A 110931-nucleotide genomic window follows, 5' to 3' on the forward strand; every position below is an offset into this window, starting at 1 on the left:
CTGGCTCTCCGTGCCGAAGGAGTTGACCCCGATTACCCGTCCGCAATCATCGACCAGCGGACCGCCGCTATTGCCAGCCGCGATCGGCGCGGTGTGCAGCAGTGTGTCGAAATCGCGGCTGGGGCGCCGGCCGGACAGAAAGCCGGTCGCGGTGACAGGCGGTTGCGCGCGGAACATGTCCTGAAAGGAAAGCCCCTGCGCCCGGTCGACATTGAGCGGGTAGCCCACAGCCGTGACCGCACCGGTGCGCGGAGGATTGCCCGATATCGTCAGGGGAGGGAGGCCGAGCGGCTCGGTCGCTTCCAGCAAGGCGAGATCGTTGCGCGGACTGATCGCGACGAGCCTGGCATAGACGGCCTTGTCGCCTTCCGCGGGGACGATCCCGATGTCGAGCCGATCGTCGTCGACCGCCTGCTGCACCACATGGGCATTGGTGACGATGCGATTGCGCGAAACGGCAAAGCCCGTGCCGTGCGAGATCGGAAAGATTTCCTCTCCGTCGCGCCCGATGATCACCACGCGCGCCACGCCGCGTGTCGCCGCTTCGATATCGGCAGGGTCGGCCTTCGCTGCAGGAGTCAATGCCGCGAACACGGTGACGGCGAGGGCGAGGATGGCGAGGAGGCGAAGCATCGGCGGCAATCTCTACCGTGCATGGGGCGCAGGGCAAGGTTGAGCGGGCGCTGCCATGTGTATTAGCGTCGCTCACATGACGGATGAGCCAATCCACTGGGCAGTCATGGAAACGAGCCTCGGCGCGATGCTGGTCGCCGCAACGCGCTTGGGCGTGACGTGCCTGGCCTTCGGCGAAGGCGAGGCGGAACTGCGCGCCCGTTTCCCGAAGGCCGAGCTGGCCCCGGTCGGCGAGGGATATCGCAGCCTGTTCGCGCAGGTGGCCGAGGCTGTAGAGAGGCCCGGAAGCGGCGACGACATCCCGCTCGACATACGCGGCACGGATTTCCAGAAGCGTGTCTGGGAAGAATTAAGACGCATCCCGGCTGGCGAGACCCGCTCTTACGGCGACCTCGCTACGACTCTTGGCAAGCCTTCGGCCAGCCGGGCGGTCGGCGGCGCGAACGGGGCGAACCGGATTGCCGTGCTGATCCCGTGCCACCGGGTGATCGCGGCGGACGGATCGCTGGGAGGATATGCTTACGGGCTGAGCATCAAATCGGAATTGCTGCGGCGAGAGCGGAACGCGAGCCTAACCTAACCATTGCCTGCGACATGAGCCGTACTGCAACCTCGGGCGATTACATTCGCCAGTCCGCCGTCCTGATCCTTGCCATCGCATATCCTTTGTCGAATGCGCTGCCGCGCATCCTTGGATATGGACGCGATATCGGTGAGAACAGTCCAGGTGAAATGCAACTGCTGGTGCCGTTCGAGGCCGCTTTCGGCATCTGGTTTCCGATCTTTATCGGCACCGGCCTCGCGGCCCTGATTCAAGCCCTGCCATCGCGTCGGAAAATGCCGGTGCATCGACGAACCGGCTGGTGGTGGGCGGCGGCGATGGCGCTGTCCTGCGCCTGGTCCATCGCCGAAAGTTACGTTGCCGACGACATCCGTTCATGGACCACAGCGCTCATCTTTACGCCCTACGTATTGGCAATCTGCGTCGCGATGGTGCGCTTTTCACGTGAGCGGGCAAGCTTCGAATGGCCCGAAAAACTCTGCGCTGCCGCCATCGGCCTGTTCGCCGGCTGGACGTCGCTCGCTGTGTTCATCAATTGGGAGCGCGTCTTCACAGTCGAGCTCGGCTGGCTCACCACCGAACTCACGGCGCTCGCGCTGCTCGCTGCCGCACTGGGGTGGATCTGCTTAAATCTCGCTCGCTCCTTCGGAAATCCCTTTTACGCATTCACACCGATCTGGGGCTTGAGCTTCCTGGTCTATGACAGGTTGGCAACCGACGACTATTCGCGGCTCATCGCTGTCGCCGGATCGATCGGGATCGCGCTCGTCGTAATCGCGGCTATCGGGGCGCGCAGGAAATTGCCACACTAGGGAAAACAGCGCGGGCATGCTTGCCAAAAACCACGGTACGCCGCACCTCCGCCTCTTCAGAGAAAGAGATATGGCATGAATGGCGAGGTAACAGCACGGGACGATCGCTCGATCTGGTTGAAGATCTGGCAATTTCCGCTTGTCGCGATGATGGTCGCGGTCGCTCTGCTTGTCCTCGCCGGCATAGCGACGAGCGCGCTGTTCACCGAATTGCTGCCCGACGCCTTCGGGGGAGACTGGCAACAGGTGGTCGCGCTGCTTACGCTCACTGCGCTCAGTTTCGTCATCTACAAGCTGGCGATCCGCCATCTCGGCCGCAAAAAGCACGACGATCTCCCGCTCGATCTGCGCGCGATAAAGGACACGGCGCTCGGCTTCGCCGGGGGCGGCGCGCTGATCACCATATGCGTCGCTCTCGCGGCGCTTTTCGGCGTCTATACGGTCTCGGGCATGGGCGCATTTTCCGACTGGCCAGCCATCGTGCTCATGGCGGGCATATATGCGGGGTTCTTCGAGGAGCTGTTGCTGCGCGGCGTGATCTTCCGCTGGCTGGAAGAATTTGCGGGGAGCTGGATTGCCCTTGCGCTCAGCTCGCTGATCTTCGGCTTCGGCCATGCAGGCAATGACAATGCCACTTTTTTCTCCTCGCTCGCCATCGCGATCGAAGCGGGAATTCTGCTGGGCGCGGCTTACATGCTGACGCGCTCGCTCTGGCTTGCGGTAGGTCTGCATGCAGGCTGGAACGTCGTGCAGGGAATGTGGGATGTGCCCATTTCGGGCAACGACTTCGATGGCATCGTCGATGCAACCATGAGTGGCCCCGCATTGCTGGCGGGAGGGGGCTTCGGTCTGGAAGCGACTGTCTTCGCGCTGTTGGTAGCAACGGGTGCGGGCCTCTGGATGCTGGTTCTGGCCGCACGGCGAGGACGGATCGTCAAGCCATCCTGGAGCCGAAAAGGCCATCCCATCACTGCCTATTAGAGATAAAGGCTGGCCGCCGTTCCTGCGAGGCCGATGAAGACCAGTCCGCCGACGATCCAGGGGCCGAGATTTCGTTTCTGGATGCGGTCTATGTAGCGGGCGACGATGGAATCGTCCTTGCGATCGGTCGCCGCCCAGAGGATCAGCGCGAACCAGAGCGCAAACGACAGCAGTGCGAGAGGCGAAAGCTTGGCGATCGTCCTGCGATCCGGATGGCGCCTGCCAAATGCTATCATCACGGGAAGGCCGCAGAAGAGCAGCGTTACGCCGACAGCGACCGCAATGGCGACAAGTTGATACGTGGTCATTAGGCAGACTTCGGCGAGAAACGCCCAGGTTTCAATGCCGCTGCGACATTTTGCCGAGCTGCAGGCCGTCACGCACACACTTAAAAAGGACATGCGCGTCGTGATCGCAGTCGCGGGCTACAGCCATTACCTAGTCCGCGCGCGCCCAGCTGCTGTCGGCGGGCGTCAGACTGTCGAGGAATTTCTCTGCTGTGTCGAGATAGTCCTGCCGCTTGCTCTTATCCATCCGGTCCCAGTTGGAGTAAATCCGGCCGACGCGCTGATTGCTTTCGAACCGGTCGCGGTGGCGATCCATGAAGTACCAGTAGAGCGAGTTGAAGGGGCAGGAATTCTCGCCCGTTTTCTTGCTGACCGAATATTTGCAGTCCCCGCAATAATCGCTCATTTTGTTGATGTAATTTCCGCTGGCCGCATAGGGCTTGGTCGCCAGTTTTCCGCCGTCGGCATAAAGGATCATTGCCGAGACATTGGGCAGTTCGACCCACTGATAGGCGTCGGCGTAAACGACCAGATACCAGTCCTGGACTTCCTTCGGATTGATTCCTGCCAGCAACGCGAAATTGCCGAGCACCATCAGCCGCTGAATATGGTGAGCGTGGGCATTCTCCCGCGTCGAGCGGATGCTGTCCGACAGGCAGCGCATGTCGGTTTCGCCGGTCCAGTAGAATTCGGGCAAGCCACGCTGGGCATTCAGTTTGTTGTCGCTCTCCAGCCCCGGCATAAAATGCCAGTAGAAGCCGCGGACATATTCGCGCCAGCCGATCAGCTGGCGAATGAAGCCCTCAACGCTGTTGAGCGGGGCCTTGCCGTCCTTGTATGCCTTCTCCGCCCGTTCACAGAGGTCGAGCGGATCGAGCAGGCCGAGATTGATGCTGGTGGACAGCATCGAGTGGTAGAGATCGTCCTGCCCGCAGACCATCGCGTCCTGGAACGGCCCGAACTTCTCGATCCGCTCCTTGAAGAATGCGTCGGCTGCCTTTTCCGCCTGGTCGCTGGTGACCGGCCAGCCGAAGTTTTCGAGACTGCCGAAATGGTCGCCGAACTTGTCCTCGATCAGCTGGATGCATTCCTGCGTAATCTCGTCCGGCTCGAAGATCGGCCGGGCGGGCGGGTCCATCTCGTCCTTGGGCGGCTCGCGGTTCTGCTTGTCGAGATTCCATTCTCCGCCTTCGGGATCGTCGCCAGCCATCAGCAGGCCAGTCTTGCGACGCATTTCGCGGTAGAAATTCTCCATTCGCAGCGTCTTGCGGTCCTCCGCCCATTCGCGAAATTCGGAGAGTGGACAGATGTAGCGATCATCGTCGAGAATCTCGACATTGCATTCGAACTTGTCGGGCCATTCCTCGATCGCCTGCTGCACGCGCCATTCGCCCGCCTCGACGACGTGGATGGCGCGCGGGTCATGTCGCTCGATTGCCCGGGCGACTTCGCCGGTGAAACTTCCGGCATTGTCCCCGTCCGTCAGCTTGACGTAGTCGACCGTCCACCCGGCCTGTTCCAGCTCCTTCGCGAAGTGGCGCATGGCGGAAAAGATCAGGACGATCTTCTGCTTGTGGTGTTTGACGTAGGTCGCCTCGTCCCACACCTCCATCATCAGGATGACGGTATCGTCCTTCGTGCGGCCACGTAGCGAGGCGAGCTTGCGGGTAAGTTGATCGCCCAGAACGGGCACGAGAACGGGGCGGGTCTTGGAATCACTCATACGGCGTAAATAGATACGGGCGGTGTGCAGTTCCTATCCGTCTGAAGATAGGATTGCACACCGCCCGCCAATGATTGGACGGCGATGGTTGTCAGATCTCAGGCGTCGTCCTCGCCGCCATCGGTGCAGCCATACGCCTCGACTTTGGCCTCGAACTCTTCCCTGCGTGCCTCGCGGGCATCGTCGTCGAGATACTCACCGGGGTGATCGGGCCGGATAGTTTCCAGCAGAGGCTCGCGGTTGCCCTCTTCGAATTCGTCGAACTGCTTGCGCACCAAGCACTGCAAACGACCGCGACCGTCGGTGAACTGCGCACCCACGATGCGCGCCTCGTCCGTGCGACCTTCCAACAGCAACATGTGGACAAGTGCCTGCCGCACACCGCGATCATGGCGCCCGTAACTGAAAGCTGCACCGAGCGCGGCCTTGGCGTTCTCGGTCAGTGCGTCGTCCCCGTCGTGCAGATGTGTCAGATAGTAGCCGTAAAGCGGGAAGGGATGGTCGTTCTCCATCCGGTTGGCCGCAGCGAAGCGGGCGCGTGCAACTTCCATCTGCGCCGGATCTTCGAAAGAACGGCGAAGCGCGACATTGGCAAAGTACATCGCCGCGTCGACCGATTCCGGATTGATTGCCAGAGCCCGCTCCGCAAGAGCCTCCGCCTCGTCGTAATTGCGGGCATCGAATTCTGCTTCTATCGCGGCGAGCAGCACGGCTTCGTCGTTGGGATATCTCTCGAGGAGACGGCGCGCTTGCCCCACTAGGCTCTGCGCCTCCTCTTCGGTGACACCGGCCTTGGACTCGATCATGAGGTCCATGCGCGCTTCTTCCGCTTCCGTCAGCCGACGGATATCGACCTCCGGATTTGGATTGACCGCATAGGGCACGCGAAGAGGCCGGGAGGCTCCCGTCCGGAATTCCTCCAGCTCGGCTTCAAAGGCGTCGAGATCTCCGAACGCCTGTTCTGCAGCGTCCATGCGTGATGCACCTGCGGCAATCGCGTTCATGTAGGTGGTCATTTGACCGCGGCGCTCAGGGTTGATGTTCAGGTGATGCGCAAAAAGCCAACCATGGCCGTAAGTGCGATCCGTATAGTAGCGATCACGACCGGGTTTGGGATCGAGCGTGGCTTCGAGATCAATCGAAACCCGCGCCAGTGAAGCACTGCGTGACGGCGGCAATTCACCGATGATGAAGTAATCTTCACCGAACTCCAGATTCCCGAACAGCTCCGCAAAGCCTTCGCTATACCAGAGTGGATAAGGCGCGTCGGCGTGCTGGAACATGAAATGGTGAACATATTCGTGGAACAGGACGTGACGCGGATCGAGCTGCAGGTCGCGCGTCTGGTTGTCGCGCCGCTGGCTTCTTCCGTAGGAGCGATTCCGCTGGCGCGGCACGAAAGCAACCGAGCCTTCGGCCCGTGGAATGTAGAACCCGCCGATTCCACTATCGCGGCGATCGGCGGCCAGCGCCGACATGTCGGCCTGAGTGCCATAGCGGAACACGGTGAGCTTGCTGGACGGCGGAAGGTCGGCGGCTTCCAGGTCAACGCCTGTGAAGAGCGCGATGACCTCGTTCAGCCGCTCGAGATCCTGCACGAATTCGAGCGTGTCCGCTTCGGAATCCTTCGAATAGAGAATGAAGTGTTCGGATTCGGCGCGGTACCAATCGTTGGCGTTGGCTGCCGTCATCGGCACGACGAAAGCGAAAAGCGTGATGAACGCTGTGAAAAAACGAGTCATTTGAAAAGAATCTCCCAGTCCGCCTCCAATCCTAACGATGGGAGCTCATCGTGCAAGAGCCTCCTTTCGTCCTGGTCTAATCGAGGTTCGGTCGGAGCCAGCGCGTGGCATCTTCAATCGGCATCCCTCTGCGTTCGGCATAGTCCGTCAGCTGATCTCCTCCGATCCGCGCGACCCCGAAATAGCTGCTGTCCGGGTGGCTGAAATACATGCCGCTCACCGCGCTTGTTGGCAGCATCGCGTTGCTATCGGTCAAGGTCAGGCCAGCGTTTTTCGTGGCATCGAGCAGGTCGAACAGTATCGGCTTCAGCGAGTGGTCCGGGCAGGCCGGGTAGCCGGGCGCGGGGCGGATGCCGTCATAGCGCTCGCGGATCAGATCCGCGTTCGAGAGGCGCTCATCGGGCGCATAGCCCCAGAGATCCGTGCGCACATGCTGATGCAGTCGCTCGGCAAGCGCTTCGGCGAAACGGTCCGCCAATGCCTTGAGCAGGATATCCGAATAATCGTCCGTCTCCGCCTTGAAACGCGCGATATGCGGATCGATCCCGTGAATGGCGACACCGAAGCCGCCGATCCAGTCGCCTGCCGGATCGATGAAATCGGCGAGGCAGTAATTCGCGCGGTCGCGGCTCTTGGCGACCTGCTGGCGCAGCATCGGGATTAGCTCACCGCTGTCCAGACGGATGTCGTCGCCGTCTCGCCTGCACGGCCAGAACCCGCACACCGCCTTTGCCATCAGCCATTTCTCGCCGACGATCAGTTGCAGCATGGCGTCGGCATCGGCTTTCAACGCGCGCGCGCTTTCACCGACCACCTCGTCATCGAGAATGGCGGGGTAGGTACCCGCCAGCTCCCAGCTGCGGAAGAAGGGTGTCCAGTCGAAGCAGGAGACAAGATCGGCCAGATCCCAGTCCCCGAACACATGCAGGCCGGGCTGTGCAGGGGCGGGGGACTTACGGCTGAAATCCGCGGCGAAACCGTTCTCTCGCGCCTCGCCGAGCGTCAGCAGCTTGCTCGCTTCCTTGCCCGCCCGCTTGTCCCGCATGACCTGATATTCGCCTGCCGTATCGTTCACCAGGCCATCGCGCTGCGTGTCCGACAGCAGGCGGCTGGCCACGCCCACCGCACGGCTGGCGTCGAGTACGTGGAGCACCGGACCTTTATAGGCCGGATCGATCCTAAGCGCGGTATGCAGGCGGCTGGTGGTCGCCCCGCCGATCAGCAGGGGCAACGTCATATCGGCGCGCTGCATTTCCTCAGCCACAGTCACCATCTCGTCCAGCGAGGGAGTGATCAAGCCCGACAGTCCGATGATATCGGCGTCCTGTTCGCGAGCGGTCTCGAGGATAGTGGACCACGGCACCATGACGCCAAGATCGATTACCTCGTAGCCGTTGCACTGGAGCACGACGCCGACGATGTTCTTCCCGATGTCGTGTACATCGCCCTTCACTGTCGCCATGATGACCTTGCCCTTGGCCTTGCGCTCTTCCGGGGCGAGCTTGTCCTTCTCCGCTTCGATGAAGGGAATGAGGTGGGCGACCGCCTTCTTCATCACGCGCGCGGATTTGACCACCTGCGGCAGGAACATTTTCCCGCTGCCGAATAGGTCGCCGACGACGTTCATGCCGTCCATCAGCGGCCCTTCGATCACCTCAATGGGGCGCTTCGCGCTCTGGCGTGCCTCCTCGGTGTCGGCGACGATGTGCGCGTCGATGCCTTTGACCAGCGCATATTCTAGGCGCTTGGTAACCTCCAGACTGCGCCATTCGGCCTCCGCCTTCTCGTCCTCTTTCGACTTGCCCTTGTAGCTCTCCGCTAGGTCCACCAGCCGTTCCGACGCATCCGGTCGGCGAGCAAGGATGACGTCCTCGCACGCTTCGCGCAGCTGCGGGTCGATAGTGTCGTAAACGTCGAGCTGGCCCGCATTGACGATTGCCATATCGAGTCCGGCAGGAATGGCGTGATAGAGAAACACCGAATGCATCGCGCGGCGGACCGTCTCGTTGCCGCGGAAGCTGAAGCTTAGGTTCGAAAGGCCGCCGCTCGTCTTCGCATAGGGGCAGCGCTGCTTGATTTCGGCCACCGCCTCGATGAAATCCAGCCCATAGCGATCATGCTCGGCGATGCCGGTGGCGACGGCGAAGATATTCGGATCGAAAATAATGTCTTCTGGCGGGAAGCCGTTTCTGACAAGTAGATCGTAAGCGCGCGAGCAGATCTCCACCTTGCGCTCTTTCGTGTCCGCCTGGCCGGTTTCGTCGAAGGCCATGACGACCACCGCCGCGCCGTAATCGCGGCAGATGCCCGCCTGCTCGAGGAATTGCGCCTCGCCTTCCTTCATGCTGATCGAATTGACGATCGGTTTGCCGGACACGCATTTCAGCCCGGCCTCGATCACTTCGAACTTGGAGCTGTCGATCATCACCGGCACGCGCGCAATGTCCGGCTCGGCGGCGATCAGTTTTAGGAAGGTCGTCATCGCCTCGACCGCGTCGAGCAGGCCTTCGTCCATGTTCACATCGATGATCTGCGCACCGTTCTCGACCTGCTGGCGCGCGACTTCGACGGCGGTTGGGTAGTCCCCCGCCATGATAAGCTTCTTGAACGCGGCGGAGCCGGTGACATTGGTCCGCTCGCCAATATTGACGAAGCGGGCGGTGGAGAGGTTCGTCATTTGTCGGTCACGCAGCGATCACGAAGGGCTCCAGCCCCGCGAGCCGCATCTTGGTGTCTTTCTGCGACAATTCGCGCGGGGCCAGCCCCTCCACACGCTTCGCCATCGCAGCGATGTGCTCGGGCGTGGAGCCGCAGCAGCCGCCGATGATGTTGGCGCGGCCATTGTCGGCCCATTGACCGGTGAGCGCGGCGGTCGTGTCCGGCGCCTCGTCATATTCGCCAAGCTCGTTGGGTAGGCCCGCATTGGGATAGGCGAGCAGCAGCGTGTCGGCGATATCGGACAGCAGCTGGATATGCGGCCGAAGCTGCTCCGCGCCGAAGCTGCAATTGAGGCCGATGGTGGCGGGATTGGCGTGGCGCACCGCGTTCCAGAAGGCCTCGACCGTGTGACCGGAAAGGTTGCGGCCCGAAAGATCGGTCAGCGTCATGGACAGCATGATCGGAACATCGCGTCCGAGCTTGTCCGATAACTGGCGCACCGCCATGATGCCCGCCTTGGCGTTGAGCGTATCGAAGATCGTCTCGATCAGGATGAAATCCGCGCCGCCTTCCGCCAGCGCTTCCGCCTGCTCTAGATATACGCCGGTGAGGCGATCGAAGTCGATTTCGCGAAAGCCGGGGTCCTCGACATCGGGGCTGAGCGAAAGCGTCTTGTTGGTCGGGCCGATGGCACCGGCGACGAAGCGCGGGCGGCCAGCCTTGACCGCAAACTCGTCCGCGCATTCGCGCGCAATGCGGGCAGAGGCGAGGTTGATTTCGCGCACCAGTCCTTCAGCCGCATAATCCGCCTGGCTGATGCTGTTGGCGGAGAAGGTGTTGGTCGAGACGATGTCCGACCCGGCTTCGAGATAGGCGCGGGTGATATCCGCGATCACGTCCGGCCGGGTCAGCGCTAGAATGTCGTTATTGCCCTTCTGATCCGCCGACAGGCCGAGATCGCCCGCGAAATCTTCTTCGGCCAACTTGCGGTTCTGAATCTGCGTGCCGAACGCCCCGTCGAAAATCAGGATGCGCTTGGCGGCTTCTGCATTGAGTTGCTCACGGGCACTCATGCTGCTTGCTCCTGCGGACGCTTACCGAGCATGTGGCAGATCGCATAGGCCAGCTCCGCGCGGTTGAGCGTGTAGAAATGGAATTCGCGCACACCGCCGGCATAGAGGCGACGGCAAAGTTCGGCGGCGACAGTGGCGGCGACCAGCTGGCGCGCGCCGGGAAAATCGTCGAGACCTTCGAACAGGCCGTCCATCCAGTCGGGGATCACCGCTCCGCATTGCCCCGCGAACTTCCGCGCCTGCGCGACGTTGGTTACGGGCAGGATGCCGGGAACGACGGGCGCTTCGATACCCGCCCTTGCGCAGCGCTCGGTGAAATCGAAGAATGTCTCGGCGGAGAAGAAAAACTGGCTGATGGCGCGGGTCGCCCCCGCATCTATCTTGCGCTTGAGATTTTCGAGATCGGATTGCGGGCAATTCGCGTCCGGGTGGACTTCGGGATAGGCGGCGACCGAGACTTCGAAATCGGCGACTTCCTTCAGGCCTGCGACTAGCTCCGCGGCGCTGCCATAGCCGTCCTCATGCGGCACGAAAGGCGCGCCGGGTTCGCCCGCATCACCGCGCAGGGCGACGATATGGCGCACGCCCGCCTCCCAGTAAGCCTCTGCAATCCTTTGCGTTTCCGCGCGGCTGGCATCGACACAGGTAAGGTGCGCAGCGGCCGGGATCCCCGCCTCCGCGATCAGCCGCGCGACAGTGTTGTGGGTGCGTTCCCGGGTGGAGCCACCCGCGCCGTAAGTGACACTGACGAATTGCGGGGAAAGCGGTGCGAGCTTGGTCACCGATTCCCACAGCTGGCTTTCCATCTTCTCGCTCTTGGGCGGGAAGAATTCGAAGCTCACGGCAATGTCGCCCGGCAAGCCACTGAATAGCGGGCGTTTATGCGCGCGATCCTGCTCGCTGGCAGGGTCGAGAAATTCGGGAATCGGCTGAGCAAGGCTCATGACGCGACCTTTCTGAGATCGGTATCGGTGTGGGACCGGGAGAGGCGGGTGGCGGACCAGACTTTGACGGTGAGGGTCCGGCCGGGGACGGAAACGGGCGGCGCGGGATCGAAACCGGCTTCGGCAAGCAGCTTGGCCATCGTCGGGTCGGAAAAGCCGAGCCGGGCATGGGCATGCCGCTCACGCAGTTCGTCGAGCTCATGCCGCGCGAGGTCGACAACCGCGATCCGACCGCCGGGGCGAGTGACGCGCGCGGCTTCGCGCAGGGCGAGCTCCGGGTCCTGCGCAAAATGCAGCACCTGGTGCAGTAACACGGTGTCGAAACTGTGTGCGGCGAATAGCAGGTCGGTAAAATCGCCCTGCTGCAATTCGACCTTTTCCGGGCCGAGCGCCTGCAGCCGCGCCCGGGCGACGCGCAGCATGTCGAGGCTCTTGTCGAGAGCCACGATATGCTCGGCATGGGGCGCAAGCAGTTCGGCAATGCGGCCGGTGCCGGTGCCGATGTCGAGCAGCCTGCCGGGCGGGGTATCGGCCAGCACTTCGAGCAGCGCTTCCTCGCACGCTTTTTCCGGCCCGTGAATTTCGCGCAGCGTGTCCCATTCCTCGGCATGGCGGGCGAAGTAGCGGTCCGCCTCTTTCTCACGCGCATTGCGGATGACGGAGAGGCGGGTGCGGTCGGCTTCGGCAGCTTGCGCGAAATCGCTATCCTCGCGCTCCGCAATCGAAAGCAAGCGAGCAATCGCATCGCCCATTGGCGTGGGGGCGGCTTCGCGCAGGAACACCGAATTGCCTTCTCGGCGTCGCTCGATCAAGCCGGCATCGACCAGACGGGAGACGTGCTGCGAAACGCGCGGCTGGCTCTGGGCCAGCACTTGCGCGATCTCGCCAACCGACAATTCCATCTGCGTGATCAGCCGCATCACGCGCAGGCGCGACGCGTCGGAAAGAGCACGGAAGGCGGCTTCAAGCTGCATGACGAGATAAGCATATAACGATCTCGTTATATTGCCAGAACGAATGCGGTTTCTTTCGTAACCTTTTCAGACGAAGCTGTAGGGATCCACATCCACGCCCACGCGCACTCCGGGCGGGTGATCTATCTGCCGCAGCCAATCGCGGATGACCTGCTGCAGATTGGCTGTGCGGCGGGCATTCATGAGCAGACGATAGCGGTAGCGATTGCGCAGCAGGGCAAGCGGCGCGGGGGCGGGGCCGAGGATCATCACATCGTCCAGATGCGGGCGCGTGTTGCCGATGCGGTTGGCGGCCTCGCGCGCTTCGGCATCGTCTTCGCTCGATACGATGATCGCCGCCCAGCGTCCGAAGGGCGGCGCGCCGGCATGGCGGCGCGCTTCCGTCTCGGCGTCGTAGAAGGCATCGCGATCACCGGCCTCGAGCGCTGCGATCACGGGCGCGTCGGGATGCCTCGTCTGGATCAGCACTTCGCCCGGCTTCGCCCCGCGTCCGGCGCGGCCCGCCACCTGTGCCACCTGCTGATATGTCCGCTCCGCCGCGCGCAGGTCCCCGCCTTCAAGGCCGAGATCGGCGTCGATGACGCCGACCAGCGTCAATTCTGGAAAATGAAAGCCTTTGGTCACCAGCTGCGTGCCAACGATCACGTCGATTGCCTTCGCTTCGGCCATGGCGACGAACTCGGCCGCCTTTTCGGGCGAATTGAGAGTGTCCGACGTGACCAGCGCCACGCGCGCATCGGGCAAGATTTCGGCCACCTCGTCCGCAATGCGCTCGACCCCCGGCCCACAGGCGACGAGGCAGTCGGGCTCGCCGCAATCGGGGCATTTTTCCGGCGGGGCAGTCTCGTGCCCGCAATGGTGGCAAGCGAGGCGCTTCGACAGTCGATGCTCGACCAGCCACGCGCTGCAATTGGGGCACTGGAAGCGAAAACCGCAATTGCGGCACAGAGTCAGCGGCGCGTAGCCGCGGCGGTTGAGGAAAAGCAGCGATTGCTCGCCACGCTCCAGCCGCTCCTCCAGCGCGGCGCGCAATGGCGCGGCAATCCACGCGCCGCGGCCGGGCTGTTCCTCGGTGAGATTGATGAGCTTGATGGCGGGCAGCTGCGCCCCGCCGAACCTGCTTGGGAGGACGAGCTTTTCGTAAGTGCCGCTATCCGCCATGTGCAGGCTTTCCAGCGCCGGGGTGGCGCTCGCGAGCACGACGGGCACCTGCTCGAAATGCGCGCGCATAACCGCGACATCGCGGGCATTGTAGCGGACGCCGTCCTCCTGCTTGAAACTGATCTCGTGTGCTTCGTCGACGACGATCAGTCCGAGCCTGGCATAAGGCAGGAACAGCGCCGAGCGCGCGCCGACCACCACTTGTGCTTCCCCACTTGCGATGGCGCGCCAGGCACGGCGGCGCTCGGTTGATTTGAGCGAGGAATGCCAGACGATCGGAGCGGCTCCGAAGCGGGCCTCAAAGCGTCCGAGAAAGGCTTCGGTGAGTGCGATTTCCGGCAGCAGCACCAGCACCTGCCGTCCCAGCTTCAGCGCCTCTGCCACCGCTTCGAAATAGGTCTCCGTCTTGCCGGATCCCGTCACGCCGTCGAGCAGGAACGGCGCGAATTTCTGCCTGCCGACAGCCTCGACAAGGCGCGCCGATACCGACGCCTGGTCTTCGCTCAGCTCGGGCCGGTCATGATCGTGACGGGCGCGCGGATATGCGCGGTCGACATCGACCTCGACCGGTTCCAGAACGCCCTGATTGACCAGTCCGCGCAGCACGCCTTCCGAAACGCCGGCCAGACCGGACAATTCACGGATCGTCGCTTGCTCGCCTTCCAGCGCTGCGATGGCGCGCTCGCGCTGCGGGGTCATCCGTTCGGGCATGCCGCCGGACAGGCGATACTCCGTCATGGTTGCAGGGCCGCGCAGCGCGCCGCCGCTGGCAATCACCATCCGAGCGACCGAGGCGAGCGGAGCGATGTAATAATCTGCCGTCCATTCGATCAAGCGCCGCAGTTCCGCGCGGATGGGCGGGACATCGACCATGCCCAGAAGCGGGCGCAGCTTGGCCTCCGGAACGGGGTCTGTCGGCAGGTGTTCCTCCTCCCAGACGATACCCATCACCTGCCGGGGGCCGAGCGGCGCGACCACCACGCTGCCATGTTCGAGCGTCATTCCCTCCGGCACCCGGTAATCGAGCGGGCCGAGCGCTGCGTTCATCACCAGTAGCCGGACGCGCGATAGGGTCATCGTCATGCATATGGGAGCCGCGGCACGCTTGCGGCAAGATGAGGACCTGAATTTATGACCGAATTGACCGCAATCCGCCCCGATCGTCGCCGTTTCATCGCCGGTCTCGGCGCCAGCGGAGCGCTGCTCGCTCTCCCTGCCTGCCAAAGCTTCGGGGGTTTCGGCCTGGTCGATGCGGTGCGCCGCCTGCTCTACATCTCCAGCGAACGCGCCTTTGCCCGGCTGACCGCGCCCGGCGGTTTCTGGGACGAACAGGTCGCGGCCATCGGCCTGAACAATCTGCTCGGCACACGCGGCAACGTGCTGGCAGGTGTACTCACCTCCACCCTCTTCCGTGATCGGCTGCAGGATGCCTTTGCCGACATCGCCATCGAAGGCGCGGAGCGGGCTGCGCCCATCGTGACCGATGCGGTGCGCGTCGTCGGCCTCGAAACCGCAGCCGCGCTGGTCAATGGCGGCCCGACAGCGGCCACGGGCTTTCTCCGCGACGAGCTCGGGCTGACACTGGTCGAGGCAATGGTGCCTGAACTCGGCGAGGCCATGCGGATCGCGCAGGAGCCGCTGGTGGGCGAACTGCTTTCCGGGCTGACTGGCGTCAATGTCTCGGGCGTCGCTCGCAATTTCTCCACCACCATCGACAATGCGATCTGGAACGAGATGGGGCTGGAAGAAGCCGCCATCCGCCGCGATCCCGGCGCGACCGGCGATCCGCTCCTGATCAGCGTATTCGGTGCGGCACGCGCGATCTAGGTCTTTCGTGCCCCCTTGCGCGCGGCGCGCCGTGCGGTAGGCAGCAGGCCGCATGTCAGACGAAACTCCGATAGATCGCTTCAAGCTTGCGCTTACCGGCGCGACCCGTGCCATCGCGCGCGATGCGGAGGTGGAGGTCGGCTTCACCGCCGATACGGCGAGCGAGCAGGGCAAGGCCGTGCGCGTACCCATGCCGCCGCGGGACGTTCCTGCCGAAGCGGCGATGGAAGCGCGTGGTTTCGCGGATAGCTTCGCGCTGCGGTTGCGGCACCACGACGCCAGCCTGCACTTCGCCCAGCGCCCGCAGGATCCCGATGCGCGCGCCTGTTACGACGCGATAGAGCGTGCCCGTTACGAAGCCATCGGTGAGACCGATTTCGCCGGTATGCGTGGCAATCTCGCCGCGATGCAGGACACGCGCCTGCAGGGCAGTGCCATCGCCCGCGCGAAGAATGCCGAGGACGTGCCCCTGCACACCGCGCTCGGCCTGATGCTGCGCGAACAGCTGACCGGCCAGCCGATCCCGGATGCTGCGCGCGAGGGCGTGGAGATGGTTCGCGAATTCGTCGAAAGCCGCACCGGCGACGATTTCGAACAGCTCTTCGACGCGCTGCACGACCAGTCCGCCTTTCAGAAGCTCGGCCTCGACATGCTGCGCCATCTCGACATGGTGCCGCAGGACGCGGAACCGGAAGACGGCCTCGACGACGAAGAGGGCGACGAGGATGACGGCGAAGAGGACAAGCCCGAAGAGGAAGAGGATGCTGCCGACGACGCGGCCGACCAGCCCGAGACCCGCGCGGAAGGAGCGGAGGGCGAGGAAGGCGAGGGCGACGAGCAGGATGACGGCGCCGGCGAGAACGAGATGGGGGAGGGCGACCCCGCCGACGATGGCGACCAGATGATGCTGCCCCAGCGGCGCAACGCGCCGTGGCAGGACATCCCCGAAAGCTTCGATTACCAAGCCTTCACGACCGAGTTCGACGAGATTGTCGAGGCGACAGACCTGTGCGACCTGGAGGAGCTCGATCGCCTCCGTGCCTATCTCGACAGCCAGCTGGCTGGGCTCGCAGGCGTGGTTACGCGGCTCGCCAATCGCCTCCAGCGCCGCCTGATGGCGCAGCAGAATCGCAGCTGGGATTTTGACCAGGAGGAAGGTTTGCTGGACGCCGCGCGGCTCGCCCGCGTTATCGTCAGCCCCGGCCATTCGCTGAGCTACAAGATGGAGCAGGAGCAGGACTTCAAGGACACGGTCGTCACCTTGCTGATCGACAATTCCGGCTCCATGCGCGGTCGCCCGATCAGCATCGCCGCGATCAGCGCCGACATCCTCGCGCGCACGCTGGAACGCTGCGGGGTGAAGGTGGAAATCCTGGGCTTCACTACCCGCGCCTGGAAAGGCGGGCAGAGCCGCGAGCGGTGGCTGAACGATGGCCGCCAGCCGAACCCCGGCCGCCTCAACGATCTGCGCCACATCATTTACAAGAAGGCCGATGAGCCGATGCGCCGCGCGCGCCGCAATCTCGGCTTGATGATGCGCGAAGGACTGCTGAAGGAGAACATCGACGGCGAGGCGCTGATCTGGGCGCATGACCGCTTGCTGGCCCGGCCGGAGGATCGCCGCATCATGATGGTGATCTCCGACGGGGCGCCGGTGGACGACAGTACGCTGAGCGTGAACAATGCAGGCTATCTCGAAAGCCATCTGCGCCGCGTGATCGACTGGATCGAAAAACAGTCGCCCATCCAGCTGGTCGCCATCGGCATCGGCCACGACGTGACCCGTTACTATAAGCGCGCGGTGACGATCATGGACGCCGAGCAGCTCGGCGGCACGATCATCGAGCAGCTGGCGGACCTATTCGAGGTGGAGTAATGAAGAAGCCAGAAGCCGAGCAGGGCATACGATATCTCTGCACAAAGTGGGCTCGAGAAATCGGCCTGAATGCTAAGCAGTACGAAACTGCAAGCTTCAGCCAGTTCTGGACTTGGCTGCGGCTAAATCATCCCGAATATCTCGACTTCGGCACCTCAACTTCAGTCGCTTATGATGTGGAGATGTGGTTCGAACAGGAAATGAATCAGTCGAGCTATCAATGAAAAAGCTCCTCGCCCTTATCCTCCTCGCCGCCGCCCTCGCAGGCGGCTGGTATTTCGCCTCGCCGTGGTGGGCGATGAAGTCGCTGGCCGATGCGGCGCAAGCTGGCGACACTGCGGCGCTGGAGGAGAAGGTGGACTTCCCGGCTCTTCGCGCTTCGGCATCGGACCAGATCAGCGAGGCGACGCGGCGGCGGGCCGGGCAGGGCGGGTTGCTGGACGGGATCGGCGGCGTGGTGGCGGAACGCGTGGGGCGCGAGGTCGCCAATCGCGCGATCACACCGGAGAATGTCGGCGCAATGGTGGCGGGAGGCGCGTTCGCCAGCGGTCTCCTGCCCGAGCGACTGCGCGGACAGGACATCGGCTGGAATATCGAACGTGAAAGCTTCGACTATTTCCGCGCTATCGGTACCTTCGAGGACGGCACCGCAGGCCCGACGCTGATCTTTCGCCGCGACGGCCTCGGCTGGCTGCTGACAGGCGTCGAACTTACCTAACCGCGCGTCCGCTTCCAGCGCATCGGATCGCCTTTCGCAATCCGCGTCTGGATCAGCCAGATCGCCACTGCGTAGATACCGGCGTTGACCGCCGCAAAGGCAATCCAGAACTGCGTCATCGTCTCGAAAGGCGCGACGACAAGCCAGCGCGGATTGGTCGCCATCTGGCTGAACCCCGCCATCAGCAGACCGGCATAGCTGTAGGCGAGATGGATCTGATGCGCGCGCAGCCACTCCAGATCGCGCGTGGTATGCCATCGGCGGAGCGCGCGGATACCAAAGAGAAGCGAGATAAAGCCGACCACCACGAAGATATGGAAAAAGCCGAAGCGCGTGCCGAAGAAAGGCATGACGGTGGCAGGCACCGGCACGACGGACAGGACGGTGACGAACATCGCCGCGATATAGCTCGTGCCGATCACGCGGTGCGTCTGTGTGCCCTTGCGCATCAGGAAGATGGCCGCCCCGGCAAGGATCGCATAGCTCGCTGACAGGAAATGGATCAGCAGCAGCGGCGAAAGGTCGTTGATCATGCGCGTTTATCCCCTTGGTGTGTTGCTTAGATAACACGCAATCGAGGGGAGCGCAAATTCGCCGGTCAGTCGGCCTCGCCCGGGCGGGTATAGATGAGCCACGCGACGAGCGCGAACCAGGCTACCATTGCGGTAGCGAGGACGCGTTCATAGGCGCCGTCCCACGCCGTTGGAATGGCGTATAGAAACGGTCCGGCGATCAACCACACCACAGCGAGCACGCGCAGGGTCGGCTTCAGCCAGTCGCGGCGATCCGCCAATCCGTCAGATGTCAGCCACACGGTGGCGGGGAATAGCGCGCCCAGCGCATAGACCAGGTAGCGGTGGATGTCGGGCAGACCCTCGGGGCGGTTGTACGCCTCGTACCCCGCGACAAGGGCGACGGCGATCGAGAGCCCAAGTAAAGTGAACTGCCCCAGCTTCCAGTCCCAGCCATCGGCCTTCCACCGCCACAGCCCCGCGGCCGCGGCCAAAGCGGCCAGGGCGAAAGCGTAGAGTCCCAGATCGACGAGCCAGTCGAACCGGCCGCCCGCCGCCGCATCGCTGATCGTGTCGCGAATGATGCCGACGTGATCGCTGGCCAGCGTGCCCACCAGGTCCGCGACGATAACGAGCAGGCAGCCGGCAAGGCCGATGCCGCCAAGCACACGCGCCAGCGGATCGTCCCGCTTGTCGGCATTCGTCTGTTCCATCGGCTGTCTCCCCTGTTGAAAATCGCCCGGCCATCGCGCAAGAGCGCGCCCATGCCGCAGACCGATCTTCGCCTGTTCAATTCGCTAACGCGCGAGCTGGAGACATTTATCCCCGTCCATGAAGGCGAGGCGCGGGTCTACACCTGCGGGCCGACGGTCTACAATTACCCGCATATCGGCAATATGCGCGCCTATGTGTTCGCCGACGTGCTGGGGCGCACGCTGAGCTGGAAAGGCTATAATCTCACCCACATAATCAACATTACCGATGTCGGGCACCTGACAGACGATGCCGATGCGGGCGAGGACAAGCTGGAAAAGGCGGCGGCGGAACGCGCGCAGTCGATCTGGGATATCGCGCAGCACTACACTGAGGCATTCTGGGCGGACGTAAAGGCGCTGAATATCCGCGAGCCTGCGAAATGGTCTGTCGCCACGGACTATATCGACGAGATGATCGCCTTTGCCGAGAGTATCGCGGAGGCGCATTGCTACGAGCTTGAAAGCGGCCTGTATTTCGATGTCTCGACGGTCGAGGATTACGGGCGGTTGGCCCGCGCCGTGACCGAGGAGGGTGAAGGCCGCATCGACACGGTCGAGGGCAAGCGCAATGCCGCCGACTTCGCAATCTGGCGCAAGACTCCGCCGGGCGAGACGCGGCAGATGGAATGGGACTCGCCATGGGGCGAGGGCGCGCCGGGCTGGCACCTGGAATGCAGTGTCATGGGTGAGAAGCTGCTTGGCTTTCCCTTTGACATTCACACCGGTGGCATCGACCACCGCGAAATTCACCATCCGAACGAGATCGCGCAGAATCAGGCCTTTTGCGGATGCGGCGGTCTGTCGGAAGCGACCAATTCGGGCGCGAAAATCTGGATGCACAACAATTTCCTGGTCGAGCGATCGGGGAAGATGTCGAAGTCGTCGGGCGAATTCCTGCGGCTGCAATTGCTGATCGACAAAGGGTACCACCCGCTCGCCTACCGCATGATGTGCCTGCAGGCGCATTACCGCAGCGAGCTTGAGTTTTCGTGGGAGGGCCTCGGCGCGGCGCTCACGCGGTTCAAGCGGATGGTGATGGGGGTGGAGAAGCTACGCGCACGAGCCGAGGAGGGGCAGGGCGGCACTTTCGACAGCTCAAAATACCTTGATGCTTTCGGCATCGCGATTTCCGAAGATCTCAATACTCCGGAAGCCTTGGCAGTCTTGGAATTGGTTCTCGGCGTTAAGGCCATCCCGCCGGCAGATGCCATCGCAATCATCGGGCGCATGGATAACGTCCTCGGCCTCGACCTGCTCGACCTTACCCGAGAAGACCTCCGCATCCGTCCCAAATCCGCCGCCATCACCGAAACCGAAATCGAGGACGCGCTCGCCCGCCGCAAGGCCGCGCGAGCGGAGGAGGATTTCGCCACCAGCGACACCATCCGTGACGAACTCACCGCCAAGGGCGTCGAAGTGATGGACGGCGACCCGCTTGGCTGGGAGTGGAAGCTGGCCTAGCGTGCTCTCCATCGAAGGAGACCGCATGGCCGAAGATACCAAAGCATCCGACCTTTTCATCGAGTGCCTCGAGGCCGAAGGGGTCGAGTATATCTTCGGCGTGCCGGGTGAGGAGAACCTCGATCTCCTGCAAAGCCTCTCCAAGAGCGACAGCATCAAGCTCGTGCTGACGCGTCACGAGCAGGGTGCAGGCTTCATGGCAGCGACATACGGCAGGCACACCGGCAAGGCGGGTGTTTGCCTGGCGACGCTCGGCCCGGGCGCGACCAACCTCGTGACGGCTGGGGCCTATGCGCAGCTGGGCGGGATGCCGATGCTGATGATTACGGGTCAGAAGCCGATCAAGTCGAGCAAGCAGGGCCGTTTCCAGATACTTGACGTGGTCGAGATGATGGGGCCGATCACCAAATACACGCACCAGCTGGCATCGGGCGAAAACATCCCCAGCCGAGTGCGCGAGGCGTTCCGGCTGGCCGAGGAGGAAAAGCCCGGCGCGACCCATCTCGAATTGCCGGAGGATATTGCGGAAGAGCAGTGCTCCGCCACGCCGATCCCCGCATCGCTCGCCCGCCGCCCCTCCGCCCAGGACAAGGCGGTGCGGCAGGCGGTGGAGGCTCTGGAGGCGGCCAAGCGTCCTGTCCTCGTCATCGGGGCGGGGGCCAATCGCCTGCGCACCAGCAAGATGCTCGGCGAATTCGTCGCAAAGACAGGCATCCCCTTCGTCACCACGCAGATGGGCAAGGGCGTGCTCGACGAGCGGCATCCGCTCTTCCTCGGCTGCGCCGCGCTGTCCTCCGGCGACTTCGCCAACCGCGCGCTGCAAGAGGCGGACTGCATCGTCAATGTCGGCCACGACGTGATCGAGAAGCCGCCTTTCTTCATGGAGCGGGGCGGGGCGACGGTCATCCACGTCTCCACGAAGACGGCCGAGGTCGACCCGGTCTACTTCCCTCAGATCGAGGTGATCGGCGATATCGCCAACGCCATCTGGCAAATGAAGGAAGCGATCGTGCCGCAGGATGACTGGGACAGCCAATGCATGGTCCGTTACCGCGAAGCGCAGGAGGCGCACACCGACGAGATCGTCGACGAGCGCTTCCCGGTTTTCCCGCCCACGCTGGTGCGCGAGGTGCGCAAGGCCATGCCGGAGGACGGGATCATCTGCCTCGACAATGGCATCTACAAGATCTGGTTCGCCCGCTGTTACGAGGCGTACCAGCCCAACACGATCCTGCTGGACAACGCGCTTGCCAGCATGGGGGCGGGCCTGCCCTCGGCCATGGCGAGCGCGATGGTCTATCCGGACCGCAAGGTCATGGCGATCTGCGGCGATGGCGGCTTTATGATGAACAGCCAGGAGATGGAGACGGCGGTCCGCCTCGGCCTGAACCTCACCGTGCTGATCCTGCGCGACGATGCGCTCGGCATGATCCGCTGGAAGCAGTCGGACATGGGCTTTGCCGATTACGGGCTGACCTTCGGCAATCCGGATTTCGTCGACTACGCGAAGAGCTACGGCGCGCACGGCCACCGCGCGGGTTCGGTGGAGGAACTGCGCGTCCTTCTGCGGCAGTGCAGCGACACGCCCGGCGTCCATGTGATCGACTGCCCGGTCGATTATTCGGAAAACGAGCGCATCCTCAACCACGAGATCAAGGAACTGTCCGCGAAGCTGTGAGGTTGGGAAGGGAGAGGAGATTGCATGCCCAAACTCAACGACACCTACCCGCTCTATCTCAACAACAAGCCCGAGCAGCCCAACACCGACCTAGCGGTGACCGACAAATATACCGGCGAAGTCGCCTTCCGTGTCGCGCAGGCCGATCCCGAGATCATCGACAAAGCCATCGCTGGCGCGGTGCATGCGACCGAGCCGATGGCGCGGCTCGCCAGTTACGAGCGCAAGGCTGTGCTCGAACATTGCGTGGACCGCTTTCGCGAGCGGTTCGACGAGCTCGCCTATGCGCTGTGCGTCGAGGCGGGCAAACCCATCGGCGACAGTGAGGGCGAGGTCACGCGGCTGATCGACACCTTCGTCATCGCCGCCGAGGAATCGACGCGCATGTATGGCGAGGTGATGCCGCTCGATATCAGCGAGCGCGCGAAGGGCTACCAATCGATCTGGAAACGCTATCCGGTCGGCCCGTGCAGTTTCATCTCTCCCTTCAACTTTCCGCTCAACCTCGCCGCGCACAAGATCGCGCCCGCCATCGCGGTGGGCTGCCCCTTCGTGATGAAGCCAGCGAGCAAGACCCCGCTCGGCGCGCTGATCATCGGCGAGATCCTTGCCGAGACGGACCTGCCGGAAGGCGCGTTCTCCATCCTGCCCGCCAGCCGCGACGGTGCTGACCTGTTCACCGAGGACGAGCGGCTCAAAATGCTGAGCTTTACCGGGTCGCCCGCCGTCGGCTGGGCGCTGAAGGCGAGGAGCGGCAAGAAAAAGGTCGTCCTCGAACTGGGTGGCAATGCCGCCGTGGTGGTCGATCGCGACGCCGATCTGGAAGACGCGCTGGAGCGCATCGTCTTCGGCGCCTTCTACCAGTCCGGCCAGAGCTGCATCGGCGTCCAGCGGATCCTGATCCACGAGGATATCTACGACCGGTTCAGGGACATGCTGGTCGAGAAGACTCGCACTCTCAAATCCGGCGACCCGAAGGACCGCGACACCTTCATTGGCCCGATGATCTCCGAAGGCGAGGCGCAGCGCCTCAAGGGCTGGATCGACGAGGCGGTGGCCGAAGGTGCGACGCTGCTGTGCGGCGGTGGGTGCGAGGGCAACATGCTCGAAGCAACCCTTCTCGAAGGCGTGGACAAGCACGCCAAGGCCATCAACGAAGAAGCGTTCGGCCCGCTCGCCATCCTCCAGCCCTTCGCCACGATGGACGAGGCGCTGGATGAGGTGAACCGCAGCGAATTCGGCCTGCAGGCGGGCATCTTCACCCGCGACCTGTTCGCCATGTTCGATGCGTGGGACAGGCTGCATGTCGGCGGCGTGGTCATCAATGACGTGCCCAGCTACCGCGTAGACAATATGCCCTATGGCGGGGTCAAGGACTCCGGCCTCGGCCGCGAGGGAATACGCTTTGCCATGGAGGACATGACCGAAATTCGGAATTTGGTGATCAGGCGGCGTTAGTTGATGAAACACATGCCCATGCAGCAAGTGTCAACGAAACTACTGACTCGATTTACGTCATTGCGAGGAGCCACAGGCGACGTGGCAATCCAGCCCCGCCGTAACTGGATTGCCACGCTTCGCTCGCAATGACGTGCAAGGACCGGATGCGATCTCAACCCTCCTCCAACAAAAGCAATTCGCAGCGCACGGTCAGCCCCGGCGGCTGGGCGATATGATCGACGCCGACCACGGCGGCATCGGCGACCAACTGCTTCGGTATCGCAAATTCATATTCCGGCAGAAAAGCGATGAAGCATTCGCCCGCTTCCACCGCTTTCTCACCCGCAAAAACCAATTCCACCCGGTGGCGAGCCCCGGCGAAAGTGATGCTCGCCCAGGCCTTTTCCGTGTGAGAGGCGATATGGCCGTGCCCGCCGGCCAACTCCAGCAGCGCATCGGCGAGCTTGCCGCGCACGCCGCGTCGGCGTTTGCGCAAGGGCGGGGGGAGCACGGCGGGATCAATACGCATTGGTCGCCTCCCGATATTCGTTCATGAAATGTTCCACCCTTCTCTCCATCGCGGCGCGCGGTGTGCGACCATTGCGCAGGTCGAGCACGAAGCGCGGATCGCGCGCGGCGAGGCGCCCGAATTTCGTGGGCGGCATTCTGGTGTGGCGGAGAAAGACTTCGATCTTGCGGATGAGCATCGGCGTGACCCTTGGCATTGTGTTGAACCCCTCGAGCTGGCGACTCGCACCGACTCGATAAAACGCAGGACAGCCTCTGAAATCCTACTTGTCTAGGAAAAATACATCGCGTAGGAAGGTTCCGTTAAAGAAGGGTAGGAAAGCATGAGCGCACGCGAGACATTGGCGGAGGCCGCGCGGGAGAAGGGCAGCAGCCTTGCCGCGTTGTCGCGGATGATCGGCCGTAATTCCACGTATCTTCAGCAATATATCACCAAGGGCAGCCCGCGAAAGCTGGAAGAGGAAGACCGCCGGAAGCTAGCGCAATTCCTTGGCCTGGACGAATCGGCGCTGGGCGGTCCGAAGGATAATTCCTACGTTCCGAAAGCCAAGGGCGACTGGGTGGACGTGCCACGACTGGATGTGGATGCGAGCGCCGGGCCGGGCGCGGTGAGCGCGCAGGAGATTCCCTTCGACAGTTTCCGCTTTTCCCGCCGCTGGCTGACCGAGCAGGGGCTGGATGGCGCGCATCTCTCCGCCATCCGCGTCGTTGGCGACTCGATGGAGCCGCTGCTGCGCGAAGGCGACGAAGTGCTGGTCGACCGCCGCGAACAGCCCTTCCGTGACGGCGTCCATGTGGTGCGGCTGGACGACAGCCTGCTGGTGAAGCGCGTGGCCAGCAGGGGAGGGGGCCATTTCAGTCTGCTGAGCCAGAACCTCGCCTATCCGCCGATCCAGGTCGGCGCGGAGGAGTTCGAGATCATCGGGCGCGTGGTTTGGAAGAGCGGGCGGGTGTGAATGGCGGATATCGGGTGGTGAGCAGCCCTTCTGCTTTTGGCGCTCAAGAACGAAAAGCAGACAGACCTATCAGGCTACTCGTTACGCTTTTGGGCGTGAGATCGCGTTCAAGATTGCCTGCTCAACCGGCGAATAGTGCCCGTTCGTCCGGCTTAAATTGATGGGCTCACACGGCATGAGGGGAGGCTGTGCCATGAAGCGTGGCGCTGTTCCCCGGTGCCGCTGCGCCGCATGCACAATGAACGGATGGCACAGATACACTGTGCCAGCATTTCCCGCGGCTAATTCCTCTCTCCGCTGCGCCGAGCTTGCGAAGCCATCCGCAGCCAGCTCGCGCAGAGTAAGTCCGGCCTCGCCTGCTGATGATAGTTGCCTGGCTATGTCGATATGCGATCCAATGCGGATGCGGGTCGGCGCATCGTCGACACCAACATCAGAGAACAGGAAAAGCATCAGCAAGGCTCGTCCTTTGCTGCTTATATTGGCACGCCATTCCATGAAGTCCGGGTGGTCATATCCGAAACTTGGATCGATATGCCAACCATCGTCACCGGGCATTTCCTCCGAGGGAAAACGGATTGGGAAGGTGCCGAGGCTTTCACGAGGGCACCATCGGTTGGGACCGACGAGCTGGTCGAATGCTTCATGCAGTTTCGGCGTATTCGCCGCCTGCCGGAACGGGGGTTGGCTGAACTGATCCAGACGCACAATCGGCCCGACCCACGTCGAACGATCATTAGGGTCGCATCCGGTGGCCTTCCACAGGATAGCGCGAGCTTGTTCTGCGGTGTGTGTGCTGAAAGCCTCGTCGATACGGACGAAGCCGTCGCGGATGAACGAGGCAATGTCATCTGCGCTGAGCGCTGGTTCTGAATTGAATTGCATAAAATCTCTCAAATAAGCGTGTGTCATCGGGCGGCAGAGCCGCCGACTGAGCCGAAACCGGTTCGCTAAATCAGCGGAAAAGCGGACGCGCGATTGAGAGTGATGAACTTCATACCTCCATCATAAAGCACTCGGTCGTTGGTGCAAAGTCAATGACGGCTTGTCAGCGGACTAACAGTTTTAGCGTGACAAAAGCAGTCGGACATACGCTTATTTATGCTATGATCTGTGAGTAATTTTCGAACTATACTCAAATCTGCTCGTGTTTGCGCTCAGATGCAGGAGGCTAAAGCTATGGGTGTCACCAGGATCGTCGCAAATCTTTCCGCGCCCGATCCCATCGCTCTGGCCAAGTTTTATCAAGAAGTGTTCGAATTGGATTTGCCCTTGGACAAGGGGTGGATCTCGTTTCTCGCAAGCGACGCGACGCAGAAAATCGAGCTGCATACCGCCTCGCAAGGAGGTTCCGGAACGGACCTGCCGGTCATTTCAATCGGTGTGGATGACCTTCATGCTTCCGAGGCCGCAGTTCGCGCTGCTGGAGCAGAGGTGGTTTACGGGCCGGTGAAGGAGGAATGGGGCCTCAGGCGCTTCTATTTCCGCGATCCTGCTGGTAATCTCATTAACGTAGTCGACAGCTGACAGTCCGGATCATCGCAGGAGCCAAGAATGGGGAACGACAAGCGATTTGAGAGCCTGGCGCGACTTGTCGGTAGCTGGAAAACGACGATCACAATGCACCGAGAGGATGGGGCGACAGGCGATGTCTCACATGCGACGGACGTATATTCCTGGTCTGCAAACCGGAAATTTCTTCATCATGACGTGGACGCCGATATGGGCGGGCAACGCCATCAATCCTTCGAAGTCATCGCGCTCAATCCGTCGGGCGAAGGTTTTGTCTCGCGCAGCTATGATCCCGATGGGTCGTTTAGCGACTATTCATGCTGGTTTGAGGGACCGGCCTGGAACATCGAAGGCGCATACCTTCGGTTCTCCGGTCAGTTTTCGGAAAGTGGAGATGTTCTTTCGGGACAGTGGGAGCAACTGACCGAAGCTGGCCATTGGCAACCCTTCATGAAGGTCATGCTGCGCCGGAATGCTGATGAGGCATAATGCGATCCAAACTAGACGTCTGGTTTTGGGTGAATGGAATCATAGCGAACGCGTCGGTAACTGGGGTCGAAAGCAGCCGTTCCATAGATTGGATCATTAGCACTGCAACGCGAGAACGTTTCTGCTGCCGGTGGGTTCTACCATTATGCAGCCAGTGACCATCCATCGCGTCTTTTGCATTGTTGCGGCTTTGATGCTGCCGCTCGCGGCGGTGTCTGCTCATGCCCAAGATGCTTCGACATCCAGACCTGCGCCGACTGCTCCCGCTTCTCACGCCGCCGAGTACGCCGATTTCGTCCGCGCATTGCAGGACGCGTTCGAAGCGAACGACCGCGAGGCGGTGGTGGACATGGTGCGTCTGCCGCTTCGGGTGAACGGGCCGAACGGTTCCTACATCGTGCAGCGCCGCGCTTATCTTGAACGGCATTTCGACCAGATCTTCGACACGCCGACGCGCGCCGCGATCATGGCGCAGGACCCCGACGACATTTTCGAACGCGATACGGGCGGCATGATCGGGGACGGACAGGTGTGGTTCAACCATCGCTGCGTCGCCGTCGACTGCGCGCAAATGGGCGCGGTGGCGATCTATGTGGTGAACCACATTGCCGAGAGCGAAGAGGCCGAGTAGGCGCTTGCAAGCGCGGCGCTTCGCCGCCACCTAGCGATCCATGACGCAGCAAAGCCCGATCCGTGCCGCCATCGTTCCCGTCACGCCCTTTCAGCAAAATTGCTCGCTGGTCTGGTGCACCAAGACCATGCGCGGGGCGCTGGTCGATCCCGGCGGAGAGCTGGACAAGCTGAAGGATGCGGTCGCCAAGGCTGGTGTGACGCTGGAGAAAATTTTGCTCACCCACGGCCATGCCGATCACTGCGGGCAGGCGGGTATGCTGGCGAAGGAGCTGGGCCTGCCGATCGAGGGGCCGCATGAAGCCGACCGCTTCTGGATTTCCCGGCTGGACGAGGACGGGCCGCGCTTCGGCATGCAATGCGAGGTTTTCGAGCCGACCCGCTGGCTGCAGGATGGCGACGCGGTGAGCTTCGGCGAGGTGACGCTCGATGTCATCCACTGCCCCGGCCACACGCCCGGCCACGTTGTTTTCGTCAGCAAGGAAGCGAATTTTGCATTCGTCGGCGACGTGCTGTTCCAAGGGAGTATCGGCCGCACCGATTTCCCGATGAGCGATCACCAGTCGCTGCTCGACGCGATCACCAAGAAGCTCTGGCCGCTCGGCGACGATATCGCCTTTGTGCCCGGCCACGGCCCGACCAGCACCTTCGGCCGCGAACGGCAGAGCAACCCCTTCGTCGGCGATGCCGCGATGGCGGCTGGCGACTAGCGGGCGCTATGCGACGCCGAGGGCCACCAGCACGGCCCAGCCGATCAGGATAGCGTAGCAGATCCAGGTCGTTAGCGTGCCAATCATCCGCAGCTTGTTCGGCTTGTCCGCTTCCATCCCGAAGGCATGCAGGACACGCCCGCCAAGAAAGGCGAGGGCGATGGCGGCGAGTGCCCAGCCGTGATGGTGGCCTAGATCGATCACGAGGATCAGCAGCAGGCCGATCGGCGTGTATTCGATGAAATTGGCATGGGCGCGCATCCGCTTGGCGAGCGCCGCATTACCGCCATCGCCATGCAGCACCTTGTCGCTGATGCGCACCTTGCTGCATCTGATGGCGAGCCACAGGTTGAGGCTTGCGGCCAGCGCGATGCTCAGCAGCGAAATATGCAGGTCTGCCATTGTCGGTGTTCCTTCCCGTCCGAAGCCGGGTGCGTAAGCGCGGTCCACCACGCTTGCAAGCGCGTGAGAAATCGGTATAGCGCGCGCCTTCGCCGCATCCTTTGGCTTCGGTACAGCGCGCTTGCGCGCCATTCCGGCTTGGCCTAGGGCGGCACCCGAACAGATTTTGAACGATTTCAAGGAACAGGTGCCGCAATGGCTGTCCCTAAGAGAAAAGTATCGCCGCATCGCCGGGGCAATCGCCGGTCGCATGATTCGCTGAAGGTCGAAGCCTTCCACGAATGCTCCAACTGCGGCGAGCTGAAGCGTCCCCATATGCTTTGCAATGCCTGTGGCCATTATAATGGCCGCCAGGTGATCGAGCCCAAGGGTCTTTAAGCCCCTTCGCCAGGAAGGATTGAGCGCATGAGCCTCCCGCGTATCGCAGTCGACGCGATGGGCGGGGATGAAGGCGTGCGCGTAATGGTCGATGGCGCGTCCATGGCGCGCCGCCGGCATGACAAATTCAAATTCCTGCTGGTGGGTGACGAAGCGCGGATCAAGGCCGCGCTCGAAGATCATCCCGCCATGCGCTCGGCCAGCGAAATCCTGCACGCCGATGAAGTGGTGGAGGGCGATGAAAAGCCCAGCCGCGCCATCCGCCGCGCCAAGACCACCAGCATGGGTCTCGCCATCAATGCGGTGAAGGAAGGCGAATGCGGCGCGGCCGTCAGCGCGGGCAATACCGGCGCGCTGATGGCGATGGGCAAGATTGCGCTGCGCACCATGCCCGGCCTCGATCGGCCCGCACTCGCCGGGATCATGCCCACGCTCGGGGAGCAGGACGTGGTCATGCTCGACCTGGGCGCAAACACCGAATGCGACGCCCGCAATCTCGTACAGTTCGCCATCATGGGCGCGGCCTATGCGCGCATCGTCACCGGCACCGCCACGCCGCGTGTGCGATTGCTCAATATCGGCACCGAAAGCATCAAAGGCACGGACGATCTGCGCGATGCCAGCCAGCGACTGACCGACGCGACCGGCCTCGCCATGCAATTCGACGGCTTCATCGAGGCCGACAAGATTAATCGCGGCGAGGTGGACGTCGTGGTGACGGACGGGTTCTCCGGAAATATCGCGCTAAAAGCCATCGAAGGCTCGGCCCGCTTCGTGACGGACCTGCTGCGCGATGCCTTCACGAGCTCGCTGCGTTCCAAAATCGGTTTCCTGGTCAGCCGCCCGGCGACCGAGTTGCTGAAGCATCATCTCGATCCGAACAATCACAATGGCGGGGTCTTCCTCGGCCTCAACGGCGTGCTTGTGAAATCGCATGGAAGCGCCAATGCCAAGGGTGTGGCGAACGCGGTGGATGTGTGCGCGCGCCTGCTCGAAAACGACATCACCCAGCGCATCGCCGCCGACCTTGCCGAACTCGGCGAGGACACGCTGCGGCATGGTGCGAATGGGGGCGCTAACGGCAATGGCTCTGCTGCATCGAGCGAGGCCGAGGCAGCAAAATGATCCGCTCCGTCGTGACCGGATGCGGCTCCGCACTGCCGGCAAAATGCGTCAGCAATGCTGAGCTGGCGGAGCGTGTCGACACCAGCGACGACTGGATTCGTGAGCGAACCGGTATCACCCAGCGCTACATTGCGAGTGACGACGAGACCACGGGATCGCTCGCCACCGCCGCCGCGAAGGCAGCGCTGGACGATGCCGGCTGCGCCATCGGCGATATCGACCTGATCGTCCTTGCCACCGCGACGCCGGACCAGACCTTTCCCGCCACCGCCACCACCGTGCAGCACGCTCTGGGCGGACGCGGCTTTCCGGCATTCGACGTTCAGGCCGTGTGTTCGGGCTTCCTCTACGCGCTGGGCACGGCGGACGCGATGCTGCGCAGCGGCATGGCGAAGCGCGCCATCGTGATCGGAGCGGAGACGTTCAGCCGTATCCTTGACTGGGAAGATCGCACCACCTGCGTCTTGTTCGGAGACGGCGCGGGCGCATTCGTCGTGGAAGCACGGGACGTCTCCGAAGGCGGCGCAGGCATCCTTGCCACGAAATTGCATGCCGATGGCGAATACGCGCCACTGCTGCATGTCGATGGCGGTCCATCCACCACCGGCGAAGTAGGGAAGCTGCGGATGAAGGGGCGCGAGGTCTTTCGCCACGCCGTCGTCAATCTGGCGGACGTGCTGGGCGAAGTGCTCGACAATGCGGGCTTCGCGCCGGGCGATATCGACTGGATCGTGCCGCACCAGGCCAATGCCCGGATCCTCGATGCCACCGCACGCAAGCTGGGCCTGTCGATGGACAAGGTGATCGTCACTGTCGATCGCCACGCCAATACATCAGCGGCTTCCGTACCGCTCGCCTACGATGTCGCGCGCAAGGATGGCCGCATCAAACCGGGCGATCTGGTCATGCTGGAAGCGATGGGCGGAGGCTTCACCTGGGGCGCCAGCCTGCTCCGCGTCTAAATTGTCCATAAGAATCAAGGCGCGCTGCCTTGCATATTAACAAATTTAGGTTCACTACTTCGAGTCGGGTCGGTCGAATTTTGGAGTAGTGCGCGTGGACATGATGCGATCCGTCGGAACCTTGACCAGGGCCGACCTTGCCGAAACGATCAATCACAAGATGGGCTTTTCGCGTTCGGAAAGCCTCGACCTGGTCGAGGATATCCTCGCCAAGATGTGCGACGCCATGACCGATGGCGAAAATGTGAAGATTTCCGGCTTCGGCAGTTTCGTCCTTCGGGACAAAAAGGAACGTGTCGGCCGCAATCCCAAGACCGGCATCGAAGTGCCGATCACACCGCGGCGCGTCATGACGTTCCGCGCCAGCCAGAAATTGAAAGACAGGATCGCAAGCGCCGGATGACGGGTGCAGGGCCGCTTTTCGACGATGGCAAGGCCGATGGCGCGATGCGTACTATCGGCGAAGTGTCCTCCGCACTTGGGATAAAGCCGCATGTCCTGCGATACTGGGAACAGCAATTCCCGATGCTGGAGCCTCTGAAACGAAGCGGCGGCCGGCGACTGTATCGCGCCGAAGACGTGGCGCTGGTCGAAACGATCAATCGCCTGGTGAACCAGGAAGGCTACACGCTGAAGGGCGCGAAGAAGGCGATCCAGTCCGCCGGTGCGTCCGGCACGACCGTTCAGCTGGCCGACAGCGCCGCATCGGTTTCGCCGACCCCCGCAGCGCGCGTGGCTTCCGATACGGTGGAGCAATTGCGCGCGATACGCGACAGGCTGTCCGCCGCGCTAGAGGCTTGAGCAAAAGCTAAGGCTGCACGGCTTCCATCAAAACAGAAAGGCTCGGCTGCGCGTGAAGAATGCGCCGATGGCCGAGACCGTCCAGGGCACGCAGGTCCACTCGCTCGCCCAATGCAGCGAATTTCTCAGCCGCGTCGAAGGCGACTTCGCGATCATCCCTGGAATGCAGCACGGTCAGCGGGTTCGGCAGGTCCGACAGCATCAGGCTCGCATCCATCGCGTCCAGATCGACGCCGAAAGGCTCGACCAGCATCTCTTCGAAGATCGCCTGCGCATCTCGCGTCAGGCCGATATATCGGGCGAAGCCCTCGGTAACGTCGCCCAGCCTGTTGGGTGACGCTATGAAGATCAGGCCGGTTTCGTCGGTCAGCCCGGCGCTGGCTTCGCTCGTCAGGGCTAGGGTGGTGACAGGTCCACCGAAACTGTGCGCGATGACATGGTCGATCGGCCCGAAATGGTCGGCAACGGCGATGAGGGCGAGCACACAATCCATCAATTCCGCGCGCCGACCACTCGATTTGCCATGCGCAGGCATATCGTAGGCGACGACATTGTAGCCCATGGCACGCAGCCGAGTGATGGGCGCGGTCATGAAAGCGGCGGCGCTCGTCCAGCCATGCACCATCAGGATCGTGCCGATACGCGGCGCGGTGGCGGCGAACCGATACGTCGCGATGCGATAGCCGGCGACGGTCAGATCCGCGCGCTCGCCTTCCGCCAGCTTGCGCTGCGCCAGCATGGCGAGCCGCTTTTCCGACTTCGTGCCGATGGCCGGGGGCAGGGGATGGGTGAAAAGGAAGTGCGCCGCCTGCGCTGCGACGCGGGGGCTCGCCGAATCAAGCTGGGTGAGGAGATTGGTCAGCACTGCCATTGCTCGTTTCTGATAACAGCGTTATCATTGCCTCGCAACATGGCTTGCGACAAGGAGCGGCATGGAAAATCGCGACAGATTGATCGACGTGGCCGCCGAGGCGATCGAGGACGTGTCGCTCGAAGGGCTGACCGTGCGCGAAGTGGCGCGGCGGGCGAAGCAGTCCACCATCGGGATCTACCGACATTTCAAGGGCAAACCGGGCCTGCTCGATGCGCTGTTCGTGCGCGGTTTCGAACGGTTGGGCGCCGCCGCCAGTGCCGCCGGGGCGAGCGGACGCACCGCGCGTGAGGCCGTGCTGGAAGCGGTGGACGAATATCTCGCGCTCGCCCGGTCCCAGCCGCAGCATTACCGCTTGATGTTTGCCGCGCAGAATGCCGGGTTCGAGCCGACCGATACGGCACGAGGTATCGCGCTCGCCAATTACGATCGCTTCGTCGAGCTGGTCGAGCGCCTACCGGGTGCCGCAGGCGAGGGGCGACGGATCGCGACCGATCTCTTCGCGCTCGTCCACGGCCATGTCGCGCTGCGCGCGCAACGCTTCGGCCCGACAATGGACCCAAGCGAGTGGACCGGCCGGATCAAGCGCAGTGTGGAACGGCAGTTGGACCTGCTATCCGCACCTGCAACCAGCGACTAGTCCTCAGGCCCAAGCGCGGGATCGAGATCGCGCGGCCGGGCGAAATGGACGAGCGAACCGCAGCCGGGCGCAAGATCGTCCCAGCTGTCGATGTCGAGTTCGAACACGGCAAATGCCGCGGTCGGATATTTCTGCATGACTTCGCCGAACAGGTCGTTCTCCCGTTCCGCCGGAACGAGTTCGAGCGCAAGCTCCTGCAGGCCGGGATTGTGGCCCACCAGCAGAACAGCTTCCGGATGGCCGTCGACCGCGCGCAGCAGGGTCATCAATGTCGAGGCATCGGCGAGATAGGCGCGCTCGTCGAAGCGGATGTCGAGATCGAGTTCGCTTGCTTCCAGCGTGCGCTTCACCCGTTGTGCGGGGCTGGCGAGGGCGACGTCGAACTTCGCCCCGTATTCGCGCACATGCTTCCCCATCAGCGCCGCGCCCTTGCGCCCGCGATCGTTCAGCCCGCGATCGTAATCGCGCAGGGACATGTCGTCCCAGTCGGACTTGGCGTGGCGCAGCAGGCCGAGGCGTTTCAAAAGGGCAGATCCTCTTCGATGATGGACGGCGTTTCGGGGGCGTTTTCAGAAACACCGCCGGAGAGGCGTTGTAAAGCCTCGTCCAGCGTCAGCCTGATGACAGGAACGCCATCGGGAAAGGCGGTCAGCAGGCGGCTGGGGAAGGCGGGGGAAAGCACGACGAAATGTCCGCGATCCTCCCGGCTGCGGATCAGTCGTCCGAAGGCCTGCGCCAGTCGCCCGCGAATGATGCTGTCGTCATGGGCACTGCCACCCCCGGCGGCGCGGCGGGCGCGGTGCAGGATGCTGGGCTTGGGCCACGGCACCTGCTCCATCACGACGCAGCGCAAGGATTCGCCCGGCACATCCACCCCGTCGCGCAAGGCATCGGTGCCAAGCAGGCTGGAAAGCGGATCGTCGCGAAAAATGTCGACCAGCGTGCCGGTGTCGATGGGATCGACATGCTGGGCGTAGAGCGGCAATCCGGCGCGCGCGAGCCTGTCAGCGATGCGGCCATGCACGGCGCGCAGGCGGCGGATGGCGGTGAATAGCCCGAGCACACCGCCGCCCGAGGCCTCGACGATGCGGGCGTATGCTCCGGCAAGGCCTGCCAGGTCGCCTTTCTTCACATCGGTAACGATCAGCACTTCGGCATTGCTGGCATAATCGAACGGGCTTTCCGCTTCGGCTGTGCGCGGCTGCACTTCGATATGCGGCGCGCCGGATCGGGCGATGGCCTTGCCCCAGTCGCGCCCGCCCTCGATCCGGTCCGTAAGCGTGGCGCTTGTCAGCATGACTCCATGCGCGCCTTCGAGCACGGTGTTGGCGAACGGCTTCATCGGGTCGAGGAAGTGGCGGTAGAGGCCGATGTCGAATTCGCGCGCGTCGTTTCGGTCGACCGCCAGCCAATCCACGAATTCCGGATCCTGCGCGCCGCCGAGCCGTCCCAGCAGGGCTTCCCATGCTGCCAGCGTGTCGATCCGCCAGCTGAGCGAAAAGCGCGCGCCTTCGATGCGAGCGCGGCCTTGGCCGTCCAGCCAGTCGGGCGCGTCCTCCAGCATCGCTTCCAGCCGGACGCCGAGCTTGATGAGCGGGATGCGAATGGCGGAAAGCGCTTGGGCGGCGGCCTGCGCGCGGTCGATGAAATCACCTTCCAGCCCGGCGGCCTCGGTCTCTATGCCATAGCCCGCATCCATCGCGCCGCTTTCGTCGCGGGCGTAGGTGAGAGCGCGCACGGCGGCGAGCAGCGTCTCGATTTCTCCGCTGGGCGCATTTTCCGCAAGGCGGCCGAGCCAGCCATCCGACGGCAGCGATTCGGCGGCGGTACGGGCGGCCTCGATCGCTTCGCCGCCTGCATCGTCGTAGCTGGCGACATCGGCAAGTCGCGCGGCGAGGCCGCGGCGACGGCCTTTCGAGCCGCGTTCCGGGCCGACGATCCAGCGCCGAAGTTCGATCGTTTCCTGCCCGGTCAGCGCGGCGGAGAAGGTGCTGTCGGCAGCGTCGAAAACGTGATGGCCTTCGTCGAATACGATGCGGGTCGGCTTTTGCGCATGGTCCCGCCCGCGCGCGGCATTGACCATCACCAGCGCGTGATTGGCGATGACGAGATCGGCCTGCGCGGATGCTCTTGCCGCGCGTTCGATGAAGCATTTTCGGTAATGCGGGCAACCTGCATATATGCACTCGCCGCGCTGGTCCGTCAGGCTGCGGATGGCGCGCTGGCGGAACAGCGTGCCGAGCCAGCCGGGCAAGTCGCCGCCGATCATGTCGCCATCGCGCGAGAACGCCGCCCAGCGCGCCACCAGCTGCGCGAGCACCGCCGCGCGCCCGCCGAAGCCGCCTTGCAGTGCGTCCTCCAGATTGAGCAGGCAGAGGTAGTTCTCGCGCCCTTTGCGCACCACCACAGGCTGCGAGCCATCCATGCGCCGTTCCGGCCACGCCCGACGCGCTTCGGCGCGCAGCTGCCGCTGCAGGTTCTTGGTATAGGTGCTGACCCAGACCGTACCCTTGGACCGTTCCGCCCAGAGCGAAGCGGGGGCGAGATAGCCCAGAGTCTTGCCGATGCCGGTGCCAGCCTCGGCCAGCAGCACATTTGGTCTATCACGCTTTTGCCGGGGCTGGAAAATACCGCCGACCGCGCCGGCGTAATCGCGTTGGCCTTCACGGCGTTCGGCATCGCTGCCGGTCAGCTGCTCCAGCTGGCCACGAATTTCGCTTTCGCCGAGCGTGACTTGCGCTGGCTGCGGCCTCTCGGCGCTCTCTTCCCATTCCGGCAGGCGAGAGAAGAGCCATTTTTCCGCCCGCTGCGGCTTGGCCACATGCGGGGAAAGCACTTGCGCCCATGGCCAGCGCAGGCGTTGCAGCGATTGCAGCACGCTCCACGCGCCTTCGCGCTCGGCCCAGTCATCCGCCTCACACCGCGCCAGCAGCACGCCCGCCGCCGCCTGAAGGAAAGCGGGCACGTCGGCCCCGTCCGCCGGCTCGTCGAGATCGAGTGCGTGCGCCAATCCCTTCGGCGTCGGTACGCAAAAGCGCGCAGGGTGGATGAAAGCGAACAATTCCAGCAGGTCGAGGCCGGACAGATCGGGGTAGCCGAGCCGCGTTGCCACCAGTGGCGCGTTCAACAACAGGTGCGGCGTGTCGGCGGCTGCCATCACCGCCTCGCCCTTGGCCACCCCGCGCGTTTCGCCATTGGCGGCGCTAATCCAGCTGCCGGAATGGCTGGCATGAATGGCAGGAAGAGGGAGGGGCTGCGCGGCCATTTAGCCCCACTATCGCGGACCGGAACGAAAAGTAAACGCCGAGAGAGAGCCGAGCCGAGGATATCGCTGCCAACCTCGCTTTGCCGCGCTTTCGGAGCAGATTGTCGCCGCTATGCCACAGGCAGTGCGAGAGTGCGCGCAGGATGAACAATCGTTCAGGCAAGCGGCGCGGCGATCGTCTATGGCAGCGGCCGTGATGACGGGATCGCAGAGAATAGCCCTTTTGCTCGGCGCGCTTGCCTTGCCGCAGGCCGTGGCCGCGCAGGACGCGCAGCCGCAGCCGAATGCGCAACCCACGCCTGTCGACCGCGTGCAGACAATCCCGAACGATTTCCAGCTGCCGCCGGGACCGAATTCTACGCCGACGCCCACGCCAAGCGCCGCGCCGCGCAATGCGCCGGTGGTGCAGGATTTGCCCGTGCGAGCCGAGCCGACGCCGCGTCCGACTGCCAGCGCGACGCCTACGCCGCAGCGTTCGGCGCCAGCGCCGCAAAGTGCCCCATCAACTCCGCAAGCGACTGCGCAGTCCGCACCAGCCGAAATCGCACCCTCGGAGCAGCCGGTCGAGCCCACCTCGCAGCCGGACGTCGGCGCATCGTCCTTCGATCTTCCCCTTCCGGAAGCAGAGCAAACCGCGCCCGCGCCGAAAATTTCCGAGCCAGCAAGCGAGGGCATTGGCCTAGGCTGGTTGTGGTTGGCGTTCGCGCTGCTGTTCCCGGCGGCGATGATCGGTCTGTTCGTAGTGTGGTGGAGAGGACGCGGCACGGCGCAGGATTTGATGGTCGACAGGATCGAGCCTTACCGACCCGCCGAACGCTATGCGGAACCCAAGCCCGTGGAAGAGGCCGCGCCCGAGCCCGAACCCGCTCCGGAACCTGTGGCGACACCCGCTCGGACACCGTCCGTCCCCGATCCGGCATTCGCAAAGACGGAAGCTTCCGGGCCGAAGTCTCCGCAGCCGACGCGCATGATCGACCCGTCTTCGCTGGTGCAGATAAGGCCCAATGCACGCGCGGCCGAAGCCAGCGATCGCGCCGCCGCCGCGGCCGGGCTGGTCAGCACCAATCCCGCCGCCAAGCGCCGCGCGCAGGAGGAAGCTCGCATGCGCGCCGAGCAGGAAAAGGCGGCGCGCGAAAAGCGTCGTCCGCCGGTTGCGAACGGACGCATCTCCTTCGATTTCTAGACGTTGGAGGCGCTGTCCTCTGTGCTGAAGCGATCGACGCTTTTTTGCTCGACACGCAGAGCTTCGGGGAAGAGCGTCGTCTGGATCGGGAAGGGGATGCCGACGCCTGCCGCATCCAGTTCTTTCTTGATCGCGAAGATCACCTGGCTCTTCGTTTCACGAAGATCGCGCGGGCGGCTTTCGGACCAGAAGCGAACGAGGAAATTAATCGAGCTGCCGCCGAATTCCTCGGCAAAGATATCGACCGGCTTGTCTTTCTTGATGATATCGAGACCGTCCATCGCCTTCTGGATGGCATCCTTCGCCTCCGGTAGGTCGGCATCGTAGGAAACGCCGACGACGACCTCGGTGCGGCGAATGTCCTCGTCCGTGAAGATCTTGACCGGGTTCTTGAACAGCATCGAGTTGGGCAGGACGGTCAGCTCGTTGGAGAGCTGGCGGATATAGGTCTCGCGCAGCGTGATCCGCTCCACCTTGCCGGTGATACCCTCCACCTCGATCACATCGCCGATCTGCATCTTTTCCCGCAGCATGACGAGCACACCCGCGAGGAAATTCTCGAACGTGTCCTGGAAGGCGAAACCGATGGCGAGCGCGCCGATGCCGAGGCCGGCGATCATGCCCGCCGGCGTAAATCCGGGAATCGCCACCGCGGCCGCGATCATCAGGCCGAAAATCCAAACCAGCACCTTCACCAGCGTGGCAACCAGCTGGCGCAGGTCTTCGCGCATATTCGCCTTTTCGGTCGCGCTGTTGGCGATCTTGACGGCGATCTTCACCACCACCGAGGTGACGATGATGATGAGCAGCGCAATGGCGAGGTTCGGGAGCAGCTTGATGAAGCCTTCCCACATGCCCATTGCCTGTTCGCGGATTGTGCTGAGATAGTCCATTTCCGACCCCTGAATTCTTTTGGTTACCGCACCAACAGAGCAGAAACGCTGCGGTTCCGGCAAAGTCGGCCTTCTCTTCGCTCTTGCAACATGGCGCGCCTTACGCGAATGCGGGCGCCATGTTCAGCGACGATCTCATTGCAGCCGCCCGCACATCCAAGGCCTGGCCGTTTCAGGAGGCGCAGCGACTGTTCAAGCGTTATCCGGATGGCAAGCCCGGCGGTGAACCCGTGCTGTTCGAAACCGGATACGGCCCCAGTGGCCTGCCGCATATCGGCACGTTCCAGGAAGTGCTGCGCACGACGCTGGTGCGCAAAGCCTACGAGATCGTGGCGAGCAGTGATGGCTCTCCCGCACCCACCCGGCTGGTCGCCTTCAGCGACGACATGGATGGCTTGCGCAAGGTGCCCGACAACATGCCGAACAAGGCGCTGCTGGAGGAGAACCTCCATAAGCCGCTGAGCCGCATTCCAGATCCATTCGAGAAGTATGAAAGCTTCGCCGCGCACAACAATGCGATGCTGCGCGAATTTCTCGACCGCTTTGGCTTCGAATACGAGTTCGTGGCTGCCAGCGATCGCTACAATTCGGGCGGGTTCGACGATGCGCTGCGGCAGGTGCTGCGCTGCAACCAGCAGATCCTCGACATCATGCTGCCGACCTTGCGCGAGGAACGCCGCCAGACCTACTCGCCCATCCTGCCGATCAGTCCGACCACCGGGCATGTGCTACAAGTGCCGGTCGAGGTGATCGATGCCGAAGCAGGCACGATCCGCTTCACGGATAGCGATGGCAGCGTGGTCGAACAGTCCGCTCTGGGCGGCCGGTCCAAGCTGCAATGGAAGGTCGACTGGGCGATGCGCTGGTACGCGCTCGGCGTCGACTACGAGATGTACGGCAAGGACCTGACCGATAGCGGCGTGCAATCCGGGCGGATCGTGAAGGTGCTCGGCGGGCGCAAGCCGGAAGGGCTGATCTACGAAATGTTTCTCGACGAGAACGGCGAGAAGATCTCCAAGTCGAAAGGCAATGGCCTGACGATCGAGGAATGGCTGACCTATGGCAGCGAGGAGAGCCTCGGCTTTTACATCTTCCCCAATCCGAAGAGCGCCAAGCAGCTGCATGTCGGCGTGATCCCGCGCGCGGTCGACGATTACTGGCAGTTTCGCGAGCGCCTCGCCGAGCAGCCGGTCGACAAGCAGCTGGGCAATCCGGTGTGGAACCTGCTGCGCGTGAAGGACGCCGCGCCTTCGCAGCCGCCTGCCGGTGCGGGCGACGCGCTGCCGGTCACTTACGGCCTGCTGCTCAACCTTGTCGGCGTGCTGGGCGCGGAGGCGGACCGGGAGCAGGTCTGGTCCTATCTCGGCAATTATGTCGAGGATGCGAGGCCCGAAGCGCATCCCGATCTGGATGTGCTGGTCGGCAAGGCGCTGGCCTACAATCGCGACTTCATCGCGCCGACCTTGCAGAAACGCGCGCCGAGCGAGCAAGAGGCCGCAGCGCTGCGCGACCTCGATACGCGGCTGGCCGAAGTCGACCCGGCGACGGCGGCGGAGGATCTGCAGACCATCGTCTACGAGATCGGCAAGGTCGAGTCGCACGGCTTCGATAACCTGCGCGACTGGTTCCGCGCGCTTTACGAGACGCTGCTCGGCTCCGCCCAGGGGCCGCGCATGGGCAGTTTCATCGCGCTCTACGGCGTGGAAAACACCCGCAAGCTGATCGCCGAGGCGCTCGCCCGCTGATCAGCCCCAGCGTTTGGTGCGATACCACTTCGTGATGATATACTTGCTGCCCGCCTGCACCGGCCGGCCGGCATGCATCGTCTTGGGATTGCACAGCCCGTCCGGATAGGCGTTGTTCCACGCCAGCATCACGCCCGGCTTGGGCTCGATCGAGAGGCCGATATCGGTGAAATCCGTCGTGCCGCCCGCCTCCACCTCGTTCAGGAACACCATCGCGGTATAGCTGCGCTGCCCACCTGCGCCCATTTCCAGGTCCCAATAAGTGGTGCCGGGATGAAACCAGTCATTGTGCGGCTGGAATTCCTGCCCCGGCATGTAGCGCTGGCCCTGTATCGCCTCGCCGAAACTGGGATCGATATCGAGCAAATCGTCGATGCGGCGGCTGATCTTCTTCACGAAGGGATCGTGCGGATCGACATCGCCCGAATAGGATGTGCGATACCCGCTCGAATAGTCGAGATCGAAGACCCTGCTCGGCTGCGCGGTGGCATCGATCAGTTCCATCATCTTCGCGCATTCGGCAGCCGTCATGAAGTCGCCGATGGCGTACAGCTCGACCTCGTCGCTCGGCACCTTGTAAGCGTCGGGATTGGCGGCCAGCCTCTCGCGTACGCTGTCGCCCACGCGCTTCAGGCCGGACTGGTCGGCATTGTCGGGATAGTCGCTTTTCGTTTTGGTGGTCATCGTATGGACCGCTTATCGAGGCGCGCCCCGCGTAGGCAAGGGGCTTGTGCGCCAGGATACGACGAAACCCCCCGGCCACTAGGGCCGAGGGGCCATCACCGGCCACTCGCTCCGGCAATGATCGTTGATCGTCTTACCAGAAGAAGTCGTGGATCACGTCGACCACTTCGCCGGTATAGACATCCACCAGCACGACATCGTCGTAATAGCGAACCCAGCGATAGGGGCCGTAGACTTCCGGCAGCCTGTAGCGCCAAGGATCGTTGATCCAGTACCGGTTTCCGAAGAACAGATTGTCCAGGTAGAAACCGATGCTCAGGCGGCGATAGCGGTATCCGCGATACGGCGCGTAATAGCGTCCCAGGCTGTAGAGGCGACGGTTGTTATACCGGTGCCGGTTCCAGTTGTAGCGACGGTCGTTGCGCCAGTTGTGGCGGTTCCACCGGCGATAGTCCCGGCGCGCGTCGCGGTATCCATCACGATAGCTGCCATTGCGATCGCGATAGCGACGGTTCCGGTTGTCCCGGCGTGCGTCGCGATAGCCGTCGCGATACGAGCCGTTGCGGTCCCGATAGCGGCGCTGATCGCGATTGCGGCGGTCATAGCGACTATCGCGATTGCCGACATTGCGCCTTACGCTGCGCGCGGCATCGCGTGCACGCTGCTCACGGCTGGCTTCGCGCTGATCGCGGCGCTGGTCGCGAGCGCGATCCTGCCTGCGTTCGGCCCGGCGTTCCTGACGAGCGCGTTCCTGACTGCGGTCCGCCCGGCGTTCCTGCTGAGCACGTTCCTGGCGACGCTCGGTGCGGCGTTCCTGCTGTGCACCTTCCTGACGACGTTCCGTCCGGCGCTCCTGGCGAGCGCGCGGCCGTTCCACATCTTCGCGCGGGGCGCGGCGGCGCTCGGCGCGGTCTTGATTGCCGCGTCGTTCCTGACGCGCTTCACGATTGCCACGACGGCGTTCCTGGCGGGCCTCGCGATTGCCGCGGCGATCCCGGCGGGCCTGGCGATCCTGACGGTCCTGCTCCGATGCGCCTTCGACCGTCGCACTGGCTGCGACCGCCGGAGCGGCAGGCGCAAGCAGGGCAGCGGCCAGAGCGGCCACGGCACTGGACTTGAGTAGATTTGCGAGTTGCATTGCAACATCTCCTGTATGTTGACCAATGCCGCCCGAGTGCTGCGGCCCTGATGCTTTACGATGTCGCAACTTGTATCACCTCGGTCTGACCCGTAACTGAACCGCCTCGTCAGGCTATCGTTCATGTTCGAGTGCTCCAAGCTGAACGAGCTTTTCCTTGTCCTGTGCGCCGCGATGCGTAGGCAGGCGGTGTGACGCAGAGCCTTTCCGACATCCGCGCAGACATCGCCCGCCAGCTCGCGGAAGGTGCGGCCAGCCGCCGTTCCGCGTGCCATACGCCGGTCGTCGGCACGGCGGATGCGGACATGCGCGTTATGGTCTTGCGGGCCTTCGATCCCGATAGCTGGACGCTGCGTTTCCATACCGATGCGCGATCCCCGAAGGCGCAGCTGATCGGGGAGGGCGCGCCGGCCGGGGTGCTGTTCTATGATCGCGAGGCGAAGGTGCAGATGCGCTGCCGGGGCGAGGGGCGAATCGCCACGCAGGGCGAAACGGTCGATGCGGCATGGGCAGCGAGCACCAACTTCGCCCGCCGCTGCTATCTTGGAGCCGAGCCGGGCGCTATCTCCGATACGCCTACCTCCGGCCTGCCCGATTGGGCGGAGGGCGTGCAGCCAACGGAGGAGCAGGTCGCCCCGGCGCGCGAGCACTTCGCGCTGCTGCTGGTGACCTTGCGCGAGGTCGACTGGCTGTATCTCAGCAATGAGGGCCACCGCCGCGCGGTGCTGCAAGTGCCCGCTGGCGAGGCGCGCTGGGTGACGCCCTGACCCGCCGCTGTGTTGCGTGGCATGCAAGAGTGTTACAGGTGTTACAGTGTCCTGGAGGAGAAATTCCGGGCACTTGCGTGGCTGCGCAAAGCCGCGCTGGCGGCGGGTTTTCTGGCTCTCAGGAGGGGAGGTGACGGGCATGAGCCTGCCCTGCGGCAGCGGCCATCCTGTAGGAAAGCGTTATAGCGTTAACTCGTCACGCCTCACTTGACACATACATTGTCCATGCCTCACATGACAGAAGATGCAAATCGAAAGCATCAGGCACAAGGTGCTGCGGCGCTTTGTCGAGAGCGGAAAGCCGAAAGGTGTGATCGAGCCTCAGCGCATTTCCGATATGCTCGACCTGCTCCGTTTTTCGGGGAGCTTCGATGAACTCGCACTGCCGCCCAATTACGGTTTCCACGCGCTGACCGGCGATCGGAAAGGCGCTTACGCCATGACGGTCACGCGGAACTGGCGGCTGACATTTACCAAGGTCGACGAGCGGACTGTCGCCGACCTCGATCTTGAGGATTATCATTAATGGGTATCGAACTGCACCCCTCGCTCATTTCGCATCCCGGCCCGTGGATGCTGCGGACCTTTTTGGAGCCGTACAATATTTCGGTGACAGAGATGGCGAAGCACATTGGCGTGAGCCGCCAGAACATGAGTGCCTTGCTCAATGGCCGCTCCGCAATGAGCGCGCGCATGGCGCTGAGTTTCGAGAAGGCATTCGGCGTCAAGGCGGATACGCTGCTGCGAATGCAGGTCGCTTATGACCTGGCGCAGCTGAAACTGAAGGGTGAGGAGCCGGATGTGAAGCGGTTGGAGTGTGTAGGGTAGCTACAGGCGATGTTTTGGACCTTTATTCCCGCCAATTGATCTCCGGCTCCGAGCAGAGATCACGCCCATGTTTTAGTTCCAGTTCGTCGCAAATGAAGTCTGCGCCGGCTTCGAAATCTCTTTCAAGGTATTGCGGATGGCCGGGTCGAAAGGACTCAGGATACATCGCAGCCATCGTCTCGTTGCTGATGACGCGTCCGTCACTTTCGGCCTCTCTCGCCTCGTTTTGCAAGTCGCTACAAGCAGGGAGAAGCGCTAGGCTAGCTAGCAACAGATTCCGCAAGCGCATCAGCAATATCCTTACCGAGTCAGCTTCTTATACTGCACCCGGCTCGGACGGTCCGCCGCGTCGCCCAGACGCCGCCGCTTGTCCTCTTCGTAAGCCTCGAAATTCCCCTCGAACCACTCAACATGGCTGTCGCCCTCGAACGCGAGGATGTGCGTGGCCAGACGGTCGAGGAAGAAGCGGTCGTGCGAGATGACCACGGCGCAGCCGGCGAAGTTCTCTATGGCGTCTTCAAGCGCGGAGAGCGTTTCCACGTCGAGGTCGTTGGTCGGTTCGTCCAGCAGCAGCACGTTGCCGCCTTCCTTCAGCATCTTGGCCATGTGTACGCGGTTGCGTTCGCCGCCCGAGAGCTTGCCGACATTCTTCTGCTGGTCCGGCCCCTTGAAGTTGAACGCGCCGACATAGGCGCGCGTGCTGGCGTCGTGGCCGTTGACCTTCATGTAATCGAGCCCGTCGGAGATTTCCTCCCAGACATTGTTCTTGGGGTCGAGGTGGTCGCGGCTCTGGTCGACATAGCCGAGGCGCACGGTGTCGCCCACTTCGACCTTGCCGCTATCGGGCTCTTCCTTGCCGGTCAGTATCTTGAACAGCGTGGACTTGCCCGCGCCGTTGGGTCCAATCACGCCGACGATGCCGCCCGGAGGCAGCATGAAGGACAGGTCTTCGAAGAGCAGCTTGTCGCCGTAAGCCTTGGTGATGCCCTTTGCCTCGATCACCTTGCCGCCGAGGCGTTCGGGCACCTGGATGACGATCTGCGCCTTGCCCGGCTTGCGATTGCCCATCTCGTCCTGCAGCTGGTCGAACTTGCGGATACGCGCCTTGCTCTTGGTCTGGCGCGCGGCGGGCGTCTGCCGCATCCATTCGAGCTCGCGCTGAAGGGCTTTCTGCTTACCGGATTCCTCGCGGCTTTCCTGCTCCAGGCGCTTGGCCTTCTTCTCGAGATAGGTCGAGTAATTGCCTTCATACGGATAATACGAACCGCGATCGAGTTCGAGGATCCAGCCGACCACATTGTCGAGGAAGTAGCGATCGTGGGTGATCATCAGCACGGCGCCCGCATATTCCTTGAGGTGGTTTTCAAGCCACTGGACTGACTCCGCATCGAGGTGGTTGGTCGGCTCGTCCAGCAGCAGGATATCGGGCTTCTGGATCAGCAGGCGGGTGAGCGCGACGCGGCGCTTCTCACCGCCGGAAAGGCTCTGGACGCCCATGTCCGATGGCGGGCAGCGCAGCGCTTCCATTGCGATTTCAAGCTGGTTGTCGAGAGTCCACCCGTCGACCGCGTCGATCTCCGCCTGCAATTCGGCCATGCGATCGCCCAGCTTCTCGTAATCGGCGTCCGGCTCCGCCATCTGCGCGGCGACGGCGTTGTATTCGTCCACCTTGTCCGCGACTTCGCGCGCGCCATCCTTTACGTTTTCGAGCACCGTCTTGCTCTCGTCGAGCTCCGGCTCCTGCTCCAGATAGCCGACGGTGATGTTCTCGCCCGCCCATGCTTCGCCGCTGATGTCGGTGTCGATGCCCGCCATGATCTTGATGAGTGTCGACTTGCCCGCGCCGTTGGGGCCGACGATGCCGATCTTCGCCCCGCGATAGAATTGCAGATTGATGTCGGAGAGCACCGGCTTCTGCGCACCGGGGAAGGTCTTCGTCATGTTCTTCATGACATAGGCGTATTGGGCGGCCATCGGGCTTGTCCTTCGGGTAATCGATTATGGATTGGAATTTCGGCTGCGCAGATAGGCGCTGGCGGCGCATCGGGCAAGGCGGTTGGAACGTAAGCGCGTCCGTGCAGGTTAAGCCAGCATGTTCATCGACAACGAAACGCTCGATCCGCTGGTGCGCGGCTTCCTTCTCGCCATGCTGGGCCTTGTTTGGGTGATTGTGCAGATCCGCATTGTCGGCCTGCGGTCCTTGTCGAAAATGACCAATTTCGATTTCGTCATGACCGTTGCCCTGGGTTCGCTCCTTGCCAGCGCGGCGCAGGTAAAGGATTGGGTCGAATTTGGACAGATATCCCTGGCAATGACCGGGCTGTTCGTGTTGCAGGTGATCGCCGGACGGCTGCGCAAGTCGTCCGATACGATCGAGAGTTTCATCCAGAATTCGCCTGTCATTCTGATGCGCAATGGGAAGATCAATCACAACGCCTTGCGGCAGACGCGCGTGGCCGAAGGCGATCTGTATGCCAAACTGCGCGAAGCCAATGTGCTCGACACCGAGAAGGTGCGCGCCGTCGTGCTGGAATCGACGGGTGACGTTTCCGTGCTGCATGGCGACGAGCTGGACGATATCCTTCTCGAAGGCGTCGACGTCGAAAAGCACTAGGCCGGGAATAGCTCATGAAGATTGCGATCATCGGTGCCGGTATGGCGGGCCTGAGCTGCGGCGCTCGATTGAAATCAGCGGGCCATGACGTCAAGCTGTTCGACAAGGGCCGCGGTCCGGGCGGCCGTATGGCGACGCGGCGCGCCGAGGTCGATGGCAAGATTCTGCACTTCGATCATGGCGCGCAATATCTCACAGTGAGCGACGATCGCTTCGGCGAGCAGGTTGCGCGCTGGGAAGCCGACGGCGTGGTTGCGAAGTGGCCCGCTGCAAAGGACGGAGCATGGGTCGGCACGCCGGGCATGAACGCCCCTATCAAGGCGATGGCGAGCGAACAGCATGTCCACTTCGCCACGCGGATCGAGACGATCACTGCGGACGGCGAAGGCTGGCGAGTGGGCGATGACAATTTCGATGCTGTGGTGGTGGCGACACCTGCCGAGCAGGTGCCCGCTTTGCTGGCGGATCACGCACCGGACTTCGCGGAGTTGGCCGAGCGGACCGTGTCCGACCCATGCTGGACGGTGATGGCTGCATTCGACGGTCAGCTCGATGCGCCCGACACTCTGCGACACGCCGGCTCCATCGGTTGGGCTGCGCGCAATTCCGCCAAGCCTCAGCGCGCCGGAAACGAGTGTTGGGTGATTCAGGGCTCGCCCGAATGGAGCCGCGAATATCTGGAGGAAGAGGCCGATGGCGTCGCGACGCTGTTGCTTGACGCGTTTCGGGAGCAGGTCGGCGGGGCGGTGCCGCTAGCGCGTCACGTCTCCGCCCATCGCTGGCGCTATTCCATGAGCGGCAATGCAGGCGAGGGTGCCCTGTGGAATTCCGCCAGCGGAATCGGCGTGTGCGGCGACTGGCTGCTCGGCCCGCGAGTGGAATGCGCTTTCCTGTCAGGCTGGGAACTGGCCGACATTATCGGCGGCTGAAGCGCCCGATCCGCAAGGGCTGCTATCCGGCGATCTCCACCACCCACGAAAAAACGGCCCGCCCCGAAGGGCGAGCCGCTAATCAATCTACAATCGCTTCGTGTCTTACGGCGAAGTCGGCAGATCTTCGTCTTCATTGTCTTCAAGGAAGAAGATCAGGCCACCCAGCGCAGCCGCGCCGAGAAGAACCGGAAGGAAGCCGAGGCCGCCGCCGGACTCAACGACCGGAGCAGCAACCGGAGCGGCTGCCGGAGCCGGCGCCGGGACAGGAGCCGGAGCAGCCGGCGGAACCGGAAGCACACAATCCTGAGCCTGCGGCGGGCAGGCAAACGCACTCATGGCGTTCAGCTGGAAAGAGAAGGCGGAGAGCGAGTTCGCCTGAGCGGCGACGGGCGTCGCTGCCATGGCGAGTGCCGCACCACCGAAAGACATTGTCCTCATAAAGCTCATATATTTTTCCTCGCTTGGTAATTTCTAATTTCCGGGACCGGCTAGCAAATAATCCCAGTGTTGAAAAGATTGGGAACCGTTTTTGCTCCCGAAGCATTGCAAAAGCACCACATTCATCCGGGTATGTCAACCGGTTTCTGAACCGATTTTCAAAAAGAATCAATAATTTATGGGTGAATGTCTGGTAAGAAAAAAAGTTGTCTCGGGATCGAATGAGGGTGAGATTTCCGTCGTGATCGAGCGAAACACCAAGGTGACGAGAAGGAGTATTCGCATGAAGTATGTAACTGGAATGGCTACTGTAGCCGCAATGTTGATGGCCACCCCGGCGGTTGCGCAGGACATGGACGCCGACGGCGACGAGCTGCGCGGTCAGACCGTTGATGTCGTTTTCGCTGACGGCACGCGCAACAGCATCTTCTTCGGTTCGACCGGTGTTGCCACCATTTCGAACACGACCGGCCAGACGGCGACCGCCAACTGGTTTGTGCGCGGTGACGAGCTTTGCCTGCAGAGCAGCCTGGCGACCGAGTGCTACGATTACGACAATCGCTTCGTCGCGGGCCGTGCTTACAGCCTCGCCAGCGATTGCCAGACTGCGGTTTGGACTGCCCGTGCGGTGAACCCGCCGCGTCAGATGGTCGCCCCCACCACCGGTGAGCGTGGCTAAGGAACTGTGCAGTGTTGTTTTCTAAGAATTTGAAGCGGCACTGCGCTGCATTGTTTGTCGGGGTGGGGCTTATGTGCCTCGCCCCGCGAGCAGCGCTTGCATCAAACCCGGACGACAGCGATCTGTTCGTTCAGGCGGACGATGTTCATCTGCTCTTTGAAGGGCAGATGCCCGCAAATGCTGACGAAGCTGCGCTGGAGGCCAATTGGGTAGAGCGCGATCTGGCCGACGCTCTACAGCGGTATCGCTCCGAATGGGGTGACCTGCCAACAACGCAAATCGCATCCGGTGGCGCTCTTGAAGAGGGCGACAGCGGCGAACGCGTTTCGGCTCTTCGCGCGCGTCTCGGCCTCAGCGGCGGCACAAAATTCGACGCCGCGCTTGCAGAGCGTGTGCGCCTTTTCCGTGATATGCACGGCCTGTCGCAAGGCGAACATGTCGATGCGGAAATGATCGCCGCGCTCAATCGCGGCGCAGACCATTATATCGCGATTCTCGACCAGAATCTGGCCCGTGCTCGCGATCTTCCCGATTTTCTCGGCCATCGCTACGTCTTCGTCGATATCGCGACCCAGCATCTTTCCATGATGAAAGACGGCGAAGTGGAAGACACGATGCGCGTCGTCGTCGGTCGGTCGCAAACGCAGACGCCGATCATGGCCGGATTGATCCGCCATGCGGTGCTCAACCCATATTGGAATGTCCCAGTTGACCTGGTGCGCGATCGCTATGCGAGCCGCGTTATCAATGGTGGGCGTGCCTATCTGAACCGCACCGGCTTTCGCATCCTGTCGGGTTTTGGCGACGATGCCGTCCAGTTGCAGCCCAGCGAAGTCGACTGGGACGCGGTCCGCAGCGGCGAACTCGATTTGCGCCTGCGCCAGGAGCCGGGTGTCGGCAATGGCATGGGCTCTGTGAAATTTATGTTTCCCAACGATCTCGGTATCTTCCTGCACGATACGCCCAGCACGCATCTCTTCGAGGATGACGAGCGACTGTTCAGTGCGGGCTGCGTCCGCCTCGAGCGGCCCGAAGCGCTCGGCCGCTGGCTGATGGAAGGTGAGATGCCTGAAGCAGGCGACGATCCCGAGCAGGTCGTTCCGCTCGTCGCGCCGGTGCCGATCTACATCACCTATTTCACGGCCATGCCGCAGGGCGATCGGATCGAATTTCGTGAAGATATTTACGGTCACGACGCCGTCTAGAGGAGGCGAGGTGCCTCACGTTACAGTCTGGTACGACGGCGCATGCCCGCTTTGCAGCCGGGAAATCGCCTTTCTGCGGCGGCTGGACCGACGCGGGGCTATCGATTTTGTCGATGTCAGCGGCGACTCGCCTGCCAATTGCCCCGTGTCTCAAGATGATCTTCTACAGCGCTTCCACGTTCGTGAAGGCGACCACGTGCTCTCCGGCGCGGCTGGCTTTGCCGCCATGTGGCGCGCTATCCCACTGCTAAGGCCGCTTGGCGAGCTGGCCCGCTTGCCGCTTTTCGGCGACGCTTTCGAGAGACTGTACCGGCTTTTCCTGCGTATCCGGCCACGGCTACAGCGTTTGGCATCGCGCACATGATGCGCCCCGATCCCGATCCCGTCGGTCCCGGCCAGGAAAGCGTCTGGGACTATCCGCGACCCGCGATCGCAGAGCCGACCCGCGCCCATATCGTCATCGAGCATGGCGGCGTCGTGGTCGCCGATACGCGTAATGCGGTTCGCGTGCTCGAAACGAGCCATCCGCCCAATTACTACATTCCGCCCGCCGACATCGCCGACGGCGTTTTGCGGCGCGCTGCGGGTTCATCCATGTGCGAATGGAAAGGCGCAGCGAAATATTGGGATGTGCTTGCCGGTGACGATGTACTGGAAAAGGTCGGCTGGTCCTATCCCAATCCCACGCCGAGCTTCAGGCTGCTCGCCGATTTCGTCGCATTCTACGCCGCTCCATTCGATCGCTGCCTTGTCGATGGCGAAGAGGTCATTCCGCAACCGGGTCAGTTCTATGGCGGCTGGATCACGAGCAAGGTGGCCGGACCGTTCAAGGGCGTACCGGGCAGCCGCTTCTGGTGAGGCCTTGGCAGGCGCGCGGGCTTCGCCTAGCCAATGCGCCCATGAAGACATCTCTGCTCGCGCTTGCCGCGCTTTCACTCGCCATTCCAACCACCGCCGCCGCCCAGCGTTATGACAGCCGCTATGGCCTCGAACCGGGCGCGCATGACGAGATCGCCTGGGATTTCCTCGAAGGCCTGACCACCGAGATCGGCCCGCGCCTGGCTGGCACACCGGATGAAGCAAGGGCGCGCGCCTGGGCGATCGAGTGGCTGCGCGCGCACAATTTCCAGAACATCGTCGAAGAGCCGTTCCCCATCGACGGTTGGGTGCGCGGCGAAGAGCGCGCGCGGATCGTCGCTCCATTCCCGCAGGACATGGTGCTGACCGCGCTCGGCTTCAGCGACGCGACCGGCGCTGAAGGAATAACGGGCCAGATCGTGCATTTTGCCTCCATAGCGGACCTGCGCGATGCTCCGGAAAGCGAAGTCGCCGGCAAGATCGTCTATATCGGCAATGCGATGCGCGCCACGCAGGATGGATCACATTACGGATATTTCGGATCGCCGCGGCGGCAAGGGCCCGGCATCGCCGCGCAGAAGGGCGCAGCGGCCATCGTGATTCGCTCGATCGGCACCGATAACGACCGGCAGCCGCATACCGGCGCGACAAGCTGGCCCGATGGCGTCGACCCGATCCCGGCCGCCGCGCTCAGCAATCCCGATGCCGACCAGCTCGAACGCATGCTGCGCCGCTCGGACGAGCCCATCGCGATGGAGCTGGTGCTGACGCCGCGCTTCCTGGGCGAAGTGATGAGCGCGAACGTAACGGCGGAGATCGTCGGGCGCGATCCTTCCCTGCCGCCCGTGCTGCTGGCCTGCCATCTCGACAGTTGGGACAATTCACCCGGCGCCGTGGACGATGCCTCCGGCTGCGCCATCGCAGCGACCGCCGCCCTTCGCGTGGCGGAGCGTGGCCAGCCTCTGCGCACGATCCGCGTGCTGTTCGCCGGGGCAGAGGAAACGGGCCTGTGGGGCAGCAGCGCCTATTCCGCTGCGCATACGAATGAGGAAATGGGTGTGGGTCTGGAAAGCGATTTCGGCGCCGGACCGATCTGGCGGCTGGAAACGAATTTCTCGCAATCCAATCCAGCTTTGTTCGAACGGCTGACCGAAGCCACGGCACCCTACGGCGTCGTGCCTGCGCCCAATATCGTCGCGCGCGGCGGTGCGGACCTCAACATCATGCGCGATCAGGGTGGGCCGATCATCGATCTTCAGCAGGATGGCAGCCGCTATTTCGACCTGCATCACACCGAGAACGACACGCTCGACAAGGTTTCTCCGCTCGACCTGGCGCAGAATGTCGCGGTGTGGACCGCCGTGACGCAGGTGCTGGCGAACGAGGCAGGCTCGATAGCGGGCGGAGGGATAGTCGCGGGCGAATGAGCGCGCTTGCAGCCTCGTCCCTAGCGCTCTAGGGGCTGCAACCGCACGAATGGTCGACACGGGCCTGTAGCTCAGCGGTTAGAGCTGGCCGCTCATAACGGCTAGGTCGCGGGTTCGAATCCTGCCGGGCCCACCAGCCCTTCGTGCAAGAGACCGCTTCGGCGGTACCCCGGTCGGGGAGTGGCGCAGCCTGGTAGCGCATCTGCTTTGGGAGCAGAGGGTCGCAGGTTCGAATCCTGTCTCCCCGACCAATTCATCTGGAACCACGACGCGTTCATCGGCTCGCTAGCGCGTCTTGCGCACGCTTTCCCGCTCGACCAGCTGCACCGGCACGCGCCGGGTCTTTGCCGCGTCACTTTCGCCCAGAGCAGCTTCTGCGAGCAGTACGCCCGCCTGGCGGAAATCGGGCTCGACGGTGGTGAGCGGGGGGTTGGAGTACGCGCCGCTGCCAAGTCCGTCGAAACCGATGACGCCGACCTCGTCCGGCACTCCGACGCCGCGTTCGTGCAGCAATTCGAGCACCCCTAGCGCCATCGCATCGCAGGAGCAGAATATGCCATCGAAGCGGCGACCGCTGTCAATCAGCGCAGCAGCGGACAGGCGACCCTGCTCCACCCGGGTTTTGCCTTCGACCCAGACTGGCGGTCCATGCTCAAGCTCGTTGGCGCCCATGACATCGCAATAGCTGTCGTAACGCTCGCGAAACTGGTTCTGGATCTCGCGCGTATCGCCGATGAATGCGATCTGGCGGTGCCCGCCAGCCAAGAGGCGCTCGACCGCCAGCCGCGCGCCCTGGCGATTGTCCGAGTCGACGCGAGGGTGATCGACGAAGGGCGAACCCCAGCTTGCGACATCAGCGCGGCCCAGCATGGCGTGGTGGTAATCCCAGGCCGCGTCGTTCGTGCTCGTGCCGAGCAGCACCACTCCATCGGCCTGCCGCGTCTCGACATAGTCGCCGTCGAAATGTCCGGCTTCGGACTGGAAGGAGACGAGCGCCTGATATCCCATGTCCGATGCCGCGGCGCAGGTGCTGCCGAGCAGGTTGTAATGAAACGGATTGATCTCGGTCGCACCCATGCCCGGCCGGGTGATCACGACGATGGCGATCGTGCGCGTCTTGCCGCTGCGCAGGCGTGCGGCGCGGGCATCGACGCGGTAGCCCAGCGCATCGGCGGCTTCGCGCACCCGCTCCCGCGTCTGCTCCGTGATCGAGGGATCGCCCGACAAAGCGCGGCTTACGGTGGACTGGTTGACCCCGGCGCGCTCGGCGACTTCGAAACTGGTGACGCGCGGCTTGGCGGCAGACTGGCTCATGCGCCGCACTCTAGCGCCACGGCAGCCTTCGTCCATATCGCATGCGTCAGCGCTCCACCGTGCGCATCACGTCCTTGATGCTGGAAGGCTTGACGCCGCGCTGCTCGAGATAGGCAAAGATGCGCCGCCACCATTGGTAAAGCTCGTCCAGATCGTCCTCGGATCGGACATAGGGCGTGTCGCCGGGCCGCAGCGACGGGCTGTGAAAAGAGAAGACCAGTAGCGGCAATCCATCGTCGAGCGCGATGTCGATACCGCGGATCGCTTCATCCACGCTGGTGCCTTCCGGAGTGAGGGGCACCCGCTCCAGCAGGCCGAGCCGCGACAGCATCCCGCGCAGTGCGGGTGCCCGCCACAATCGGGGATAGATCGCATCGCCCTGTCGGCGCAGCATGCCCCAATAGGCGGTCGTCAGCGGCAGTTCGAGCAGGCTGCGCTCGTCGTCGACCCAGTAGGGATGCGCGGGATGGTTGCGATAATCGGGGCCACCTGCGTGGGAGTAGTCGAATTTGGGCCGCACAGAAGTGTCGAGCGCGAAGCCCGCGTCGGAGAGGATCTGCGCGGTATGCGCGCCTGCGCCGTATCGCCCGGCGCGATAGATAAGCGGCGCGACGCCGAAGCGACTTTCTATGATGTCGCGCAACGTGTCGATCTTTGCCGTTTCCAGCCGAGGGGGCAGGTTTCCGGCGAAGGAATTGGCCTGCGTCACCTCCTCTTCATGTGGCGGATTGACCCATGGATGCAGCTGAAGGCCGATTTCCGCCATGCCGTTTTCCAACGGTTCGCGAAGAATGTCGGCGGCGACGGCGGAATTGGCGATCGGCCAGTCGACCAAGTAGATGGGAACGACTTTTTCGGCCTCGCAAAATTCCTGGAAATTGGCGAGACGACGGACATGCTGTGTGCCGTGCGTGTCGCGGCTCAGCGGGCTGTCCCAGTCGAATTCCTCCTCGGTATCGACAGTCAGCAGGAAGCGCGGGATGCGATCGCGAAAGCGAGCAAAGGCACTTGCCGGAGGCGGGTCGAGAAGACTGCGCATCGCCACGATGTCTCTCCAGCTTGCGCGCGGATAATCCTATCCGCTCGCTCGTCCCGTTTCTGCGCTAGGATCGTCTGCCGACCCGGTCAAGGCAGGCAAGACGAGTGTCACACGGTGATCGTCGCATGTCAGCGATCCGCCAGCGGCGCGCGCTTCCGCCTGGGCGAGGCGGAAAGAGAAACTCGGCCCGAAAATGCCTGCACTCACAGCGCGCCTGCGCGCATTGGATGTGGTGTCCGGGCGGCCATTTTCGGCAAGGGCGCGCGGCACATCCATCTGCAATTCTACCTTCGCCCCATCGGAGCGCAGGCTCAGCGCGATCTGTTCTCCCGGCGCCAGCGCGCCCGCGGCGGTGGCCAGCAAGCGCCAGCACAGGGCAAGCGCTTCTCCGCGATCCAGCGCCACGGTGAAATCGCCATCGCTCACATCGAGTGCGAAACCGGCATTGCGGGGTCGCAGAACGCCTTGGAGGCGTTGCGTTGTTTCGGTGATGGTGGCCCGCAGGTCTGTGCGGCCTTCGTCCAGCGCGACGACAGCGTTTTCCAGTTTCACCAGCCGATCCACCTCATCGAACCCGGCCAGAAGCTTGGCGGAATCGACCGATATCGCGGCGGCATGAGCGCGATATTCGTGAGGTGCCGTCCCGAAGAGTTGCTGCTGTATGATCTCCGCGAAACCCTGAATCGCGTTCACCGGCGTGCGCAATTCGTGCAGGACCTGGCGCATCTGATCGCCTTGCGACTCGCCCGTGTCGGATTTCTCCGGTGCGCGCGTCAGCCTGCCGCGATAGCCTAGAAAGCCGCCGGTCTGTCGATGGAACAGCGGTGCTGCCTCGATCAACCAGCCGCCGGAAATCTGCGGAGCGGCGTCGATTGCAACCTCTTCTGCGTTCAGCGGCCCGCGTCGCAGCGCTGCGGCGATGGTTGCAGGCGCGAGCGTTGCAAGCGTGCCGCCGCTCGGGGGCAACAGCGCCATGCCGACCATCATGGGTGCTGCCTTGCCGCCGGACCAGATGACGGTTCCGCCGGGGTCGGTGGCGAAGTCGATCGCGGTCAGCGGTGCGCTTTCCTCCCTGTCGCCGAGCGGCAGTCGCGGCGCGCGCGGCTGACTGCGACGAGTCTCGGTAAACGCCTCGATCCGCTGGCGAAGGGCGCCGATCCCGGCGGCCGGCGATCCGTCGGCTCGATCACCGCGGGCCCGCTCCGCTGCGGCTTGCACCGGTTCGGGAAGGGCCAGATCGTGCACACCGAGACGTTTCAGAAGCGCCTTCACATCATCGGAAAGGTCGCGGCGATGACGCAGGAAGCCGCGTGCAGTGACGGGCAGGTCCGGTATCAGCGCCAGCCATTGCTCGTCCGTCAGTCGCGCTGTTGCCATGGCGGAGGCTGCAGTCTTGGCGTCGCCCGCGGCGAGCAGTCGCACGAGGCGCGGTCGACGCAGCCGAATACCGGGCTCCCGAAGGATCCGCGCCTGCTCCTCTTGCGGCAGTGTCTCGGCCAGTTCGGACAGCCGCGCATAGGCCGCGTTGCGTAGCTCGCTGTCGGCGCTGTCTTGGGCAGTTCCCAAAAGGTCGAGAAGCTGCCGGAATTGCGTACGTGCCGCCAGCTCGCCATCTGCGCGGTTGCGCAGGACTGTGGCAAGGCGATCGTCGAATTGCATGAAAGCTCCGGCAGGCGGGTGGTTAAGAATTTCCCACCGACCGCATAGCTCCGGCGTCTCTCGGGCACATGCGCGGCGGCGCGCGCGTTGCAAAAGGGGACAGTTGCGGGCATACACAACAATCGTACGGAACTCGGGCATTTGCTTGCCCATTCATTCTCGAACGTAGCGCAGAAATTGCGCTCGCCACGAAGGAGAGAGCGATGGCGACACTCGATACGATCGACCGAAAACTGCTGGCGGAATTGCAGGCGGAAGGACGGGTGACGAATGTGGACCTTGCTCGCCGGGTGGGCCTGACGGCACCACCGTGCCTGCGCCGCGTCCGCGCGCTTGAGGAAGACGGCGTCATCAAGGGTTATCACGCCGATCTGGACGCTTCGAAGCTGGGCTTTGCGATCACCGTGTTCGCGATGGTCTCCCTGCGCAGCCAGGCGGAGGAGGATCTGCGCGCGTTCGAGGATCACATCAATGCACTGCCCGAAGTGCGCGAGTGCCATATGCTGAATGGCGAGATCGACTTCATCCTGAAGATTGTCAGCCGCGATCTGCAAAGCTTCCAGGAATTTCTGACCAGCAAGCTGACGCCTGCACCGAATGTGGCGAGCATCAAAACGAGCCTGACCATCCGCACCGCCAAGCATGAGCCCGGCGTGCCGATGGATCACCAATGAGCGGGCCCACGACCGACGGGCGCTGCCTGTGCGGTGCGGTTCAGGTCACGCTCGAAAACCCCAAGCAGCATGTCGAGGTGTGTCACTGCGACATGTGCCGCCGGTGGACCGGCGCTTGGTATCCGGCGCTAGAGGGAGAAAGCTTCAGCCTTGCGGGCGAGGACGCGATCCGCGTCCACAGGTCCAGCGACTGGGCCGAGCGCGCCTTTTGCGGGACGTGCGGCAGTCACCTCTGGTACAAATTCCTGCCGACCGGCAATCGCAGTTTCCTTGCCGGATTGTTTGCCGATGCGAACGATCTGCCCGTCGAGCGGGAGATTTTCGTCGAGGAGCGCGCGGCCTGGTCGACCCTTCCCGGGGAGCATCCAAAGCTAACGGGCGAGGAAGTGATTGCCGAGGCGAAAGCGCAGGGGCTCAGCTTCGATTAGCGTCGGCGGCGAAACACCGCCACCACGAGCACCGCGATGCCGATGCCAATGATCGCCCCGCCGACCTGTCCGGTGCGCGCAAATGTTTCACCCGTCACTCGGACTTCGGCGACCGAAGGCAGCCAGTAGGGTAAGGTCAGGACTACAGTACCGAGGCCGATCAGCAGAAGGGCAAGAGCGCGCAGAGCCATGTCTTTCTGCCTAGTCGATGGCGAAGAGATCCGCCAGTATGGTGCCCTTGTCCAGATCGAGGCGCGCTTCGGCCGGACTGTCATAGCAGACCAGCAGCCGCTCATTGCCGTCGCCGTCTTCCCAGAAATCTATGCCCTCAGGGTGGTCGGCATTGAGTTTTACCGGCAGATCGAACAGCCTTTCGGGCCGATGCAGGCGGACGTCCTGTTCGTTTTCGGGAGGCTCGTTCGCCCAGTCGCGCCAGAAATAAATCGCGCAGCGCCCGTCCAGATCCTGCGTCGGCCCGGCGAGGATCCACAGGTCGTCACCGCGCAATGCCAAATCGCGCATGCCCAGACCACCCAGATCGAGCAAGCGTTTCATCGGCTTTCCTGACAGGTGCAGCTTGCCGCTTTTCTTTGGCTCGATCTGCGGTTCGACCAGAACTGCAAACGTCTGCAGAACCGGCCCACGAAGGCCGAGCGCGATGCGACCGTCGCCAGCGGCGGCGATGCCTTCGATGTCGAGCCCGCCTTCCTTGGCCGCCATTGCCATCGATGGGCCGAGCAGCTTGTCCTTGGCGAAATAGCGACCGAGCGTGCTGCCTTGGTTCTTTTTCTGCGCAACAAGCCCGGCGCGCCTGTCGCCCGCCTCTTTAACCAGGATCGGCTGGCCGTCTTCGTCGAACACCACCGGAATGCGAGCCAGCACGCAGCGCGGGCGCGTGTCCTTCAGGTCAGCGAATTTCGCGATGTCGATTGTGTCGGGCGCCTTGCCGTCATCGCGTGGATCGTGCCGGGTACGCGAATGGCTGCCGGTCACCCATAGCCATTCGTCGATATAGGCTAGCCCTTCGATATCGACCTCTTCCTCCGGATCGCGCAGATCGAGGAAATCCTTCAGCTTGAACGAGCGATGATCGGTCAGCCAGCCATGCTTGCCGATTGTCAGCCGCTCGACGGCATGCGCCTCGTCGCCTGCGACAAACAGCGCGATTCCGACCTTTGCGCACGCAGAGAGGTCGTGGATCGGGTGGTCCCCGTCATCGGTGTCGCCCGCAAAATGGAGCTTGATATGGCCGACCGGCTCGCGCGGTTCGGGCAGATCGTTGGTCTTGCTGAAGGGCTGGGGCTGGAGTGTCATGCCCGGTCAACGCGCAAGATGCGCAAAGGGGGTCAGCTCCGCTGCGCGAGCACGCGCTGGCGCAGGCCCTTCCAATCGCCCCGGATCATCCGCATCGCAAGTTTCCCAGTTGCGCGCTGTGTAAGGCTGAGTCCGCCGCTCTCCAATAGCTCTCTCCGCGTGATGGCGGCAATTTGGTCTTCGCCCCACAGTTCCCATGCTCCAGCGACGGATAGCAAATTGCCGCCAAACATCGGCGCGACTTCGGATTTCAGTATTTCGTCTATCGCTTCGATATCGTAGGCGCTCGCCGCGATATCGCGCGCCATGCCATCGCGGATGGCGGGCGCATGCTCGGTGTCGAGGAAGAGCTGCGCCAGCGCCGTCCATACCGGCAGGCGCTTTGTGAATTCGTGCTCATCCAGCGGCGGAAGCGTTAAGTCTCCCGCTTCGCCAGCCATTCCTCGAGCCATTTGATGGTGTAATCTCCGCTGATCACGTCCGGCTCCCGCACGAGCTCTTCGTGGAGCGGGATGTTCGTCTTGATCCCTTCGATCACGGTCTCTTCCAGCGCCCGGCGCAACCGCATCAGGCAGCCTTCGCGGGTGCGACCGTAGACGATCAGCTTGGCAATCATGGAATCGTAGTAGGGAGGGATGCGGTATCCGGCATAAAGGCCGCTATCGACGCGCACATGCATGCCGCCCGCGGCGTGGTAATAGGTCACTTCGCCGGGCGAGGGCGCAAAAGTGAATGGATCCTCTGCATTGATGCGACATTCGATCGCGTGGCCCTTGAACTCGAGCTCGTCCTGCGAAACCGAAAGCGCCTTGCCATCGGCGACGCGGATCTGCTCGCGCACCAGATCGACGCCGGTGATCGCTTCGGTCACCGGATGCTCGACCTGCAGGCGCGTGTTCATTTCGATGAAATAGAACTCGCCATTTTCCCAAAGGAATTCGATCGTGCCCGCGCCGCGATAGCCCATCGCGGCCATCGCATCGGCGACGATCCCGCCCATGCGTGCGCGTTCTTCGTCCGTGATCACCGGGGAGGGTGCTTCCTCGAACACTTTCTGGTGTCGACGCTGCAGCGAACAATCCCGCTCACCCAAATGGATGGCATTGCCGTTGCCGTCACCGAAGACCTGGAATTCGATATGCCGCGGATTGCCGAGGTATTTTTCCAGATACATGGTGTCGTCGCCGAAAGCCGACTTCGCCTCGTTCATCGCCTGGCGAACAAGGCTTTCGAGCTGGTCCTCGCTCGGTACGACCTTCATGCCGCGACCACCGCCGCCCGCTGCGGCCTTGGCCAGCACGGGATAGCCGATCTCCGCCGCGACAGCCCGCATCTCGTCGAAGTCCGATACCGCGCCGTCACTGCCCGGCACCAGCGGTAGTCCGAGGGCACCCGCCGTCTTCTTCGCCGCGACCTTGTCGCCCATCGTGCGGATATGTTCGGGCTTCGGGCCGATCCACGCGATGCCATGCGCTTCGACGATCTCGGCGAAGCGCGCATTTTCGGACAGGAAGCCGTATCCTGGATGGATGGCGTCCGCATCGGTGATTTCCGCTGCCGAGATGATGGCAGCGGTGTTGAGATAGCTTTCGCTGGCAGCAGGCGGGCCGATGCACACCGCGTGATCGGCCAGGCGAACATGCATGGCATCGGCATCGGCGGTCGAGTGCACGGCCACCGTCTCGATGCCCATCTCGTGCGCGGCGCGGTGAATGCGCAATGCGATTTCGCCGCGATTGGCGATCAGGATGCGGGAGATGCCCATGCTTCGCGCAGCCTTACGCGACGATGACGAGCGGCTGGTCGAATTCCACCGGCTCGCCATTGCCGATCAGCAATTGCTGGACGGTGCCGTCCTTTTCAGCGGAAATCGGGTTCATCACCTTCATCGCCTCGACAATCAGCAGCGTGTCGCCCTTCTTCACCGGATCGCCGATTGCGACGAAGTTGTCAGCACCCGGCTCCGGGGCGAGATAGGCCGTGCCGACCATGGGCGACTTGATCGCGTTGGCGTTGTCGGCGCCGGCGGGCGTCGGGCTTTCTTCGGCTGCCGCGGCAGGCGAGGGCGCGGCGGCCGGTGCCGGGGCCGGAGCGGCCATGGAGGGGGCGGCGACGGCCACCGCAGCGACATTGCGCGCCACGCGAATGCGCTTGCTGCCTTCCTCCACCTCGATTTCGGTCAACCCGGTTTCGGACAGCATTTCAGCCAGTTCGCGGACGAGCGCGGGATCGACGCTCATGCCGCCGCGTGGCGCGGAAGGCTTCTTTTCGGCCATGTATTCCCCGTATCAGATGTCAGTCGTTGGCGGCGGGGCTAGACCTGCCCGCGCCCCTTGGCAAGCGCGCTAGAGCCGTGCCGCCGCTTCCAGCGCGAGTTCGTAGCCATAGGTTCCGAAGCCCTGGATCGAGCCGACCGCGCCCATGCCGACGTAGCTCTTGTGGCGATACGCCTCGCGCGCAGCGGGGTTGGAGATGTGCACTTCGATTACCGGCGTGCGGATCGACTTGATCGCATCGTAAAGCGCCAGGCTGGTATGCGTAAGCGCCCCTGCATTGAGGATCACCGCCTTGGCGCCATCGGCCTGTGCTTCGTGGAGCCAGTCCGTCAAATGCCCTTCGTGGTTAGACTGGCGCATATCGACTTCGAGGCCGAGCGCCTTGGCCTTGTCCTCCACCCGCGTTGCCAGATCGTCCAGCGATTCCGAGCCGTAGACTTCGGGCTCGCGTACGCCGAGCAGGTTGAGGTTCGGGCCATTGAGAATGAAGACGGTATCGGTCATGCGCGTGCCCTTAGCCCCATGCGGGGGGCGGGGCCAAGGGCAAACGCATGCACGTTCACAAGCTGCTTGTCCAACAGGGGTGTGACAGGTGTGACAGTGTCCTGGCGCTATTTCTCCACGCCCTTTACCTTGCCCCACTGACGCGCGGCGGTGTAGCCGAGATAGCCTGTGCCGAAGAGGGCGTAGAGCTCATCGGGTAGGCCACGCAGATAGGCGGTGATGCCATCGCCGATCTGCTGTGCCGCATCGGCGGAGAAGGCGGAAAGCACGCCCATCGGGATGGCGAACAGGATGATCGCATACATCACGTAGAGAAAACTGGGCCGCGCGCGGCTCGTCCACGGGTCGCTGCTGTTCGCTTCGGCGATGATCGCCGAAAGCCGCGCCTCGATCTTGCGCATGTCCTGCGTGCCTTCGAGCTTGATCAGCTCGATCTTCGCCCGTTCGCGCGCTTCTTTGTCGGGAATGATCTTGTCGATGATTGAGGCGATGGGCCCGATGAGGGATTCGATGATGGCCATTGCAATTGCTCCTTTCGGTTTAAAATCGAAAGGGCATGAACCGATAAGGTTCGTGTAGGACAGCGATATCGATGAATGATCGAAAGACCGGGTTCGCGCTAGAAACCAGCCGAGGCTGGCAAGGCCGAACGGCCGCCCGCAGGCGCCCCGAAGCGGAGCGGAGGGACCAGCGCCGAGGATGAGCGCGCGGACGCGCGCTCCGAACCATAAAAATCCCAAACCCACTGGTCGGGACGACTGGATTCGAACCAGCGACCCCTACACCCCCAGTATAGTGCGCTACCAGACTGCGCCACGTCCCGATACCAGTGGAAACGCGCCTATAGAAAGGGCAGGGCTTGATAGCAAGCACCTCGATTGCCACCTTCCCGCAATGCTGCTAGGCGCTCCGCCCGACAGCTGGGGAGGGGGTGTGGCGACACGTCATCGCACCGGCCGTTCCCCTGTATTGCGACACCAATTCACGTTCGGGATGGACCGACCACATGCTTGATATTCTGACCGCCGCCGCGAGCGGCGATGCGCCTCCCGGATGGGTGCAGTTCCTGCCGATCATCGGCATGGTGCTAATTTTCTGGTTCCTGCTTTTCCGCCCGCAGATGAAGCGGCACAAGGAACACCAGGCGAAGATTGGCGGGCTGAAGAAGAACGACAAGGTGGTGACCGCCGGCGGCATCGTCGGCAAGGTGATCAAGGTCGATGACGATTACGCCGAAGTGGAAATCGCGCAAGGCACCCGTATCAAGGTGGTGAAATCCACCATCGGCGATATCCTCGCGCCCGGCGGCAAGCCGGCGAACGACTGACAGCTGGGGCGAGGGTAGGGCCATGCTCGATTTTCCGCTCTGGAAGCGCATCTTCCTCTGGGGGATAACGCTGGCGCTGGCGGTCCTCGCCGTGCCGACCATCACCGCGCTAAGCGGCTCGGGTGCGCTGGACGATCTCGACGCGCCGGAAATCAATCTCGGGCTGGACCTTGCCGGTGGCAGCCATCTTTTGCTCGAAGCCAGTCCCGAGCAAGTGGCCGAGCAGCGGCTTGAATCCGCAGAGGAAACGGTTCGCGACGCCATGCGCAACGCGGAACCGCGCATCGAGATCGGCGACGTCTCGACGCTCGACGGTCGGCTTTCCTTCATGGTCGAGAATCCGGCCGATCTCGATCGGGCGCGTGAAGAGCTGCGGACCTTCATCAATGGCACCGGCCTGGTTGCCGAGTGGGAATGGCGGGTCGAGGACGGCACTCGCGTCATCCTCAGCCAGACCGATCAGGGGCTGGACGAGGCCGTGGCCGATGCGATGGAAAGCGCCACCGAAGTGGTGCGCCGCCGTATCGACGCGCTCGGCACGCGAGAGCCTACCATCATCCGCCAGGGCGATACCCGCATCGTGGTGCAGGTGCCCGGCTTCGACAATCCGCAGGCGCTGAAAGACCTGCTGGGCCAGACCGCCAATCTCGAATTCAAGCTGGTGGATGCCAATGCCTTGCCGAGCGACGTCGTGCAGGGCGTGGCCAATCCGGGCAGCGAAATCGTGCCGTATGCGCCGGAAGGCGATCTTGCAGGCCAGGCGGAAGCCGTCGTGCGGTTGGGCGGCATCCGGGGAGACAGCCTCACGGGCGCGCAGCAGGGCTTCGATCCACAGACCAACGAGCCTGTGGTCAACATTCAGTTCGATCCGGAAGGCGGGCGGCGCTTTGCGCAGCTCAGCACGGACAATGTCGGCAATCGCTTCGCCATCATTCTCGACGATGAAGTGATCTCCGCGCCCCGTTTCAACGAGCCGATCCTTGGCGGCAGCGCGCAGATTTCCGGCAGCTTTACCGTGGACAGTGCCAACAATCTCGCCATCCAGCTGCGCTCGGGCGCGCTTCCGGTGGACTTGACCGTGATCGAGGAACGCACGGTCGGCCCCGATCTCGGGCGCGATAGCATCGTCAAGGGCGGCCTCGCCATGGCGATCGGCTCGCTCCTCGTCATCGCGCTGATGATCGCCGCCTACGGTCGCTTCGGAATTTATTCCACCGTAGCGCTGGTGCTGAACGTGCTGATGATCCTCGGCATCATGGCGGTGATGAACACGACGCTTACGCTGCCCGGCATCGCGGGCTTCGTGCTCACCATCGGTGCGGCGGTGGACGCCAACGTGCTGATCAACGAGCGGATAAGGGAAGAGCGCAGGCGCGGGCGGCGCGTGGTCGCCGCGGTGGAGACAGGATACAAGGAAGCGAGCCGCGCCATTTATGACGCCAATGTCACCAATTTCATCGCCGGCGTATTGCTGTTCATGTTCGGCTCCGGCCCGGTTCGAGGCTTTGCCGTCGTTCTCATCATCGGCCTGTTCACCAGCGTGTTCACCGCGGTGGTGCTCACCCGCATGTGGGTCGCGCGCTGGCTGAAGGCCAAGCGCCCCAGCGAATTGAACGTGTAAGGGAGGAGATCGCATGAAACTTCTGAAACTCGTCCCCGAAAACACCAACATCGCCTTCCTGAAGTGGCGGGTGCCGTTCTACGTCGTCAGCCTGCTGCTGATCGCGGCAAGCTGGGCATTGGTGCTGACCAAGGGCCTGAATTACGGCGTCGATTTTGCCGGCGGCCAGGAAGTGCGCGTGACCTTCGTCGATCGCGAGGAAGCGCCCATTGCGCAGCTCCGCAGCGAACTGGGCGATTTGGGTTACGGCGAACCGACCATCCAGCGTTTCGGCGATCCCAATTCGATCTCTATCCGCGTGCGCTTGCCCGAAGGCGCGGAGGAACAGGACGGCGCTGCGACGGCCATCGGCGAAGAGGTGATCGGCACGATCCAGGCCGAATTCGACAACGTCCGGCGCGATGCGAACGAGACGGTATCCGGCAAGGTCGCGGGCGAGTTCCGCGAACGGTCGGTCTATGCGCTGCTTTTCGCCATGCTGGCCATCGCCGCCTATATCTGGATCCGCTTCGAATGGCAGTTCGGGGTGGGCGCGCTGTTCGCGCTGTTCCACGACGTGTCGCTGACATTGGGCATGTTCGCGCTGTTCCAGCTCGAATTCAGTCTGCAGATCATCGCGGCGATCCTTGCGATCATCGGCTATTCGCTGAACGATACGATCGTCGTCTATGACCGTATCCGTGAGAATCTGAAGAAGTTTCGCAAGATGCCCGTGCCCGAATTGCTCGACCTTTCGGTAAACGAGACGCTGGCGCGCACGGTGATGACCAGTCTGACGCTGCTTGTCGCGTTGCTGCCGCTGCTGCTGTTCGGTCCGGCGAGCCTGTTCGGGCTGGTCGCGGCGATTACGCTGGGCATCTTCGTGGGTACTTACAGCTCGGTCTACATGGCCGCGCCCATCCTGATCTGGCTTGGCGTTACGAGCGACAGCTTCGTGCCGCAGGAAACCGTTGCCGACCGGCAGGAGCGCAAGGCCCGCGGCGAAGTCTAGGCGAGCAGGCGCTGGTAGTAGTCCGCCAGCGCCACCGCGTTCGCTTCCCAGCTGAAGCCGGTCGCATTCTCGGCGACCCGGTCAGGCGCATAGGCTGCGGCCAGCACGTCATGCAGGCCGAGCGCGACGGCCTCCGCGCTGCGCTCGACAATGCGCCCGGCGCTGTCATGCTTCACCAGTTCCCGCGCGCCGCCTGCATCGGTGATGACGAGCGGCGTTCCGCAGGCCAGCGCCTCGACCCAGGCATTGGCGAGCCCCTCGCTAGCCGACGGGAGCACCATCGCCTCGCTCGCTGCCAGCACGCGGGGGAGCGCGCCATGATCGAGGCTTCCGAGGAAATGGGCGCGATGTGCCAGGTCGAGCTCGTAGGCGAGCTTCTCCAGCATTTCGCGATCCGGGCCGTTCCCTACGAACAGGCAGTGCACTTCCGGTAGGCCAGCTAATGCGCGCAGGACGATTGCCTGACCCTTGCGCGGTATAAGCGCGCCAACGCAGGCAACGAGACGGTCGCCATCGGCCAGCGTCAGCCCGAACTGCTCCGCCGCCTTGCGCCGCTGTTTCGCGCGGTTGCGCACACGGAAGAGCTCCCGGTCGAGACCGGTATAGTGCACGGTGATCTTTTCCTTCTGCAGGCCGATCGCCGCCATGTCGTGCTTCAGCGTTTCGCTCACCGCGAGCAGGCCTGCCGCCTGCGTGGCGGCATTGCGCATCTTGGCAAGCGCATAACCCTTGCCACCCCAGTGCGAGATATCTGCCCCGCGCGCCTTGATGCTAAGCGGCAGGCCGAGCGCCATCGCAATGCGCATGGCCGCGGGGCCATCGGGATAGAAGAACTGCGCGTCGACCAGGTCGAAGGGCCGCGCCGCATGCAATTCGCGAGCAAGCGGCAGCACGGCGCTTGCGATCATCGCCGGATTGACCGGCCCGCCGATCCCCGGGATCAGGGTGAAACGCGGCCGATGAACGGCCACGCCCGCCTCACAGCCGTCCACCGCCGCCGCCGCCGCCAGTGCTCGGTATTTGCCGAAGGGGAAGGGCGGCACGCCGATTGGATTGATGACGGTGACGTCCCACCCATCGCGCGCTGCAAGCGCCTCCATTTGTCCCGCGACGAAAGTGCCGAACCGCGGCATCGCGGCATTCGGATAGAGCGTGGCGAGAGAAAGAATGCGCGGCATGGCGTGCGCCCGGGTCAGAGCTTGCGCACGAGCATTTCGGCAACGGCAAGCCAGGCAGGATTGTCGATCACGATCTGCCGCTGGCCTATGCCCGGCGGCAAGAGACCTACGAGTTCGCCCTGCCGGTCGATCAGCCGACCGAAGGCGAATCGCCCGCCCGATCGCGGGGCCAGCACGTCGCGATTAATCAGGCCGCCCGCCTCATCTGGCGCGACCTGCCGCATCCACAGTTGATCGCCCGGCCGATATTCGCCCTGACCAGCCTCTATCTCGAGGCAGATCAGCGCGCCGCTGTCGAGCAGCTCGGTCGGAAGGATGGCGTCGCGCGGGGTTGCGAGGCTTTCGGCGCCCGCCGCCGTCAGCTTTGCGATGACCTGCGCCTGCCCCTCGCTTTCCCCTTTGACGAGAGCCTCAGCATCGACACCTAGCGCATCGCCGATACGGTTCATCCACGCGAGAGAGAGATTGCGCATCCCGGTTTCCAGCCGACCGATCGTCTGCGCAGTCGTCGCCGGTTCGCATGCCGCGGCGACCTCTGCGAGCGTCATGCCCTTGCTTTTGCGGATATCGCGAATGCGATTGATCATGCTGCGCCTCTGATTAACCCAATTGGTTGCAAATATCGCTGTCCTACAACCGATTCGCTTTTGCAAGTGCGCTCTTGCAGCAGAAAGAGGAAAAGCGATGCAGCGCCAGCTAGTCGAACGTGAATTGACCCCGGAAGGCCCGCGTAGGCGCAAGGGCGTCGGGCGGCGACGTCGCAGTGTCACCGTCAATGCGGCGGAAAGCCCCCTCGCCTGGCTCCACGCGCGCGGCCATCTCGACGACCGTTTGTTCGATGCGGGCGAGCGACTGCGCGCGGATTACGAGCGGGCGCAGCTGAGCGCCAGTGTGACCATGCGCTGGGATCCGGTGCGAGTGAAGGGCGGGCCGGACGCGGGTCTCAATCCGACGGAGCGCCAGATTGCCGCGCGCCAGCGCTTCGACCGCGCCCTGGCGGCAGCGGGCAAAGGTCTGGAAGACGTGCTGTGGCGCGTCATATGCGCGGGCGAGACTCTGCCCGTGGCGGAAAAGACCCTGGCCTGGCCGGCGCGCAGCGGCAAGCTGGTGTTGAAATTGGCGCTGGACCGGGTGGCCGATTTCTACCGCATCGCCTGACGTGGCAAATCAACTCGGATAGAAGAACCGCTCTTCCGCGATCTTGCCGTCCCGCACGGTGTATACGCCGGTTTCGGCCATCTGGCTGCGCTCCCCATCCATCGTGACATCCATTTCGTAGCGCACGGCAAACTGGTCGCCGATCACATATGGACCTTCCATATTCGTGCTGTGCACTTCGGTGTTGTCTTCCCACCATGCGTGCTTCTCAAGCAATTGCTCGCGTCCTTCGACACGCGACATGGGGCCGCCGCCCGATTCCAGGCTGACGATATTGTCGGCCCACATCGCCTGATAGTCGTCACGCCGGTCTTCCTTGACCGCGTTGAAGAAATCCTTCGCCATTGATTCGATCGACATCGCATCCTCCATCTTCCGCAAGACGAAAGGCAATAGCCTGAAATTGTGTCGATACGAAGAAGTGGTTTACGCCCCGGTCAGTCGCGATCGCGAGACAGCAGGCCGCGCAGCCAGTTCCACAGCTTGAGAAGGATCGAACCCGATGCCTCGGCGGCGCGTGCCGCTTCCTCGGCCTCTTCCTTTTCGCGCAGGAGCTTGGCGCGAAGGGCGCTTTGCTGGCCGGGCGTGGCGGAGGCGACGGCGGCGCGGCGCGAGCGCGGATCGCGCATGAAGGCATATCCGTCCACCGCATCGTCCTCCGCGACGGTGAAGCGCGCGTCGTCGGAGTCGCTTTCGTCTTGCTCGCCCGGCGATGCGATGTCGTCGACACGGTTGTCGGCCGTTTCGATGGGCGGGCTCGTCTCCGGCTCGGCTTGGTGGTCGGCAAGGTCCGAAGCGTCGATACGGGCCGGCCGCTCGCCTTGCTTGGGCGTCTGCGGATCGGCGTCTTCGGGGTCGGCAAGCCACGTTTCGAGGTCGAACACCTCGTCGGGAAGCTCGTAATTCTTCGCGGGGTTCAGTTCGTCGAAGCGTGCGGGCGGCGGGCCTTGCGGTTCGTCACTAAGGGCATCCTCCAGCGCCGCATCGAGCGGATCGACCCAAGCCGTATCGCTTGTATGGGCGTGAGTGCCGCGACCTTCGACGGGAGCCTCCTGATCTTCATCGACCTTTGGCTCCTCCGGAGTGAGGTCGGCGTAGTCGGACAACAGCGCATCGGGCTCTGGAAGAGTTGTGTCGTCGAAGGCCGACATGTCCGCTTCGGGCTCTTCGGCCACGTGCTCAAGTGAAGCGTCGCGCTGCGCGGCGTCGCCGGTTTCCGGAGGAGCAACGTCTTCGGCCTCGGCAGGCAGCTCGCTTTCATCGGACGCGTCCGGCTGCAGCGGTAGGGACGGGAAGATGCGCGTGCTAAGGTCCAGTCCGTCCTCGATCTCCGCCTGCTCCGGCAGGTCGGGCGCGAATATGCTCTCATCCTCGGCGGCGAATGTGTCGTCCACCGGCGGAGCGTTCTTGCGGTGAGTGAGTGAAAGCACCGCTTCGGGCGAAGGCAGATCGTCCTCGGCGTCGCTTTCGACTTCGTCGGACGCGCCCATGTCTTCCGGATCGTCGTCCAGCATCGGGGCAAGGCCGAGCACGGTGGCGGGGCGCGGCGCGCGTTCGACGTCTTCGCCCAGCATCTCCGCAGAGGCATCGTGGAACATCGCGTGGGCCTGTGCCAGTTCCTCGGGATCTAGCACCAGCACCGGTTTCTTCTTGAGTTTGCGCGGTGCGCCAAGGCCCGTCAGGCTGCCATAGGCAAGCCCTGCGGATGCGGTGTCGTCCCTAAGGGCGGAGGAAGCGGCGGTTCCCATGGCCACGCCTTTTGCCGCGTTTTGGTGCATGCGGTCTGAGGAGACGTGGTTAACGCGTTCGTTACGTTTGGCCCGGGCTTCAGGCCTCGACGCGCTCGGCCAGCATCAGCCAGCGTTCTTCGGCCTGCTCGATCTCTTCCCGCGCCAGCTCCAGCGATTTGGAAATGCGGGCGAACTTGTCGGGGTCGGCGGCGTAAAGATTTGGGTCGGCCAATGCAGCTTCACCCTTGGCTATCAGGGCTTCGAGCTCGGCGATCCTGTTCGGCAGCATCTCGTAATCGCGCTTGTCCTTGTAGGAGAGCTTGTCCGATTTCGGCGGCGGAGGAGGGGGTGGTGACGGCTTCTCGGCGCCATTCCCGCTCGTGGCTTTCTTCGCGGGCCGCTTCTTACGTTTCGCTTCCCAATCGGCATAGCCGCCCGCAACGATGTCCACCGTGCCGCTGCCGTCGAGGCCCAGCGTTACCGACACCGTCCGGTCGAGAAAGTCGCGATCGTGGCTGACGATCAGCACCGTGCCTTCGTAATCCGCGATCACTTCCTGCAAGAGGTCGAGCGTCTCGAGGTCGAGATCGTTGGTCGGCTCGTCCAGTACGAGCAGGTTGGACGTGCGCGCGAACTCGCGGGCGAGCAGCAGGCGGCTGCGTTCGCCGCCGGAGAACGTGCCGATCTTCGCATCGACATGCGACGGGTCGAACAGGAAGTCCTTCAGATAGGCCTGCACGTGCTTGCGATTTCCGCGCACATCGATCCAGTCGCCACCTTCCGCAAGAATGTCGCGCACGCTCTTTTGCGGATCGAGCAGGGCGCGCTGCTGGTCGATCATCACGCCGGACAGCGTGCGCGCATGGGTGACGGTGCCGCTGTCCGGCTCGATTTCCTTCGTCAGCATTTTGAGCAGCGTCGTCTTGCCCGCGCCGTTGGACCCTACAATGCCGATCCGGTCGCCGCGCTGGATGCGCAGGGAGAAGGGCTTGATGACCTGGCGATCGTCGTAGGTCTTGCTGATGTCTTCGGCGACGATGACGGACTTGCTCTTGAAATCGTCGTCGCTCTTCAGGCTGAGCTTTGCCGTGCCGCCGGGCGAAATCATCGCTGCGCGCTGGGCGCGCATGTCGTACAGCTTTTCCAGTCGTCCCTGATTGCGCTTGCGGCGTGCGGTGACACCGCGTTCCAGCCAGTGCGCCTCGATCTTCAGCTTCGCATCGAGCTTTTCCGCCGCGCGCGCTTCCTCGGCATAGACCTGCTCTTCCCATGCTTCGTAACCGCCGAAACCGACTTCCTTGCGGCGCAGGTCTCCCCGGTCGAGCCACAGCGTTGCGCGAGTGAGGCGTTTCAGGAAGGTCCGGTCGTGGCTGATGGTGATGAATGCGCCCTTGTAGCGGGTCAGCCAGCTTTCCAGCCAGTCGATCGCGGACAGGTCGAGATGGTTCGTCGGCTCGTCCAGCAGCAGCAGGTCCGGCTCCTGCGCCAGCGCGCGGGCAATGGCGGCGCGGCGCCTCTCGCCGCCGCTCGCGGTCGCCGCATCGGTCGTCATGTCGATACCGAGCTGGCCGGCAATGGCCTCCACGCCGTGTTCGGGCGGGGCACGATCTCCGGCGAGCGCGAAGTCCATCAAGGTGGCGTGAGCGGCGAAGTCCGGCTCCTGCTCGAGCCAGACGATATTCATGTGCGGCTTCGTCTTGCGCACCCCGCGATCGGGTTCGATCTCTCCGGTGATGAGGCGCAGCAGCGTCGTCTTGCCGACACCGTTGCGACCGATCAGCGCCAGCCTGTCTCGCAGGCCGATATGCAGGTCGAGGCCATCACCCTTGTCGGGATCGCCCAGCAGCCAGCGCCCGCCTTGTTGCAGGGACAGACCTTCGAGCGAGAGGATGGGCGGTTCGGCCATGACGCGCGGCAGGTAGGGCCGGGCGGCGCGGCTGGCAAGGAACGGCAGCGTTCAGGCGCGCGTTATCCGGAAAAGCGCAGACCGCGCCCGCATCCAATCGGAGGACCGCCATGATCCGTTACGCCATCCCCCTCGCTCTCGCCGCGACCGTCGCCATGCCCGCCCATGCACAGGTGGAAGTGGAAATCGCCTCGCAGGGGCCCGTGGTGGCGCTTTCCGTGAGCGAGACCGTCACCATGGATCCCGACATCGCCAATCTCAGTGCCGGGGTGACGACGCGCGCGCTGACAGCTGTGGACGCGATGCAGGAGAATGCCCGCGCCATGAGCCGGGTGATCGCCGCGATCGAGGAACTCGGCGTGGACGAGGACGATATCCAGACGAGCGGAGTGCAGCTCAATCCCGATTACGAATACAACCAGTCCACGCGCGAGCAGGAATTTCGCGGCTATCGCGTCGCCAATCGCGTCAGCATCACGGTGCGCGATATCGACGAGGTGGGGCCGGTCCTGGACCGGTTGGTGTCGGTGGGTGCAACCGACATTGGCGGCATCGGCTGGGATGTGGACGACCCCGCGCCTGCCATCGATCAGGCGCGCACCACGGCCTTTGCCACAGCGCGGGAGCGGGCGGGGAATTACGCGCGTATGGCGGGTTATTCCGATATCCGATTGCTGCAGGTGGCGGAGAACGTCGCGAGCCGACCGCGCCCGATGGAAGGCATCGTTCTCACCGGATCGCGAATTCAGGCCGATTCTGCGCCAAGCACTCCGGTCCGTCCGGGCCAGGTGCAGGCCGGTGTCACGGTGAACTTCACCTATGAGATGGTTCGCTGAACCGCGCAGAGCGACAACATTCACTCCTTGTTCAATGCCTTCGGCTTAGACAGGCGATCATTATGAAAGCGCGCTTCGCCTTTTTGTCGGCCCTCGCATTACTGGGTGCGACTGCTGCTCCCGCCGTGCTGTGCACGTCTGCCGCAGCGCAGGAACGCAGCTTCGACCGCAGCGATCGCGGCGACCAGCGCAGCGCGCGCGAGGAAATGCGTGCCGGGCGCAATATGCCGATCCGCCAGATCGAACGCCGCATCATTCCGCAAATGCGCGATGATGACGAGTATATCGGCTTTGAATACGATCGCCGCGCGCAGGCCTATCGCCTGAAATTCATTCGCAACGGCCGCATGATCTGGGTCGATGTCGATGCGCAGACCGCGCGCGTCCTGCGCATTTCGCGCTGATCCTCTCCACCTTGGAAACCGCCCGCTCGCTTGACGCGTTCATGTTGCAAGCGCAACACGAGGGCGCACGATAGAAGCAGGGAAAGACTATGCGGATTCTGATTGTCGAGGACGAGCCCACTCTGGGCCAGCAGCTGAAATCCACGCTGGAACAGAACGGTTACGCGGTGGACCTTTCCACCGATGGCGAGGACGGGCACTTTCTCGGCAGCACCGAAGATTACGATGCCGTGATCCTCGATCTCGGCCTGCCGGAGATCGACGGACTGACCGTACTTGGCATGTGGCGCAAGGAGGGGCGCAAATTCCCCGTCCTGGTGCTGACCGCGCGCGACAGCTGGAGCGACAAGGTCGCCGGGCTCGATGCAGGCGCGGACGATTATCTCGCCAAGCCTTTCCAGACCGAAGAGCTTATCGCTCGCTTGCGCGCCCTCATTCGCCGGGCTTCGGGCAATGCCTCCAGCGAACTGACCGCAGGCGATGTCCGCCTCGACACCCGTTCGGGCCGCGTCACGCTGGCGGGAGAGCCGGTGAAGCTGACGGCGCAGGAATACAAGCTGCTGAGCTACCTCATGCATCACAAGGGCAAGGTGGTCAGCCGCACGGAGCTCATCGAACATATTTATGACCAGGATTTCGATCGCGATTCCAACACGATCGAAGTCTTCGTCACCCGCATCCGCAAGAAACTCGGCGCAGAAGTGATCACGACGATCCGTGGCCTCGGTTACAGCCTCGACGACCCCGACGACCAGCCGCGCGAATAGCGGCAGCGAAAGCGGCGATGTCACCCGGCAGGAGGGCGGCGCGCCTTCCGCAGGGGAGGCCGCGCCCGAAGCCGAACGCGCCGCAGATCCGGCGATAGAGCCAAGGCACACCGGAAGCCTTTCCCGCCGCATGATCATGATCGCGGCCGGCTGGATCCTCATCCTGCTGACAGTGGGCGGCGTCGCGCTCGATCGTGTGCTCACCAATCAGCTGGAACGCGAATTCGACAATCGCCTGCTCATCCCGCTCAACGCCATGCTCCGTTCGGCGGAGTATGTTCCGGGTTGGGGTGTCGAATTCAATTCGATCCTCGGCGATCAGAATTATCTCGACCCTGGCAGTGGCTCTTACTGGCAGATCAGCGGAGAGGGTTACGAGCCCTTTCCGTCCAATTCGCTGTGGGACGACCGGCTGGTGGTGCGGGACGTCGACGCGGTCGAACCGATCTTCTACGATTCCGAGCAATTCCCCGACGAAACACTGCGGATGGTTCAGCGCACGATCCAGCTGCCGGGCAGCGACGTGCAATGGCAGTTCGTCGTCGCCCAGAACAGAGAGGATATCGACAGCCAGATCGGCACCGTGCGCGCTACGCTGGCATGGTCATTCGCGGTGCTGGGGATCGGTCTGTTCCTGATGGCGATGGCACAGACCTGGTATGGCCTAGGTCCGCTACGCCGTGTGCGGGAGGCGATCGCGCGCATTCGCACCAGTGGTTACAATCGCGTGACCGAGCCGCTTCCGCTCGAAGTCCAGCCGATGGTGCAGGAATTGAATGCGCTGCTGGCCCATTCCGAAAAGCAGGCCGAAGAAGCGCGCACCCATGCGGGCAATCTTGCCCATGCGCTCAAGACCCCGCTCACCGTGCTCAACAATGCCGCGCATGCGAAAGCGCCCGACCTCGACGAGGCTGTGCTGCGCGAGGCGGATGTGATGCAGCGCCATGTCGATCACCACCTTGCCAGAGCGCGCGCCGTGGGCCGCCGCGCCACGGGCCTTGCCCGCGCCGACGCGCTGGCCAGCGTGGAGGGCGTGGAGCGCGCCGTGTCACGGCTCTATGCGCATGTTCGTTTCGATATCGATAGCGGGCGGGGCACCCAAGTCGCGATGGAGCGTCAGGACTTGGACGAAGTGCTGGGCAATCTTATCGAGAATGCAGCGAAATATGGCGGTGGCAGCGTGTTCGTCACTGTCGATGCGCTGCCCGATAGCGACATCTGCGAGATCTGGATCGAGGATGACGGTATGGGCATTCCCGAAAAGGAGTGGGACGATATCTTCGGTCGCGGCGCGCGGCTGGACACCGGCAAGCCCGGCACCGGCCTCGGCCTCGCCATCGTGCGTGACGTGGTGCAGATTTATGGCGGCGAAGTTTCGCTCGCCGAAAGCGAGGACCTTGGTGGACTGCTCGTGAAGCTCAGCCTGCCGCGCGCGCCTTAGTCGGCGTCTGCCGGTTGGCGCTCGAGACTGGAGAGCGCGGCGGCGATGACCTTGCGGGAATCCGATGGTTTCTGGATGTGCTGGCGCCCCAATCGCTGCACAGTCTCGTCCGTACGATTGAGATCGCCCGAATGCAGGATGTAGGGAATTCCGCGCCGGTCCAGCTCCTCGGCCACGGGCAGGCAGGTTTCCTCGTTCTTCAGGGTCACGTCCAGCACGGCGACATCCACCGGCGTGTCGCCGTCAAGATGTCTCAACGCGGTCGCGACGTCGATCGCGCACAGCACACCGCAGCCACGATCCTGCGCGGCGAACTCCAGATCCATCATGATGAGCGGCTCGTCCTCGACCAGAAGGATCGTTTTATCGCAGCTCATCGCGATCCTGCCTTGCCGATGGGAAGGGTCAGCGTGGCGATCAGGCCATCCTCGGCCCATTCGCGCTGCGTATCACCGCCGCCATAGCGTACCATGCGCTCGATGATCTGATTGCCCGATCCGCTCTTGCCTTCCGGCTCTGCAACATCGGGTCCGCCCGTTTCTTTCCACTTTACGACGAGCATCTGCTTTCCGTCCTGTTCCTCGACGTGCCAGTCGACATCGACTCGCCCGTCATCGCGCGTCCATGCGCCGTGTTTCGTGGCATTTGCCGCCAATTCATGCAGCGCGAGACCGACGCTCGAGACCACGCCGAATGGCACGGAATATTCGTTGCCATGCATCACGAGATGCGTGCCTTCGACATCGTAGGCTTCCAGAATACCGCGTATCGCCTGGCCGATCTCGATATTGCCGCTGCTCGCTTCATCGAGCGTGGTTTCATAAGCACGGCCGAGTGCCTGAACCCGCTCGTTTATTTCGCGCGCCTCATCCTCGATCCCGCGCATGCGACCGGTAATGTTCACGATCCCGGAAATCACGGAGAACATGTTCTTCATGCGATGCGAAAGCTCGCGCGCCATGTCTCGGGCATACTGCTCCTCGGCACGCGCTGCGCGCACATCCGACACGTCCCACTGGCTGCCGAAGAAATAGACCAGCTCGCCATCCTCGTCGTAGATCGGGCCAATGTGCAGGGCGTTCCAGAACGTGGAGCCGTCCTTGCGGTAATTCAGCAGCTCTACGACGGTCACGTCCTCGTTCGCGATCGCGTCGCGGATTTTCTCGACCGGCCTCGGATCGGTTTCGGGGCCTTGCAGGAATCGGCAATTGCGCCCGATGATCTCGTCCTGTTCGTACCCCGTCAGCTCGCGAAATGCGCGGTTGGCGAAGACGATCGGCACGTCGGGTTGTTTCGGGTCGGCCAGACAAATGGCCATGCGCGTCTGACCCATCGCCTGCTCGAAGAGGACGCCCGATGCCTTGGAAAAATGATCGCTCTGATTGGCTGCGCGAAACGCTTGTGGCGCAGGGTCGTGCCGCGGCGCTTCGCTGTTTGTCCGCTCGTCCGTTTCCGACAGATCGTGCTCGTCCGACCGCGCGTCGTCCGACATGTCCTTATGGTTCCCTTACCCGTTCTTCCCCTGCAAAATACGCGCGTAGACGAGGCGGTTCCATACCTAACATGGGTCAGGTTTCAGTCACCCTGAACCTGTCGGTGATGACGGATCACTTCGTCGATGATGAAGCGCAGGAATTTCTCGCTGAATTCCGGGTCCAGGTCCGCATCTTCGGCGAGTTGTCGCAGGCGCGCGATCTGCCGCGTCTCCCTTTCAGGATCGGCGGGAGGCATGTGCGTTTGCGCCTTGTACCGACCCACAGCCTGCGTGATGCGAAAACGCTCCGCCAGAATATGGATCAGTGCCGCATCGATATTGTCGATGCTGCGGCGAAAGGCGGCAAGCTGGGGATCGGTTGCGGGTTCGTCTGGGTCGTTCACTGCGCCGGGATGCCGCAGAAATGCCGCCTTGCCAATAGCCGCGCGCCGCCCCATTGAGACTGGCATGAGCGACAACGTCGTCCCCCTGAAGCGCACGGATGGAGAGGAGCGGCCGACGCTCCAGCCTATCCTGTCGCTCACCGCCACCGCGATGAACTCGGTCAATCAGGTTATCCTGAAGCGGATGCAGAGCGAAATTCCTCTCATCCCCGCGCTGGCCGGGCACCTGATCAGCGGAGGCGGCAAGCGAATGCGACCGATGCTGACGCTCGCCGGGGCGGAGGTCGTCGGGTATCAGGGCACGCGCCATCACAAGCTCGCCGCGGCGGTCGAATTCATCCACACAGCCACGCTGCTTCACGATGATGTGGTGGACGGCAGCGAGACCAGGCGCGGCAAGTCCGCCGCCAACATCGTCTACGGCAATCCGGCAACGGTGCTGGTGGGCGATTTCCTGTTCAGCCGCGCGTTCGAGCTGATGGTGGAGGATGGCAGCCTGAAAGTGCTCAAGATCCTTTCCAGCGCGAGCGCCATCATCGCGCAGGGCGAAGTCGATCAGCTGACCGCGCAGCGCAAGATCGAGACGTCGGAAGAGCGCTACCTCCACATCATCGGCGCGAAGACCGCCGCTCTGTTTGCCGCCGCCAGCCGGATCGCCGCCGTGGTCGCCGAGAAGGGCGAGGCGGAGGAGCAGGCGCTCGACGATTATGGCCGCAATCTCGGTGTAGCTTTCCAGCTCGTGGACGACGCGCTCGATTACGATGCCGACGCCGCCGAGATGGGCAAGGATCGGGGCGACGATTTTCGCGAGGGCAAGATGACGCTGCCCGTCATCCTCGCCTATGCGCGCGGAGACGAGGAGGAGCGCCGCTTCTGGCAGGACGCCATCGCCGGGTTCCGGACGGAGGACGAGGATCTCGCCCACGCCGTCGCGCTCATCCGCAAGCATGACTGCGTATCCGCCACACGCGAACGCGCCCGCCACTTCGCGCAGCGCGCCTGCGGCGCCTTGTCGATCTTCCCGGACTCCGCCGCGCGCAGAGCAATGGTGGAGGCGGCGCAATTCGCCGTGAGCCGGGGTTACTGACGCGCTTTCGCAGGACTGACGAAACAGGCTAGGCGGCGTTCTTGTGACCTCCGACCTCCCCATTCACGCCGTTCTGCCGGACTTGCTCGCCGCCTTGCGCTCCGGCAATTCGGCCGTACTCGTCGCGCCGCCGGGCGCAGGTAAGACGACGGCGGTCGCGCCCGCGCTGCTCGGCGAGGAGTGGTGCACCGGCCAGATCATCCTAACAAGCCCGCGCCGGGTCGCCGCTCGCGCGGCGGCGGAGCGGATCGCGCATCTGCTGGGTGAAAAGGTAGGGCAGCGTGTCGGCTATCTCACCCGGTTGGACGGCAAGCCGGGCAGCCGCATTATTGTCGTGACCGAAGCGATTCTGGTAAATCGGCTGATGGAGGATCAGGAGCTGTCCGGCGTTTCCGCGCTGCTGTTCGACGAAGCGCATGAGCGGAACCTCGACAGCGATCTCGGCCTGGCGCTGGCGCTGGAAACACAGGGCGTACTGCGTGAAGATCTGCGAATCTGCGTCATGTCCGCAACCATCGACGGCGCGCGGTTTGCGCGGCTGATTGGCGAGGTGACGCCTGTGGTCGAGAGCGAGGGGAAGGCCTTTCCCTTGGCGATCGAATGGCTCGGCGCGTCGCCCGAAATGCGGGTCGAGGACGCGATGACATCCGCTATCATGCGCGCGTGGCGAGAGGAGGAGGGCGACATCCTGGCCTTCCTGCCAGGGGTCGGCGAGATCGAGCGGGTGCGAGAGCGGCTGGAGGCCAAACTGCCGGGCGTTCCATTTCTACCGCTGCATGGGCAGGTCCAGCCAGCGCAACAGCGCGCCGCCATTCGCCGCGATCCCGGTGGACGCCGCCGCGTGGTGCTCGCCACCAGCATTGCCGAAACCTCGCTGACGCTGGAAGGTGTCTCGGTCGTGGTCGATAGTGGTCTTGCGCGCCGGGCCGAGTTCGACCGGGCGTCGGGCACCACACATTTAGTCACCGGGCGCGCAAGCCAGGCGGCGGCCGCGCAGCGGGCGGGGCGCGCCGCGCGGCAGGGTCCGGGCGTCGCCTATCGCCTGTGGGAAGAGGCTGGCCATGCAGGCAGGCCCAAATTCGATACGCCCGAAATGCTGAGTGCAGACCTCGCGACGCTTGTCCTGAACCTCGCCAGATGGGGCGTGAACGATCCCGCCGATCTGCAATGGCTCGACCCGCCGCCCGCCGCCTCCGTCGCCAGCGCGCGAGAGCGTCTTAATGCGCTCGCAGCGGTGGGCGGCGATGGTGCGATTACGGCGATGGGAAATCGCATCGCTGCACTGCCGATGGCGCCGTGGCAGGCGGCCATGTTGCTTGCCGGGGCCGATCGCGGCGAGGCGTTGCTGGCGGCGAAGCTGGCGGTGCTTCTACAAGAGCGCGGTCTGGGCGGTCGCTCGGAAGATCTGGAAGCGCGGCTGGCTCGGTGGGAGATGGATCGCTCTACGCGCGCAAGGGGAGCAATGCGGCTCGCGGAGGGCTGGGCGCGCAAGGCCGGTTCCAAGCCTACCGAGCAATCCCGGCAAGGCGGTCCGCCCGCCATCTTCCTCGCCGCCGGTCGGCCCGACATGATCGCGCGTCGCCGCGATCCTTCGGGTAAGAGCTGGCAATCTGCCGGTGGCCGGGGCTTCATGCTCGATGCTGCCTCACCACTCGCACGATCGGAATGGCTGGTCATCGGCGATGCACAGGGATCGGCGAAGGGAGCGCGCATCACCGCAGCCGCTGCTCTTTCGCAGCAGCAGGTCGAACAACATCTGGGTCATCTGATCGAGGCGCGGACAGTCGCGCGCTGGAACGATGACGAAGGCCGTGTGGAAGCGCGCCGCGAAAGACGCCTTGGCGCTATCACCCTGGCGAGCGGTCCGGACCCCGATCCGGACAAGCGAGCGATATTGGACCTCCTCATGCGTAAGGCATGCGAACGGCTCCCTGATCTCCTGCCGCCTGCGCTTCTGGCGCGAGCGGTTTTCGCACAGGTCGAGGCGCTTTCGGGAAGCGCGCTCGCGGATCGCGCGGACGACTGGCTCCGGCCACTGTTGACCGACCGCCGCGACCTCGATCTGCCACCGGCACGCTATGCGGAGGCGGCCTTGAACCTGCTCGATTGGAGCGAGCGGCAACGGTTGGACAGCCTCGCCCCGCGCCATTTCACCAGCCCGGCGGGCACCACCCACGCCATCGACTATGCGAGCGAACATGCGCCCAGTGTCGAAGTCCGCGTGCAGGCTCTCTTCGGGCTCGACCGGCACCCGATGATCGGCGAAACGCCGCTTCTGATCCAGCTTACCAGCCCCGCCGGCCGGCCGATCCAGGCGACGCGCGACCTACCGGGCTTCTGGCGCGGCAGCTGGGCAGACGTGCGCAAGGAAATGAAGGGCCGTTATCCGAAGCATCGGTGGCCCGATGAGCCATGGAGGGAAGCGCCGAGCCTCAAGACCAAAAACGCCTTCAAAAACGCGAAAGGCTGAATTAGGAGGCCTGCATGGCAGAAGCTCGTATCTACAAGCGTCCGAAAAGCGCGATGCAATCCGGCAAGGCGCGGATCGACGAATGGGTTCTCGATTTCGCGCCGGCGGAGGCGAAGAAGCCCGATCCGCTGATGGGCTGGAGCGGCAGCGGCGATACGCGCCAGCAATTGCAGCTGACCTTTCCCAGCAGCGAAGCCGCGCAGGCCTATGCGGAAAAGCACGGCATTGCCGCACGCGTGCACAAAGTGCCGCCGAAAAAGCTGAAGCTGCAGGCTTACGCCGACAACTTTCGGTAGTTGAAATCCGCACGAACCGCCGCCATATGCGCCGCGGGAGTCGGGTGGACGTTCGCGTTTGCTCACCGGGTCAGGTCCGGAAGGAAGCAGCCCAGGTAAATGGCAGCGGGTCGCTCGGCTCCTTTTCCACACTATTGATGCGATGACATTCGCGCGGCGAGCGCCTAGCTTTGCCGCATGAGTGATTCCCCCGACGATCTGCCTTGGGCGCCCGACGATGCGGAGCAGCCGGAGGACACTGGCCCGTCCACGGCGGAGCTTGAGGCGGCAGGGCAGAACTCGATGTTTGGCGATGCGCCGCCGGAAGCGGCAAGCGCGCCTCCGCCAGAGGCCGGGCCGCAAAGTACGCCGACGCCAGCGCCAGCCCCCGCCGCCGATACATCGCAGCCCTACCGCGTGCTCGCTCGCAAATATCGCCCGCAGACCTTCAGCCAGCTGATCGGTCAGGACCCGATGGTGCGCACGCTCGCCAATGCGATTGAGCGGGATCGGCTTGCCCATGCCTTCCTGATGACGGGTGTTCGTGGCGTCGGAAAGACGTCCACCGCGCGGCTGATCGCCAAGGCGCTCAATTGCATCGGGCCGGACGGTCAGGGCGGGCCGACGATCGATCCATGCGGGCAATGCGAGCCGTGCACCGCCATTGCCGAGGGACGCCATATCGATGTCATCGAGATGGATGCCGCCAGCCATACGGGCATCGACGACATCCGAGAGATCATCGAGGCGGTGCGTTACGCCACGGTGTCCGCGCGCTTCAAGATCTACATCATCGACGAGGTGCACATGCTGTCCAAGGCGGCCTTCAACGGCTTGCTGAAGACGCTGGAAGAGCCGCCCGAGCACGTGAAATTCCTTTTCGCCACCACCGAGGTGGAAAAGCTTCCGGTGACGGTGCTCAGCCGCACCCAACGGTTCGACTTGCGGCGCATTCCCTCCGAATTGCTGGAGAAGCATTTCGGCTGGGTGGTCGAGCAGGAAGGCGTTCAGGCCGAGGACGAGGCGCTGGCGATGATCGCCGCGGCGGCCGAGGGTTCGGTGCGGGATGGCCTCTCGATCCTCGACCAGGCGATCGCCCATGCGGACATGGAAAGCGGCGACGCGGCGGCCACCGTGCGCGCGGCCAAGGTGCGCGACATGCTCGGCCTGGCCGACAGGGGGGCGCAGCGGCGGCTGTTCCAGCATCTGCTGGAGGGCGAGCCGCAAAAGCTGCTGGACGCGGTCGCGGATCAATACGCGCTCGGTGTCGAGCCGCTGGCGCTCCTGCGATCGCTGATGGAATTCACCCACCGCATCGCCGTCGGCCAGATCGGCGAGCCGGATGCGCCATCCGAAGAGGAGCGCGCTGCCATCGGCGAATGGGCGCAGCGGCTATCGGTCGGGCAGGTCCACCGGCTGTGGCAACTGCTCCTCAAGGGTCACGACGAAGTGAAGTCCGCGCCCGATCCGCTGGTTTCGGCGCAGATGGCACTGCTGCGCGTGTTGCACGCCGCCGACATGCCGGATCCCGGAAAGCTTGCGCGCGAGATCAAGGATGCAGCGCTGAGCGGCGCAGCGGGCCAGTTAGGCGCATCACCTGGCGGAGGCGCGACGGCGAAGCTGCACTGGCCCGACGTGGTCGAGCGGATCGAGAATTCCGGGATCAAGGGCGCATGGTCGCTGGGCAGCCTGTTGAAGGGGCAGGTCCGAGTGGTGACGCTGGAGCCGGGTAAGCTCGAATACAACCAGCCGCGCGGCTATGACGAGAACATCGCGCCGCAGCTTCGCACCGCTTTCCAGCAGGTGTTCGGCGCGCGGTGGGAAGTGGCAAAGGTCGATGTCGAAGGTGCGCCCACGCTGATCGAAATCGAGGAGGCGAAGCGGCAGGCGGAGGCCGAGCGCATCCGCAATCACCCGATGGTGCAGGCGGCCTATTCGGCCTTTCCCGATGCAAGATTGATAGATCAGCCGGACGTGCCGAAGCGGCGTGAGGACTGGTCGAAAAGTGCTTGAAATCCGTTGCCCGGCCATGAGCTAGGCAAGCGGGACGACGTAAGGAATTACCGATGCAGAACATGGAAGAAATGATGAAGGCCGCGCAGGAAGCGGCGGCGAAGATCCAGCAGCAGATGCAGGACGCACAGGTCCAGCTCGACAATATCGAGGTGGAAGGAAGCTCCGGTGGCGGGCTGGTGAAGGTCCGTGCGAGTGCACGTGGGCGCATCATCGGCGTCGCCATCGACGACAGCCTTATGAAGCCGGAAGAAAAGTCGATCCTCGAGGATCTCGTCACCGCCGCCTTCAACGATGCGCGCGACAAGGCGGATCGCAAGGCGGGCGAGCACATGGCGGAAATGCAGCAGGGCATGGGGCTGCCGCCGGGCTTCAATCTGCCGGGGATGGGCTGACGCAGAGAAGGGGGCATTCAGTATGCAAGGGGCGACTTGGGCCGCGGTAGGATTGGCGGCACTCGGACTGACGTTTTCATCGGACTCGCAGGCGCAGGACGAGCCGATCCGGCTGGGGCCCGTCACGAACTGGAACCTTGTCTATGACGACGATAGCTGCGCGCTCAATCGGTTGTTCGGCGAAGAGGGGCAGAGAGTGCTGCTCTCCTTACGTCAATTCGCTCCGGACGAGGCCCTGACGACAACCATTGCCAGCGACGATTTTCGCCGGCGCGGTCAGCGGCGGCCCGCCACGATCGGCTTCCTTCCGGATGCAGAGCCGGAGCGATTCCAGCGACCGATGCCTGTGGAGACCGACAATTTCGGCGAGGGCGTGATGGTGCAGCTATCGATGCTGAACGATCGACAGCGGGGCTTGTCGAGCGAACTGATGAACAATCAGGATTTGCCGCTGATCGTGTCGGATGACAGCCGCGATGCGCGCGAGGCGGAAATTTACGGCCTTCAGGTATCCGATGTTTTCCGCCAGGACGTCTTCCTCGAGACCGGTTCCATGCACCCTGCGATGAATGCCATGCGTCAATGCACGGACGATATGCTGGTGCAGTGGGGTGTGGATGTAGCGGCTCATCGGTCGCTTCTGCGCAAAGTGCAGCCGCTCGAGATGGATCGCTGGGTGCGAAACATTCAGGCGAGGTATCCGCGGAACCTCGCGGCCAACGGCGAACAGGGAGTGGTCCGCATTCGGCTCAGCGTGTCGAACGAAGGGAGCCCGACCGATTGCGCGGTCCAGAGCAATTTCAACAACCCCACTTTCGATGAGACGGCGTGCAGGGAATTGATGGACCATGCCCGGTTCGAACCGGCGCTGGATCGGAACGGCGATCCCATCGACAGCTTCTGGCAGACGTCCGTTATCTACCAGATGCAGTGAGCAATTTGACAGTGCGCGCAGTCGCTTGCATTTTCGCGCGCATGGACTGGAAACCTCTCGCGCTCGCTGCCGTCACGCTATCCATCGCAACGTCACCTGCTGCTGCGCAGGAGGACGAAGTGGTGACGTTGGAGCCTTTGACGAACTGGAATTTGGATTACGCCGAGGATAGCTGCGCGCTTTCGCGAAACTTCGGTGACGCCGCTGCGCCGACCCTGCTAGAAACCCGGCAATATGCGCCGCGCGCTCCATATATTGCTACCGTCCTGCGCAAAGAGCCGCTGGCAAGCGACATGCGGCCCAGTCTGTTCTTCGGGCCGATCGATGACGTTCTTTCAAATGGTGGCAGCTCATTGATCGAACTGGACGAATATCGAGGCGTGCGGGCGGAGCTTCCGACGACCCTCGGCCTCAGCGAAAGGAGCAGCTTTGACATCGAAGATGACCCGCGGGACGCTGGCGAAGCGGCGCTTGAATGGCTTGCGATCGAAGGTGTGTTTGCCGACAAGGTGCAGCTTGCTACGGGCAGCATGCATCCGGCGCTAAGTGCAATGCGGGAATGTCAAAGCCAACTTGTTGCATCATGGGGGTTCGATCCGGTCGAGCAGACGACCCTCAGCGCAGCGGCCGAGATGGACTACGATGATCGTTGGATTTCCCGGGCAATGCGGCGTGCGTCGCGTCGTGATGGGCCGATCGGCTCGGCTTATCTGCTGTTTTTCGCGGATGCCGAAGGAGACATCACAGCCTGCCGCGCTTTGTCTCCGCAGTATCGGAGTTCCGGCGTCGACACATTCTGCGAGGTCGCCGTCGAGGATGGTAGCGTGACCCAGGCATCGAACGCCTCAGGCGAACCGGTGGGCAGCTTCGTAGTTTTCGGTTTCTTCACCGGGACGGTCCAGAGATAGTAACGGTTCGCGCTGATACCCACCAATCCACACCTTCCCCTTCGCCCCCGTTGAAGCCCGCGCGGCTTCGCCCCATATCGTAATCCAACATGCGGCTCGCGCCTTTCCGGTCGCCGCCGCCATCATGGAATTGACGATATGAACGCCTATCCCCTTCTGCCTCTTCGCGACATCGTGGTCTTTCCCGGCATGGTCGTCCCGCTCTTTGTCGGGCGCGACAAGTCCGTCGCCGCGCTCGAGGCGGCGATGGAAAATGATCGCGATATCCTGCTCGTTGCCCAGCTCGATCCGACCACGGACGATCCGGTGCGCGAGGATCTCTACGATATCGGCACCATCGCGCAGGTGCAGCAGATGCTCAAATTGCCCGACGGCACGGTTCGCGTGCTGGTGGAAGGGCAGGCGCGCGCGAAGATGAGCGAGATGCGTCTCGACGGCGATTTCTATCTCGCACAGACCGCCGCGCTCGATGAAACGACCGCCAGCGGCACCGAAGTCGCAGCGATGATGCGCAGCGCGCTCGAACAGTTTTCCGAATATGCGCGGATCAACAAGAAGTTGCCCGAGGATATCGAAAGCGAGCTTGCCGAGATCGAGGATGCGGGCCAGCTCGCCGATGCGATCGCCGCTGCGCTATCGGCCAAGGTCGACACCAAGCAGCAACTGCTCGCCGAAACCGATGCGCTGAAGCGGCTGGAAGTCGTGTTCTCGCTGATGGAGAGCGAGCTGTCCGTGCAGCAGGTGGAGCGCAAGATCCGCGGCCGCGTGAAGCGGCAGATGGAGAAGACCCAGCGCGAATATTACCTCAACGAACAGATGAAGGCGATCCAGAGCGAGCTCGGCGGCGACGGCGAGGATGGCGACGAGCTGGCTGAACTCGCCAAGAAGATCGAGGAAACCAAGCTTTCCAAGGAAGCGCGCGAGAAGGCCGAAAGCGAACTGAAAAAGCTCAAGGGCATGCAGCCCATGAGCGCCGAGGCGACCGTCGTTCGCAATTATCTAGACGTTCTGCTCGGCCTGCCATGGGGCAAGAAGAGCAAGCTGAAGAAGGATATCGCCAAGGCGCAGGAAGTGCTCGATGCCGATCACTACGCGCTCGACAAGGTGAAGGACCGGATCGTCGAATATCTCGCCGTGCAGGCGCGCACGAACAAGCTGAAGGGGCCGATCCTGTGCCTCGTCGGCCCGCCCGGCGTCGGCAAGACCTCGCTCGGCAAGAGCATCGCGCGCGCCACGGGCCGCGAGTTTATCCGCCAGTCGCTCGGCGGCGTGCGGGACGAAGCCGAAATCCGCGGCCACCGCCGCACCTATATCGGTTCGCTGCCCGGCAAGATCGTGTCGAACCTGAAGAAGGCGGGGGCGAGCAATCCGCTGTTCCTGCTCGACGAGATCGACAAGCTTGGCCAGGATTTTCGCGGCGATCCGGCATCGGCGCTGCTCGAAGTGCTAGACCCGGAGCAGAACAACAAGTTCCAGGATCACTATCTGGAGCTCGATATCGACCTTTCCGACATCATGTTCGTGACCACCGCGAACAGCTTGAACCTGCCGCAGCCCTTGCTGGACCGGATGGAGATCATCCGTCTGGAGGGCTATACGGAAGACGAGAAGGTCGAGATCGCCCAGCGCCACCTCATCGCCAAGCAGGTGCAGGATCATGGCCTCAAAGACGGCGAATTTACGCTGACCGAAGACGGCCTGCGCGACCTCATTCGTTATTACACGCGAGAGGCTGGCGTGCGTACGCTGGAGCGCGAGATCGCCAATCTGGCGCGAAAATCTCTTCGCAAGATCCTCGAAAAAGAGACCGAGAGCGTTACCATCACGGCGGAAAATCTCGGCGATTTTGCAGGTGTGCGCAAGTTCAAGCACGGCGTGGGCGAGGAAGAGCCGCAGGTCGGTGCCGTTACCGGTCTCGCCTGGACGTCGGTCGGCGGTGAGTTGCTGACGATCGAAAGCGTCACCACGCCGGGCAAGGGCGAAGTCAAGACGACCGGCAAGCTCGGCGAGGTGATGAACGAGTCCATCGCCGCAGCCTTCAGTTTCGTGAAGGCGCGCGCGCCGGCCTATGGCATCAAGCCCAGCATCTTCCAGCGCAAGAATGTCCATATCCACCTGCCCGAAGGCGCGGTGCCGAAGGATGGGCCGAGCGCGGGCATCGGGATGGTGACGTCGATCGTTTCAACCCTGACCGGAATTTCGGTACGGCCCGACGTCGCGATGACGGGGGAGGTCACTTTGCGCGGGCGTGTGCTGGCCATCGGCGGACTCAAGGAAAAGCTGCTGGCAGCCCTTCGTGGCGGCATTAAGACGGTGCTGATCCCGGAAGAGAACGAGAAGGACCTCGCCGAGATTCCCGATAATGTGAAGGAAGGTCTCGAGATTATCCCGGTCGCCCATGTCGATCAGGTGCTGGAATGTGCATTGACCGCGCTGCCAGCGCCCATCGAATGGACGGAGGCGGACGACATTGCCAGCCAGCCTCAGGGTCAGGCCGGCTCGGTGCCTCCTGCAACGACCGCACACTGATTCTGTTTGCCGGGCGGAGAGCGTCTCCGCTCGGCGATCAATATTTGTGCAGAAACGGCCCATTGCGAGGCCAGTTTGCTTCCATTTCGCGTCCGATTGCTTCGGTTCGGCGAAAAAAGCCCGCTTTCGGATGGGATAGGCTTTGACAGCGCGACCGAAACCCGCTTGTTTCGGGGAATCGCGTCGCGATGCATATTGCTGACAAAAAATTCAAATTGAGGGGGTTCTCCAGACAATGAACAAGAACGAACTGATCGGTGCCGTCGCAGATTCCAGCGGCCTTTCGCGCAACGATGCGACCAAGGCGGTGGAAGCGGTTTTCGATACCATCACCCACACGCTGTCCAAGGGTGACGAGGTTCGCCTGGTCGGGTTCGGCACGTTCTCGACTGCCAAGCGCAAGGCGTCGCAGGGCCGTAACCCCCGCACGGGCGAACCGATGACGATCAAGGCATCGACCCAGCCGAAGTTCAAGGCCGGCAAGGGTCTGAAGGACGCCGTGAACTGATCGCGGTCTCCGCTGAAAGAATAAAGAAGGGCCGTCCGAACGGGCGGCCCTTTTTCATGGCGCTACTGGCGTGTGGCGATGGCGTAAAGCGCGATCGCTCCCGCGTTGGAGACGTTCAGGCTTTCCATCGCATCGCTGATCGGCAGGCGGGCGAGGGCGTCGCAATGTTGGCCGACATTGTGGCGCATTCCTTCGCCTTCCGCCCCCAGTACGACCGCCACGGGCCCTGTCGGCAGTGCTTCGGCGAAGGTGGCTTCGGCTTCTCCGGCCAGGCCGATGCGCCAATAGCCGGCCTCCGCCATTTCCTCCAGCGCCCGGGCGAGATTGACGACGCGGATCCACGGCACCGTTTCCAGAGCGCCGGAAGCCGACTTCGCGACGACGCCGCTTTCCGGCGGAGCGTGGCGATCCTGCGTGACGATCGCGGCGGCGTCGAATGCCGCGGCGGAGCGTAAAATGGCGCCGACATTGTGCGGATCGGTAACCTGGTCGAGCACCACCAGCGGCCTTCCATCTTTGCTCGACAGGACATCGGCCAGCAGGAGATCGTCCAGCGGTGCGCATTCGAGCACGAGGCCCTGATGCGGTGCATCCTTCGCCACCAAGCGGGCAAGGTCCGTCACCTCGGCCCGTTCGAGCGGAAAATCGGGTGGCAATTCGCCGTCGAGCGAATCCAGCCCCTCCAGCGTCGCCCACAATTTGCGGTGCTGGCGGCGCGGGTTCCTCAGCGCCGCTTCGACGGCGTGACGGCCCCACAGGCGCACCTGCCCCTTCGCTGCACGGCCCGACCCGCGACCGCCCTGCATCCGCCCGGCGCGTCCGCGCATACCCTTCTTCTTGCCCTTGGCCATAAATCCTCGCTGCTATGCGCGCGCTCCTGCCAGCGCGGCCATTGACAGGCAAGCGGCGCTTCGCCATTGGGGCGCCTCTCGGCTGGAAGCCGCCCCTTTCCAGAGGCGCTCCCGGCACCGGAATGGACAGGTGGCCGAGTGGTTAAAGGCAGCAGACTGTAAATCTGCCCGCGCAAGCGTACGCTGGTTCGAATCCAGCCCTGTCCACCACCGAAAATTACAGCCGATAGTTTTCCAGGGCGCTCCCGAGCGCATCCTTCAGCGGGTCGAGCCACGGTTCGAATGGCTTCCACGCGGCAAGGCCTTTCGTATTGATCGGCTGGCGCACCTGTTCGCTGCTCGCTGTGCGCACCGCGCGCTCGGTCTTGTGGAAGGCCACGCAGGCGTCTTCGAACGGGAGGCCCAGATAGTCCAAGATGCGCCGAACCTGCGCATCGGTATCGGCGACGACATCTTCATATTGCACATGGCAGATCGCGCCGGGTAGCACGCCGTGCCAGTGGCGCATCAGTTCGACATAATCGTGATAGTAGCGGCCGATTTCCGTGAGGCCGTAGGTGAATTCCTGTCCCTCGGCGAAGAGCTGTTTGAAGCCGGAGAAACAGCACGCCATCGGCTCACGCCGCGCGTCGATGATCTTCGCATTCGGCAGGATCAGCTTGATCAGGCCGATATGCCGGAAATTGTTCGGCATCTTGTCGATGAAGAACGGCGCGCCCTGACGGTGGATGCGCGTATCTTCGATATATTTCTCGCCGAAGGTCTGCAGTTGATTGGGTGAGAGATCGTGCAGGATCTGCGGATATTGCGACACCTCCGTCACCCTTTTGCGCCGCCGCAGCCGGTGCGCGAGCGACAGGATGTTCGGCAATTCGAGCGTCCCGTCCACCTGGCTGTGGCTGGCGAGAATTTGTTCAAGAAGCGTCGAGCCCGAGCGCGGCAGACCGACAATGAAGATCGGGTCGGGGGCAGGGTGGCCACTTTCTTCGTGCCGAGCGAACAGGTCTGGCGTGCAGACATCACGCTGCGCCTGGAATTCGGCGCTCATCTGATCCGCATCATAGCGGGACGCCGCGCGTTTCAGGGCATTCCCGCGCTCGTAATGCGCGAAGCTCCGGTCGTAATCCTGGCGGTCGTCCAGTGCTTTTCCGAGAGCGAAGTTCAGCTGCACGCGCGCCTGATGCGGCAGGCCCTCCGCCTTTTCCTGCGCGTCCATCGTCGCGACTTCGTCATCGGTGAAGCGGTAGGTCTTGAGGTTGGCGAGACCGAACCACGCATCCCCATATTGCGACATGGTACGGATCGCGGCGCGGTAGCTTTCAACGGCTTCGTCCTGCTGGCCGAACGTCTTCAAGGCATGACCGCGCGACGTCAGCGTAGCGGGATCGCCGGGCCGCTTTTCCAGCACCTCGTCGAACAGCGCGAATGCTTCCTCGAAGCGATTGTTGTGCATCGCTTCGATCGCGAGGTTGGACTGGAACACCGGATTGGTGGGATCGCTTTCGTGAAGAATGCGCGCCTGCGTCATCGCCTCTTCGTAACGCTGTTGCTTGCGCAGGATCTGGATGTAATCGAGCCGCGCGGCGGCGTTGCCAGGTTCGAAAGCTAAAGCGCTTTCCAGCAGGAAGGCCGCGTCCTCGATAATGTTGAGCCGCGCGCCCACCTCGGCAAGCACGCGCATCGCTTCGACGTGCCTGGGATGACGTTTGAGAAAGGCGCGGGCGAGCTCCTCCGCCTTCAACAAGCGGCCTTCATGCAGATGATTGCTGGCGGCGAGCACGGCCGGTGGCAGCGACTTCACATGGGCAAGCTGCCGGGCGGCGGCCTGCGCTCCGCTGACATCGCCCGATTGGCGCAGCAGTTCGATCTGCCGCTCCCAGCTGGCGATCAGCGTCGGGTTGCAATGCGTCGCGTAGCGATAGGCTTCGAGCGCGGTGTCCGTGCGCCCTGTGGCGAGATACACATGCCCTTCCTCCTGCCAAGCTCTGCCGTAATCGGGAGACGCCGCTTTCAGCGCCTGCAAGGCCGTCAGCGCTTCTCTGGGACGCGCGGCATAGCGCAGCGCAACCGCCTGCATGTAAAGCGCATCGCGTCGTGGCGGCTCCTCCGCTAGCAACGGGGCGAGCGTTTCAAGCGCCGCTGCAAAAGCGCCGTCCTTTATCTGCGACTGGGCGGCGGCAAGGCGCGCTTCTGCGTCCACGAAGGGTGTCCTGCTTTCGGGTAGGAGAAGCTCGCTACCTAGCAGCAATGTCGCCTCGTGCCAGCCTCCCCTACAGCATCGCTTTCGCTCGCATGCGCGCCCGATGAAGCACCGGCTCGGTATATCCCGACGGTTGCTCGGTCCCTCCAACGATCAGTTCGCGCGCGGCGGCAAGCGCGATCGAACCGCGCGGGTCGGCCATCATCGGGTGATAGGTTGGGTCACCGGCGTTCTGTGCATCCACCTTCGCCGCCATTTCGTGCAGCGCCGCATCGATGGAGAGGCGATCCACCACCCCATGGAGCAGCCAGTTCGCGATATGCTGGCTGGAAATGCGCAGCGTAGCGCGATCCTCCATCAGGCCGATATCGTGGATGTCGGGCACCTTGGAACAACCGATGCCCTGGTCGATCCACCGGACCATGTAGCCGAGTATACCCTGGACATTGTTGCGCAGTTCCTCTGCGATGTCGTCGGCAGACCAGTCTGCGGCCTCCGAAAGCGGGACGCTTAGCAATTTGCCCAGCGGGACCAGTGTTTCGGCGCTCCGCTCACGCTGTCGCTCGGCCACGTCGATCTGGTGATAATGCATGGCATGAAGGACCGCCGCAGTTGGGGAGGGGACCCACGCCGTGCTGGCCCCGCTGGCTGGGTGGCCCGCTTTCTCGGCCAGCATGGCGCGCATCCGGTCCGGCGCTGCCCACATGCCCTTGCCGATCTGCGCGCGGCCTTGAAAGCCGCAGGCGAGGCCGATCTGGACGTTCCTATCTTCGTAGGCCGCGATCCATTCAGCTTGCTTGATGCCGCCTTTGCGCATCATCGGCCCGGCCAGCATCGAGGTGTGAATTTCATCTCCGGTGCGGTCCAGGAAGCCGGTATTGATGAAGAAAACACGATCTTTCACCGCGTGGATGCAGGCGGTGAGGTTTGCGCTGGTGCGCCGTTCTTCGTCCATCACGCCGATCTTGATCGTGTGTCGCGCCAGGCCGAGCATGTCCTCGACAGCATCGAACAATTCGTTGGCGAAGGCGCATTCGTCCGGCCCGTGCATCTTCGGCTTCACGATATAGATGCTGCCGTGGCGGCTGTTTCGGCCGCGGTCCTGCATCGCAACGGCGACAGTGATCGCGGCGTCGAGCAAGCCCTCATGCAACTCATCACCGTTTTCAGTCAGCACTGCGGGCGTAGTCATCAAGTGGCCGACATTGCGGACCAGCAGAAGGCTCCGCGCCCGCAACTCATCGGTGTCACCCTGCATGTCGGTATAGCTGCGATCTTCATTGGACTGGCGGACGATCACGTCGCCATTTTTCTCGAACCGCGCTTCCAGGTCGCCACGAATGGCGCCGAGCCAGTTCCGATAGGCGGCGACCTTATCCTCTGCATCGATGGCGGCGACAGAGTCTTCGAGATCGACGATCGTGGACAGTGCCGCTTCCAATCGGATGTCGGCTATGCCTGCCGGGTCCGTCATGCCGATGGGGTGCTGGGGATCGATGACGATTTCGATATGCAGGCCGTTATTGGCGAGCAGGAGATTGTCGCCGATTGTCCCTGTCAGTTGTGCGGGATTGGCGAGGGTCGGCAATCCACCCGTCCAATCCGCCCAAGGGCCACCGGCCAGCGGCGCGGCTTCGTCGAGAAACGCCTTCGCGCGCGCAATGACGGAAGCGCCGCGCTGCGCATCGTACTCACCCGCTGGCGGCTTTGTGCCATCGAGCGCATCGGTGCCGTAGAGCGCGTCGTACAGGCTGCCCCAGCGCGCATTGATCGCGTTCAGCAGAAAGCGGGCATTGAGCACCGGCACGACCAATTGTGGTCCTGCAATGCTGGCGATTTCCGGATCGACATTCTGCGTGCCGATCGTGAGCGGGGCCGGCTCCGGCACAAGATAGCCAATCTCGCGCAGAAAGCCTTCAGGCGCGCCGCGGCGCGCGCCTGGATTAGCCCGATGCCAGCCATCGATGCTGTCCTGAAGCTCGGCCCGCTTTTGCAGCAGGGCGCGGTTGCGCGGACCGAAGCGACGCGAAATCTCCGCAAAGCCCTGCCAGAACGCATCCGCCTCCAGACCGGCGTTGGCAAGCACTTCGTTCTCGACGAATGCGGCCAGCTCCGGCGCGACCTGCAGACCGGCGCGTGGCAGATAATCCGCGCGCCGGTCCACATGGCTTTCGCGTTCGGCAAGGGCTGAGCGGTTCATCGGGCGAAGCGCCCCAGCCGGTGATGCAGATTTACCAGCTTGCGCGTCTCCGCGCCGTCGTCACCTGCCTTGATCGCGGTGGCGAGCGCAGCGCGGATCAGGCTGAAATCCTCGGTGCTGAAAACCGGGCGAGCGAGTGTGGGTTGTGTCATCTGTCTGTCCTTTCCTGTCCGTTCCCGGACCCTCGCTGCGTGTCAGGCTGCGAACTGATTCATGGTGTTGTCCTTGCCGCCGGCCTTCAACGCGGCCTCACCGGCGAAAGCCTCCTTGTGATCGTCTCCGATGTCCGACCCGGCCATACTCTGGTGCTTCACACAGGCGATGCCCTGGCGGATTTCCTCGCGTTGGACCTGTTTGACGTAGCCGAGCATCGCTTCCTCGCCGAAGTAGCGCTTGGCGAGATTGTCGGTACTGAGCGCCGCCGTGTGGTAGGTCGGCAGGGTAATCAGGTGATGGAAAACGCCCGCACGCCTGGCGGCATCGGCCTGGAAGGTCCGGATTTTCTCGTCCGCCTCTTTCGCCAGCTCGCTGTCGTCATAGTGCTGGCTCATCAGGCGATCGCGATCGTAATCCGTTAGATCACGTCCATCTTCCGCCCATGTGTCATAGACTTGCTGGCGGAAGTTGAGCGTCCAGTTGAAGCTCGGCGAGTTATTGTAGACCAGCTTAGCGTGCGGCACGACAGCGCGAATGCGATCGACCATGCCTGCGATCTGCTCGACATGCGGTTTTTCCGTTTCGATCCACAACAGGTCGGCCCCGTTCTGCAAGCTGGTGATGCAGTCCAGCACCACGCGGTCCTCACCCGTTCCGGGGCGGAACTGGAAGAGGTTGGAGGGCAAGCGCCGGGGGCGCAGCAGCCTGCCCTCCCGGCCGATCAGCACCTCTCCATTGCCGATCTGGCCTGCGTCCACTTCCTCGCAATCGAGGAAGCCGTTGTACTGGTCGCCAAGGTCGCCCGGTTCGCGGCTGTAGGCGATCTGCTTGGTCAATCCGGCGCCGAGCGAGTCGGTGCGCGCAACGATGATGCCGTCTGGCACGCCAAGCTCGAGAAAGGCATAGCGGATTGCCCGGATCTTCTGCAGGAAATCCTCGTGCGGCACGGTGACCTTGCCGTCCTGATGCCCGCACTGTTTTTCATCCGAGACCTGGTTCTCGATCTGCAGCGCACAGGCACCCGCTTCGATCATCTTCTTGGCAAGAAGGTACGTCGCCTCGGCGTTGCCGAAGCCGGCATCGATGTCGGCGATGATCGGCACAAGATGCGTTTCGTGATTGTCGATGGCCTTCTGCGCTGTCGCCGCAGCTTCTTCGTCGCCCGCGTCGCGTGCGGTGTCGAAATCGCGGAACAGCCCGCCCAGTTCTCGGGCGTCGGCCTGGCGCAGGAAGGTGTAGAGCTCCTCGATAAGAGCTGGCACGCTGGTCTTTTCGTGCATGGACTGATCGGGCAGCGGGCCGAATTCGCTGCGCAGCGCGGCGATCATCCAGCCCGAGAGGTACAGGTAGCGCCCTTTCGTTGTGCCGTAATGCTTCTTGATGCTGATCATCTTCTGCTGCCCGATAAATCCGTGCCAGCAGCCGAGAGACTGGGTGTAGGCGGCCGGATCGCGGTCGTAGGCGGCCATGTCCTCCCGCATGATCTTCGCTGTGTATCGGGCAATGTCGAGGCCGGTCTGGAAACGGTTCTGCAGGCGCAGGCGAGCGGCGAATTCGGGATCGACGCCCTGCCAGCTTTGTCCGTGCTGGTGCTTGATGCCGGTCTGGCGGTGGATTTCGGCGAAATAGGTCATGGATGCTCCGTACTGAGTTCTGGAGCGGGTTTGGTTGATGAAACACATTCACGCCACGCCTCGCGGTGTCAGCTTGTCAAACTTTACAGACTGTGCTTGTAAAGCTGTAAGGAGACTGACCGATGGCCGCAAAGGCGCTTTATCTCGGGCCGCGATTGAAAAAGCTCCGGCGCGATCTGAGCCTCACGCAAGCCAATATGGCGAGCGATCTGGAAATCTCGCCAAGCTATATCGCGCTGATGGAACGCAATCAGCGTCCGGTCACGGCCGATACGCTGATCAAGCTTGCCACGACATATCGGATCGATGTCGCCGACCTGGCGGATGAGGATGCCGACGAGACCGCCGCTCGCCTTCAGGGGGCGCTCAAGGATCCGATCTTCGCCGACATCGATATCGAGCCGCTCGACATTTCGGACATCGCCACCAGCTATCCCGGTTTCGCCGAAGCGCTCCTTCGCCTGCATACCGCGTTCGGCGAAGAGCAGCTGGCGCTGACCGAACGCCGCGACGGTGCGCAGCAGGGGGAGGCCACGAGCGATCCGATCGGCGAGGCGCGCGCCTTTCTTGCCGCCCGCCGGAACAGCTTTCCCGATCTCGACGACAGCGCGAGCGCCGCGGCGCGCGAACTCGGCAGCCTCGATGCCATGCGGGACCATCTCGCTGACGCGCACGGATTGGACCTGCGCCTCACCGATGACGGGCTGCTGAACGGCGCGCTGCGCTGGCACGATTACCACCGCCGCCGCGTCTATATCGCCGAGCGGCTCGATCCGGCAGGGCGGCGTTTCCAGGCCGCCCTGCAGATCGCCATTCTCGAGCAGAACGAAGCCATTTCGACGATCATCGCCGATGGGCGCATCTCAACTGAGGATGGCGAGCGGCTGGTTCGCCGCGCGCTGCAGTCCTACTGGGCCGCCGCTCTGCTCATGCCCTATCGCGCTTTCACAAAAGCCGCGGCCGAGCTGCGCTACGACGTCGAGGCGATTGCGACACGCTTTGCCGTGAGTTTCGAGCAAGCCGCACACAGGCTCACGACGTTGCACCGCGCGGGAGAGGAAGGCGTGCCTTTCTTCTTCCTGCGGGTGGACCGGGCGGGCAATGTCTCAAAGCGGCTGGATGGCGCTGGCTTTCCGTTCGCCCGCCACGGCGGCGCATGCCCGCTCTGGAATGTGCACCGCACGTTCGACCGGCCCGGCGAAGTCGACGCCCAGCTCATCGAGCTGTCCGAAGGCGAGCGTTACGTCTCGATCGCGCGCACGGTAACGGGTGGGGGCGGGCGCTTCGGTGCGCCAAGCGTCACCCGCTCGGTCGCGATTGCCTGCTCCGCCGCACATCTGGAAAAGCTCGCCTATGCCGATGCGCTGGCGAAGACCGCGCCGACGCCGATCGGTGTCGCCTGTCGGCTCTGCCATCGGCCGAATTGCATCGCGCGCTCCGCCCCGCCGATGGGCCGTGAAATCGCGCCAGCACGTTTCCGAGAAAGCGGTGTGCCCTTCGACTTTTCGACCGGCTAGCCGCGCTTCAGCGCCTGCCGATCGACGAAGAAAAAGGTGATGACAGTGGAGGCGACGCAGGCATAGCCCTGTGTTTCGAGCGATTCGTGCACGGCGCTCCGCGTAGCGCCGCGCAAATTGTCGGCGTAGATTTCGGCCGAGATGACCATCGGGCGATGCCTGTCGAAATCGAGCCCGCGCAGCACGCGCATTTCCGATCCCTCGACATCGATATTGCAATAATGGATCGGGCCGGACACGTCTTCCCCGTCGGAAATGGCGACGCCGCGCATCCTGTAGCGCGGCCTGTGCTGAGCGAAAAGCGCCTGCGTCTGCGGCGACATGCCCACGCAGATTCCGTTCCAGCCATGCTCTTAGAGAAGCGCCGTCGTCGAATGCGCCTTGGGGTGATACGCCCCGATATCGAGATACGGCCCGCGCGTTTCGGCGGGGTCCATGCCCAGCATCACGCGCGAGATCCGGTCCAGAACCAGGTCTTCGCCTTGCTGGCCGTAACTGACCTTGGCGTAGGGATCGCCCAGGCTGCGCGCCAGATCGCTGGGTCCGATGCTGAACACATGGCCGACGCGCGCATAGCCCTGGCGCGGGCGCCCTTGGCGATGAAGCGAAGAAGGAGGGAACGCATGGCGCCTTCCTTACAGCAGGCGCGCGCGGAAAGGGCCTTTGCGCGATGCCGCGGCGGGTAAACGGCATCAACCGCTTGTGCGCTATGCCCGCAATCCGTAGGCGGAGACACATGGCCGGTGAATTGAGAGACAATCGCGGACGCGGGGATACCGAGTGGGGCCTTCCCGCCGTTCATCCCGAAGGACGCAAATATGGCGTCATTGCGGTTGGAATATCGCTGTTTTTCCTTCTCATACTCGATTGGGAAATCATCGGCTGGCCACTGCTGGCGCTGTCGGTGGGCGTGTTTGCATTCTTCCGGGATCCCGAACGCGTGGTGCCGCAGGGCGAGCGCATGATCGTTTCCCCGGCAGACGGGCTGGTGACGCTCATTTCGCAGGTTGATCCGCCATCGGAATTGCAGGGCAATGATGGCGATGGCGCACAGGGGCTGGGCACTGCTCCGGTCACCCGGATCTCCATCTTCATGTCGGTGTTTGATGTGCATATCAATCGCTCGCCGGTGGCGGGGACGGTCAAGCGTATCGTCTATATTCCCGGGGCGTTCATGAATGCCGATCTGGACAAGGCGAGCGAGGAGAATGAGCGCCAGCATGTGCTGATCGAGCGCAATGACGGTGTGCGTATCGGCTTCACGCAAATCGCCGGACTGATCGCGCGCCGCATCGTTCCCTTCATCAAGCCGGGCGACACCGTGGCCGCCGGACAACGCGTAGGCCTGATCCGCTTTGGCAGCCGGGTCGATGTCTACCTGCCAGCAGGCACGGACCCGACGGTGCTGTTGGGACAGCGGGTTGTCGCAGGCGAAACCGTGCTGGCCGAGATCGGCACGCAGGGCCTGCTCGAAGGAGTAAATCAGTGAGCGGACGGGACGATCGGTTCGATGACGACCTGGATGACGATGCGACCGCTACGCCCGGTCCGGCCTGGCTCGGCCCGAAGGCGAGCGAAGACGAGCATGTGACGCGATCGCGGGCGGGCAAAGGCCTTTCCGTGCGCGCCGTGCTTCCCAATGCCATCACCGCCGCGGCGCTTTGTTCGGGCCTGACGAGCATATTGTTCGCAGTGGCCGAGCAGTGGGATCGTGCCGTCTTCGCCATGATCATCGCCGGCATTCTCGACATGATGGATGGGCGCGTGGCGCGGCTGCTGAAGGCGCAATCGCGTTTCGGCGCGGAGCTGGACAGCCTCTCCGATTCGGCGAGCTTCGGCATTGCGCCTGCCATTGTCCTTTATCTCTGGTCGCTGGCGGAAATGCCCCGGCTCGGCTGGCTGGCGGCGCTCGCCTATGCGATCTGCTGCGCGCTGCGGCTGGCACGCTTCAACGCCCAGATCGATGTCGACGATCAGCCGCACAAGTCCGCGGGCTTCCTTACGGGTGTTCCCGCACCGATGGGGGCGGGCTTTGCCTTTATGCCTGTCTATTTGTGGATTGCGACAGACGAACCGATCTTCCGCGATCCGCTGCTGGTCGGCCCGTGGCTAATCCTGGTGGCCTTGATGATGGTGTCCAACGTCGCGACGCCGAGCTGGAAATCGCTGCGTCCCTCGGGTGAACTCAAACTCGCTGTGATCGCGATGGCGGGCCTGCTGGTGGGTGGATTGCTTATCGAGACCTGGTGGACGCTGACGCTGATCGGCGCGATCTACCTTGTCCTCATTGCCTGGTCCGTCACCGCCTTTGGCAAGATCAGACGCGCCCGCCGCGCTGCCGCTAAGCCGCCAGAGCCGCCCGCGCAAAAGCCTCTGACGGCCGACGAACTGGACCGCTCGCTACCGGGCGGGGAGCATCGAGACGCGTGAGTTCCGCGCGTAGCGAAACATACTGGCGCCGCGCCTTGGCGAGCGAAGCAAAGCAGGACATGACAGCCATCGCAGCCATCAGGCCGAAGAAGATCGAAATCGCGATAGTGAGCGTCATCTGCCTGTTTCCTCGAATTCGGAGGGACAACCCCCGTTAGAGCTGGAATGTTCCGTCTCCCGGACCATCGACCGTGTTTGTTCCACTCATGTTCCGCGCCGTCAAGCGCTTTGTTCCGCTTTCGTTCCAAACTTTGCGCTGGATTTGCAGATCGGCATTCGCTAAAGGCGCGCCCGCTGGACAAAGAGCGACGCGAAATCTCGCCCGCTCGAACGTTCGGCAAATTCACATGGAAGGCACACATACCGGTGCCGTCCGCGGTGGTTCTCACTGCGGCCGGTTCCCCGCTTTCCAGAGGCATAACCGGAAAGGAATTTACCTATGGCGGCTCCTACCGTCACGATGCAGCAATTGATCGAGGCCGGCGCACATTTCGGCCACCAGACCCACCGCTGGAACCCGCGGATGAAGCCGTATATCTTCGGCAGCCGCAACGGTGTTCACATCATCGACCTGTCGCAGACCGTGCCGCTGTTCGCGCGCGCTCTCGACTTCGTGCAGCAGACCGTCCGCGCGGGCGGCAAGGTGCTGTTCGTCGGCACCAAGCGGCAGGCGGCCGAACCGATCGCCGAAGCGGCACGTTCGTGCGGTCAGCACTTCGTCAACCACCGCTGGCTGGGCGGCATGCTCACCAACTGGAAGACGATCTCCGGCTCGATCCGTGAGCTGAAGAACCTCGAAGAGCAGTTGTCAGGCGACACCAGCGGCCTGACCAAGAAAGAGGTGCTGAACCTCACGCGCAAGAAGGACAAGCTTGAGCTTTCGCTCGGCGGAATTCGCGACATGGGCGGCGTGCCGGACGTGATGTTCGTGATCGACGCGAACAAGGAAGACCTGGCGATCAAGGAAGCCGGCGTGCTCGGCATTCCCGTAATCGCCGTGCTCGACACCAATGTGGATCCCGAGGGCATCGCTTTCCCGATCCCCGGCAATGACGATGCCAGCCGCGCGGTTCGCCTTTATTGCGACGCCGTCGCCCAGGCGGCGACTGCCGGCACGGGCGAAAACGTGGTCGATTCGGGAGCCGATATCGGCGCGATGGACGCTCCGCCCGCCGAAGCCGCCGCCGAAGAGGCCAAGGCCGACGCCTGACCGCATCTGTGATCCGCGCGGCTGCATTGTCGGCCGCGCATCACAATCTCTCCCCATCGCGCCGGCTCCCTCGGGCACGGCGCCCTGACGATATTTGATGAAGGACCAAGACAATGGCTGCATTTTCCGCATCCGACGTGAAGGCCCTGCGCGAGAAGACCGGCGCGGGCATGATGGACGCCAAGAAGGCGCTCGAAGAGGCCGGTGGCGATATCGAAGCCGCGGTCGACGCGCTGCGCGCCAAGGGCCTCGCCACCGCCCAGAAGAAGTCCAGCCGCACCGCCGCCGAAGGCTTGGTGGGCGTTTCCGTGGCCGACACCAAGGGCGTTGCCGTGGAAGTGAACTCCGAAACCGACTTCGTCGCCAAGAATGACAAGTTCCAGGATTTCGTGCGCGAGACGACCAATGTCGCCCTCACGCTCGATAACGACGATGTCGAGGCGCTGAAATCCGCGTCCTATCCGGGCGGCGGCACGGTGGCCGACAAGCTGACCGACAATGTCGCGACCATCGGCGAGAACCAGCAGGTCCGCCGGATGAAGAGTGTCAGCGTCTCCAACGGCGTGGTCGTGCCCTACATCCACAACGCCCAGGCGCCGAATCTCGGCAAGATCGGCGTGCTCGTCGCGCTCGAAAGCGATGCCGACAAGGCGACGCTCGAAGGCCTCGGCAAGCAGCTGGCCATGCACATCGCCGCCGCCTTCCCGCAGGCGCTGACCGCCGACGGCCTCGACGCCGACGTGATCGAGCGTGAGCGCAAGATCGCCGCCGAAAAGGCTGCCGAAAGCGGCAAGCCCGAAAACGTCCAGGAAAAGATGGTCGAAGGCGCCGTGAAGAAATACGCCAAGGAAAACGCGCTGATGAGCCAGGTCTTCGTGATGGACAACAAGACGCCCATCGCGGACGTCGTTGCCAAGGCCGGCAAGGATGCCGGCAGCGAGATCGTGCTAAAGGACTATGTCCGCTTCCAGCTCGGCGAAGGCATCGAGAAGAAGGAAGAGGATTTCGCCGCGGAGGTCGCCGCCGCTGCGGGCAACTGATCCGCACGAAAATCCTCACAACGCAAAACGGAACGGCGAAGCTGGCACTACCAGCTTCGCCGTTTTCGTTTTCAGGTCATCAACACCGCATGGGTCACGTTTTGCCGCTTATGTCCGGCACCAACTCCACCACCCAGATCTCCGCCCGCGTGCCGAAGCGGATAGGCAGCAGGCTCGTGCCGAGACCCGCTCCGGTCACCACGGTCTTGCCGCCCTCCTCGACAACACCGCAGGCGAAGCGATCGCCATAGCGCGACATGGTGGCGGGGGCACCGAGCAGCGGGAAGCGGATCTGCCCGCAATGCGTATGCCCGGCCAGCACCAGCGATATGTCCGCCGGAACCTGCGGAGTGACATCTGGGCTGTGCGTCAGGATCAGCCGCCCACCTTCCAGTCCGCGCATCTGACGCAGTGTTTCGGAGAGGTCGTCCCGCCGCGTGTAAGCGTCGTCCACGCCGCCCACCACCAGCGGGCCGATCACCGCGGCTTCGTTCTGTAGGATGCGAATGCCCGCCGCTTCCGCCTCGGCACGCAGGGCGGGCCAGTCGAACCAGTGGTCGTGATTCCCGGGCACCAGCACCGTGCCGAGCGGGGCGCGCAGTTCGCCCAGCGGCGCAACCACTTCTGCTGGCGCGTAGATATGCGTCGCAGTGCGTTTCTCGCTGACAAGGTCGCCAGCGATCATCACTACGTCCGGCTCCAGCGCGTTCACCTGTTCCACGATACGGGCCAGCCGCGATGGCGGCATGTCCGGCCCGGCGACATGGATGTCGGAGATCAACGCGACGGTCACCGGCTCGGCCAAACCGGGCAGGGCGATCTCAGCCCGGCGCACGACGGGATCGTCCATCGTGTCGACCCATGCCTTCCAGCCGAGCAGAAGCGCCAGCAGGAGAAGCGCGAAGGCGATCCATTTCCAGCGGCGGCGACAGGCAGAGAGCAGACCGACCATAGCGGCTGAAACTAGGGGAGAGCGCCTCTGTGGCAAGCACCCCGCCCAAAAGCGCGGGGGAACACTTGGCACCGGCCCCCGCTGCCTCTACAGCCCGGCGAAAGCGCGACCCGCCCGAGAGGATAATCAATCACATGCTGCTGCCCGATACCAAGCGCATCCTGCTGAAGCTTTCGGGCGAGGTGCTGATGGGCGAGCAGGAATTCGGGATCGACACCGATTATGTCATGCGCCTTGCCGAAGAGGTGAAGGCGGCCAAGGAAACGGGCCTGGAAATCTGCCTCGTCATCGGCGGGGGTAATATCTTTCGCGGCATGGCGGGCGCGGCGCAGGGGATGGACCGGGCGCAGGCCGATTACATGGGCATGCTCGCCACGGTAATGAACGCATTGGCGATGCAGAGCGCGCTCGAGCAACTGGGCGTCCACACGCGCGTGCAGTCGGCCATCCAGATGGACCAGGTGTGCGAGCCGGTGATCCGTCGCCGGGCGGAACGGCATCTTGAGAAGGGCCGCATCGTCATCTTCGCCGCGGGCGTTGGCGCACCATATTTCACCACCGATTCCGGCGCGGCGCTGCGCGCTGCCGAAATGCGATGCGACGCGCTGCTCAAGGGTACGAGCGTGGACGGGGTCTATGACGCCGATCCGAAGCGCAACCCGGACGCAAAGCGTTTCGATACCGTCAGTTACGACAAGGTGCTGGCAGACAATCTGAAGGTTATGGATGCCTCCGCCGTGGCGCTATGCCGCGATAACGACATCCCGCTCGTGGTCTTCTCGATCCGCGAAAAGGGCAATGTCGCGCGCGTGCTGGCGGGCGAGGGCGTGCAGACGATAGTGAGGAAGGATCAGTAAGCCATGAAGTATGAAAAGGCCGATGTGGAGCGCCGCATGGATGGCGCGGTGGAAAGCCTGAAGAGCGATCTGTCCGGTCTGCGCACCGGGCGCGCGAATACGGCGCTGCTCGATCCTGTGGTGGCGGAAGTCTATGGCTCCATGATGCCGCTTAGCCAGGTCGCCACGGTCTCCGCGCCTGAGCCGCGCATGCTGAGCGTGCAGGTGTGGGACAAGGCCAATGTCAGCGCGGTGGAGAAGGGAATTTCGAAGGCCAATCTCGGCCTGAATCCGATGACCGACGGGCAGACCATCCGCCTGCCCATGCCCGACCTCAATGAAGAGCGCCGCAAGGAGTTGGCCAAGCTGGCGGGCGAATATGGCGAGAAGGCCAAGATCGCCATTCGCAATGTCCGCCGCGATGCGAACGAATCGCTCAAGGAAGACGAGAAGAAGAAGGAAATTTCCGAGGACGATCGCAAGCGGCTTGAGGACGAGGTCCAGAAGATGACCGACGCGCATGTCGCCGACACCGATACCGCGGTGGAAAAGAAGGTCCAGGAGATCATGACGCAGTAAGCCCTGCGGGAAGTCTTCGATGTCGCAGCCCAATTATCCTCGCCATGTCGCCATCATCATGGATGGCAATGGTCGCTGGGCGAAGAAGCGCGGTCTGCCGCGCGCGCTCGGCCACAAGCAGGGCGGTGAAGCGGTGCGCCGCATCGTGGAGGCAGCGGGCGATCTGGGGCTGGAATGCCTGACGCTTTATGCTTTCAGCAGCGAAAACTGGAAGCGCGAGCAGGAGGAAATTTCCGACCTGATGAACCTGATGCGACGCTTCATCGCGAAGCATCTTGACGAATTCATCGCCAATCGCATTTGCTTGCAAATTATTGGCGATTACAAGGCGTTCGAGCCGGATATTGTTGCAAAGCTCGAAGACGCGCTGGAGCGCACCAAGGACGGCGAGCGTACGCTGGCGGTCGCACTCAATTACGGCGCGCAGCAGGAGATCGCGCGGGCGGCTCTGAAAGCGTCCGAGGAGGGGTCGATCGATGCCAAGAGCATCGAGCGGCACCTTTTTACTGCCGACCTGCCGCCACTCGACCTGCTGATCCGCACCAGCGGCGAGGTGCGCCTGTCCAACTTCCTGCTGTGGCAATCGGCCTATGCCGAAATGCTCTTCGTCGACACGCTGTGGCCTGATTTCGGTCCGGAAGAACTTCGCGCCGCCTGTGACGAGTTTGCCAACCGGGAGCGCCGCTATGGAGGACGTTGACGACCTCTCGCCCGAACGCCGCCGCGACCGGATAAAGGCCTTTGCCAAGAAGGCCGTCACCGTCCCGTTGTCCGTCCGCACCAGCGACTTGCCCAAGCGCGCGGCAAGCGGGCTGGTGATGATGCTGGTGGCTGGCGGAGCGCTTTGGGCGGGTGGTTTTGTGCGCGATGCCTTCTTCCTCATCGTCGGCCTCGCCTGCATCTTTGAGATGGCGCGGCTGGTGCTGCGCGCGACGAAACGACCCTACGCCCGCTTCATCGGTGTCACCGCGGGTTTCGCCTACATCGGCTATGCCACCTGGCTGCTGATGCAGATCGATGCGGTCGAGATGCTGATCCTGCTGATCGGCGTGGTGATCTGCGTCGATACCTTTGCCTATTTCTTCGGTCGTACGATCGGCGGCCCGAAGATCGCGCCGCGCATCAGTCCGTCGAAAACCTGGGCGGGATTGCTGGGCGGAGCGGTGGGGGCGACGACGGCAATCGCCCTCTATTTCGCACTGGGCGAGGGGCTTTTCGGTGGCGATCTGGCCTATCTGATCCTCGGCGGAACGCTGCTCGCCGTGGTGGCGCAGTCGGGCGATTTTCTCGAAAGCTGGATGAAGCGGAAGGCGGGCATGAAGGATTCGTCCAACCTCATTCCCGGCCATGGTGGTATCTTCGACCGTATCGACGGGCTCGTCCCGGTGGTTATTCTGGTCGGGACGTTTCTGCTGCTGTATCGTCCTCACTGGATCGCATGACGACATGACCCGCACCATTTCCATATTCGGCGCGACCGGCTCCATCGGGGACTCCACGCTCGACCTGATCCGCTCGGACCGGGAGAGCTGGAATGTGGTGGCGTTGAGCGCGAATTGCTCGGCGGAAAAGCTGGCGCAGCTGGCGCGCGAATTCGACGCGAAGCTTGCGGTGGTGGGCGACGAGAATTGCCTGCCCGAGCTGCGCGAACATCTCTCCGGCTCCGGCATAGAAGCGACCGGCGGTGCCGAGGCACTTGTCGAGGCGGCATCGCGCCCCGTCGACATGACCGTCGCCGCCATCGTCGGCTGTGCGGGCCTCGCGCCCACAATGGCGGCGATCGAGCAAGGCAACACCGTCGCGCTTGCCAACAAGGAAGCGCTCGTGAGCGCGGGCGACGTCATGACGGCAAAGGTCGCCGAGCATGGCACGACCCTGCTGCCGGTCGATAGCGAGCACAATGCGATCTTCCAGTGCCTGCAGGGCAATGACGTTGCAGATGTGCGCTGGATCACGCTGACGGCCAGCGGCGGGCCCTTGCGGGAGAGATCGCTCGACGAACTGGCCGCCGTCACCCCCGAACAGGCCGTTGCCCACCCCAATTGGGACATGGGCGCGAAGATCAGCGTCGATTCCGCCACCATGTTTAACAAGGGGCTGGAATTCATCGAGGCGCATCACCTCTTCCCGGTCGGCCTCGATCGCCTGCGGATCGTCGTCCACCCGCAAAGTGTTATTCATTCGATGGTGGAATATCGCGACGGATCGACACTGGCCCAGCTGGGGCCGAGCGACATGCGTGTGCCGATCGCGTCCACGCTGGCGCATCCGCGGCGGATGGATACGCAGTGCGAACCGCTCGACCTCGCAAAGATCGGCGAGCTCACCTTCTTTGCACCCGATGAAGAGCGCTTTCCTGCGACGAAACTGGCGCGAGAGGCCGCACATGCCGGGGGCGGAGCGCCTGCCGTACTGAACGCCGCGAACGAGGTGGCGGTGGCCGCTTTCCTGGACGGTCAGATCAGGTTCACGCAAATTTCGGCAATAGTGGCTAGAACTCTCGACAATTACGCGCCCGCAGCGCCGCAATCGCTCGACGACGTCCTCGCCGTCGATACCGAAGCGCGCCGCCATGCGAGCGCCATGCTGGAGCCTGCCTGACTTGGAAATTCAAAGCCTGCCTTTCTGGATGTACATCGTCGGTTTCCTGGCGATGCTCGGGCCGCTCGTCGTCCTGCACGAGCTCGGTCACTACCTTGTCGGGCGCTGGTTCGGCGTCGGGGCGGAGGCCTTTTCGGTCGGTTTCGGCAAGGAGCTGGCGGGCTACACGGACAGCCGCGGCACGCGCTGGAAACTCTCCGCGCTGCCATTCGGCGGATATGTGCAGTTCCAGGGAGACATGAACCCCGCCAGCCAGCCCGACCCGGACAAGCCTGGCCGCGCCGGCGATTTCCAGCACGCCACGCTCTGGCAGAAAACGCTGATCGTCGCTGCCGGGCCGATCATGAATTTCCTCGTCGCCATCGCGATCCTCGCCAGCTTCAACTTCGCCTATGGCCGATCGGTCACGCCGCCAGTGGTGGAAGTCGTGGTGGAGGAAGGTGCCGCCGCCCAGGCCGGTATCGAGGTGGGCGACCGCATCGTGTCCATCGACGGGGCGCCGGTCGAGGATTTCAGCGATGTCGCAGGGCTGGTCGCACCCTATCCGAATGAAGAAATCGACATTGCTCTGGAGCGCGGCAGTCGGCAACTGAGCATCCCCGTTACCATCGCATCGATGGAAGAGGCCGATCGTTTCGGCAACACATTCCAGGTCGGCCGGATCGGCATCGGTTCGCAGACGCGCGAGTTCGTGCCTGTCGGCCCCGTGGAATCCGTCGGCCTTGCCGTGCGCCAGACCGGCCAAATCCTCGACATGATGGTGACCGGTATCTGGCAGATCATCAGCGGTCGCCGCTCCGTGGAAGAGCTCGGCGGACCCATCACCATCGCCAAGTTTTCGGGCGAACAATTGAGCCTTGGGTGGCAGTCTTTCGCCACCTTCGCCGCCCTTATCTCAATTAACTTGGCATTCATTAACCTCCTGCCAATCCCGGCCCTCGACGGTGGGCATCTGGCGTTTTACGCGGTCGAAGCAGTCCGCCGCAAACCAGCCAGCGCTCGCAGTCAGGAACTCGCGTTCCGCACCGGCATGGCCATCGTGCTTGCGCTGATGCTGTTCGTGACGGTGATCGATATCGCCAAGCTGTCCTTCTGACGGCGCTCTGGCGGGGAAAAGGAAGGCACTTCAGCGCGAAAACCGGCATGGTCGCTTGATTGCCTAGGCGGCATCGGGCAAGGGCGCGTCTTCGCTCTGCAGACCATTCGGCATTACCGGAAAATGCGGCCCCGAACGGGATCGGGCCGAGAGGTCGCACTACCGGAGCGCTGACGTCGATAAGAGTGGACGGATAATGGGTTCCAGAACCAGAGTACTTGCTGCACCTCGCTACGCCGCCGCCCTGCTGGGCTGCACCGCGCTAGCGGGCCTTCCCTTGAACGCTGCCGCGCAGGACGAAGAGGCGCAGCCACAGGCGGAAGAAACCCTCGAAGCTGCCGCCGAGGATGCGGCGCAGGACGTCCAGACTGCCGCGCCCGTCCAGCAGGCGCAGGACCAGCTGATCCGTGCGATCAGCGTTTCGGGCGCGCAGCGGCTCGAACCGGAAACCATCGTCAGCTATATCCAGCTGCGCCCGGGCGATATCTACACTGCCGCCGCAGCGGACCAGGCGCTGATCGACCTTTTCAATACAGAGCTCTTTGCTGACTCCGCGATCGCTTTCAACGAAACGACCGGAATCATGACCATCACGGTCGAGGAAAACCCGATCATCAACCGGATCATCCTGGAGGGCAATCGCCGCGTCGACAACGAGAAGATCATTCCGGAGATCAATCTCGCCCCGCGCCAGATCTTCACGCGCAGCCGAGTGCGTGCCGACGTTGCGCGCATCATCGAGCTGTACAAGCGCCAGGGCCGCTTTGCCGCCACGGTCGAGCCGCAGATGGTCATGCTGGACCAGAACCGCGTCGACGTCATCTTCGAGATTTCGGAAGGTCCGAAATCGAAGGTTCGCCAGATCAACATCATCGGCAACGAGGTCTTTTCCGATGGCGACCTGAAGGACGAGATGATCACCCGCGAGGATAGCATCTTCGCGCTGTTCAGCTCCAACACCAGCTACGACCCGGACCGGATGGCGTATGACCAGCAGCTGCTGCGCCAGTTCTACCTGACCGAAGGCTATTCCGACTTCCGCGTCGTGTCCGCCGTGGCCGAGCTGACGCCCGACCGCCGCGACTTCATCATCACCTACGTCGTGGAAGAGGGCGAGCGGTATCGCTGGGGCGATGTCGAAGTCGTCAGCCAGCTGCGCGATTTTTCCAGCGAAGCGCTGACCGCCGGCCTGCGTATCGAGCAGGGCGACTGGTACAATGCCGAGCTGGTCGACGACACGGTAGAAGGTTTGACGGAGACCGCGGGTGCCTTCGGCTATGCCTTCGCCGATGTGCGCCCGCGCATCGTCCGCAACCCCGAAACCCGCACGATGGATGTGACCTTCACCGTCGGCGCCGCGCCCCGCGTCTATGTCGAAGCGATCGAAGTCAACGGCAACACGCTGACGCAGGACAAGGTGATCCGCCGCGAATTCCGTATCGCGGAAGGCGACGCCTTCTCCAGCCTGCAGGTCCGCCGCTCCACAGCGCGCATCAACTCGCTGGGCTATTTTCAGGAGAATTTCGAAGTCCAGCAGGTCGAAGGCTCCGCGCCCGATCGCATCATCCTGCAGGCAAACGTGCAGGAAGAGCCGACCGGCGAGCTGTCGCTGTCGGCCGGTTTCTCCAGCCTCGAAAGCTTCATTTTCAACGGCTCGATCCGGCAGAACAATTTCCGCGGCCGCGGTCAGACGGTAGGCCTGGGCGTGAACTATTCGCGCTTCTCGCGCTCGGCCAATATCAGCTTCACCGAACCCAAAGTGTTCGACCGCGACATCGCGCTCGGCTTCGACATCTACCGGCAGGATTTCAACAACGGTTATTTTGACCGCGACCAGGCAACATACGAGCAGACGACCACCGGCTTCGGCCTGCGCGTCGGCGTGCCGCTCACCGAATATATCAGCCTGCTGGGCCGCTACACGCTGAACTACCAGGAAATCACGATCGACGAGAACCAGTTCTTCGCCGATTTTGATGGTGACGGGGTTGCGCAATGCGAACCGCTGCTGGCGGGGCGCTATCTCTGTGACGCGCTGGGGGACCGACTGCAGTCGATCCTGGGCGCGACGCTCAGCTTCAACAATCTCAACAGCCGCTTGCGCCCGACGCGTGGCACCGTGGCCACCGGCACACTGCGCTTCGCCGGTGTAGGCGGGGACACCCAATATGTCAGCGCGACGGCCAATGCGGCGCGTTACTGGGACCTAGGCTCCGGCTTCATCGGTTCGCTCTCGCTCGAGGGCGGGTACATCTATGGCTGGGGCGATGACGATGTGCTGCTGACGGATCGCTTCTTCCTCGGCGAAGGGCAGATCCGCGGCTTCGACATTCGCGGCGTGGGCCCGCGCGTGGTGCGCCGCTTCTATGTCGATGCCAACGCCGACGGCACGCTGACCGATGATGAGCTGCTCGACCTCGACAATGAGCGCAATTCGGACGATGCGCTGGGCGGCAACGCCTATTATCTCGCCAGTGCGGAGATCGAAATACCGCTCGGCTCCGGCGCGCGCGAACTTGGCCTGCGGCCGTCCATTTTCGTCGATGTCGGCTCCGTCTTCGACGTGGCGACGCCGGACCTGACCCAGAGCCCGCTGCCTACCGGCCTGTTCATCGCCCAGCGCGACGGAGAGGGAAATCCCCTGTTCACCCAGTTTGTGCGAGGGCCGGACGGCACGGTCGTCGACAGGATCCTGACGACGAGCCCGATCGGTCCCGATGGACTGAACAACGCACCGGTCGGCACCCAGCTGCCGCCGTTCACCGAGGAATTCCTCGGCAATACCGCGACCCCGCGCGTCACAGTCGGCATCGGGGTCAACTGGAACTCACCCTTCGGTCCGTTCCGGATCGACATCGCCCACGCTCTGCTGAAAGAGCGCGGCGACGAAACCAAACTTTTCTCCTTCAATGTAGGAACGCAATTCTGATGAAGTATCTTGTCAAGCCGGCGCTCGCCGCCGCTCTCGCGACCACCGCCATCGCTGCTCCTGCCGCGGCGCAGGTCAACGGCATGGCCACGGTGGATCTGCCCTCTGCCGTCGCGCAGACGCAGGCGTTCCAGAACGGCTATCAGCAGATCGGCCAGCAGTATCAGGCTCAGCGCACCACGATCGAGCAGCGCGCGCAGCAGCGCCAGCAGCTGGTTCGCAGCTTCGACAGCAACAATGACGGGCAGCTCGACCAGGCCGAAAGTGCCGCAGCGCAGGATCCGAACAACGCCACCGTGCGCCAGATCCAGGCCATCGACCAGGAGCTTGCTCAGTTGCAGCAGCCGATCGACCGCGCGCGCGTCTATGTCGTGCAGCAGATCGCGCAGCAATATTCCGCCGCCCTGCAGCAGGTCGTGAGCGAGCGCGGCATCCAGTTCGTGATCAGCCCCGATGCGGTGGTTTACGCCAATCCCGCCGCTGATGTGACCCAGCTTGTCACCGCGCAGCTCAACACGCGTGTTCCCGCCGCCACCATCACGCCGCCCGCCGACTGGCAGCCGAGCCAGGCCGCTGTCGGCCTGTTCCAGCAGCTGCAGCAATTGCTGACCTATGCTGCCATCCAGCAGCAGAACGCGGCACAGCAGCAGCCCGCTGCC

At 63.3% G+C, this 110931-nt stretch carries 113 protein-coding genes, 4 tRNA genes, 1 other RNA gene and 1 pseudogene (2 of these 119 cut by a window edge); 69 read left to right on the forward strand and 50 right to left on the reverse strand.

Annotated features, from left to right (window positions below; genetic code table 11):
- Nucleotides 1-633, reverse strand: the 5' portion of a protein-coding gene (locus tag D6201_RS01720) for a S1 family peptidase (RefSeq protein WP_120047132.1). The gene continues 933 nt to the left of window position 1, outside the view; 633 of the gene's 1566 nt are visible here — the first part of the coding sequence; its start codon is at nt 631-633; its stop codon lies off the left edge, out of view.
- Between the two features lie 91 nt (nt 634-724).
- On the opposite strand from D6201_RS01720, the pseudogene D6201_RS01725 reads away from it, so the two are divergent.
- From D6201_RS01725 to D6201_RS01735, 3 genes and pseudogenes are all read left to right on the forward strand, one after another.
- A pseudogene (locus D6201_RS01725) lies at nt 725-1213 on the forward strand (methylated-DNA--[protein]-cysteine S-methyltransferase); the annotation flags it as partial.
- Between the two features lie 14 nt (nt 1214-1227).
- Nucleotides 1228-2007, forward strand: a complete 780-nt coding sequence (locus tag D6201_RS01730) for a hypothetical protein (protein ID WP_120047134.1) — start codon at nt 1228-1230, stop codon at nt 2005-2007.
- A gap of 75 nt (nt 2008-2082) precedes the next feature.
- On the forward strand, nt 2083-2988 hold the full coding sequence (locus D6201_RS01735; protein WP_120047135.1) for a CPBP family intramembrane glutamic endopeptidase: 906 nt from the start codon (nt 2083-2085) through the stop codon (nt 2986-2988).
- On the opposite strand, the gene D6201_RS01740 is transcribed toward D6201_RS01735, so the two are convergent.
- From D6201_RS01740 to D6201_RS01775, 8 genes are all read right to left on the reverse strand, one after another.
- On the reverse strand, nt 2985-3296 hold the full coding sequence (locus D6201_RS01740; RefSeq protein ID WP_120047136.1) for a hypothetical protein: 312 nt from the start codon (nt 3294-3296) through the stop codon (nt 2985-2987). The genes D6201_RS01735 and D6201_RS01740 overlap by 4 nt on opposite strands.
- Nucleotides 3297-3426: 130 nt before the next feature.
- Nucleotides 3427-4998 (reverse strand): cryptochrome/photolyase family protein, encoded by a 1572-nt coding sequence (locus tag D6201_RS01745; RefSeq protein ID WP_120047137.1) that lies wholly within the window; start codon nt 4996-4998, stop codon nt 3427-3429.
- A 98-nt stretch (nt 4999-5096) separates the two neighbouring features.
- Nucleotides 5097-6740, reverse strand: coding sequence for a hypothetical protein (locus D6201_RS01750; RefSeq protein WP_120047138.1), 1644 nt, complete (start codon nt 6738-6740; stop codon nt 5097-5099).
- Between the two features lie 76 nt (nt 6741-6816).
- Nucleotides 6817-9417 (reverse strand): methionine synthase, encoded by a 2601-nt coding sequence (gene metH, locus D6201_RS01755; protein ID WP_120047139.1) that lies wholly within the window; start codon nt 9415-9417, stop codon nt 6817-6819.
- Between the two features lie 7 nt (nt 9418-9424).
- Complete coding sequence (locus D6201_RS01760) at nt 9425-10471, reverse strand: homocysteine S-methyltransferase family protein (protein WP_120047140.1); 1047 nt, start codon at nt 10469-10471, stop codon at nt 9425-9427.
- Entirely contained in the window at nt 10468-11415 is a 948-nt protein-coding gene (metF, locus tag D6201_RS01765) for a methylenetetrahydrofolate reductase [NAD(P)H] (protein WP_120047141.1), read from the reverse strand. Before metF ends, D6201_RS01760 begins: the two co-directional genes overlap by 4 nt.
- Nucleotides 11412-12389: an ArsR/SmtB family transcription factor gene (locus tag D6201_RS01770; protein ID WP_120047142.1), complete on the reverse strand. Its 978-nt coding sequence runs from the start codon at nt 12387-12389 to the stop codon at nt 11412-11414. Before D6201_RS01770 ends, metF begins: the two co-directional genes overlap by 4 nt.
- Before the next feature lie 66 nt (nt 12390-12455).
- Nucleotides 12456-14633 carry a primosomal protein N' gene (locus tag D6201_RS01775; RefSeq protein WP_120047143.1) on the reverse strand — a complete coding sequence of 726 codons (2178 nt, stop codon included), beginning with the start codon at nt 14631-14633 and terminating at the stop codon, nt 12456-12458.
- Between the two features lie 48 nt (nt 14634-14681).
- Here D6201_RS01775 and D6201_RS01780 point away from each other — a divergent pair, with 48 nt between their 5' ends.
- Genes D6201_RS01780 through D6201_RS01795 form a run of 4 tightly spaced genes read left to right on the forward strand, consistent with a single transcriptional unit; the run spans nt 14682 to nt 17971 of the window.
- Nucleotides 14682-15377 carry a DUF4197 domain-containing protein gene (locus tag D6201_RS01780; RefSeq protein ID WP_120047144.1) on the forward strand — a complete coding sequence of 232 codons (696 nt, stop codon included), beginning with the start codon at nt 14682-14684 and terminating at the stop codon, nt 15375-15377.
- 52 nt (nt 15378-15429) lie between these two features.
- Nucleotides 15430-17253, forward strand: coding sequence for a cobaltochelatase subunit CobT (gene cobT, locus D6201_RS01785; RefSeq protein ID WP_120047145.1), 1824 nt, complete (start codon nt 15430-15432; stop codon nt 17251-17253).
- Entirely contained in the window at nt 17253-17477 is a 225-nt protein-coding gene (locus D6201_RS01790) for a hypothetical protein (RefSeq protein ID WP_120047146.1), read from the forward strand. Before cobT ends, D6201_RS01790 begins: the two co-directional genes overlap by 1 nt.
- Nucleotides 17474-17971: a DUF2939 domain-containing protein gene (locus D6201_RS01795; protein ID WP_120047147.1), complete on the forward strand. Its 498-nt coding sequence runs from the start codon at nt 17474-17476 to the stop codon at nt 17969-17971. The genes D6201_RS01790 and D6201_RS01795 overlap by 4 nt, the downstream gene beginning before the upstream one ends.
- Here D6201_RS01795 and D6201_RS01800 read toward each other — a convergent pair.
- Both D6201_RS01800 and D6201_RS01805 read right to left on the reverse strand, forming a co-directional pair.
- Nucleotides 17968-18504 (reverse strand): DUF2306 domain-containing protein, encoded by a 537-nt coding sequence (locus D6201_RS01800; protein ID WP_120047148.1) that lies wholly within the window; start codon nt 18502-18504, stop codon nt 17968-17970. The genes D6201_RS01795 and D6201_RS01800 overlap by 4 nt on opposite strands.
- A gap of 65 nt (nt 18505-18569) precedes the next feature.
- Nucleotides 18570-19196, reverse strand: coding sequence for a DUF998 domain-containing protein (locus D6201_RS01805; protein ID WP_120047149.1), 627 nt, complete (start codon nt 19194-19196; stop codon nt 18570-18572).
- 51 nt (nt 19197-19247) lie between these two features.
- Between D6201_RS01805 and cysS the strand changes: the two genes are divergently transcribed.
- Genes cysS through D6201_RS01820 form a run of 3 tightly spaced genes read left to right on the forward strand, consistent with a single transcriptional unit; the run spans nt 19248 to nt 23835 of the window.
- Nucleotides 19248-20699 (forward strand): cysteine--tRNA ligase, encoded by a 1452-nt coding sequence (gene cysS, locus D6201_RS01810; RefSeq protein WP_120047150.1) that lies wholly within the window; start codon nt 19248-19250, stop codon nt 20697-20699.
- Nucleotides 20700-20724: 25 nt separating this feature from the next.
- Nucleotides 20725-22377: an acetolactate synthase large subunit gene (locus tag D6201_RS01815; RefSeq protein WP_120049135.1), complete on the forward strand. Its 1653-nt coding sequence runs from the start codon at nt 20725-20727 to the stop codon at nt 22375-22377.
- A gap of 24 nt (nt 22378-22401) precedes the next feature.
- A complete protein-coding gene (locus D6201_RS01820; protein WP_120047151.1) occupies nt 22402-23835 on the forward strand; it encodes an aldehyde dehydrogenase family protein in 1434 nt (477 codons plus the stop codon).
- A gap of 154 nt (nt 23836-23989) precedes the next feature.
- On the opposite strand, the gene D6201_RS01825 is transcribed toward D6201_RS01820, so the two are convergent.
- Nucleotides 23990-24346, reverse strand: coding sequence for a hypothetical protein (locus tag D6201_RS01825; RefSeq protein WP_165853469.1), 357 nt, complete (start codon nt 24344-24346; stop codon nt 23990-23992).
- Nucleotides 24336-24524, reverse strand: coding sequence for a hypothetical protein (locus tag D6201_RS01830; RefSeq protein ID WP_120047152.1), 189 nt, complete (start codon nt 24522-24524; stop codon nt 24336-24338). The genes D6201_RS01825 and D6201_RS01830 overlap by 11 nt, the downstream gene beginning before the upstream one ends.
- A gap of 144 nt (nt 24525-24668) precedes the next feature.
- On the opposite strand from D6201_RS01830, the gene D6201_RS01835 reads away from it, so the two are divergent.
- Nucleotides 24669-25301, forward strand: coding sequence for a LexA family transcriptional regulator (locus D6201_RS01835; RefSeq protein ID WP_120047153.1), 633 nt, complete (start codon nt 24669-24671; stop codon nt 25299-25301).
- Between the two features lie 81 nt (nt 25302-25382).
- On the opposite strand, the gene D6201_RS01840 is transcribed toward D6201_RS01835, so the two are convergent.
- On the reverse strand, nt 25383-26213 hold the full coding sequence (locus tag D6201_RS01840) for a phytanoyl-CoA dioxygenase family protein (protein WP_199798172.1): 831 nt from the start codon (nt 26211-26213) through the stop codon (nt 25383-25385).
- 267 nt (nt 26214-26480) lie between these two features.
- On the opposite strand from D6201_RS01840, the gene D6201_RS01845 reads away from it, so the two are divergent.
- The 4 genes from D6201_RS01845 (at nt 26481) to D6201_RS01860 (ending at nt 28642) form a co-directional block, all read left to right on the forward strand.
- A complete protein-coding gene (locus tag D6201_RS01845; protein WP_120047155.1) occupies nt 26481-26828 on the forward strand; it encodes a VOC family protein in 348 nt (115 codons plus the stop codon).
- Between the two features lie 27 nt (nt 26829-26855).
- On the forward strand, nt 26856-27302 hold the full coding sequence (locus D6201_RS01850; protein WP_120047156.1) for a DUF1579 family protein: 447 nt from the start codon (nt 26856-26858) through the stop codon (nt 27300-27302).
- A gap of 304 nt (nt 27303-27606) precedes the next feature.
- Nucleotides 27607-27933 carry a hypothetical protein gene (locus D6201_RS01855; RefSeq protein WP_133303919.1) on the forward strand — a complete coding sequence of 109 codons (327 nt, stop codon included), beginning with the start codon at nt 27607-27609 and terminating at the stop codon, nt 27931-27933.
- Between the two features lie 40 nt (nt 27934-27973).
- Nucleotides 27974-28642 (forward strand): MBL fold metallo-hydrolase, encoded by a 669-nt coding sequence (locus D6201_RS01860; RefSeq protein ID WP_277949472.1) that lies wholly within the window; start codon nt 27974-27976, stop codon nt 28640-28642.
- Nucleotides 28643-28648: 6 nt separating this feature from the next.
- Here D6201_RS01860 and D6201_RS01865 read toward each other — a convergent pair whose 3' ends face one another.
- Entirely contained in the window at nt 28649-29044 is a 396-nt protein-coding gene (locus tag D6201_RS01865) for an MAPEG family protein (RefSeq protein ID WP_120049138.1), read from the reverse strand.
- 195 nt (nt 29045-29239) lie between these two features.
- On the opposite strand from D6201_RS01865, the gene rpmF reads away from it, so the two are divergent.
- The 5 genes from rpmF to D6201_RS01890 all read left to right on the forward strand — a co-directional run bounded on the left by rpmF (nt 29240) and on the right by D6201_RS01890 (nt 32310).
- Entirely contained in the window at nt 29240-29422 is a 183-nt protein-coding gene (gene rpmF / locus D6201_RS01870) for a 50S ribosomal protein L32 (RefSeq protein ID WP_082126465.1), read from the forward strand.
- Between the two features lie 27 nt (nt 29423-29449).
- Nucleotides 29450-30547 (forward strand): phosphate acyltransferase PlsX, encoded by a 1098-nt coding sequence (gene plsX, locus D6201_RS01875; RefSeq protein ID WP_120047158.1) that lies wholly within the window; start codon nt 29450-29452, stop codon nt 30545-30547.
- Nucleotides 30544-31509, forward strand: coding sequence for a beta-ketoacyl-ACP synthase III (locus tag D6201_RS01880; RefSeq protein ID WP_120047159.1), 966 nt, complete (start codon nt 30544-30546; stop codon nt 31507-31509). Before plsX ends, D6201_RS01880 begins: the two co-directional genes overlap by 4 nt.
- A 100-nt stretch (nt 31510-31609) precedes the next feature.
- The gene (locus D6201_RS01885; RefSeq protein WP_165853470.1) at nt 31610-31912 is read left to right on the forward strand and encodes an integration host factor subunit alpha; all 303 of its coding nucleotides are present in this window, start codon (nt 31610-31612) and stop codon (nt 31910-31912) included.
- Complete coding sequence (locus tag D6201_RS01890; RefSeq protein WP_120047160.1) at nt 31909-32310, forward strand: MerR family transcriptional regulator; 402 nt, start codon at nt 31909-31911, stop codon at nt 32308-32310. Before D6201_RS01885 ends, D6201_RS01890 begins: the two co-directional genes overlap by 4 nt.
- A gap of 7 nt (nt 32311-32317) precedes the next feature.
- Here D6201_RS01890 and D6201_RS01895 read toward each other — a convergent pair whose 3' ends face one another.
- On the reverse strand, nt 32318-33181 hold the full coding sequence (locus tag D6201_RS01895; protein ID WP_120047161.1) for an alpha/beta hydrolase: 864 nt from the start codon (nt 33179-33181) through the stop codon (nt 32318-32320).
- A 61-nt stretch (nt 33182-33242) separates the two neighbouring features.
- On the opposite strand from D6201_RS01895, the gene D6201_RS01900 reads away from it, so the two are divergent.
- On the forward strand, nt 33243-33821 hold the full coding sequence (locus tag D6201_RS01900) for a TetR/AcrR family transcriptional regulator (RefSeq protein ID WP_120047162.1): 579 nt from the start codon (nt 33243-33245) through the stop codon (nt 33819-33821).
- On the opposite strand, the gene D6201_RS01905 is transcribed toward D6201_RS01900, so the two are convergent.
- Nucleotides 33818-34345 (reverse strand): SixA phosphatase family protein, encoded by a 528-nt coding sequence (locus tag D6201_RS01905; RefSeq protein ID WP_120047163.1) that lies wholly within the window; start codon nt 34343-34345, stop codon nt 33818-33820. The two genes, D6201_RS01900 and D6201_RS01905, sit on opposite strands and share 4 nt — an antisense overlap.
- Nucleotides 34342-37086, reverse strand: a complete 2745-nt coding sequence (locus tag D6201_RS01910; RefSeq protein ID WP_120047164.1) for an ATP-dependent DNA helicase — start codon at nt 37084-37086, stop codon at nt 34342-34344. Before D6201_RS01910 ends, D6201_RS01905 begins: the two co-directional genes overlap by 4 nt.
- A gap of 181 nt (nt 37087-37267) precedes the next feature.
- Between D6201_RS01910 and D6201_RS01915 the strand changes: the two genes are divergently transcribed.
- Nucleotides 37268-38269: a hypothetical protein gene (locus D6201_RS01915; RefSeq protein WP_133303920.1), complete on the forward strand. Its 1002-nt coding sequence runs from the start codon at nt 37268-37270 to the stop codon at nt 38267-38269.
- Here D6201_RS01915 and D6201_RS01920 read toward each other — a convergent pair.
- Nucleotides 38266-39162, reverse strand: a complete 897-nt coding sequence (locus tag D6201_RS01920) for a mechanosensitive ion channel family protein (protein WP_120047166.1) — start codon at nt 39160-39162, stop codon at nt 38266-38268. The two genes, D6201_RS01915 and D6201_RS01920, sit on opposite strands and share 4 nt — an antisense overlap.
- A gap of 119 nt (nt 39163-39281) precedes the next feature.
- On the opposite strand from D6201_RS01920, the gene D6201_RS01925 reads away from it, so the two are divergent.
- Nucleotides 39282-40907: a lysine--tRNA ligase gene (locus D6201_RS01925; RefSeq protein ID WP_120047167.1), complete on the forward strand. Its 1626-nt coding sequence runs from the start codon at nt 39282-39284 to the stop codon at nt 40905-40907.
- On the opposite strand, the gene D6201_RS01930 is transcribed toward D6201_RS01925, so the two are convergent.
- Nucleotides 40908-41591, reverse strand: a complete 684-nt coding sequence (locus tag D6201_RS01930) for a prolyl hydroxylase family protein (protein WP_120047168.1) — start codon at nt 41589-41591, stop codon at nt 40908-40910.
- A 133-nt stretch (nt 41592-41724) separates the two neighbouring features.
- A complete protein-coding gene (locus D6201_RS01935; RefSeq protein WP_120047169.1) occupies nt 41725-42729 on the reverse strand; it encodes an RcnB family protein in 1005 nt (334 codons plus the stop codon).
- A 191-nt stretch (nt 42730-42920) separates the two neighbouring features.
- Between D6201_RS01935 and D6201_RS01940 the strand changes: the two genes are divergently transcribed.
- The 3 genes from D6201_RS01940 (at nt 42921) to D6201_RS01950 (ending at nt 44324) form a co-directional block, all read left to right on the forward strand.
- Nucleotides 42921-43496, forward strand: a complete 576-nt coding sequence (locus D6201_RS01940) for a pyridoxamine 5'-phosphate oxidase family protein (protein ID WP_120047170.1) — start codon at nt 42921-42923, stop codon at nt 43494-43496.
- 244 nt (nt 43497-43740) lie between these two features.
- Entirely contained in the window at nt 43741-44022 is a 282-nt protein-coding gene (locus D6201_RS01945) for a type II toxin-antitoxin system RelE/ParE family toxin (RefSeq protein WP_120047171.1), read from the forward strand.
- Nucleotides 44022-44324, forward strand: a complete 303-nt coding sequence (locus tag D6201_RS01950) for a HigA family addiction module antitoxin (protein WP_193725682.1) — start codon at nt 44022-44024, stop codon at nt 44322-44324. Before D6201_RS01945 ends, D6201_RS01950 begins: the two co-directional genes overlap by 1 nt.
- Nucleotides 44325-44624: 300 nt before the next feature.
- Here the strand turns inward: D6201_RS01950 and ettA are convergent, their stop codons facing one another.
- Nucleotides 44625-46298, reverse strand: coding sequence for an energy-dependent translational throttle protein EttA (ettA, locus tag D6201_RS01960; protein ID WP_120047173.1), 1674 nt, complete (start codon nt 46296-46298; stop codon nt 44625-44627).
- Between the two features lie 118 nt (nt 46299-46416).
- Between ettA and D6201_RS01965 the strand changes: the two genes are divergently transcribed.
- Together D6201_RS01965 and D6201_RS01970 are read left to right on the forward strand one after the other, a co-directional pair.
- Nucleotides 46417-46938, forward strand: coding sequence for a DUF421 domain-containing protein (locus tag D6201_RS01965; protein WP_120047174.1), 522 nt, complete (start codon nt 46417-46419; stop codon nt 46936-46938).
- Between the two features lie 14 nt (nt 46939-46952).
- Complete coding sequence (locus D6201_RS01970) at nt 46953-47867, forward strand: NAD(P)/FAD-dependent oxidoreductase (protein WP_120047175.1); 915 nt, start codon at nt 46953-46955, stop codon at nt 47865-47867.
- 105 nt (nt 47868-47972) lie between these two features.
- Here the strand turns inward: D6201_RS01970 and D6201_RS13005 are convergent, their stop codons facing one another.
- Nucleotides 47973-48272, reverse strand: a complete 300-nt coding sequence (locus D6201_RS13005; protein ID WP_193725683.1) for a hypothetical protein — start codon at nt 48270-48272, stop codon at nt 47973-47975.
- 319 nt (nt 48273-48591) lie between these two features.
- Here D6201_RS13005 and D6201_RS01980 point away from each other — a divergent pair, with 319 nt between their 5' ends.
- The 7 genes from D6201_RS01980 to D6201_RS02010 all read left to right on the forward strand — a co-directional run bounded on the left by D6201_RS01980 (nt 48592) and on the right by D6201_RS02010 (nt 52728).
- Nucleotides 48592-48987: a hypothetical protein gene (locus tag D6201_RS01980; protein ID WP_133303921.1), complete on the forward strand. Its 396-nt coding sequence runs from the start codon at nt 48592-48594 to the stop codon at nt 48985-48987.
- A gap of 167 nt (nt 48988-49154) precedes the next feature.
- Entirely contained in the window at nt 49155-50192 is a 1038-nt protein-coding gene (locus tag D6201_RS01985; protein WP_165853471.1) for a L,D-transpeptidase family protein, read from the forward strand.
- A gap of 10 nt (nt 50193-50202) precedes the next feature.
- Nucleotides 50203-50556 (forward strand): thiol-disulfide oxidoreductase DCC family protein, encoded by a 354-nt coding sequence (locus tag D6201_RS01990; protein ID WP_120047178.1) that lies wholly within the window; start codon nt 50203-50205, stop codon nt 50554-50556.
- A complete protein-coding gene (locus D6201_RS01995) occupies nt 50556-51050 on the forward strand; it encodes a DUF427 domain-containing protein (protein ID WP_120049141.1) in 495 nt (164 codons plus the stop codon). The genes D6201_RS01990 and D6201_RS01995 overlap by 1 nt, the downstream gene beginning before the upstream one ends.
- A 41-nt stretch (nt 51051-51091) precedes the next feature.
- A complete protein-coding gene (locus tag D6201_RS02000) occupies nt 51092-52477 on the forward strand; it encodes a M28 family peptidase (RefSeq protein ID WP_120047179.1) in 1386 nt (461 codons plus the stop codon).
- Between the two features lie 60 nt (nt 52478-52537).
- Nucleotides 52538-52613: transfer RNA gene (locus D6201_RS02005), tRNA-Ile, on the forward strand.
- Between the two features lie 38 nt (nt 52614-52651).
- Nucleotides 52652-52728, forward strand: a tRNA-Pro gene (locus D6201_RS02010).
- Nucleotides 52729-52762: 34 nt separating this feature from the next.
- On the opposite strand, the gene D6201_RS02015 is transcribed toward D6201_RS02010, so the two are convergent.
- The 3 genes from D6201_RS02015 to D6201_RS02025 are packed head-to-tail and all read right to left on the reverse strand — an operon-like array spanning nt 52763 to nt 56489.
- Nucleotides 52763-53791, reverse strand: a complete 1029-nt coding sequence (locus D6201_RS02015) for a LacI family DNA-binding transcriptional regulator (protein ID WP_120047180.1) — start codon at nt 53789-53791, stop codon at nt 52763-52765.
- A gap of 46 nt (nt 53792-53837) precedes the next feature.
- Nucleotides 53838-54830: a polysaccharide deacetylase family protein gene (locus D6201_RS02020; RefSeq protein WP_340137528.1), complete on the reverse strand. Its 993-nt coding sequence runs from the start codon at nt 54828-54830 to the stop codon at nt 53838-53840.
- A gap of 36 nt (nt 54831-54866) precedes the next feature.
- A complete protein-coding gene (locus D6201_RS02025; protein ID WP_120047182.1) occupies nt 54867-56489 on the reverse strand; it encodes a sensor histidine kinase in 1623 nt (540 codons plus the stop codon).
- 203 nt (nt 56490-56692) lie between these two features.
- Here D6201_RS02025 and D6201_RS02030 point away from each other — a divergent pair, with 203 nt between their 5' ends.
- Together D6201_RS02030 and D6201_RS02035 are read left to right on the forward strand one after the other, a co-directional pair.
- Complete coding sequence (locus tag D6201_RS02030) at nt 56693-57163, forward strand: Lrp/AsnC family transcriptional regulator (protein ID WP_120047183.1); 471 nt, start codon at nt 56693-56695, stop codon at nt 57161-57163.
- Nucleotides 57160-57591, forward strand: coding sequence for a GFA family protein (locus D6201_RS02035; protein ID WP_120047184.1), 432 nt, complete (start codon nt 57160-57162; stop codon nt 57589-57591). Before D6201_RS02030 ends, D6201_RS02035 begins: the two co-directional genes overlap by 4 nt.
- On the opposite strand, the gene D6201_RS02040 is transcribed toward D6201_RS02035, so the two are convergent.
- The 8 genes from D6201_RS02040 to D6201_RS02075 form a co-directional block, all read right to left on the reverse strand.
- Nucleotides 57588-57782, reverse strand: a complete 195-nt coding sequence (locus D6201_RS02040) for a hypothetical protein (protein ID WP_120047185.1) — start codon at nt 57780-57782, stop codon at nt 57588-57590. The genes D6201_RS02035 and D6201_RS02040 overlap by 4 nt on opposite strands.
- 10 nt (nt 57783-57792) lie before the next feature.
- On the reverse strand, nt 57793-58905 hold the full coding sequence (locus D6201_RS02045; RefSeq protein WP_120047186.1) for a DUF3616 domain-containing protein: 1113 nt from the start codon (nt 58903-58905) through the stop codon (nt 57793-57795).
- A 32-nt stretch (nt 58906-58937) separates the two neighbouring features.
- Entirely contained in the window at nt 58938-59345 is a 408-nt protein-coding gene (locus tag D6201_RS02050; RefSeq protein ID WP_120047187.1) for a DUF7079 family protein, read from the reverse strand.
- Entirely contained in the window at nt 59321-60670 is a 1350-nt protein-coding gene (accC, locus tag D6201_RS02055; protein WP_120047188.1) for an acetyl-CoA carboxylase biotin carboxylase subunit, read from the reverse strand. The genes D6201_RS02050 and accC overlap by 25 nt, the downstream gene beginning before the upstream one ends.
- A 13-nt stretch (nt 60671-60683) precedes the next feature.
- Complete coding sequence (gene accB, locus D6201_RS02060) at nt 60684-61145, reverse strand: acetyl-CoA carboxylase biotin carboxyl carrier protein (protein WP_242447390.1); 462 nt, start codon at nt 61143-61145, stop codon at nt 60684-60686.
- A gap of 105 nt (nt 61146-61250) precedes the next feature.
- Complete coding sequence (gene aroQ, locus D6201_RS02065) at nt 61251-61685, reverse strand: type II 3-dehydroquinate dehydratase (RefSeq protein ID WP_120047190.1); 435 nt, start codon at nt 61683-61685, stop codon at nt 61251-61253.
- Between the two features lie 107 nt (nt 61686-61792).
- The gene (locus tag D6201_RS02070; protein ID WP_120047191.1) at nt 61793-62206 is read right to left on the reverse strand and encodes a holin family protein; all 414 of its coding nucleotides are present in this window, start codon (nt 62204-62206) and stop codon (nt 61793-61795) included.
- 225 nt (nt 62207-62431) lie between these two features.
- A tRNA-Pro gene (locus D6201_RS02075) sits at nt 62432-62508 on the reverse strand.
- 183 nt (nt 62509-62691) lie between these two features.
- On the opposite strand from D6201_RS02075, the gene yajC reads away from it, so the two are divergent.
- The 3 genes from yajC to secF are packed head-to-tail and all read left to right on the forward strand — an operon-like array spanning nt 62692 to nt 65624.
- Complete coding sequence (yajC, locus tag D6201_RS02080) at nt 62692-63012, forward strand: preprotein translocase subunit YajC (protein WP_120047192.1); 321 nt, start codon at nt 62692-62694, stop codon at nt 63010-63012.
- Nucleotides 63013-63034: 22 nt separating this feature from the next.
- Entirely contained in the window at nt 63035-64633 is a 1599-nt protein-coding gene (secD, locus tag D6201_RS02085; RefSeq protein WP_120047193.1) for a protein translocase subunit SecD, read from the forward strand.
- Nucleotides 64634-64646: 13 nt separating this feature from the next.
- Nucleotides 64647-65624, forward strand: a complete 978-nt coding sequence (gene secF / locus D6201_RS02090) for a protein translocase subunit SecF (protein WP_120047194.1) — start codon at nt 64647-64649, stop codon at nt 65622-65624.
- On the opposite strand, the gene D6201_RS02095 is transcribed toward secF, so the two are convergent.
- Both D6201_RS02095 and D6201_RS02100 read right to left on the reverse strand, forming a co-directional pair.
- On the reverse strand, nt 65621-66802 hold the full coding sequence (locus tag D6201_RS02095; RefSeq protein ID WP_120047195.1) for a glycosyltransferase: 1182 nt from the start codon (nt 66800-66802) through the stop codon (nt 65621-65623). The two genes, secF and D6201_RS02095, sit on opposite strands and share 4 nt — an antisense overlap.
- Before the next feature lie 14 nt (nt 66803-66816).
- A complete protein-coding gene (locus tag D6201_RS02100) occupies nt 66817-67389 on the reverse strand; it encodes a helix-turn-helix domain-containing protein (protein WP_120047196.1) in 573 nt (190 codons plus the stop codon).
- Between the two features lie 97 nt (nt 67390-67486).
- On the opposite strand from D6201_RS02100, the gene D6201_RS02105 reads away from it, so the two are divergent.
- Nucleotides 67487-67960 carry a DUF6456 domain-containing protein gene (locus D6201_RS02105; RefSeq protein ID WP_120047197.1) on the forward strand — a complete coding sequence of 158 codons (474 nt, stop codon included), beginning with the start codon at nt 67487-67489 and terminating at the stop codon, nt 67958-67960.
- A gap of 9 nt (nt 67961-67969) precedes the next feature.
- On the opposite strand, the gene D6201_RS02110 is transcribed toward D6201_RS02105, so the two are convergent.
- The 3 genes from D6201_RS02110 to D6201_RS02120 all read right to left on the reverse strand — a co-directional run bounded on the left by D6201_RS02110 (nt 67970) and on the right by D6201_RS02120 (nt 71596).
- Nucleotides 67970-68320: a nuclear transport factor 2 family protein gene (locus tag D6201_RS02110; protein ID WP_120049142.1), complete on the reverse strand. Its 351-nt coding sequence runs from the start codon at nt 68318-68320 to the stop codon at nt 67970-67972.
- A 77-nt stretch (nt 68321-68397) separates the two neighbouring features.
- Complete coding sequence (locus tag D6201_RS02115; protein ID WP_120047198.1) at nt 68398-69708, reverse strand: prolipoprotein diacylglyceryl transferase; 1311 nt, start codon at nt 69706-69708, stop codon at nt 68398-68400.
- 79 nt (nt 69709-69787) lie between these two features.
- Entirely contained in the window at nt 69788-71596 is a 1809-nt protein-coding gene (locus tag D6201_RS02120; RefSeq protein WP_120047199.1) for an ABC-F family ATP-binding cassette domain-containing protein, read from the reverse strand.
- A 110-nt stretch (nt 71597-71706) separates the two neighbouring features.
- Between D6201_RS02120 and D6201_RS02125 the strand changes: the two genes are divergently transcribed.
- The 4 genes from D6201_RS02125 to D6201_RS02140 all read left to right on the forward strand — a co-directional run bounded on the left by D6201_RS02125 (nt 71707) and on the right by D6201_RS02140 (nt 75044).
- Nucleotides 71707-72432, forward strand: a complete 726-nt coding sequence (locus tag D6201_RS02125; RefSeq protein WP_120047200.1) for an SIMPL domain-containing protein — start codon at nt 71707-71709, stop codon at nt 72430-72432.
- 62 nt (nt 72433-72494) lie between these two features.
- The gene (locus D6201_RS02130; protein WP_120047201.1) at nt 72495-72836 is read left to right on the forward strand and encodes a hypothetical protein; all 342 of its coding nucleotides are present in this window, start codon (nt 72495-72497) and stop codon (nt 72834-72836) included.
- A gap of 89 nt (nt 72837-72925) precedes the next feature.
- Nucleotides 72926-73603, forward strand: coding sequence for a response regulator transcription factor (locus D6201_RS02135; protein WP_120047202.1), 678 nt, complete (start codon nt 72926-72928; stop codon nt 73601-73603).
- Nucleotides 73554-75044, forward strand: coding sequence for a sensor histidine kinase (locus D6201_RS02140; protein ID WP_422664690.1), 1491 nt, complete (start codon nt 73554-73556; stop codon nt 75042-75044). The genes D6201_RS02135 and D6201_RS02140 overlap by 50 nt, the downstream gene beginning before the upstream one ends.
- Here the strand turns inward: D6201_RS02140 and D6201_RS02145 are convergent.
- The 3 genes from D6201_RS02145 to D6201_RS02155 form a co-directional block, all read right to left on the reverse strand.
- Nucleotides 75041-75421: a response regulator gene (locus tag D6201_RS02145; protein ID WP_120047203.1), complete on the reverse strand. Its 381-nt coding sequence runs from the start codon at nt 75419-75421 to the stop codon at nt 75041-75043. The two genes, D6201_RS02140 and D6201_RS02145, sit on opposite strands and share 4 nt — an antisense overlap.
- Nucleotides 75418-76536, reverse strand: coding sequence for a PAS domain-containing protein (locus D6201_RS02150; protein WP_120047204.1), 1119 nt, complete (start codon nt 76534-76536; stop codon nt 75418-75420). Before D6201_RS02150 ends, D6201_RS02145 begins: the two co-directional genes overlap by 4 nt.
- Nucleotides 76537-76619: 83 nt before the next feature.
- Complete coding sequence (locus D6201_RS02155) at nt 76620-76922, reverse strand: chorismate mutase (protein ID WP_242447391.1); 303 nt, start codon at nt 76920-76922, stop codon at nt 76620-76622.
- 64 nt (nt 76923-76986) lie between these two features.
- On the opposite strand from D6201_RS02155, the gene D6201_RS02160 reads away from it, so the two are divergent.
- The 10 genes from D6201_RS02160 (at nt 76987) to D6201_RS02205 (ending at nt 88041) form a co-directional block, all read left to right on the forward strand.
- Nucleotides 76987-78009 carry a polyprenyl synthetase family protein gene (locus D6201_RS02160; protein WP_120047206.1) on the forward strand — a complete coding sequence of 341 codons (1023 nt, stop codon included), beginning with the start codon at nt 76987-76989 and terminating at the stop codon, nt 78007-78009.
- Nucleotides 78010-78052: 43 nt separating this feature from the next.
- On the forward strand, nt 78053-80479 hold the full coding sequence (hrpB, locus tag D6201_RS02165; protein WP_120047207.1) for an ATP-dependent helicase HrpB: 2427 nt from the start codon (nt 78053-78055) through the stop codon (nt 80477-80479).
- A gap of 14 nt (nt 80480-80493) precedes the next feature.
- Nucleotides 80494-80775: an ETC complex I subunit gene (locus D6201_RS02170; protein ID WP_120047208.1), complete on the forward strand. Its 282-nt coding sequence runs from the start codon at nt 80494-80496 to the stop codon at nt 80773-80775.
- A gap of 33 nt (nt 80776-80808) precedes the next feature.
- Nucleotides 80809-80903, forward strand: an RNA gene (gene ffs, locus D6201_RS02175) — signal recognition particle sRNA small type.
- 49 nt (nt 80904-80952) lie between these two features.
- On the forward strand, nt 80953-82767 hold the full coding sequence (locus tag D6201_RS02180; protein WP_120047209.1) for a DNA polymerase III subunit gamma/tau: 1815 nt from the start codon (nt 80953-80955) through the stop codon (nt 82765-82767).
- Between the two features lie 53 nt (nt 82768-82820).
- A complete protein-coding gene (locus D6201_RS02185; protein ID WP_120047210.1) occupies nt 82821-83162 on the forward strand; it encodes a YbaB/EbfC family nucleoid-associated protein in 342 nt (113 codons plus the stop codon).
- 52 nt (nt 83163-83214) lie between these two features.
- Nucleotides 83215-84096: an energy transducer TonB gene (locus tag D6201_RS02190; RefSeq protein WP_165853472.1), complete on the forward strand. Its 882-nt coding sequence runs from the start codon at nt 83215-83217 to the stop codon at nt 84094-84096.
- A 119-nt stretch (nt 84097-84215) separates the two neighbouring features.
- The gene (locus D6201_RS02195; protein WP_133303922.1) at nt 84216-85004 is read left to right on the forward strand and encodes a hypothetical protein; all 789 of its coding nucleotides are present in this window, start codon (nt 84216-84218) and stop codon (nt 85002-85004) included.
- A gap of 138 nt (nt 85005-85142) precedes the next feature.
- Entirely contained in the window at nt 85143-87533 is a 2391-nt protein-coding gene (lon, locus tag D6201_RS02200; protein ID WP_120047213.1) for an endopeptidase La, read from the forward strand.
- A 235-nt stretch (nt 87534-87768) separates the two neighbouring features.
- On the forward strand, nt 87769-88041 hold the full coding sequence (locus D6201_RS02205) for an HU family DNA-binding protein (RefSeq protein WP_120047214.1): 273 nt from the start codon (nt 87769-87771) through the stop codon (nt 88039-88041).
- Nucleotides 88042-88103: 62 nt separating this feature from the next.
- On the opposite strand, the gene rlmB is transcribed toward D6201_RS02205, so the two are convergent.
- Nucleotides 88104-88892, reverse strand: coding sequence for a 23S rRNA (guanosine(2251)-2'-O)-methyltransferase RlmB (gene rlmB, locus D6201_RS02210; protein ID WP_120047215.1), 789 nt, complete (start codon nt 88890-88892; stop codon nt 88104-88106).
- Between the two features lie 124 nt (nt 88893-89016).
- On the opposite strand from rlmB, the gene D6201_RS02215 reads away from it, so the two are divergent.
- Nucleotides 89017-89102, forward strand: a tRNA-Tyr gene (locus D6201_RS02215).
- A 7-nt stretch (nt 89103-89109) separates the two neighbouring features.
- Here the strand turns inward: D6201_RS02215 and D6201_RS02220 are convergent.
- The 4 genes from D6201_RS02220 to D6201_RS02230 form a co-directional block, all read right to left on the reverse strand.
- Nucleotides 89110-91092 (reverse strand): tetratricopeptide repeat-containing sulfotransferase family protein, encoded by a 1983-nt coding sequence (locus tag D6201_RS02220; RefSeq protein WP_120047216.1) that lies wholly within the window; start codon nt 91090-91092, stop codon nt 89110-89112.
- Between the two features lie 70 nt (nt 91093-91162).
- Nucleotides 91163-93292 carry a malate synthase G gene (locus D6201_RS02225; protein WP_120047217.1) on the reverse strand — a complete coding sequence of 710 codons (2130 nt, stop codon included), beginning with the start codon at nt 93290-93292 and terminating at the stop codon, nt 91163-91165.
- The gene (locus D6201_RS12895; protein ID WP_165853473.1) at nt 93289-93444 is read right to left on the reverse strand and encodes a hypothetical protein; all 156 of its coding nucleotides are present in this window, start codon (nt 93442-93444) and stop codon (nt 93289-93291) included. Before D6201_RS12895 ends, D6201_RS02225 begins: the two co-directional genes overlap by 4 nt.
- A gap of 42 nt (nt 93445-93486) precedes the next feature.
- Nucleotides 93487-95082 (reverse strand): isocitrate lyase, encoded by a 1596-nt coding sequence (locus D6201_RS02230; RefSeq protein WP_120047218.1) that lies wholly within the window; start codon nt 95080-95082, stop codon nt 93487-93489.
- Nucleotides 95083-95204: 122 nt separating this feature from the next.
- On the opposite strand from D6201_RS02230, the gene D6201_RS02235 reads away from it, so the two are divergent.
- On the forward strand, nt 95205-96599 hold the full coding sequence (locus D6201_RS02235) for a helix-turn-helix domain-containing protein (protein WP_120047219.1): 1395 nt from the start codon (nt 95205-95207) through the stop codon (nt 96597-96599).
- On the opposite strand, the gene D6201_RS02240 is transcribed toward D6201_RS02235, so the two are convergent.
- Nucleotides 96596-96922, reverse strand: a complete 327-nt coding sequence (locus D6201_RS02240) for an FkbM family methyltransferase (RefSeq protein ID WP_120047220.1) — start codon at nt 96920-96922, stop codon at nt 96596-96598. The two genes, D6201_RS02235 and D6201_RS02240, sit on opposite strands and share 4 nt — an antisense overlap.
- 30 nt (nt 96923-96952) lie before the next feature.
- Nucleotides 96953-97156, reverse strand: coding sequence for a hypothetical protein (locus D6201_RS02245; protein ID WP_120047221.1), 204 nt, complete (start codon nt 97154-97156; stop codon nt 96953-96955).
- Nucleotides 97157-97335: 179 nt separating this feature from the next.
- Between D6201_RS02245 and D6201_RS02250 the strand changes: the two genes are divergently transcribed.
- The 4 genes from D6201_RS02250 to tsf all read left to right on the forward strand — a co-directional run bounded on the left by D6201_RS02250 (nt 97336) and on the right by tsf (nt 101279).
- Nucleotides 97336-98088, forward strand: coding sequence for a phosphatidylserine decarboxylase (locus tag D6201_RS02250; RefSeq protein WP_120047222.1), 753 nt, complete (start codon nt 97336-97338; stop codon nt 98086-98088).
- On the forward strand, nt 98085-99029 hold the full coding sequence (locus D6201_RS02255) for a CDP-alcohol phosphatidyltransferase family protein (protein ID WP_340137519.1): 945 nt from the start codon (nt 98085-98087) through the stop codon (nt 99027-99029). Before D6201_RS02250 ends, D6201_RS02255 begins: the two co-directional genes overlap by 4 nt.
- Before the next feature lie 439 nt (nt 99030-99468).
- Entirely contained in the window at nt 99469-100239 is a 771-nt protein-coding gene (gene rpsB / locus D6201_RS02260) for a 30S ribosomal protein S2 (RefSeq protein ID WP_120047223.1), read from the forward strand.
- A 113-nt stretch (nt 100240-100352) separates the two neighbouring features.
- Nucleotides 100353-101279 carry a translation elongation factor Ts gene (gene tsf / locus D6201_RS02265; protein WP_120047224.1) on the forward strand — a complete coding sequence of 309 codons (927 nt, stop codon included), beginning with the start codon at nt 100353-100355 and terminating at the stop codon, nt 101277-101279.
- 94 nt (nt 101280-101373) lie between these two features.
- Here the strand turns inward: tsf and D6201_RS02270 are convergent, their stop codons facing one another.
- Entirely contained in the window at nt 101374-102231 is an 858-nt protein-coding gene (locus D6201_RS02270) for a metallophosphoesterase (protein WP_120047225.1), read from the reverse strand.
- Nucleotides 102232-102365: 134 nt separating this feature from the next.
- On the opposite strand from D6201_RS02270, the gene pyrH reads away from it, so the two are divergent.
- The 8 genes from pyrH to D6201_RS02310 form a co-directional block, all read left to right on the forward strand.
- On the forward strand, nt 102366-103088 hold the full coding sequence (pyrH, locus tag D6201_RS02275; RefSeq protein WP_120047226.1) for a UMP kinase: 723 nt from the start codon (nt 102366-102368) through the stop codon (nt 103086-103088).
- Nucleotides 103089-103091: 3 nt separating this feature from the next.
- Nucleotides 103092-103646, forward strand: coding sequence for a ribosome recycling factor (frr, locus tag D6201_RS02280; protein ID WP_120047227.1), 555 nt, complete (start codon nt 103092-103094; stop codon nt 103644-103646).
- A 19-nt stretch (nt 103647-103665) separates the two neighbouring features.
- Entirely contained in the window at nt 103666-104346 is a 681-nt protein-coding gene (gene uppS / locus D6201_RS02285; RefSeq protein ID WP_120047228.1) for a polyprenyl diphosphate synthase, read from the forward strand.
- Nucleotides 104333-105088: a phosphatidate cytidylyltransferase gene (locus D6201_RS02290; protein WP_120047229.1), complete on the forward strand. Its 756-nt coding sequence runs from the start codon at nt 104333-104335 to the stop codon at nt 105086-105088. Before uppS ends, D6201_RS02290 begins: the two co-directional genes overlap by 14 nt.
- Before the next feature lie 4 nt (nt 105089-105092).
- Nucleotides 105093-106247 (forward strand): 1-deoxy-D-xylulose-5-phosphate reductoisomerase, encoded by a 1155-nt coding sequence (locus D6201_RS02295; protein ID WP_120047230.1) that lies wholly within the window; start codon nt 105093-105095, stop codon nt 106245-106247.
- Nucleotide 106248: 1 nt separating this feature from the next.
- Nucleotides 106249-107343: an RIP metalloprotease RseP gene (rseP, locus tag D6201_RS02300; protein WP_340137520.1), complete on the forward strand. Its 1095-nt coding sequence runs from the start codon at nt 106249-106251 to the stop codon at nt 107341-107343.
- Between the two features lie 196 nt (nt 107344-107539).
- Nucleotides 107540-110272, forward strand: coding sequence for an outer membrane protein assembly factor BamA (bamA, locus tag D6201_RS02305; RefSeq protein ID WP_120047232.1), 2733 nt, complete (start codon nt 107540-107542; stop codon nt 110270-110272).
- A protein-coding gene (locus tag D6201_RS02310; protein WP_120047233.1) for an OmpH/Skp family outer membrane protein crosses the window boundary here: on the forward strand, nt 110272-110931 show its 5' portion. Its footprint extends 15 nt past the window's final position; the window shows 660 of its 675 coding nt (coding positions 1-660); the start codon lies at nt 110272-110274; its stop codon lies off the right edge, out of view. The genes bamA and D6201_RS02310 overlap by 1 nt, the downstream gene beginning before the upstream one ends.

The sequence above is a fragment of the Aurantiacibacter aquimixticola genome (genome assembly GCF_003605475.1).
GTDB lineage: Bacteria > Pseudomonadota > Alphaproteobacteria > Sphingomonadales > Sphingomonadaceae > Alteraurantiacibacter > Alteraurantiacibacter aquimixticola_B.

Bases quoted from the DNA above. Each gene is read 5' to 3' on its own strand.
- D6201_RS01730 (WP_120047134.1), top strand. From the start codon at position 1,228: ATGAGCCGTACTGCAACCTCGGGCGATTACATTCGCCAGTCCGCCGTC.
- D6201_RS01735 (WP_120047135.1), top strand. From the start codon at position 2,083: ATGAATGGCGAGGTAACAGCACGGGACGATCGCTCGATCTGGTTGAAG.
- D6201_RS01740 (WP_120047136.1), bottom strand. From the start codon at position 3,296: ATGACCACGTATCAACTTGTCGCCATTGCGGTCGCTGTCGGCGTAACG.
- D6201_RS01745 (WP_120047137.1), bottom strand. From the start codon at position 4,998: ATGAGTGATTCCAAGACCCGCCCCGTTCTCGTGCCCGTTCTGGGCGAT.
- D6201_RS01750 (WP_120047138.1), bottom strand. From the start codon at position 6,740: ATGACTCGTTTTTTCACAGCGTTCATCACGCTTTTCGCTTTCGTCGTG.
- metH (WP_120047139.1), bottom strand. From the start codon at position 9,417: ATGACGAACCTCTCCACCGCCCGCTTCGTCAATATTGGCGAGCGGACC.
- D6201_RS01760 (WP_120047140.1), bottom strand. From the start codon at position 10,471: ATGAGTGCCCGTGAGCAACTCAATGCAGAAGCCGCCAAGCGCATCCTG.
- metF (WP_120047141.1), bottom strand. From the start codon at position 11,415: ATGAGCCTTGCTCAGCCGATTCCCGAATTTCTCGACCCTGCCAGCGAG.
- D6201_RS01770 (WP_120047142.1), bottom strand. From the start codon at position 12,389: ATGCAGCTTGAAGCCGCCTTCCGTGCTCTTTCCGACGCGTCGCGCCTG.
- D6201_RS01775 (WP_120047143.1), bottom strand. From the start codon at position 14,633: ATGACGATGACCCTATCGCGCGTCCGGCTACTGGTGATGAACGCAGCG.
- D6201_RS01780 (WP_120047144.1), top strand. From the start codon at position 14,682: ATGACCGAATTGACCGCAATCCGCCCCGATCGTCGCCGTTTCATCGCC.
- cobT (WP_120047145.1), top strand. From the start codon at position 15,430: ATGTCAGACGAAACTCCGATAGATCGCTTCAAGCTTGCGCTTACCGGC.
- D6201_RS01790 (WP_120047146.1), top strand. From the start codon at position 17,253: ATGAAGAAGCCAGAAGCCGAGCAGGGCATACGATATCTCTGCACAAAG.
- D6201_RS01795 (WP_120047147.1), top strand. From the start codon at position 17,474: ATGAAAAAGCTCCTCGCCCTTATCCTCCTCGCCGCCGCCCTCGCAGGC.
- D6201_RS01800 (WP_120047148.1), bottom strand. From the start codon at position 18,504: ATGATCAACGACCTTTCGCCGCTGCTGCTGATCCATTTCCTGTCAGCG.
- D6201_RS01805 (WP_120047149.1), bottom strand. From the start codon at position 19,196: ATGGAACAGACGAATGCCGACAAGCGGGACGATCCGCTGGCGCGTGTG.
- cysS (WP_120047150.1), top strand. From the start codon at position 19,248: ATGCCGCAGACCGATCTTCGCCTGTTCAATTCGCTAACGCGCGAGCTG.
- D6201_RS01815 (WP_120049135.1), top strand. From the start codon at position 20,725: ATGGCCGAAGATACCAAAGCATCCGACCTTTTCATCGAGTGCCTCGAG.
- D6201_RS01820 (WP_120047151.1), top strand. From the start codon at position 22,402: ATGCCCAAACTCAACGACACCTACCCGCTCTATCTCAACAACAAGCCC.
- D6201_RS01825 (WP_165853469.1), bottom strand. From the start codon at position 24,346: ATGCGTATTGATCCCGCCGTGCTCCCCCCGCCCTTGCGCAAACGCCGA.
- D6201_RS01830 (WP_120047152.1), bottom strand. From the start codon at position 24,524: ATGCTCATCCGCAAGATCGAAGTCTTTCTCCGCCACACCAGAATGCCG.
- D6201_RS01835 (WP_120047153.1), top strand. From the start codon at position 24,669: ATGAGCGCACGCGAGACATTGGCGGAGGCCGCGCGGGAGAAGGGCAGC.
- D6201_RS01840 (WP_199798172.1), bottom strand. From the start codon at position 26,213: ATGACACACGCTTATTTGAGAGATTTTATGCAATTCAATTCAGAACCA.
- D6201_RS01845 (WP_120047155.1), top strand. From the start codon at position 26,481: ATGGGTGTCACCAGGATCGTCGCAAATCTTTCCGCGCCCGATCCCATC.
- D6201_RS01850 (WP_120047156.1), top strand. From the start codon at position 26,856: ATGGGGAACGACAAGCGATTTGAGAGCCTGGCGCGACTTGTCGGTAGC.
- D6201_RS01860 (WP_277949472.1), top strand. From the start codon at position 27,974: ATGACGCAGCAAAGCCCGATCCGTGCCGCCATCGTTCCCGTCACGCCC.
- D6201_RS01865 (WP_120049138.1), bottom strand. From the start codon at position 29,044: ATGGCAGACCTGCATATTTCGCTGCTGAGCATCGCGCTGGCCGCAAGC.
- rpmF (WP_082126465.1), top strand. From the start codon at position 29,240: ATGGCTGTCCCTAAGAGAAAAGTATCGCCGCATCGCCGGGGCAATCGC.
- plsX (WP_120047158.1), top strand. From the start codon at position 29,450: ATGAGCCTCCCGCGTATCGCAGTCGACGCGATGGGCGGGGATGAAGGC.
- D6201_RS01880 (WP_120047159.1), top strand. From the start codon at position 30,544: ATGATCCGCTCCGTCGTGACCGGATGCGGCTCCGCACTGCCGGCAAAA.
- D6201_RS01885 (WP_165853470.1), top strand. From the start codon at position 31,610: ATGATGCGATCCGTCGGAACCTTGACCAGGGCCGACCTTGCCGAAACG.
- D6201_RS01890 (WP_120047160.1), top strand. From the start codon at position 31,909: ATGACGGGTGCAGGGCCGCTTTTCGACGATGGCAAGGCCGATGGCGCG.
- D6201_RS01895 (WP_120047161.1), bottom strand. From the start codon at position 33,181: ATGGCAGTGCTGACCAATCTCCTCACCCAGCTTGATTCGGCGAGCCCC.
- D6201_RS01900 (WP_120047162.1), top strand. From the start codon at position 33,243: ATGGAAAATCGCGACAGATTGATCGACGTGGCCGCCGAGGCGATCGAG.
- D6201_RS01910 (WP_120047164.1), bottom strand. From the start codon at position 37,086: ATGGCCGCGCAGCCCCTCCCTCTTCCTGCCATTCATGCCAGCCATTCC.
- D6201_RS01915 (WP_133303920.1), top strand. From the start codon at position 37,268: ATGGCAGCGGCCGTGATGACGGGATCGCAGAGAATAGCCCTTTTGCTC.
- D6201_RS01920 (WP_120047166.1), bottom strand. From the start codon at position 39,162: ATGGACTATCTCAGCACAATCCGCGAACAGGCAATGGGCATGTGGGAA.
- D6201_RS01925 (WP_120047167.1), top strand. From the start codon at position 39,282: ATGTTCAGCGACGATCTCATTGCAGCCGCCCGCACATCCAAGGCCTGG.
- D6201_RS01930 (WP_120047168.1), bottom strand. From the start codon at position 41,591: ATGACCACCAAAACGAAAAGCGACTATCCCGACAATGCCGACCAGTCC.
- D6201_RS01935 (WP_120047169.1), bottom strand. From the start codon at position 42,729: ATGCAACTCGCAAATCTACTCAAGTCCAGTGCCGTGGCCGCTCTGGCC.
- D6201_RS01945 (WP_120047171.1), top strand. From the start codon at position 43,741: ATGCAAATCGAAAGCATCAGGCACAAGGTGCTGCGGCGCTTTGTCGAG.
- D6201_RS01950 (WP_193725682.1), top strand. From the start codon at position 44,022: ATGGGTATCGAACTGCACCCCTCGCTCATTTCGCATCCCGGCCCGTGG.
- ettA (WP_120047173.1), bottom strand. From the start codon at position 46,298: ATGGCCGCCCAATACGCCTATGTCATGAAGAACATGACGAAGACCTTC.
- D6201_RS01965 (WP_120047174.1), top strand. From the start codon at position 46,417: ATGTTCATCGACAACGAAACGCTCGATCCGCTGGTGCGCGGCTTCCTT.
- D6201_RS01970 (WP_120047175.1), top strand. From the start codon at position 46,953: ATGAAGATTGCGATCATCGGTGCCGGTATGGCGGGCCTGAGCTGCGGC.
- D6201_RS13005 (WP_193725683.1), bottom strand. From the start codon at position 48,272: ATGGCAGCGACGCCCGTCGCCGCTCAGGCGAACTCGCTCTCCGCCTTC.
- D6201_RS01980 (WP_133303921.1), top strand. From the start codon at position 48,592: ATGAAGTATGTAACTGGAATGGCTACTGTAGCCGCAATGTTGATGGCC.
- D6201_RS01985 (WP_165853471.1), top strand. From the start codon at position 49,155: ATGCCCGCAAATGCTGACGAAGCTGCGCTGGAGGCCAATTGGGTAGAG.
- D6201_RS01995 (WP_120049141.1), top strand. From the start codon at position 50,556: ATGCGCCCCGATCCCGATCCCGTCGGTCCCGGCCAGGAAAGCGTCTGG.
- D6201_RS02000 (WP_120047179.1), top strand. From the start codon at position 51,092: ATGAAGACATCTCTGCTCGCGCTTGCCGCGCTTTCACTCGCCATTCCA.
- D6201_RS02015 (WP_120047180.1), bottom strand. From the start codon at position 53,791: ATGAGCCAGTCTGCCGCCAAGCCGCGCGTCACCAGTTTCGAAGTCGCC.
- D6201_RS02020 (WP_340137528.1), bottom strand. From the start codon at position 54,830: ATGCGCAGTCTTCTCGACCCGCCTCCGGCAAGTGCCTTTGCTCGCTTT.
- D6201_RS02025 (WP_120047182.1), bottom strand. From the start codon at position 56,489: ATGCAATTCGACGATCGCCTTGCCACAGTCCTGCGCAACCGCGCAGAT.
- D6201_RS02030 (WP_120047183.1), top strand. From the start codon at position 56,693: ATGGCGACACTCGATACGATCGACCGAAAACTGCTGGCGGAATTGCAG.
- D6201_RS02035 (WP_120047184.1), top strand. From the start codon at position 57,160: ATGAGCGGGCCCACGACCGACGGGCGCTGCCTGTGCGGTGCGGTTCAG.
- D6201_RS02040 (WP_120047185.1), bottom strand. From the start codon at position 57,782: ATGGCTCTGCGCGCTCTTGCCCTTCTGCTGATCGGCCTCGGTACTGTA.
- D6201_RS02045 (WP_120047186.1), bottom strand. From the start codon at position 58,905: ATGACACTCCAGCCCCAGCCCTTCAGCAAGACCAACGATCTGCCCGAA.
- D6201_RS02050 (WP_120047187.1), bottom strand. From the start codon at position 59,345: ATGGCTGGCGAAGCGGGAGACTTAACGCTTCCGCCGCTGGATGAGCAC.
- accC (WP_120047188.1), bottom strand. From the start codon at position 60,670: ATGGGCATCTCCCGCATCCTGATCGCCAATCGCGGCGAAATCGCATTG.
- accB (WP_242447390.1), bottom strand. From the start codon at position 61,145: ATGAGCGTCGATCCCGCGCTCGTCCGCGAACTGGCTGAAATGCTGTCC.
- aroQ (WP_120047190.1), bottom strand. From the start codon at position 61,685: ATGACCGATACCGTCTTCATTCTCAATGGCCCGAACCTCAACCTGCTC.
- D6201_RS02070 (WP_120047191.1), bottom strand. From the start codon at position 62,206: ATGGCCATCATCGAATCCCTCATCGGGCCCATCGCCTCAATCATCGAC.
- yajC (WP_120047192.1), top strand. From the start codon at position 62,692: ATGCTTGATATTCTGACCGCCGCCGCGAGCGGCGATGCGCCTCCCGGA.
- secD (WP_120047193.1), top strand. From the start codon at position 63,035: ATGCTCGATTTTCCGCTCTGGAAGCGCATCTTCCTCTGGGGGATAACG.
- secF (WP_120047194.1), top strand. From the start codon at position 64,647: ATGAAACTTCTGAAACTCGTCCCCGAAAACACCAACATCGCCTTCCTG.
- D6201_RS02095 (WP_120047195.1), bottom strand. From the start codon at position 66,802: ATGCCGCGCATTCTTTCTCTCGCCACGCTCTATCCGAATGCCGCGATG.
- D6201_RS02100 (WP_120047196.1), bottom strand. From the start codon at position 67,389: ATGATCAATCGCATTCGCGATATCCGCAAAAGCAAGGGCATGACGCTC.
- D6201_RS02105 (WP_120047197.1), top strand. From the start codon at position 67,487: ATGCAGCGCCAGCTAGTCGAACGTGAATTGACCCCGGAAGGCCCGCGT.
- D6201_RS02110 (WP_120049142.1), bottom strand. From the start codon at position 68,320: ATGTCGATCGAATCAATGGCGAAGGATTTCTTCAACGCGGTCAAGGAA.
- D6201_RS02115 (WP_120047198.1), bottom strand. From the start codon at position 69,708: ATGGGAACCGCCGCTTCCTCCGCCCTTAGGGACGACACCGCATCCGCA.
- D6201_RS02120 (WP_120047199.1), bottom strand. From the start codon at position 71,596: ATGGCCGAACCGCCCATCCTCTCGCTCGAAGGTCTGTCCCTGCAACAA.
- D6201_RS02125 (WP_120047200.1), top strand. From the start codon at position 71,707: ATGATCCGTTACGCCATCCCCCTCGCTCTCGCCGCGACCGTCGCCATG.
- D6201_RS02130 (WP_120047201.1), top strand. From the start codon at position 72,495: ATGAAAGCGCGCTTCGCCTTTTTGTCGGCCCTCGCATTACTGGGTGCG.
- D6201_RS02135 (WP_120047202.1), top strand. From the start codon at position 72,926: ATGCGGATTCTGATTGTCGAGGACGAGCCCACTCTGGGCCAGCAGCTG.
- D6201_RS02145 (WP_120047203.1), bottom strand. From the start codon at position 75,421: ATGAGCTGCGATAAAACGATCCTTCTGGTCGAGGACGAGCCGCTCATC.
- D6201_RS02150 (WP_120047204.1), bottom strand. From the start codon at position 76,536: ATGTCGGACGACGCGCGGTCGGACGAGCACGATCTGTCGGAAACGGAC.
- D6201_RS02160 (WP_120047206.1), top strand. From the start codon at position 76,987: ATGAGCGACAACGTCGTCCCCCTGAAGCGCACGGATGGAGAGGAGCGG.
- D6201_RS02170 (WP_120047208.1), top strand. From the start codon at position 80,494: ATGGCAGAAGCTCGTATCTACAAGCGTCCGAAAAGCGCGATGCAATCC.
- D6201_RS02180 (WP_120047209.1), top strand. From the start codon at position 80,953: ATGAGTGATTCCCCCGACGATCTGCCTTGGGCGCCCGACGATGCGGAG.
- D6201_RS02185 (WP_120047210.1), top strand. From the start codon at position 82,821: ATGCAGAACATGGAAGAAATGATGAAGGCCGCGCAGGAAGCGGCGGCG.
- lon (WP_120047213.1), top strand. From the start codon at position 85,143: ATGAACGCCTATCCCCTTCTGCCTCTTCGCGACATCGTGGTCTTTCCC.
- D6201_RS02205 (WP_120047214.1), top strand. From the start codon at position 87,769: ATGAACAAGAACGAACTGATCGGTGCCGTCGCAGATTCCAGCGGCCTT.
- rlmB (WP_120047215.1), bottom strand. From the start codon at position 88,892: ATGGCCAAGGGCAAGAAGAAGGGTATGCGCGGACGCGCCGGGCGGATG.
- D6201_RS02225 (WP_120047217.1), bottom strand. From the start codon at position 93,292: ATGAACCGCTCAGCCCTTGCCGAACGCGAAAGCCATGTGGACCGGCGC.
- D6201_RS12895 (WP_165853473.1), bottom strand. From the start codon at position 93,444: ATGACACAACCCACACTCGCTCGCCCGGTTTTCAGCACCGAGGATTTC.
- D6201_RS02230 (WP_120047218.1), bottom strand. From the start codon at position 95,082: ATGACCTATTTCGCCGAAATCCACCGCCAGACCGGCATCAAGCACCAG.
- D6201_RS02235 (WP_120047219.1), top strand. From the start codon at position 95,205: ATGGCCGCAAAGGCGCTTTATCTCGGGCCGCGATTGAAAAAGCTCCGG.
- D6201_RS02240 (WP_120047220.1), bottom strand. From the start codon at position 96,922: ATGTCGCCGCAGACGCAGGCGCTTTTCGCTCAGCACAGGCCGCGCTAC.
- D6201_RS02250 (WP_120047222.1), top strand. From the start codon at position 97,336: ATGGCCGGTGAATTGAGAGACAATCGCGGACGCGGGGATACCGAGTGG.
- rpsB (WP_120047223.1), top strand. From the start codon at position 99,469: ATGGCGGCTCCTACCGTCACGATGCAGCAATTGATCGAGGCCGGCGCA.
- tsf (WP_120047224.1), top strand. From the start codon at position 100,353: ATGGCTGCATTTTCCGCATCCGACGTGAAGGCCCTGCGCGAGAAGACC.
- D6201_RS02270 (WP_120047225.1), bottom strand. From the start codon at position 102,231: ATGGTCGGTCTGCTCTCTGCCTGTCGCCGCCGCTGGAAATGGATCGCC.
- pyrH (WP_120047226.1), top strand. From the start codon at position 102,366: ATGCTGCTGCCCGATACCAAGCGCATCCTGCTGAAGCTTTCGGGCGAG.
- frr (WP_120047227.1), top strand. From the start codon at position 103,092: ATGAAGTATGAAAAGGCCGATGTGGAGCGCCGCATGGATGGCGCGGTG.
- uppS (WP_120047228.1), top strand. From the start codon at position 103,666: ATGTCGCAGCCCAATTATCCTCGCCATGTCGCCATCATCATGGATGGC.
- D6201_RS02290 (WP_120047229.1), top strand. From the start codon at position 104,333: ATGGAGGACGTTGACGACCTCTCGCCCGAACGCCGCCGCGACCGGATA.
- D6201_RS02295 (WP_120047230.1), top strand. From the start codon at position 105,093: ATGACCCGCACCATTTCCATATTCGGCGCGACCGGCTCCATCGGGGAC.
- bamA (WP_120047232.1), top strand. From the start codon at position 107,540: ATGGGTTCCAGAACCAGAGTACTTGCTGCACCTCGCTACGCCGCCGCC.